Source organism: Pseudomonas sp. GL-B-12, assembly GCF_019955895.1.
Taxonomy (GTDB): Bacteria; Pseudomonadota; Gammaproteobacteria; order Pseudomonadales; family Pseudomonadaceae; genus Aquipseudomonas.
In genome coordinates this window covers 57672-173014 of the sequence record NZ_JAHBCX010000011.1, presented here as the reverse complement: position 1 = coordinate 173014, position 115343 = coordinate 57672, and the positions used below count along the sequence as shown (strand labels likewise).

General features: G+C 58.9%; 100 protein-coding genes and 8 pseudogenes (1 of these 108 only partly in view). 63 read left to right on the top strand and 45 right to left on the bottom strand.

What is annotated here, in order from left to right; genetic code table 11:
- Nucleotides 1-23 precede the first annotated feature (23 nt).
- Genes KGA85_RS06855 through KGA85_RS06840 form a run of 4 tightly spaced genes read right to left on the bottom strand, consistent with a single transcriptional unit; the run spans nucleotide 24 to nucleotide 3968 of the window.
- Nucleotides 24-851 carry an ABC transporter permease gene (locus KGA85_RS06855; RefSeq protein ID WP_223510832.1) on the bottom strand — a complete coding sequence of 276 codons (828 nt, stop codon included), beginning with the start codon at nucleotides 849-851 and terminating at the stop codon, nucleotides 24-26.
- Nucleotides 851-1771 carry an ABC transporter permease gene (locus KGA85_RS06850; protein WP_223510831.1) on the bottom strand — a complete coding sequence of 307 codons (921 nt, stop codon included), beginning with the start codon at nucleotides 1769-1771 and terminating at the stop codon, nucleotides 851-853. Before KGA85_RS06850 ends, KGA85_RS06855 begins: the two co-directional genes overlap by 1 nt.
- Before the next feature lie 44 nt (nucleotides 1772-1815).
- Nucleotides 1816-2886 carry an ABC transporter ATP-binding protein gene (locus KGA85_RS06845; RefSeq protein ID WP_223510830.1) on the bottom strand — a complete coding sequence of 357 codons (1071 nt, stop codon included), beginning with the start codon at nucleotides 2884-2886 and terminating at the stop codon, nucleotides 1816-1818.
- A gap of 26 nt (nucleotides 2887-2912) precedes the next feature.
- On the bottom strand, nucleotides 2913-3968 hold the full coding sequence (locus KGA85_RS06840) for an ABC transporter substrate-binding protein (protein ID WP_223543010.1): 1056 nt from the start codon (nucleotides 3966-3968) through the stop codon (nucleotides 2913-2915).
- A gap of 249 nt (nucleotides 3969-4217) precedes the next feature.
- Between KGA85_RS06840 and KGA85_RS06835 the strand changes: the two genes are divergently transcribed.
- From KGA85_RS06835 to KGA85_RS06800, 8 genes are all read left to right on the top strand, one after another.
- Nucleotides 4218-5597 (top strand): aspartate aminotransferase family protein, encoded by a 1380-nt coding sequence (locus tag KGA85_RS06835; RefSeq protein WP_263289118.1) that lies wholly within the window; start codon nucleotides 4218-4220, stop codon nucleotides 5595-5597.
- 65 nt (nucleotides 5598-5662) lie between these two features.
- Complete coding sequence (locus KGA85_RS06830; protein WP_223510828.1) at nucleotides 5663-6193, top strand: MarR family winged helix-turn-helix transcriptional regulator; 531 nt, start codon at nucleotides 5663-5665, stop codon at nucleotides 6191-6193.
- A 3-nt stretch (nucleotides 6194-6196) separates the two neighbouring features.
- The gene (locus KGA85_RS06825; protein ID WP_223510827.1) at nucleotides 6197-7162 is read left to right on the top strand and encodes an NAD(P)H-dependent flavin oxidoreductase; all 966 of its coding nucleotides are present in this window, start codon (nucleotides 6197-6199) and stop codon (nucleotides 7160-7162) included.
- A 14-nt stretch (nucleotides 7163-7176) separates the two neighbouring features.
- Nucleotides 7177-7923 carry an enoyl-CoA hydratase/isomerase family protein gene (locus KGA85_RS06820; protein WP_223510826.1) on the top strand — a complete coding sequence of 249 codons (747 nt, stop codon included), beginning with the start codon at nucleotides 7177-7179 and terminating at the stop codon, nucleotides 7921-7923.
- Nucleotides 7920-9161: a CaiB/BaiF CoA transferase family protein gene (locus KGA85_RS06815; protein WP_223510825.1), complete on the top strand. Its 1242-nt coding sequence runs from the start codon at nucleotides 7920-7922 to the stop codon at nucleotides 9159-9161. The genes KGA85_RS06820 and KGA85_RS06815 overlap by 4 nt, the downstream gene beginning before the upstream one ends.
- 2 nt (nucleotides 9162-9163) lie before the next feature.
- Entirely contained in the window at nucleotides 9164-9916 is a 753-nt protein-coding gene (locus tag KGA85_RS06810; protein WP_223510824.1) for an enoyl-CoA hydratase/isomerase family protein, read from the top strand.
- 10 nt (nucleotides 9917-9926) lie between these two features.
- A complete protein-coding gene (locus KGA85_RS06805) occupies nucleotides 9927-11555 on the top strand; it encodes an AMP-binding protein (protein ID WP_223543009.1) in 1629 nt (542 codons plus the stop codon).
- Between the two features lie 408 nt (nucleotides 11556-11963).
- On the top strand, nucleotides 11964-12800 hold the full coding sequence (locus KGA85_RS06800) for a helix-turn-helix transcriptional regulator (protein ID WP_223510822.1): 837 nt from the start codon (nucleotides 11964-11966) through the stop codon (nucleotides 12798-12800).
- Nucleotides 12801-12864: 64 nt separating this feature from the next.
- Here KGA85_RS06800 and KGA85_RS06795 read toward each other — a convergent pair whose 3' ends face one another.
- From KGA85_RS06795 to KGA85_RS06740, 12 genes are all read right to left on the bottom strand, one after another.
- Entirely contained in the window at nucleotides 12865-13494 is a 630-nt protein-coding gene (locus KGA85_RS06795; protein ID WP_263289117.1) for a malonic semialdehyde reductase, read from the bottom strand.
- Nucleotides 13495-13559: 65 nt separating this feature from the next.
- Nucleotides 13560-14924 (bottom strand): aminotransferase class III-fold pyridoxal phosphate-dependent enzyme, encoded by a 1365-nt coding sequence (locus KGA85_RS06790; RefSeq protein WP_223510821.1) that lies wholly within the window; start codon nucleotides 14922-14924, stop codon nucleotides 13560-13562.
- Nucleotides 14925-15056: 132 nt separating this feature from the next.
- The gene (locus KGA85_RS06785) at nucleotides 15057-16148 is read right to left on the bottom strand and encodes an ABC transporter ATP-binding protein (protein WP_223510820.1); all 1092 of its coding nucleotides are present in this window, start codon (nucleotides 16146-16148) and stop codon (nucleotides 15057-15059) included.
- Between the two features lie 57 nt (nucleotides 16149-16205).
- Nucleotides 16206-17024: an ABC transporter permease gene (locus tag KGA85_RS06780; RefSeq protein WP_223543008.1), complete on the bottom strand. Its 819-nt coding sequence runs from the start codon at nucleotides 17022-17024 to the stop codon at nucleotides 16206-16208.
- 8 nt (nucleotides 17025-17032) lie between these two features.
- Nucleotides 17033-18196 (bottom strand): ABC transporter permease, encoded by a 1164-nt coding sequence (locus tag KGA85_RS06775; RefSeq protein WP_223510819.1) that lies wholly within the window; start codon nucleotides 18194-18196, stop codon nucleotides 17033-17035.
- A gap of 107 nt (nucleotides 18197-18303) precedes the next feature.
- A complete protein-coding gene (locus tag KGA85_RS06770) occupies nucleotides 18304-19341 on the bottom strand; it encodes an ABC transporter substrate-binding protein (protein WP_223510818.1) in 1038 nt (345 codons plus the stop codon).
- Nucleotides 19342-19595: 254 nt separating this feature from the next.
- Nucleotides 19596-19877 carry a DUF2218 domain-containing protein gene (locus KGA85_RS06765; protein ID WP_223510817.1) on the bottom strand — a complete coding sequence of 94 codons (282 nt, stop codon included), beginning with the start codon at nucleotides 19875-19877 and terminating at the stop codon, nucleotides 19596-19598.
- Between the two features lie 83 nt (nucleotides 19878-19960).
- Nucleotides 19961-20509 carry a VOC family protein gene (locus tag KGA85_RS06760; RefSeq protein WP_223510816.1) on the bottom strand — a complete coding sequence of 183 codons (549 nt, stop codon included), beginning with the start codon at nucleotides 20507-20509 and terminating at the stop codon, nucleotides 19961-19963.
- A 33-nt stretch (nucleotides 20510-20542) separates the two neighbouring features.
- A complete protein-coding gene (locus KGA85_RS06755; RefSeq protein ID WP_223510815.1) occupies nucleotides 20543-21529 on the bottom strand; it encodes a fumarylacetoacetate hydrolase family protein in 987 nt (328 codons plus the stop codon).
- Nucleotides 21530-21608: 79 nt separating this feature from the next.
- A complete protein-coding gene (locus tag KGA85_RS06750) occupies nucleotides 21609-21995 on the bottom strand; it encodes a 5-carboxymethyl-2-hydroxymuconate Delta-isomerase (RefSeq protein WP_223510814.1) in 387 nt (128 codons plus the stop codon).
- Nucleotides 21996-22024: 29 nt separating this feature from the next.
- Entirely contained in the window at nucleotides 22025-23524 is a 1500-nt protein-coding gene (locus KGA85_RS06745) for an aldehyde dehydrogenase family protein (RefSeq protein ID WP_223510813.1), read from the bottom strand.
- Between the two features lie 171 nt (nucleotides 23525-23695).
- Nucleotides 23696-24472 (bottom strand): IclR family transcriptional regulator, encoded by a 777-nt coding sequence (locus KGA85_RS06740; protein WP_223510812.1) that lies wholly within the window; start codon nucleotides 24470-24472, stop codon nucleotides 23696-23698.
- A 373-nt stretch (nucleotides 24473-24845) separates the two neighbouring features.
- On the opposite strand from KGA85_RS06740, the gene KGA85_RS06735 reads away from it, so the two are divergent.
- The 8 genes and pseudogenes from KGA85_RS06735 to KGA85_RS06700 all read left to right on the top strand — a co-directional run bounded on the left by KGA85_RS06735 (nucleotide 24846) and on the right by KGA85_RS06700 (nucleotide 34224).
- A complete protein-coding gene (locus tag KGA85_RS06735; RefSeq protein ID WP_223510811.1) occupies nucleotides 24846-26216 on the top strand; it encodes an aminotransferase in 1371 nt (456 codons plus the stop codon).
- Complete coding sequence (locus KGA85_RS06730) at nucleotides 26213-27367, top strand: ABC transporter ATP-binding protein (RefSeq protein WP_223543007.1); 1155 nt, start codon at nucleotides 26213-26215, stop codon at nucleotides 27365-27367. Before KGA85_RS06735 ends, KGA85_RS06730 begins: the two co-directional genes overlap by 4 nt.
- A gap of 82 nt (nucleotides 27368-27449) precedes the next feature.
- Complete coding sequence (locus KGA85_RS06725; RefSeq protein ID WP_223543006.1) at nucleotides 27450-28499, top strand: ABC transporter substrate-binding protein; 1050 nt, start codon at nucleotides 27450-27452, stop codon at nucleotides 28497-28499.
- Nucleotides 28500-28519: 20 nt separating this feature from the next.
- Nucleotides 28520-29731 (top strand): ABC transporter permease, encoded by a 1212-nt coding sequence (locus tag KGA85_RS06720; protein WP_223510808.1) that lies wholly within the window; start codon nucleotides 28520-28522, stop codon nucleotides 29729-29731.
- 2 nt (nucleotides 29732-29733) lie between these two features.
- Nucleotides 29734-30534 carry an ABC transporter permease gene (locus KGA85_RS06715; RefSeq protein ID WP_411736616.1) on the top strand — a complete coding sequence of 267 codons (801 nt, stop codon included), beginning with the start codon at nucleotides 29734-29736 and terminating at the stop codon, nucleotides 30532-30534.
- Between the two features lie 386 nt (nucleotides 30535-30920).
- Nucleotides 30921-31066: pseudogene (locus KGA85_RS06710) on the top strand (class II histone deacetylase); the annotation flags it as partial.
- Nucleotides 31067-31279: 213 nt separating this feature from the next.
- Nucleotides 31280-32911: an amidase gene (locus KGA85_RS06705; RefSeq protein ID WP_223510806.1), complete on the top strand. Its 1632-nt coding sequence runs from the start codon at nucleotides 31280-31282 to the stop codon at nucleotides 32909-32911.
- 89 nt (nucleotides 32912-33000) lie between these two features.
- Entirely contained in the window at nucleotides 33001-34224 is a 1224-nt protein-coding gene (locus tag KGA85_RS06700) for an OprD family porin (RefSeq protein WP_223510805.1), read from the top strand.
- 65 nt (nucleotides 34225-34289) lie between these two features.
- Here the strand turns inward: KGA85_RS06700 and KGA85_RS06695 are convergent, their stop codons facing one another.
- From KGA85_RS06695 to KGA85_RS06680, 4 genes are all read right to left on the bottom strand, one after another.
- A complete protein-coding gene (locus tag KGA85_RS06695) occupies nucleotides 34290-35090 on the bottom strand; it encodes an IclR family transcriptional regulator (RefSeq protein ID WP_223510804.1) in 801 nt (266 codons plus the stop codon).
- 74 nt (nucleotides 35091-35164) lie between these two features.
- Nucleotides 35165-36505 (bottom strand): MFS transporter, encoded by a 1341-nt coding sequence (locus KGA85_RS06690; protein WP_223543005.1) that lies wholly within the window; start codon nucleotides 36503-36505, stop codon nucleotides 35165-35167.
- A gap of 53 nt (nucleotides 36506-36558) precedes the next feature.
- A complete protein-coding gene (locus KGA85_RS06685) occupies nucleotides 36559-38148 on the bottom strand; it encodes a GMC family oxidoreductase (protein ID WP_223510802.1) in 1590 nt (529 codons plus the stop codon).
- Nucleotides 38149-38179: 31 nt separating this feature from the next.
- Entirely contained in the window at nucleotides 38180-39610 is a 1431-nt protein-coding gene (locus KGA85_RS06680; protein WP_223543004.1) for an NAD-dependent succinate-semialdehyde dehydrogenase, read from the bottom strand.
- A gap of 196 nt (nucleotides 39611-39806) precedes the next feature.
- On the opposite strand from KGA85_RS06680, the gene KGA85_RS06675 reads away from it, so the two are divergent.
- The 4 genes from KGA85_RS06675 to KGA85_RS06660 are packed head-to-tail and all read left to right on the top strand — an operon-like array spanning nucleotide 39807 to nucleotide 43001.
- Nucleotides 39807-40202, top strand: coding sequence for a cupin domain-containing protein (locus KGA85_RS06675; RefSeq protein WP_223543003.1), 396 nt, complete (start codon nucleotides 39807-39809; stop codon nucleotides 40200-40202).
- Nucleotides 40199-40966, top strand: coding sequence for an HpcH/HpaI aldolase family protein (locus KGA85_RS06670; RefSeq protein WP_223531692.1), 768 nt, complete (start codon nucleotides 40199-40201; stop codon nucleotides 40964-40966). Before KGA85_RS06675 ends, KGA85_RS06670 begins: the two co-directional genes overlap by 4 nt.
- Nucleotides 40967-40996: 30 nt before the next feature.
- Nucleotides 40997-41929, top strand: coding sequence for a DUF6282 family protein (locus KGA85_RS06665; protein WP_223510798.1), 933 nt, complete (start codon nucleotides 40997-40999; stop codon nucleotides 41927-41929).
- Nucleotides 41930-41939: 10 nt separating this feature from the next.
- On the top strand, nucleotides 41940-43001 hold the full coding sequence (locus tag KGA85_RS06660; protein ID WP_223510797.1) for a dihydroorotate dehydrogenase: 1062 nt from the start codon (nucleotides 41940-41942) through the stop codon (nucleotides 42999-43001).
- A 237-nt stretch (nucleotides 43002-43238) separates the two neighbouring features.
- Here KGA85_RS06660 and KGA85_RS06655 read toward each other — a convergent pair.
- From KGA85_RS06655 to KGA85_RS06635, 5 genes and pseudogenes are all read right to left on the bottom strand, one after another.
- A pseudogene (locus KGA85_RS06655) lies at nucleotides 43239-43331 on the bottom strand (hypothetical protein); the annotation flags it as partial.
- Nucleotides 43332-43451: 120 nt separating this feature from the next.
- Complete coding sequence (locus tag KGA85_RS06650; RefSeq protein WP_223510796.1) at nucleotides 43452-45230, bottom strand: acyl-CoA dehydrogenase C-terminal domain-containing protein; 1779 nt, start codon at nucleotides 45228-45230, stop codon at nucleotides 43452-43454.
- Between the two features lie 56 nt (nucleotides 45231-45286).
- Nucleotides 45287-45643: a hypothetical protein gene (locus KGA85_RS06645; protein WP_223510795.1), complete on the bottom strand. Its 357-nt coding sequence runs from the start codon at nucleotides 45641-45643 to the stop codon at nucleotides 45287-45289.
- A gap of 54 nt (nucleotides 45644-45697) precedes the next feature.
- Nucleotides 45698-46549: a 3-hydroxybutyryl-CoA dehydrogenase gene (locus tag KGA85_RS06640; RefSeq protein ID WP_223510794.1), complete on the bottom strand. Its 852-nt coding sequence runs from the start codon at nucleotides 46547-46549 to the stop codon at nucleotides 45698-45700.
- Between the two features lie 17 nt (nucleotides 46550-46566).
- The gene (locus tag KGA85_RS06635) at nucleotides 46567-47751 is read right to left on the bottom strand and encodes an acetyl-CoA C-acyltransferase family protein (RefSeq protein WP_223510793.1); all 1185 of its coding nucleotides are present in this window, start codon (nucleotides 47749-47751) and stop codon (nucleotides 46567-46569) included.
- A gap of 179 nt (nucleotides 47752-47930) precedes the next feature.
- On the opposite strand from KGA85_RS06635, the gene KGA85_RS06630 reads away from it, so the two are divergent.
- Nucleotides 47931-48944, top strand: a complete 1014-nt coding sequence (locus tag KGA85_RS06630) for an AraC family transcriptional regulator (RefSeq protein WP_223510792.1) — start codon at nucleotides 47931-47933, stop codon at nucleotides 48942-48944.
- Between the two features lie 226 nt (nucleotides 48945-49170).
- On the opposite strand, the pseudogene KGA85_RS06625 reads toward KGA85_RS06630, so the two are convergent.
- Together KGA85_RS06625 and KGA85_RS06620 are read right to left on the bottom strand one after the other, a co-directional pair.
- Nucleotides 49171-49401: pseudogene (locus KGA85_RS06625) on the bottom strand (AzlD family protein); the annotation flags it as partial.
- 383 nt (nucleotides 49402-49784) lie between these two features.
- Nucleotides 49785-50837: an AraC family transcriptional regulator gene (locus KGA85_RS06620; RefSeq protein WP_223510791.1), complete on the bottom strand. Its 1053-nt coding sequence runs from the start codon at nucleotides 50835-50837 to the stop codon at nucleotides 49785-49787.
- A gap of 115 nt (nucleotides 50838-50952) precedes the next feature.
- Between KGA85_RS06620 and KGA85_RS06615 the strand changes: the two genes are divergently transcribed.
- The 5 genes and pseudogenes from KGA85_RS06615 to KGA85_RS31365 all read left to right on the top strand — a co-directional run.
- Nucleotides 50953-52497, top strand: coding sequence for a flavin-containing monooxygenase (locus KGA85_RS06615; RefSeq protein WP_223510790.1), 1545 nt, complete (start codon nucleotides 50953-50955; stop codon nucleotides 52495-52497).
- Between the two features lie 351 nt (nucleotides 52498-52848).
- Nucleotides 52849-53274 carry a hypothetical protein gene (locus KGA85_RS06610; RefSeq protein WP_223510789.1) on the top strand — a complete coding sequence of 142 codons (426 nt, stop codon included), beginning with the start codon at nucleotides 52849-52851 and terminating at the stop codon, nucleotides 53272-53274.
- Nucleotides 53275-53372: 98 nt separating this feature from the next.
- On the top strand, nucleotides 53373-54626 hold the full coding sequence (locus KGA85_RS06605) for an AMP-binding protein (RefSeq protein WP_223510788.1): 1254 nt from the start codon (nucleotides 53373-53375) through the stop codon (nucleotides 54624-54626).
- A gap of 214 nt (nucleotides 54627-54840) precedes the next feature.
- Nucleotides 54841-55281, top strand: a complete 441-nt coding sequence (locus tag KGA85_RS06600) for a GNAT family N-acetyltransferase (RefSeq protein WP_223510787.1) — start codon at nucleotides 54841-54843, stop codon at nucleotides 55279-55281.
- Between the two features lie 785 nt (nucleotides 55282-56066).
- Nucleotides 56067-56367 (top strand): annotated as a pseudogene (locus tag KGA85_RS31365) (integrase); the annotation flags it as partial.
- A gap of 563 nt (nucleotides 56368-56930) precedes the next feature.
- On the opposite strand, the gene KGA85_RS06585 reads toward KGA85_RS31365, so the two are convergent.
- From KGA85_RS06585 to KGA85_RS06570, 4 genes are all read right to left on the bottom strand, one after another.
- Nucleotides 56931-59360 (bottom strand): efflux RND transporter permease subunit, encoded by a 2430-nt coding sequence (locus tag KGA85_RS06585; protein ID WP_223510920.1) that lies wholly within the window; start codon nucleotides 59358-59360, stop codon nucleotides 56931-56933.
- Between the two features lie 27 nt (nucleotides 59361-59387).
- On the bottom strand, nucleotides 59388-60464 hold the full coding sequence (locus KGA85_RS06580; RefSeq protein ID WP_223531713.1) for a WD40/YVTN/BNR-like repeat-containing protein: 1077 nt from the start codon (nucleotides 60462-60464) through the stop codon (nucleotides 59388-59390).
- A 74-nt stretch (nucleotides 60465-60538) separates the two neighbouring features.
- Complete coding sequence (locus KGA85_RS06575; RefSeq protein WP_223543002.1) at nucleotides 60539-61903, bottom strand: DUF1329 domain-containing protein; 1365 nt, start codon at nucleotides 61901-61903, stop codon at nucleotides 60539-60541.
- A 32-nt stretch (nucleotides 61904-61935) separates the two neighbouring features.
- On the bottom strand, nucleotides 61936-63765 hold the full coding sequence (locus KGA85_RS06570) for a DUF1302 domain-containing protein (RefSeq protein ID WP_223531717.1): 1830 nt from the start codon (nucleotides 63763-63765) through the stop codon (nucleotides 61936-61938).
- 611 nt (nucleotides 63766-64376) lie between these two features.
- On the opposite strand from KGA85_RS06570, the gene KGA85_RS06565 reads away from it, so the two are divergent.
- From KGA85_RS06565 to KGA85_RS06550, 4 genes and pseudogenes are all read left to right on the top strand, one after another.
- Nucleotides 64377-65990 (top strand): GMC family oxidoreductase, encoded by a 1614-nt coding sequence (locus KGA85_RS06565; protein ID WP_223510782.1) that lies wholly within the window; start codon nucleotides 64377-64379, stop codon nucleotides 65988-65990.
- Between the two features lie 90 nt (nucleotides 65991-66080).
- Nucleotides 66081-66257: pseudogene (locus KGA85_RS06560) on the top strand (integrating conjugative element protein); the annotation flags it as partial.
- A gap of 3 nt (nucleotides 66258-66260) precedes the next feature.
- Nucleotides 66261-66497 (top strand): annotated as a pseudogene (locus KGA85_RS06555) (hypothetical protein); the annotation flags it as partial.
- Between the two features lie 97 nt (nucleotides 66498-66594).
- Complete coding sequence (locus KGA85_RS06550) at nucleotides 66595-66738, top strand: hypothetical protein (protein ID WP_223510781.1); 144 nt, start codon at nucleotides 66595-66597, stop codon at nucleotides 66736-66738.
- Between the two features lie 265 nt (nucleotides 66739-67003).
- Here the strand turns inward: KGA85_RS06550 and KGA85_RS06545 are convergent, their stop codons facing one another.
- The 3 genes from KGA85_RS06545 to KGA85_RS06535 form a co-directional block, all read right to left on the bottom strand.
- On the bottom strand, nucleotides 67004-67837 hold the full coding sequence (locus KGA85_RS06545) for an SDR family NAD(P)-dependent oxidoreductase (RefSeq protein WP_223510780.1): 834 nt from the start codon (nucleotides 67835-67837) through the stop codon (nucleotides 67004-67006).
- A 407-nt stretch (nucleotides 67838-68244) separates the two neighbouring features.
- Nucleotides 68245-69408: a thiolase C-terminal domain-containing protein gene (locus KGA85_RS06540; protein ID WP_223543001.1), complete on the bottom strand. Its 1164-nt coding sequence runs from the start codon at nucleotides 69406-69408 to the stop codon at nucleotides 68245-68247.
- Between the two features lie 162 nt (nucleotides 69409-69570).
- On the bottom strand, nucleotides 69571-72237 hold the full coding sequence (locus tag KGA85_RS06535) for a helix-turn-helix transcriptional regulator (RefSeq protein WP_223510919.1): 2667 nt from the start codon (nucleotides 72235-72237) through the stop codon (nucleotides 69571-69573).
- Nucleotides 72238-72730: 493 nt separating this feature from the next.
- Here KGA85_RS06535 and KGA85_RS06530 point away from each other — a divergent pair, with 493 nt between their 5' ends.
- The 8 genes from KGA85_RS06530 (at nucleotide 72731) to KGA85_RS06495 (ending at nucleotide 82364) form a co-directional block, all read left to right on the top strand.
- A complete protein-coding gene (locus KGA85_RS06530; RefSeq protein WP_223510778.1) occupies nucleotides 72731-74365 on the top strand; it encodes an acyl-CoA synthetase in 1635 nt (544 codons plus the stop codon).
- A gap of 58 nt (nucleotides 74366-74423) precedes the next feature.
- On the top strand, nucleotides 74424-74588 hold the full coding sequence (locus KGA85_RS06525) for a hypothetical protein (RefSeq protein ID WP_223510777.1): 165 nt from the start codon (nucleotides 74424-74426) through the stop codon (nucleotides 74586-74588).
- 17 nt (nucleotides 74589-74605) lie between these two features.
- Nucleotides 74606-75409 carry an alpha/beta fold hydrolase gene (locus KGA85_RS06520; RefSeq protein ID WP_223510776.1) on the top strand — a complete coding sequence of 268 codons (804 nt, stop codon included), beginning with the start codon at nucleotides 74606-74608 and terminating at the stop codon, nucleotides 75407-75409.
- Between the two features lie 356 nt (nucleotides 75410-75765).
- On the top strand, nucleotides 75766-77190 hold the full coding sequence (locus KGA85_RS06515) for a coniferyl aldehyde dehydrogenase (RefSeq protein ID WP_223510775.1): 1425 nt from the start codon (nucleotides 75766-75768) through the stop codon (nucleotides 77188-77190).
- Between the two features lie 130 nt (nucleotides 77191-77320).
- On the top strand, nucleotides 77321-78484 hold the full coding sequence (locus KGA85_RS06510; RefSeq protein WP_223543000.1) for a zinc-binding dehydrogenase: 1164 nt from the start codon (nucleotides 77321-77323) through the stop codon (nucleotides 78482-78484).
- A complete protein-coding gene (locus tag KGA85_RS06505; RefSeq protein WP_223510773.1) occupies nucleotides 78481-79911 on the top strand; it encodes an SRPBCC family protein in 1431 nt (476 codons plus the stop codon). Before KGA85_RS06510 ends, KGA85_RS06505 begins: the two co-directional genes overlap by 4 nt.
- 157 nt (nucleotides 79912-80068) lie before the next feature.
- Entirely contained in the window at nucleotides 80069-81889 is a 1821-nt protein-coding gene (locus KGA85_RS06500; RefSeq protein WP_223510772.1) for a carboxypeptidase regulatory-like domain-containing protein, read from the top strand.
- 241 nt (nucleotides 81890-82130) lie between these two features.
- Nucleotides 82131-82364 (top strand): hypothetical protein, encoded by a 234-nt coding sequence (locus KGA85_RS06495; protein ID WP_223534575.1) that lies wholly within the window; start codon nucleotides 82131-82133, stop codon nucleotides 82362-82364.
- A gap of 141 nt (nucleotides 82365-82505) precedes the next feature.
- Here KGA85_RS06495 and KGA85_RS06490 read toward each other — a convergent pair.
- Together KGA85_RS06490 and KGA85_RS06485 are read right to left on the bottom strand one after the other, a co-directional pair.
- A pseudogene (locus KGA85_RS06490) lies at nucleotides 82506-82709 on the bottom strand (tripartite tricarboxylate transporter substrate binding protein); the annotation flags it as partial.
- 349 nt (nucleotides 82710-83058) lie between these two features.
- Nucleotides 83059-83958, bottom strand: a complete 900-nt coding sequence (locus KGA85_RS06485) for a fatty acid desaturase family protein (protein ID WP_223510770.1) — start codon at nucleotides 83956-83958, stop codon at nucleotides 83059-83061.
- Nucleotides 83959-84100: 142 nt separating this feature from the next.
- On the opposite strand from KGA85_RS06485, the gene KGA85_RS06480 reads away from it, so the two are divergent.
- On the top strand, nucleotides 84101-85123 hold the full coding sequence (locus KGA85_RS06480) for an AraC family transcriptional regulator (protein WP_223510769.1): 1023 nt from the start codon (nucleotides 84101-84103) through the stop codon (nucleotides 85121-85123).
- A 341-nt stretch (nucleotides 85124-85464) separates the two neighbouring features.
- Here the strand turns inward: KGA85_RS06480 and KGA85_RS06475 are convergent.
- The 5 genes and pseudogenes from KGA85_RS06475 to KGA85_RS06455 form a co-directional block, all read right to left on the bottom strand.
- Nucleotides 85465-85683, bottom strand: a pseudogene (locus KGA85_RS06475) (ABC transporter permease); the annotation flags it as partial.
- Between the two features lie 240 nt (nucleotides 85684-85923).
- The gene (gene fabF / locus KGA85_RS06470) at nucleotides 85924-87207 is read right to left on the bottom strand and encodes a beta-ketoacyl-ACP synthase II (RefSeq protein ID WP_223542999.1); all 1284 of its coding nucleotides are present in this window, start codon (nucleotides 87205-87207) and stop codon (nucleotides 85924-85926) included.
- A 56-nt stretch (nucleotides 87208-87263) separates the two neighbouring features.
- Nucleotides 87264-90344 carry an efflux RND transporter permease subunit gene (locus KGA85_RS06465; RefSeq protein ID WP_223510767.1) on the bottom strand — a complete coding sequence of 1027 codons (3081 nt, stop codon included), beginning with the start codon at nucleotides 90342-90344 and terminating at the stop codon, nucleotides 87264-87266.
- On the bottom strand, nucleotides 90341-91450 hold the full coding sequence (locus KGA85_RS06460) for an efflux RND transporter periplasmic adaptor subunit (protein ID WP_223510766.1): 1110 nt from the start codon (nucleotides 91448-91450) through the stop codon (nucleotides 90341-90343). The genes KGA85_RS06465 and KGA85_RS06460 overlap by 4 nt, the downstream gene beginning before the upstream one ends.
- Nucleotides 91451-91528: 78 nt before the next feature.
- The gene (locus tag KGA85_RS06455) at nucleotides 91529-92143 is read right to left on the bottom strand and encodes a TetR/AcrR family transcriptional regulator (RefSeq protein ID WP_223510765.1); all 615 of its coding nucleotides are present in this window, start codon (nucleotides 92141-92143) and stop codon (nucleotides 91529-91531) included.
- Nucleotides 92144-92231: 88 nt separating this feature from the next.
- Between KGA85_RS06455 and KGA85_RS06450 the strand changes: the two genes are divergently transcribed.
- Complete coding sequence (locus KGA85_RS06450) at nucleotides 92232-93692, top strand: efflux transporter outer membrane subunit (RefSeq protein WP_223510764.1); 1461 nt, start codon at nucleotides 92232-92234, stop codon at nucleotides 93690-93692.
- 178 nt (nucleotides 93693-93870) lie between these two features.
- A complete protein-coding gene (locus tag KGA85_RS06445; protein WP_223510763.1) occupies nucleotides 93871-94656 on the top strand; it encodes an SDR family NAD(P)-dependent oxidoreductase in 786 nt (261 codons plus the stop codon).
- 111 nt (nucleotides 94657-94767) lie between these two features.
- Here KGA85_RS06445 and KGA85_RS06440 read toward each other — a convergent pair whose 3' ends face one another.
- The 3 genes from KGA85_RS06440 to KGA85_RS06430 all read right to left on the bottom strand — a co-directional run bounded on the left by KGA85_RS06440 (nucleotide 94768) and on the right by KGA85_RS06430 (nucleotide 97833).
- Nucleotides 94768-96039 (bottom strand): OmpP1/FadL family transporter, encoded by a 1272-nt coding sequence (locus tag KGA85_RS06440; RefSeq protein ID WP_223510762.1) that lies wholly within the window; start codon nucleotides 96037-96039, stop codon nucleotides 94768-94770.
- Nucleotides 96040-96122: 83 nt separating this feature from the next.
- On the bottom strand, nucleotides 96123-96902 hold the full coding sequence (locus KGA85_RS06435; protein WP_223510761.1) for a thioesterase family protein: 780 nt from the start codon (nucleotides 96900-96902) through the stop codon (nucleotides 96123-96125).
- A 310-nt stretch (nucleotides 96903-97212) separates the two neighbouring features.
- Complete coding sequence (locus tag KGA85_RS06430) at nucleotides 97213-97833, bottom strand: TetR/AcrR family transcriptional regulator (RefSeq protein ID WP_223510760.1); 621 nt, start codon at nucleotides 97831-97833, stop codon at nucleotides 97213-97215.
- Nucleotides 97834-98375: 542 nt separating this feature from the next.
- Between KGA85_RS06430 and KGA85_RS06425 the strand changes: the two genes are divergently transcribed.
- From KGA85_RS06425 to KGA85_RS06375, 11 genes are all read left to right on the top strand, one after another.
- Nucleotides 98376-99050 (top strand): hypothetical protein, encoded by a 675-nt coding sequence (locus KGA85_RS06425; RefSeq protein ID WP_223510759.1) that lies wholly within the window; start codon nucleotides 98376-98378, stop codon nucleotides 99048-99050.
- Between the two features lie 109 nt (nucleotides 99051-99159).
- The gene (locus KGA85_RS06420) at nucleotides 99160-99390 is read left to right on the top strand and encodes an AlpA family phage regulatory protein (protein WP_223510758.1); all 231 of its coding nucleotides are present in this window, start codon (nucleotides 99160-99162) and stop codon (nucleotides 99388-99390) included.
- 4 nt (nucleotides 99391-99394) lie between these two features.
- Nucleotides 99395-100237, top strand: a complete 843-nt coding sequence (locus KGA85_RS06415) for a ParA family protein (RefSeq protein WP_223510757.1) — start codon at nucleotides 99395-99397, stop codon at nucleotides 100235-100237.
- Nucleotides 100238-100319: 82 nt separating this feature from the next.
- Nucleotides 100320-100529 carry a hypothetical protein gene (locus KGA85_RS06410; protein WP_223510756.1) on the top strand — a complete coding sequence of 70 codons (210 nt, stop codon included), beginning with the start codon at nucleotides 100320-100322 and terminating at the stop codon, nucleotides 100527-100529.
- A gap of 14 nt (nucleotides 100530-100543) precedes the next feature.
- Entirely contained in the window at nucleotides 100544-102130 is a 1587-nt protein-coding gene (locus tag KGA85_RS06405) for a ParB family protein (RefSeq protein ID WP_223542998.1), read from the top strand.
- A complete protein-coding gene (locus KGA85_RS06400; protein ID WP_223510754.1) occupies nucleotides 102127-102675 on the top strand; it encodes a DUF2857 domain-containing protein in 549 nt (182 codons plus the stop codon). Before KGA85_RS06405 ends, KGA85_RS06400 begins: the two co-directional genes overlap by 4 nt.
- Entirely contained in the window at nucleotides 102672-103862 is a 1191-nt protein-coding gene (locus KGA85_RS06395; RefSeq protein ID WP_223510753.1) for an STY4528 family pathogenicity island replication protein, read from the top strand. Before KGA85_RS06400 ends, KGA85_RS06395 begins: the two co-directional genes overlap by 4 nt.
- Nucleotides 103863-104102: 240 nt before the next feature.
- Entirely contained in the window at nucleotides 104103-104858 is a 756-nt protein-coding gene (locus tag KGA85_RS06390; protein WP_223510752.1) for a PFL_4669 family integrating conjugative element protein, read from the top strand.
- A complete protein-coding gene (locus tag KGA85_RS06385; protein WP_223510751.1) occupies nucleotides 104855-105373 on the top strand; it encodes a DUF3158 family protein in 519 nt (172 codons plus the stop codon). The genes KGA85_RS06390 and KGA85_RS06385 overlap by 4 nt, the downstream gene beginning before the upstream one ends.
- Entirely contained in the window at nucleotides 105370-105825 is a 456-nt protein-coding gene (locus tag KGA85_RS06380; RefSeq protein ID WP_223510750.1) for a single-stranded DNA-binding protein, read from the top strand. The genes KGA85_RS06385 and KGA85_RS06380 overlap by 4 nt, the downstream gene beginning before the upstream one ends.
- Nucleotides 105826-106064: 239 nt before the next feature.
- On the top strand, nucleotides 106065-108032 hold the full coding sequence (locus KGA85_RS06375) for a DNA topoisomerase III (protein WP_223510749.1): 1968 nt from the start codon (nucleotides 106065-106067) through the stop codon (nucleotides 108030-108032).
- Nucleotides 108033-108076: 44 nt separating this feature from the next.
- Here the strand turns inward: KGA85_RS06375 and KGA85_RS06370 are convergent, their stop codons facing one another.
- The gene (locus KGA85_RS06370; protein ID WP_223510748.1) at nucleotides 108077-108334 is read right to left on the bottom strand and encodes a hypothetical protein; all 258 of its coding nucleotides are present in this window, start codon (nucleotides 108332-108334) and stop codon (nucleotides 108077-108079) included.
- A 209-nt stretch (nucleotides 108335-108543) separates the two neighbouring features.
- On the opposite strand from KGA85_RS06370, the gene KGA85_RS06365 reads away from it, so the two are divergent.
- The 11 genes from KGA85_RS06365 to traD form a co-directional block, all read left to right on the top strand.
- On the top strand, nucleotides 108544-108885 hold the full coding sequence (locus tag KGA85_RS06365; RefSeq protein ID WP_223510747.1) for a helix-turn-helix domain-containing protein: 342 nt from the start codon (nucleotides 108544-108546) through the stop codon (nucleotides 108883-108885).
- Nucleotides 108886-109788: 903 nt separating this feature from the next.
- Nucleotides 109789-110370 carry an STY4534 family ICE replication protein gene (locus KGA85_RS06360; protein ID WP_223531746.1) on the top strand — a complete coding sequence of 194 codons (582 nt, stop codon included), beginning with the start codon at nucleotides 109789-109791 and terminating at the stop codon, nucleotides 110368-110370.
- A gap of 71 nt (nucleotides 110371-110441) precedes the next feature.
- Nucleotides 110442-110699, top strand: a complete 258-nt coding sequence (locus KGA85_RS06355; protein ID WP_223510745.1) for a hypothetical protein — start codon at nucleotides 110442-110444, stop codon at nucleotides 110697-110699.
- A 100-nt stretch (nucleotides 110700-110799) separates the two neighbouring features.
- Nucleotides 110800-111294 (top strand): RadC family protein, encoded by a 495-nt coding sequence (gene radC / locus KGA85_RS06350; RefSeq protein WP_223510744.1) that lies wholly within the window; start codon nucleotides 110800-110802, stop codon nucleotides 111292-111294.
- 51 nt (nucleotides 111295-111345) lie between these two features.
- Complete coding sequence (locus KGA85_RS06345; protein ID WP_223510743.1) at nucleotides 111346-112092, top strand: ABC transporter substrate-binding protein; 747 nt, start codon at nucleotides 111346-111348, stop codon at nucleotides 112090-112092.
- A gap of 106 nt (nucleotides 112093-112198) precedes the next feature.
- Nucleotides 112199-112726, top strand: coding sequence for a PilL N-terminal domain-containing protein (locus KGA85_RS06340; RefSeq protein ID WP_223510742.1), 528 nt, complete (start codon nucleotides 112199-112201; stop codon nucleotides 112724-112726).
- On the top strand, nucleotides 112723-113394 hold the full coding sequence (locus tag KGA85_RS06335; RefSeq protein ID WP_223542997.1) for a chemotaxis protein: 672 nt from the start codon (nucleotides 112723-112725) through the stop codon (nucleotides 113392-113394). Before KGA85_RS06340 ends, KGA85_RS06335 begins: the two co-directional genes overlap by 4 nt.
- A 9-nt stretch (nucleotides 113395-113403) precedes the next feature.
- On the top strand, nucleotides 113404-114123 hold the full coding sequence (locus KGA85_RS06330) for a TIGR03759 family integrating conjugative element protein (RefSeq protein ID WP_223510740.1): 720 nt from the start codon (nucleotides 113404-113406) through the stop codon (nucleotides 114121-114123).
- Entirely contained in the window at nucleotides 114105-114653 is a 549-nt protein-coding gene (locus tag KGA85_RS06325) for a lytic transglycosylase (RefSeq protein ID WP_223510739.1), read from the top strand. Before KGA85_RS06330 ends, KGA85_RS06325 begins: the two co-directional genes overlap by 19 nt.
- Nucleotides 114650-115165, top strand: a complete 516-nt coding sequence (locus KGA85_RS06320; RefSeq protein WP_223510738.1) for an integrating conjugative element protein — start codon at nucleotides 114650-114652, stop codon at nucleotides 115163-115165. The genes KGA85_RS06325 and KGA85_RS06320 overlap by 4 nt, the downstream gene beginning before the upstream one ends.
- 9 nt (nucleotides 115166-115174) lie before the next feature.
- A protein-coding gene (traD, locus tag KGA85_RS06315; RefSeq protein ID WP_223534579.1) for a type IV conjugative transfer system coupling protein TraD crosses the window boundary here: on the top strand, nucleotides 115175-115343 show its start. It continues 1937 nt past the right edge of the window; the window shows 169 of its 2106 coding nt (coding positions 1-169); the start codon lies at nucleotides 115175-115177; the stop codon falls past the right edge of the window.

Here is a 115343-nt window from a genome sequence, read left to right as displayed (position 1 = left end):
CATCAAGCACTAAAGAAATCAAATTAATGTTGCTGACGACGCTCCAGGCGCTTGATGTACTGCATCGCCACCAGGAGCAGGATCGACAGGACAATCATCAAAGTGGAAACCGCTGCCACAGTCGGATCGATCTGATCGCGGATGTTGGCGAACATACGTCGGGGCAGCGTCGAGCTCTCGCCCCCTACAATGAACAGCGCAATCACCACCTCATCGAATGAGGCGATGAAGGCAAACAACGCTCCAGAACAGATCGATAGCCGCAACTGCGGCAACGTCACCGTCAGAAAGGCCCAGGGACGTGACGCACCCAGGCTGCGTGCCGCCATTTCCTGATTCATGTCGAATCCCTGGAGACCATTGCCCACGGCGATCAGCACGAAGGGGATCGCCAGCACGCTATGCGCCAGCACAAGGCCCGTGATGGAGTTGTTCAGTCCGGTACGCGAGTAGACGAAAAACACACCCACCGCGACCAGAATGATCGGAACCAGCATGGGCAGCATCATCAGGCTGTTGACCAGCTTTACCATACCACCGCGTACTTGCGACAGCCCGTAGGCGGCCAGCGTGCCCAACACCGTGGCGATACAGGTCGACATAACCGCCACTTTTACCGTGACCCAGGTCGCCGTCATCCATTCCGGCGATCCCAGATAAGCCTCGTACCAACGCAGGCTCCATTCCCGCGGCGGAAATTCCAGGTACTGCGAGGCGGAGAACGACATAGGGATGACAATCAGGCACGGAATGATCAGGAAGAGCAGGATCAACCCGACGAGCGCGTATAACCAGAGCCGATGCGCATGAGTGATCTGCGTCGGCGTCACCGCTTGATTGAGTTTGAGCATCAGCTGTTTCTCCCTTGATCGTTGAGCCCGAACAACTTGCGCATCCCCCAAAGGATCAACACCGTGGCGACCAGCAAGGCAACGCCCAGTGCACTCGCCGCCCCCCAATTACCGTACAGGGCAATCGTGTCGCTGATTTTCATTGACCACATTGAAACCTTGCCACCGCCCAACAATGCCGGGGTGAGGTAGAAGCCCAGGCAGATCACGAAGACCAGCGTGATGCCCGAAGCCAGGCCAGGCAGCGACAACCGCAGGAAGACCTGACGGAACGCCTGGGACGGCGTTGCGCCACAATTGGCGGCCGCCGACATCAACAGCGGGTCGATGTTTTTCATCTTGTCGTAAAGCGGCAGCACCATGAACGGCAGCATGACATGCACCATGCCGACGACGGTTCCGAAGAAGTTGTTCACCAGTGCCAGTGGTTCATGGATCAGGCCCAGATCGAGCAACCAATTGTTGATGACGCCTTGACGCTGCAACAACACGAGCCAGGCGTAAGTCCGCACCAGTATCGAGGTCCAGAACGGCAACAATACGAAGGCCATGCAAATCTGGCTGGCACGGTCGGGCAACTGCGAAAGCAGGTACGCCAGCGGATACCCCAGCAGCACGCAAACAAGCGTGACGCAGAACGCCATCTGGAAGGTAATGAGGAAGCTGCTCAGGTACACCGGTCGTAGTAAGCGCAAATAATTGTCCAGTGTCAGCGCTCCGCTGGTATCGAAGGCCGACAACCAGAACAACCAACCCAAGGGCACCGCCAACACCACGAATACCAGGATGAAACCGGGTAGTGTCAAGGAGAGAAGCGCCCAGCGCTCCTTGAGTTCGGCCATCGCCAAGCGGCTGACCATGGGATCTTCGGCGACTCTGGCACCGTTGCCGGTGCGGCCGGTGAGACTGACTTCTTTCATGGTCGTAACCCTCCGAGGCTTTGGACGAGGGGGAAGATCGGCATTCATGCGCCCTCCGTCACCAGCAAGGTGTCTTCAGCATGCAGCCATAGCTGGACCGTTGCACCGGGTGTCGGGACCGCTACATCGCGAAAACCCTTTTGATGACGAGCGGTGAGCTCGCTCCCGTCGGCCAACACCAGACCGACGTGATAGCTGTCACCCTGATAGACCACATCGCGCGCCACCGCGTCGATCCGGTTCATCGCGCCGACATCGGCCGGCGCCTGCCATTGCAGGCGCTCAGGTCGCACCATCAGCACGCGTCGCTGTGAATGCTTGAGCGCCGTTCCCAATGGCAGCTTCAGTGCCCGCCCCTGGAACAACACGGCGTCGCCAACCTCCTCCACGGGGAAAAAACAGCTTTCGCCAATGAAACCCGCGACAAAACGGTCCTTCGGTCGCTCATAAAGCGCATCCGGTGTATCCAGCTGCGCCAATTTGCCCTTGTTCAATACCGCAATGCGGTGGGAGAGCGTCAGTGCTTCCTTCTGATCGTGAGTGACATAAATAGTGGTCATGCCCAATCGGGCATGCAGGCGTTTGAGTTCAAGTTGCATGTGCTCGCGCAGATTTTTATCGAGCGCTGAAAGCGGTTCATCCATCAGCATGATCTTTGGCTCGAACACCATTGCCCTGGCGAGCGCGACGCGCTGACGCTGACCACCTGAAAGCTGGTGGATACCGCGCTCACCGAGGTGGTCCATCTGCACCATTTCCAGACTGGCCTTGACTCTGCGGGTTCGCTCCGCGCCGCTGACCTTGCGCAAGCGCAAGGGATAAGCGACGTTTTCTGCAACCGTCATATGCGGGAACAACGCATAGTTCTGAAATACCATGCCGATATCGCGCTTGTGTGGCGGACACGTGAGGAACTCCACGCCATCGACCTTGATGCTTCCCGAGTCCGGGCGAATGAAGCCCGCCAACACATTAAGCAAGGTCGTTTTCCCCGACCCCGAAGGGCCGAGCAGTGTCAGAAACTCACCAGGATGGACGTCCAGGGAAACATGATCAATTGCGGTAAATGATCCGTAACCTTTGTAGACATCCCGAATCGCAATATTGCCTTGCATAACACCGACCTCCACAAAAACGACAATTACCGTGCAATGAGTTCTTTGTAGTCTTCCTGAACGTCGGTGACGTGTTCGCCCCACCAGCGCGCGTCCATCAAGGTTTGTTTGGCCCTGTTGGCCGGTGACATGTTTGAGCTGCTCAGCGCATCGGCCGCAACACCGGGCTGTTCGAACGCCAGGTTATTGGTCGGGCCGTAGTAGCCCATCATGGTCGGAATCCGCGCTTGAATGGGCGCCGATACGGAATTGGCGATCAACTTCTGAGCGCCTGGCACATTACCCGCGCCTTTGAGGATCGCCATGCAGCCATAACCGAGCAGACCGTCTTCATAGGTATAGGCCACCGGCGCTTTGTCTTTCACCACGGAGTCGACACGGCTGCTCCAGATTGCGATCAGATCGACTTCGCCATCCTTGATGAGTTGCGCGGATTGAGCACCGGAGGTCCACCAGACAGCGACGTAAGGTTTGATCTTTTCCAGCGAGGCGAGGCCACGTTTGATATCCAGCGGGTAGAGCTGATCCCGTGGCACGCCATCGGCCAGCAAGGCGACCTCGAGCATTTCATCTGGCGCGACTGAAAGCGCACGGCGTCCCGGAAACTTCTTCACGTCCCAGAACTCTTTCCAACTCTTCGGGCCATCCTTGAATTTGTCGGTTCGCCAGCCCATGACCACCGAATAGCTGTTAGTCCCGATCCAGTTTTTGTCCCGCGCCAGGCTCGGTACACCTTTGGCATCGATTACGGAATAGTCCAAGGGTTCGAGCATTCCCTGCTTGGCCAGTGCTGCGCAGTCATTGGCGCCGATATGAATGGCATCCCAGGCGGGCTTGCCGGATTGCACTTGCAGGCGCACAGCGGGTTGTCCGTCATGAGACTCGGTAAGAAGCTTCAATCCAGCCTTCTCTACCGCCGGCTTCCACAATGTGGCGATCAACGCATCTTGCAGGCCGCCACCGTAGCCCGCGACGGTCACCGTAGACGGATCGGTCGCCCACACCTGCGGCGCGATCAACGCTGCGCCCGCGACCGCCAACACATGACGCTTTACTGCTGAAAACTTCAGGGTGTCGAACATTTTCCATCTCCTGTTTCTAGCGCCCGATGAGCGCGGACTTGTTATTAGGCAGAGATAAAGATCAAACCTTAGCGCAGCTTTCCATCAGCTCGACCGTGTCTCCGGTCGTTTTTCTTCATCAGCATGAATCGCCAGAAGATGGTTGACAACATGAACTACATGATTCACATTGTCAACCATATTGAAATCACCCCATCGACAACAATTGCACCCACGACGCAAGTCGCACTACCCGAACGGAGTACCGCCATGTCACGCTCATTACACGCCAGCGACATCGCTTTTCACATCCACAGCCAGACCAACCTGGCCAACCATGAAAAAGTCGGTCCGACCGTGATGGTCCGTGGAGAGGGCATCTACACCTGGGATGACAAAGGCAAAAAGTATCTGGACGCCATGTCTGGCATGTGGAGTGCCGCGCTGGGCTATAGCGAGACACGTTTGGAAGAAGTCGCGCTGCGACAAATGAAGCAATTGCCCTATCACCAGAACTTTGCGCACCGCTCGACCGAACCGGCGATCCAATTGGCAGAACGCTTGATTTCGCTGGCGCCGGTGCCAATGTCCAAAGTGTTGTTCGCTTGCTCGGGCTCCGAAGCCAACGACACCGCTATCAAGCTGGTCTGGTACTACTGGAGCGCCATTGGCCAGCCACAACGCCGCAAGATCATCAGCCGCAATCGCGCTTATCACGGTACGACCATCGCCAGTGCCAGCCTCACCGGTCTGGCGCACTTGCACCAGGATTTCGGCCTGCCGCTGCCTGGCTTCCTGCATGTCACTTGCCCGCACTACTACCGCGAAGGATTGCCGGGCGAGAGCGAAGAAGCCTTCTCCACCCGCCTGGCTGCCGAGCTGGAGACGTTGATCGAGCGCGAAGGTGCCGACACTATTGGTGCGTTTTTTGCCGAGCCGCTGATGGGCACAGGCGGCGTAATCACGCCACCGACAGGCTATTTCGAAAAAATCCAACAGGTGCTCAAGCGCTACGACATCTTGCTGGTGGCAGACGAAGTCATTTGTGGCTTCGGTCGTACCGGCAACTGGTGGGGCTCGCAAACCTTCGGCCTGCAACCCGACATGATCACGTGCGCCAAGGCACTCTCGGCGTCCTACCTGCCTATTTCCGCGCTGATGATTTCAGAGCCGGTGTATCAGGCGATGAAAAGCCAAAGCGAAAAAATCGGCATCTTCGGTCACGGCTTTACCTACGGCGGCCATCCGGTCCCGGCGGCTGTCGCACTGGAATGCCTGAACATCTATGAAGAGCGCCAGCTTCCGTCTCACGCCCAGAAGGTCGGCGCACGTCTGGGTGCCGGCTTGCGCAAGCTGGCCGACCATCCTCTGGTGGGCGAGGTGCGCGGCGCCGGCCTGATGTGGGGCGTCGAGGTGGTGGCCGACAAAGCCAGCAAGGCTGCGTTCCCGAAAGAGTGGAAAGTCGGCTTGAGCGTGTCCCAGCAAACCGAAGCCAATGGGGTGACTGCCCGCTCGCTGAACGACAGCGTGGTGTTCGCGCCACCGTTGATCATCACCGACGCCGAAGTCGATCTGGTGCTTGAAGCCTTCTCCAAAGGGCTGGACGCCAGTCTGACGCTATTGCGCGAGCAATCACGTTTCAACGGTTGAGCTCAGCTCTGCACTCCCAAACAATGAGAGGCTAATTCCTTTCCCTAGATAGCCTTTGGTGCCTCATGAAAAAAACCACAGCCGCCGCTCGAGAGCCTGAAATCACCACGGACATGCGCGATCTGTTCTCTGTCCAGCTGCAACGTCTGGCTGGCCTGTCGAGTCGTATCGCCGCCATGACCATCCCTCAGCATTTCGCCATTACGGTGCTTGAGTGGCGAACCCTGGCGATTCTCGATTACCTCGGACAGGCGCCGCTGGTTCAGGTCGCCAAGCATGCCAGCGTCTTGAAAAGCCAGATGAGCAGGATCGTCACCAACCTGACCAAACGCGAGCTGATCGAGCGTCAACCCAACCCGGAGGACGGGCGCAGCGCACTGCTTTGCCTGAGTGCGGAAGGCAAGGAGATGGTCCACCGGATCCTCGATGACTCCCACGAGCGGAACGAACGCATGCTGAGCGGCTTATCGGCCAACGAACTCAAGCAACTGCGTGAACTGATGCAGCGCGTATACAACAACAGCCTCGAGTACTACGGCGAGCTCAAGAAAAACAATCCGTACAACCTGAGTCCGGAGAACGATGATGAGGAATGAAGCATGTCGATCGACACCCGCCTGACCCATTTACTCGGCATACGCTACCCGATCATTCAGGCAGGCATGAGTTGGGCATCAAGTTGCGCAGCCCTGCCCGCCGCCGTGTCCAATGCCGGTGGTCTTGGAGTGATCGCCGCAGGTCCCATGCGCCTGGTCGATCTGGCCAACACACTGCGACAGGTGCGTGAGCTGACCGATAAACCGTTCGCGGTGAACATCCCGCTATACCGAAAAGGCGCAGATGAAATCCTGGACCTGCTGGTGGCCGAACGGGTACCGGTGATCATTGCCAGCCAAGGCTCGCCGAAGGCCCACTTGCAACGGTTCAAGGATTATGGAGCGACCTGGCTGCACGTTGTCGCGTTCGTCGAGCACGCACGCAAGGCAGCCGCGGCAGGGGTCGATGGACTGGTGGTAGTCGGCAGTGAAGCAGGCGGCCACCCGCCGGCCAATGAAGTGAGCACACTGGTGAACGTGCGGCGCGTTTTGCAGGAGGTCGACTGCCCGCTCGTAGCCGGCGGTGGGGTCGCCGACGGTTACGGCATTGCCGCCCTGCTGGCACTCGGTGCCGAGGCTGTGCAATTGGGTACGCGCTTCATGTTGTCCGAGGAAGCGAACCTTCACCCGGCCTACAAGCAGAAGGTCCTCGACGCCGATATTGCCGATACCGTCCTGGTCGGGCGTGGATCGTTACCGGTGCGCAGTGTGCGTAACGCTTTTACCGACCGCGTTGCCCTGGCCGAACGCGACGGCATGCCCCGGGTGGCTCCCGACGACTACGCGGCACTGCTGGCTTCGGCCAGCCTGAAACAGGCTTCATTCGATGGCGACGTCAACAACGGCAAAGTGGAAGCCGGGCAAAGTGCCGGGTTGATCCATCAAATTCTGCCCGCCGCGGCCATCATGCAATCACTCATTGAAGAACTCGAACAGGCCTTTGCACGCCTGCGCGCCATGCAACCCTGACAGGAGCACTCTCTATGGCCGATCACATGGTCGTTCTGCGCGAAACCCGGGATGGCGTACAGACGCTGACGCTCAACCGCCCGGACAAACTCAATGCCTTGAACTTCGCACTCACCGAGGGGCTGGTTCAGGCCTTGAAGGAGGCCGATGCCGATCCGTCCGTGCGGGTCGTTATCGTCACCGGTGCCGGTCGTGGGTTCTGCGCAGGTGCCGACACACGCGAGTTCACGGTACTGACACCGGACAATCAACCGCTGGTCGAGCGTCGCGCCGCCCTGACCACCGAGTTGCAGGGGCTGGTCAAGCAGATGAGCAAGCCTGTGATCGCGGCCGTGAATGGCTATGCAATGGGCGGCGGTAGCGGCCTGGCGCTGTCCTGCGATCTGGCGTTGGCGGGCGAAAGCGCGCGCTTTGGCTACCCGGAGGTCAAGCACGGCATCGTCGCGGCGATTGTCATGGCCGGGCTGGTCGAACATGTCGGGCGCAAAGCCGCCTTCGATCTGGTCGCCACCGGCCGCACCCTAGGCGCCCATGAGGCTCAGCAGTTGGGCATGGTCAACAGGGTCGTGGCCGACGCCGATTTGCTTGACGAGGTCCAAACGCTGGCGCAGCAGATCGCCGCCCATCCGGTGCAGGCGATGCAAGCAACCAAAGGCATTTTCCACCGGGTTACCGAACTGCCCTTCAGCGAAGGTCTGAAGATCGGTCAGCAATTGAATGCCCAGATGCGTGCCTTTCGCCAAACGGAGTCGCCAGCATGAAACCCCTGGAAGGTGTAACGGTTGTGGAGCTGGCCCGTGTCTTAGCGTGCCCCTTCGCAGGAATGATTCTCGCTGAACTGGGCGCACGCGTGATCAAGGTCGAACAGCCGGGCGATGGTGATGAGACCCGTGGCTATGAGCCTTTTGTGCGCCAGGCTGACGAGAACATCGACCACCTCGACGAGGATGCCCAGGCCGAAGCACTGGGCCGTGAGCGCAGCGCCTATTTCTATGCCTTCAATCGCAGCAAGGAATCGATCACCGTCAATCTGCGCACGAGTGAAGGCCAGGAAATCATCCGCAAACTGGCCTGCGAAGCCGACGTGATATTGGAGAATTTTCCGGTGGGCACGCTCAAGCGCTACGGTCTGGACTGGCCGGTGCTCAAGGAGCTCAATCCGCGCCTGCTGTATGTCTCCTGCACCGGGTTTGGGCAGACGGGCCCCTATGCCAGCCGCAAGGGTTACGACACCGTGTTTCAGGCCATGAGCGGCATCATGAGCCTGACCGGCGAGAAAGATGGCGGCCCGGTCAAGCCAGGGATACCGGTCTCGGACCTTAGCTCCGGGTTGTGGATCGCGCTGGGTATCGTCTCCATGCTTCAGGGTCGGCAAAAGGAAGGCGTGGGTGCGTACCTGGACTTCTCCATGCTTGACGGACAAATCAGTCTGCTGGCCTTGGCTGCTGCCCGCTATTTTGCGCTGGACGAGGTGCCCGAGCGTCTAGGAACCGAGCATCCCGGCCGCGTCCCGTCGGCCAGTTTCCGCTGTGCCGATGGCGGTTACGTGCACATTACTGGCGCCGATCAGCACTGGCATCCACTCTGCGCCCTGCTCGGTCTGGAGACGCTCGGAGCAGACCCTCGCCTGCAACACAACAGTGGTCGCGTCGTACACCGCGATGAGGTGATGACGCATTTGACCGACGCCATTGCCTTACTGACCCGGGATCAGCTCTGCGCGGCCTGCGATGCTGCGGGTGTACCGGCAGGACCTCTGAAAACCCTGGATGAGGTGGTGGTCGATCCGCACTTGCGCGCCCGCGGCGTCTTTGCCGATTTCGAGCATCCGCAAAGCGGTCGCTTCCCGGCCATCCAGTTGCCCTTTCAGTTCAGCGGTTACGACAACCCTACGGCCAACCGCCCGCCGCTGTTGGGTGAACACACCGACCTAGTGTTGCACGACCTTGGCTACAACGCGCAAGCCATCCATGCCTTGCACCGCGCAGGAGCGGTATAACCATGACTCAGTCCGATTTGCCCAGTATGGTCAGCCTTAGCGTGGCGGGAACTGTCGCCACGCTCACCCTGAATCGCCCGCAAGCACGCAATGCCTTGAATACCCAACTGTGCCTGGAACTCTACCTGGCCGTCCGAGAAGTCAGCAAACGTAGCGATGTCCATGTACTGCTGGTACGTGCCAACGGCCCGGTGTTCTGTGCCGGTGCTGACCTTAAAGAACGCAAGGGAATGGACGAAGACCAGATCCGCGCTCGACGCATCAAGGCCTTCGCCTTGTATGCCGCACTGGAAGAGTTGGCGATACCAGTGATCGCGGTTATCCAGGGACCAGCGGTGGGCTCTGGCTGCGAAATAGCCAGCGCCTGCGACTTCATCGTCGCCAGCGACCAGGCCACCTTTCGATACCCGGAGGCACGCTGGGGCACGGTCGGCGCCACGCAACGGCTGCCACGTATTGTTGGCAGGCGAATCGCCAAAGAGCTGATGTTCACCGGCCGTGAAGTTAGTGCTCAAGAAGCAAAAGCCATCGGTCTGGTCAATCAAGTGCTGCCGCACAGTGAGTTCGACCTCTACGTCGAGACATTGGCCCAAGAGATCGCCGCAGCGCCGCCCCATGCCATCCGCAGCGCCAAACGGACTATCGACAAAGGTGCCGATGACAGTCGTTTTGGAGCGCTGGCCCATGAGATCCTCGCCATCGAGGACAACCTGACTGAAGGCACCTGGCGTGCCGGCATGACATCTTTCGTCTGAGGAGTACTCCATGACTGTATCGACTTCCCCACTACCCGGTCCGCTGTGGACGGTACTCAATGACATTGCCCGGCACTCCCCCGACAACGACGCTTTGATTGCCGAAGACGGTCGCCTGAGTTATCGCCAGTTGCTCGAACAGGTGGATAGCACCGCTCGCGCCATGCTAGGGCTGGGCCTGCAACGGGGTGAGCATATCGGCCTGCTGATGGGTAACTCCGTGCAATGGGCGGTGCTTTGGTATGCTGCGGCCTCGCTCGGTCTGGTCTGCGTGCCGTTCAACACCCGCTTTCGCAGCGAAGAGCTCAGCTATGGCCTGGCCCACGAGGATGTGCGGGCACTGTTCTGTGTCGATACCTTTCTCGGCAAGATCGATTTTGTCGGCATGCTCGGGAACGTCGAACCGGCGATACACACCACTCTGCCGGGAATCAATCTGCCGCTCTTGCAGCACCTGGTTGTTTTTGGTCAACGAGTACCGGGGGCCGGCTTGAGCGAGGCCGACTTCCTTCAACTTGGCGCGGATATCCAGCCTACCGAATTGGCGGCAGCACGCAGGCGAGTCGAACCTGACGATACGTTGTTGATCCAGTTCACATCGGGGACTACCGCTTTTCCAAAAGGGGTAATGCTCAGCCATGCCTCGATGCTCGGGATTGCCAAGTGTGTGGCCGTTCGCATGGGCGTGCGCTCAGAGGATCGCTACTTCAGTCCACGACCGTTCTACCATGTGGCCGGCAGTACCATGTCATTGCTGGTCGCGCTGGTTCATGGCGCCACCCTGGTCACCGCCACAACTTTCGATCCGGCTCAGGCGCTGGCGATCATGGAGCGTGAGCGGTGCACCTTGACCTCGGGCAACGACACTATGTTTCTGATGATGCTCGCTGAACCTGGCTTCGATTCTCATCGATTGTGCCTGCGCGGAGGCTGGGCGGCAGCCAGTCCGCAGATCCTCCATGACGTCGTCGAGAAGATGGGTGCGAAGGACATTTGCAACGCCTACGGTCTCTCGGAAGCATCACCGAACCTGGTCTTTTCCGATTACCGTGAAGCTCTGGACTTGCGTCTCAATGGCTCCATGACAACACACACTGGACTGGACATTCAGGTTCGCGACCCCGTCAGCGGTCAGCCACTGCCGCCGGACCAACCGGGTGAAATCTGCGCTCGCGGCTGGAGCCTGATGAAGGGCTACTACAAACTGCCCGATCAGACAGCCGCCACCTTGCGCGATGGTTGGCTGCATACCGGAGACCTTGGGACACTGTCCGCGGACGGACGCCTGCAGTTCATCGGTCGACTCAAGGATATGTTCCGTGTCGGTGGCGAGAATGTCTCGCCGCTGGAAGTCGAACAGGTGTTGCTCAAACACCCTGCGATCGAATTGGCACAAGTGATCGGCGTGCCAGACCCACGTCTGGGGGAAGTTCCTGCGGCCTATGTCACCCTTAAGCAGGGAGCCAACACCAGTAGCGAAGACTTGATCGCGTTTTGCAAGGCACGTTGCGCCAATTTCAAGGTGCCGCGTTATCTGTGCATTGTCGAAGACTTCGAAAGCATCGGAATGACCGGCTCGAGCAAGATCCAGAAAAACCGGTTGCGCGACTTTGCCATACGCCAACTCGGACTCGCCTGAGGGATAAAGTCTGGGCATTTACTACAAAAGTGTTACCTATCGAACAGCTGCGATGTTACTGGTCTGGTCCATCGGTAAAGAAAATCACGGGCAGTAGCAGGCAACCCTGGATCGCTCGCGATGAAATGCCCTGATTGGGTGCAATTAAACCCAGGGCTTGCTGTTCCCATGACAGCTTTCGCCCGCCATTGGCGGGCGCCAAAGCCTGATCAGAGGTTTTCCCTGAAGCTGTCGCCACAAGCAGCAAGTATTACCTGAAGTTCCACGAGAAACCCCACGCCGGTATCCATGGCCTGGTTTATGCGTACATTTCAAGAATGCGTGCATTGCGATTACACACTTGAATCAGCGATAAGAACCAAGCCGCAACCAAACAGAACAAAAAAATTTGCGTGAGGAGAACCCAGCATGATCCCTGGCATGAATGAAATGGCAAATTTGGTCGGCGGAATTGGCGACAACCACTTTTCGCAGAATTTCTTCAGTTTTTGCCAAGATCAATTGAATGTGGACCAGTGCACCGTGTTCAGCTTCGATCACCATGGTAATCCTCAATGCCTGGTTGCCGAGGCTCAGCACAGCCAGGCCCGCAATGTGACACGCACCCTCGCTCAGGAATATACCGATGGAGCCTTCCGTCGTGATCCGAACATCATTTTTGGGCAAGCCGCCCTGACCCCGAATCACCCGATGCTGGTACGTTGCGTTTCTCCCGCGCATATCCGCGATCAGGGATACCGTCGGCGCTTTTATCATGACGCGCTGGTACGTCAGGAACTAGCCTTGGTAACGTCCATCGACGACCGTACCCTCTACTGCAGTTTTTACCGCAGCGACGAGCAAAGAGACTTTGTCCATGAGGACACGCTCAGGCTTCAGTATCTGGGAGGGTTCCTCGCACAGACGTTGAGCAAGCATACGCAAATGCTTGAGCTCAGGCATCGCGAGGACACGCCAGAGATAAAACCGGCGACACTGAGTCTGGAACGCAGGGAAAAGATGTATGAAGACTTACGCAACACATTGCTCAAGGCAACCGGGGGGTTAACCCAACGCGAAGCGCAGATTTGCGCGTCCATCGCTCTGGGATATACCACCTTGGGAATCAGTCTGAATCTTGGGATCTCGATCAATACCGTGGCGACCCATCGTAAACGGGCCTATGCCAAGCTTGGCATTTCCTGCCAGAACGAACTGTTCGCTCGCTATTACGACAATATGGGTGGCGCGCGGAACCTGAACTGATTACAAAACCAGTGCCCGCCTTCGACGGCGGGCACTGCCATCACGTGGTCAGTTCCATCCACCATCAGGCAAACGTACAGACCTCATCGAAAGACAAGCGTGGCAAGCGTTGATGCAACTTGCTCACATCGCCATATCCCAGATTGCAGAGAAAATTGCTGCGCACTGTAGTGCCGGCAAAAAATGCCTCATCCAGTGCCTGACTATCAAATCCCGACATCGGCCCGCAATCCAGTCCTAGTGCCCGGGCTGCCAGCATCAACCAGGCAGCTTGCAGGGAGCTGTTGCGCAAGGCGCACTCCTCGCTCGCCGTGGGGTCGTTGCGGAACATGTCACTCACATCGGCATGGGGGAACAACCTGGGCAACTGCCGCCAGAAGTTCATGTCAAAGCCGATAATCACCGTGACTGGTGCGCTTAACACTTTTTCGACGTTGCCTGGACTCAGACATGGCTTCAACCGCTGCTTGCCCTTATCACTGGTGACAAACACCAATCTTGCTGGCATGCAGTTAACCGAAGTCGGTGCAAACTGAGCCAAAGCCCATAACTCCTCGAGGAGCGACCTGCTGACAGGGCGCGCTTGCCAACCATTGTGGCTGCGCCCCTCGCGAAACAGCAGATCGAGACTTGCATCATCGAGGCTCGACAAGCGTCGGCGAAGATCATTCGCCATTTCCAATGTTGAACTCATGGGGGCACTCATACTCAAGGTAGACGTACAATGACCAGCATCCGTGAATGCTGGTCGATAGCGGCTTACCAGGGGTTGGCGACGAACGCGCGATCAAGCACTTCGACGACTTCGTCGACGTGTTCTTTGTTGAAGGTCAGCGGTGGCGAAATGATCAGTTTGTTGACGATGGTGCGGATCATCACTCCATTGTTCACACAGGCTTCTGAGATCGCCAACGGATAAGCATCCGCAGGACCGAACGGCTCCTTGGTCGCACGGTCCTTGACCAACTCGACTGCCAGCATCAGTCCTTTGCCGCGTACATCGCCGATCGCCCGGTGTTTCTCTTTGAGCGACAGCAGCCTCTCGAGGAAATAGTCGCCGACCACCCGCGCGTTTTCTGCAAGGTTCTCATCCAGCACAATGTCGATTGCAGCAAGCGCTGCCGCGCAGGAGACAGGATGCCCGGAGTAGGTGTAACCGTGCATGTATACCGAGGTGAAACCGGCGTCACGCTCCCAGGCCCGGGCAACGCGCGAATTGACCAGTGTTGCGCTCAAAGGCACATAACCGCTACTGATGCCCTTGGCCAGGCACATGATATCCGGCTTGACGCCCCAACCTCGGGACCCGAACAACGAACCGCTTCGACCCAGCCCGGTAATGACCTCATCGGCGATCAGCAGAATGTCGTACTTGTCGCAGATCTGGCGCAAACGGGGCCAATAGGACGCAGGCGGGACGATGACTCCGCCGGCGCCCTGGACCGGCTCAGCGATCAACGCAGCAATGGTGCCTGGCGCCTGCATTTCGATTTGCCGCTCGAGGATCTGAGCGCAGATTTCAGCAAGCTCCTCTGGATCATTGGTGAAAGGGTTGCGATACAGGTGCGGTGATTCAACCTGAAAAAATCCTGGCATCAACGGTTCATAGCTGTTTTTCCAGGCATTGCCGCCACACGCGGACATGCCACCAAAATTAAGGCCGTGATAACCGTTGTACAGCGAGACGAATTTGACCTTGTCAGGTTGACCTTCGAGTTTCCAGTACTGACGTGCAATCTTCAGCGCACTTTCCACCGCATCGGAGCCACCCAGACCAAACGATGCCTTGACCATACCCTCTTCGGCCGCCACTTCCGTCAACTTATGCGACAGTGCAATGGCCGGTGCGTTGGTGCTGCCCGGGAACAACGAATAGTAGGCAAGCTCCTCCATCTGCTTGGTCACTGCATCGATGATTTCGCGTCGGCCATAACCCGCATTGACACACCACAACCCGCCCTGACAGTCGATAAAACGACGCCCGTCAACGTCGGTAATGTGCACGCCATCGCCGGACTTGATGATCAACGGCCTTTGTTCATGCAGCGCTTTGGGATCTTGCATCGGGTGCATCAAGTGCACCGTATTGTGTTCTTTGAGCCAGGCATTGTTGTTACTGTTCATACTGCCACTCCAGGTCATTCATTAGGGAAAGGACACACAGCCATGTGTGATCCCTGGTCCTGAATCTAGGGTCTGACACCCCTTGCGTCTCTACCCTCAAGGGGTGAGTCGCCACCCTCACAACGGCATATTTCAGACGCCCAACGCGTGACAATCCTGCAAATGCCAGCCAATCCGCACACGGTTACCCGGCAAGGAGGGAACCAGCCCTTGAACATTGGGTATTTTGATGATGAAGTCGTCATGTCCACATAGCTTGACGCGGGTACGCAGGTGGTCACCGTGGTAGATCACTTCACAAACGTCTGCCTCGAAGTTGTTGCTCAGTTCAATTCCCGGCTCCAGAAAACTGACCCGCTCGGGACGCAACGCCAGACAGCAACGCTGCCCTGTCTTAAGGCCTGGTGAGCTCATTGCGTTGATTTGCTGACCTGTATCCATGCCAATGACACAGCGCTCACCCTGCACGCTCTGAACGATACCTTTGAGTTGATTGTTCTCGCCGATGAACTGCGCAACGAAGGCATTCGCGGGACGCTCGTAAAGCTCGCCCGGACTGGCCAATTGCTGGATCACACCATCGTTGAACACCGCCACTCGATCAGACATGGTCAAGGCCTCGCCCTGATCATGGGTGACGTAGACCATGGTGATGCCCAGTTGGCTGTGTAAGCGTTTGATCTCATATTGCATCTGCTCGCGCAGTTGTTTGTCCAGCGCCCCCAGTGGCTCGTCCATCAGCACCAGCTTGGGCTCGAAGATCAATGCGCGCGCCACGGCCACCCTTTGTTGTTGACCACCAGACAGTTGCGCGGGCTTTCGTGTTGCCAGGTGCTGCAGGTGCACCATTTCCAACGCGCGCCCTACCCGACTGCGAATTTCCGCCTTGTCCAGACGCTGGACTTGCAACGGAAACGCCAGGTTGTCGGCGATAGTCATATGCGGGAACAAGGCATAGTTCTGGAACACCATGCCGATGTTACGTTTATGAGTGGCTATACGGCTGATCGGTTGGCCATCCAGATAGATCTCCCCTTCGCTGGCGGTTTCAAACCCGGCGAGCATCATCAGGCAGGTGGTTTTACCCGACCCCGAGGGACCGAGTAGCGTCATGAACTCGCCCTCACGGATACTCAGATTGAGATTCTTGACCACGAAATTCTGGCCGTCATAACTTTTTTTCACGCCAGCGAACTTGACGTAGGAATCATTACTCTTCGACATGAAGTCACACGCTCTCGAGTGAATTGCAGGGTGGCCGCGAACCTGTCGCAACCGAAATCACGTTCCGGATGTGGCACTTTTCCCAGCCATGCGCGAGGCATAGCGTTGCAACCAGCCAAGGGTCAGCAGGAAGAGTGTCGACAACAGCGTCAGCAGGAACGCCACGGCGGTAATGGATGGACTCAGGTTTTCGCGAACACCGGAGAACATCTCTCGGGGCAAGGTGCGCTGATCTGGTCCCGCCAGTAGTAGCGACACCACCACCTCATCGAATGAAGTTGCAAAGGCGAACACCGCACCGCTTGCTACGCCCGGAAGAATCAGCGGCAAGGTGATTCTGTAAAACGTACGAATCGGACCGGCACCAAGGCTCGCCGCCGCGCGCAGCAAGCCGCGATCAAGCCCTTGCAGCGTGGCGTTCACCGCGATCAACACAAAAGGTGTTGCCAGTGCCGTATGCGCCAGCACCATGCCGATGTAAGTGCTGGCCAACCCGAGCGTGGAGAACAGAAAGTAGATACCGACGGCTGTGATCACTGTCGGAACGATCATCGGCGACAACAATACCGCCATCAGTAGAGGCTTCATGCGGAAATCCGCAAGGTTGAGACCCAGCGCTGCCAGTGTGCCGAGCACCGTTGCCAAGCCCATGCTGGCGACACCGATCGTCAAACTGTTCTTGAGTGCAAACAGCCATTGAGGCGAGTTGAACACCTGCTGATACCAGCGCAACGACCAACCATCCAACGGGTAGCTGAGAAAACTTCCACCGTTGAATGACAATGGGATGATCACCAGGATAGGGGCCATCAGGAACACCAACACCATCCACGCCGCGCAACGATTGAAATAGCGCCAAAACAGAGTGCTTTGCATACGTTCTCCTAGCGACCGATGCGCTGTACGCCAACCAAGCCGACATAAACCCGATAAAGCACCAGCGTTGCGATAAGCAGGACCATGCCCAACCCCGCGGCCAAGCCCCAATTGATTGTGCCGCTGGTGTAAAAGGCAATGTAGTAACTGATCAGTTGGTCATTTGAGCCACCAATCAGCACCGGAGTGATGTAGTAGCCAAGAGCAAGAATGAAGACCAGCAGTGAGCCCGCGGCTATACCCGGCAGCAGCTGTGGTAAGTACACCCTGCGATAAGCCATGACCGGTCCCGCGCCGAGCGACACCGCTGCACGCATTTGTGCAGCCGGAACCGCGCGCATCGCGCCATACAGCGGCAGGATCATGTAGGGCAACAGCACATGACTGAGCGCCACCAGCACACCCGTGCGGTTATAAAGCATGTGCAGCGGGTCCTCGATTACACCCAACGTTTGCAGAAGGTTGTTGACCAGACCATTTCCTTGCAGCACAACCACCCACGCCATGGTCCTTACCAGTACCGAGGTCCAGAACGGCAGGAGCACCAGCAACATGATGATCCCGCCCAGCCGAGGTGACGCAGAGGCCATGTATTGCGCCACCGGAAACGCCAGCAACAAAGTGATCAGGGTCACAGACAACGAAATACCGAATGTACGCCCGAGAATATCCAGGTAGTTCGATTGCCCCTCGTCAACCTGAACAATCTGTCCTTGAGCATCGCGCTTAAGGTCCAACGCCGTCAGCAAGTAGAGATCGGTAACCGGCCCACGGGCACGCTCGATGGCGATCCATGGCTCCAGTTTTGCCCATTGCGGATCAATCGCGGTCAGTCGCTGCTGCCAGGTCCCATTCCCAGCTTCAGAAGTTGCCAACTTGCGCGCACTGTTACTGATCAGGCTGCGCAACCCCGGAGTGTCGTAGTTAATACGCCGCGCTATTGTTCCGAGAGTTTTATCCTGCTGGGCCTGGCGCAAATCAGCCACCAACGCTTCATACGCTGCGTCAGAGGGTAAAGTCCGCTTGTCCCAGCCCTTCAATGCCGACATTGTGCGAGATAACAGCGTGGCGGTTTCTCGGTCATCAACTGCAAGTTTGAGCATGCCACTTAACGGCATGATGAATGTGCCAAGCAGGAACAAGAATAACGGGGCGATCAGCAGCAGTGCCATACACTGACGTCGGCGCAACTGGGGGCAGCTTCGTGGGAATGCCTTGACGCCTGAATCCGTGGCGGTAGCCATCACCCCGGCGGCGGCATTTCGTGAATTCACGACCCTCATTTTGCCGACCATGCGGAGAATCGCTCAGTCAGTGAGTCAATGTTCTCCAGCCAATACTCTGCATTGAAAGGTACTGATTTGGCCAGGGTCTCGGGCGAGCTCGGCAACTGAGCCTGAATCTCGGCCGGGATCAGCTGATTGGCGTCTTTGTTCGCCACCCCATACCGAATTTTCTGCGGGAAACGCGCCTGGTTGCGAGCATCGCCGAAATACTTGAGGAAACGGTAAGCCTCGTCCTGATTCTTACTGCCCTTGAGCAGCACCCAGGAGTCGACCATAAAAACTCCGCCATTCCATACCACTTTGAAATTGCGCTTGTCCGACTCATTGGCGGCAAATACACGGCCGTTGTAAGTGGTGGTCATAACAACTTCGCCAGAGCCAAGCAGTTGCATCGGCTGGTTGCCGGCCGACCACCAGATTATGTTCGGCTTGAGTTGCTCCAACTTAGCAAACGCGCGATCGACACCTTGCGGAGTACTCAATACGGCGTAGACCTGATCAGGCGCAACACCATCGGCCATCAAGGCGAACTCCAGGTTCATTTTCGGCCCCTGACGCAGTGCTCGCTTGCCGGGAAATTTCTTTACGTCCCAAAAATCAGCCCAGGATTGAGGTCCGGCCTTCAGCACATTGCCATCATAGGCAATCACTATGCTGTATACGTTCGCACCCAACCCGCATTCGCTCGCGGCCCCCGGGATAAATTGCGAGGGTTTGCCAATGCGCGAGAAGTCCAGCGGTTGATACAATCCCTCCTCACAACCCAGCACCATCTCCTCGGGTTCGACCTGTACCAAATCCCATCCGGAGTCACCGGCCATGATCTTTGAACGCAAGATACCGATGCCGCCGTCCCAACTGTCTTCATGAATGTTCAGCCCTTCGGCCCGCAGGGGATCGAAGAACACCTCTCGCTGCGCATCTTGAAAGATGCCCCCCCAAGACACCAAGGTGACCTGAGCCGAAGCATTGCTGGCCAGAACAACCCCAGCCAATAAACCGCAGATACTCGAAGAAAACTTATGGTTCATGGACGTACCCTCAGTGCAGGCAGTCGGATATATCGGAATGTTTTTTTCACCGACTCGCTACAACCGTAAGCTACGCTCGCTCGGATCAACTAACGTCACCCTGAAGGGTGACGCTCAATTGTTCAGATGTTCAGACTTGCTGGGGGGCCAGGCCGGCCGATTGAGTGAAACCGCACTGGGTAGTTCAAAATCGCTAGTCACACGCAAAAAAAGGGCGCCTTTAGCGGCGCCCGTCGAGTTTGTAAGCAATTGATTCAGCGTTGCCAGCGAATGATCAGAAGGTCTTCGCCGGCCATGCGCTGCAAGTGATCAGCCACCACCGGCTTCAGCTCATCCAATTGAGCCAGATCAGGCGCCTGAAGGCTGATGAGCAAGCCGCCCTCATTGATTTCAAGCAGGCAACGGGACGGATCGAAAAAAATTTCTCCCTGTGTCTCATTGAAACTGACGGTGAACTTATGACTCCAATGGCGGCAAAGACGGGTCAGGCAGCGGGCTGCCAACGGCGTGCTGACATGGGCGCGAGATATCAACATAGACAACTCCTCAATGAGCAAAGCCCCTTGCGCACAAGGCTCAAGGGGCATGCCAATTTTGCATAAGCGCCATGGGGTTGTAGCTAGTGTTTATAGCCATGAGCCGCGCCGAAAATCAGCTCCCGCTCAGACCAGTTATGCCGCCCATCCCAATGCATTAGTACGGCCTGCGCATCACGTTCGTACTTCTCATCCATCTCGGGAGTAGCCGTGTGCACACCCAACTCAAGGCGATGCCCCGAAGGGTCGAAAAAGTAGATTGAAAGCAGAAAGTCATCATGATTGACCGGCCCCAATACGTTGACGCCTTTGGACTCCAAGTCGGCCTTGGCTTGCAACAGTGTTTCGACATCCTTGACCCGAAAAGCAAAGTGCTGAACCCAGCCTGGAGTCTCGGGATCCCGCCCTGAAACAGCGCCTGGATCGTTGGGCAGTTCAAAGAAGGCAATGCAGCTTCCGTCTTCCATCTGAAAAAAAATATGAATGTGCGGGCTGTAGGCGCCCGTTGACGGGACATGGTCTTCGCCCATCGCGTGAATGAATTTCAGGCCGAGAATATTCGTATAGAACTCGACCGTTTCCCGGGCATCTTTGCAACGAAAGGCAGCATGGTGGAGACTTTTACAGAGCATGGTGAGCTCCCTGTTCTGGGTTTGATGTCTGGTTCAGTTAATGTTGCGCTGCGCAACAACCTGATCGATGGGACCGAATACCGAACGCCCTTGTCGGTCGAAGTGCTCGATCCTGACCCGCTCGCCGAACTTCAACAGTGAGGTCGAGGCCTGGCCAGTCTTGATGGTTTCCAGTGCACGCCACTCGCCGATACAACCGCAACCGACACTGTCATCCTCATTAGAAACCGTGCCCAGCCCCACTAAACTACCGGGCTCGAAGTCTCGGGTTTGAGCCACATGAGCAATCATGTGGCCATAGTGGAAGGGTGTATCGATACCGGTTTCTATATCGCCAAAGAGTTCTCCGCGAACCCAGCACTTCATTTTCCCAGACACCAATTTGCCGTCCCACAAATCGCCCAATTCATCGGGAGTAACGGCGATTGGCCCCAGAGTGGAAGCCGATTTGCTGGTAACAAAACCAAAGGTGCGTTTGAGTTCGGCGGGAATCAGCGCGCGCAACGAAACATCATTGAGCAGCACGAACAACCGGATGTAGCTTGTCGCATTCTCTGGCGAGACCCCCATGGGTACATCACCGGTGACGGCGGCGATCTCCGCTTCAAAGTCGATACCCATGCCATCGTCAGGCAAGCTGATGGGGTCATTCCAAGCCATGAAGCCATGGGAGATGCCCTGATACACGAGCGGCTTTTCCAGTAGATCCGTCGGCAAGGTCTCGCCCCGCGCAGCACGATTGCGCTGAATATGGCTGAGGTAGCAGGCCCCATCCAGGTACTGATAGCTGCGTGGCAGCGGCGACCCCAGCACCGTCATATCAAGGGCAAAAGCCCCTTCGATCTGACCCTGATTCAACGCGTCATACAACTCGCGCAGTGGGGCTTCAAGCGAGTCCCAGTTGTCCAGTGCGAACTGCAAGGTGGGCGCACGCTCACCCACTTTGACTGCCAGCCTCAGATCGCGACTGACCACTAACAGTTGGCCATCACGCCCAGATTTCAGTGACGCAAGCTTCATGATTCTAACTCCAGACATTAAATGGGCAGCCCTGCCCGATGAGTTCGAGGCAGGGAGAGCTCAACGGCGCGCTCTCGCCTCAGGAATGCTCGAACAGCGCGTGCAAATTGTTTGAGTTGAAGAACGCACCCGGATGGAACAGCCCCACCTCCATCGACAACGCCAGAAAACGACGTGCCTGTAGATCAGCAAAATGCGCCTGAAGAGTGGCGAAAATGTTTTGCCCTATTTCCTCACGCAGCGTCTGCGGACGAGTGGCACTGAGCTTGAGCTCGACATGAACGCCCGCGTAGTCGCCCAAGCCATCCGCAAAACAATAGTGCTCAATGCGCCGTGCCCGACTGCGGATGCCACCAGTGGGGAACAACTGCTTGGCGATCAGTTGCCGATGAACTTTGGCGAACAAAGTGTCCAGCTCCAGTTCGTTTTCAAGATTGGCGGTGTACTCGACAATGAAATGCGGCATTTGAAGACCTCAGGCAGAGCTCAGACCGATCAGGAAACCCGAACCAATACGGTTTTGCTTTCCAGATAGCCGTCCAAACCTTCACGACCAAGATCACGGCCGAATCCGGATTGCTTCGTACCACCTTCTGGCAACGCCGGATAAGGGAAGCCCTCGGTATTAACCGAAACTTTGCCGCACTTGAGCAAAGGAATAAGCTGATGCACGCGGCTCAAGTCACGACTCCAGACACTGGCCGCCAAACCGTACACTGTGTCATTGGCAAGCATCGCTGCCTCTTCGAGATCATCGAATGGCATGACGGCGAGGACCGGGCCGAAAATTTCTTGCTGCACCAGCTCGTCCTCCTGCTTGATGCCGGCCAGGACTGCCGGCGCTGCAAAGAAGCCCTCGCCTTGAGGTGAGCGCCCTTGGGTAACCAGGCTTGCGCCCCCCTGCACTGCTCGTTGCACATAACCCTGCACTCTTTCGAGCTGACGAGCGTTGATCAATGGCCCCATCTGGCTACCCGCATTGAGCCCGGCCCCGAGCTGCAGACTGTCAGCCTGCCGGGCGACCCCTTCCAGGACCTGCTCATACACCCGGCGCTGCACATACAAACGCGCACCGGCGACGCAGATCTGCCCTGAGTTGGTGAAAATCGCATTGGCCGCACCGCTGATGGCCTGCTGCAGATCGGCGTCATCAAACACGATGGTTGGAGATTTTCCGCCCAACTCGAGGGTGACTTTCTTCAAGTGGTCAGTGGCCAGACGGTTGATGTACTTGCCAGTCTCAGTGGAACCGGTAAAGGAAATCTTCGCCACCTGGGGATGGCGCACCAAGGCTTCACCTGCTTCTGCACCGTAGCCCGTCACGATGTTGACCACACCATTCGGAAAACCGGCCTGCTGAATCAGATCAGCCAGGATCAGGGCCGTCAGCGAGGCATCTTCAGCCGGTTTCAGCACGACCGTACAACCGGCTGCCAACGCCGGCGCAAGCTTCCAGATCGCCATCATCAGCGGTACGTTCCACGGCACGATTGCCCCGACCACGCCCACCGCTTCACGGGTGGTGTAGGCAAAAAACTGACTACCGGGAAACGGCATCTTCACATCAACCGTCTCGCCGACGATCTTCGACGGCCAGCCGGCCATATAGCGCAGAACGCCAGCGGCGCCGCCCACGTTGATTTCGGCAAAGCCCAACGGCATGCCGTTATCGACGCTTTCGACTTGAGCCAGAAGTGCCATATTGGCTTCGATCAAATCGGCCAGGCGCAGGATCAGGCGTTCACGATCAAGCGGCGACAATCCGCGCCAGGATGGCTGATTGAAAGCACGATAAGCAGCCTGCACAGCGGCGTCGATATCCGCGGCATTGCCTGCCCCGATAGCACTGATCTGATGACCACTGGAGGGGTCGAGCACAGCAATGCTGGCGGTGGGCGCCTGCCACTGCCCATCAATAAAGTGACCGTGTGTGTGCTCGAGAAATACACGAGCTGCAGGGCTCAGGCGTGAATAATCATTACTGTCGATCGCCATGACTCAGGCTTCCTGTTACCCCAATGGGGCATTGAACATGACCCCATAGTAGGAAGCAGTAGAAGATCGGCCTATACCCGTCCAAGGTGACCCCTGCACCGGCTCGTCCGTGAAGTCGTGTATGTGGAGCATGTCGATTTGGATGCGGCTAGCCAGTAATGACTACACCCGTCAAAAGTCTCCTTTGAACCCAAGGTTCCAAGACGCGCGCAACGCTGCTTTTTTCAATGCCCTGACCTGCTCAGGATTCAGTTCACGGGAAATATTCTGCACGGTCGCCACCAGCGCTACAGTGCCGATAAATTCCTCGTTGATGCCTAATATCGGAGCAGCGATAGCAGAAATTCCCAGTGTTTCTTCCTCGATGGCTGACGCCCAACCTTGAGACCTGGCTTCGCTGACCTGGCCCACCAAATCGGCACGGTCGGTCACGGTATTCACCGTGACGGCGGGCAACTCGCCTGGGAGTTGATCCATGCTCAACTGCTTGGCAAAGGCCAACGCGACCTTGCCCTGGGCGTTGCAATGCAGCTGCAGTTCAGTGCCGATACGCACACCAATTTCAAGCGTGGATTTGCCCAGCAGCGTTTCGACCACTATCAACCGGCGCGCTTGAAGCACCGACAGAACCACCGTCAATCCCAGTTCGTCTCGCAGATCTCGAATGGCGTCAGCGGAAGCGCTTAGCAGGTCGATGCCGCTGGCGGCTACCTGCCCGAGCACATAGGCCTGGATGCCCAGTCGATACTTTGAGGTCTGCGGGTTTTGACTCAAGTAACCGCGCTCGACCAGAGTCTTCAGGTGCCTGAACACTGAGCCTTTAGTAGTCCCCAGTTGTACGGCCAACTCACTGACCCCAATCTCATCCCCCGCGCTTGCCACTCGTTCGAGCACATCGAGGGCCAGTTGCACCGATCTGACTCCACCTTTCCCTGCATCGTCGCTCATGTTTGATCCCGTTCATGCGATTCATCGAAGTCCGCGTCGAGCTGGCAAGCTTTGTGCTGTAGATCTTAAAAGCACCGTGTTCGCGTAGGCGAAACGATACAACTGTATATCACCGATAAACAAGTCTGTGACTCTGCATTTTCGCCTTACTGAACTCCTCATCTCGACATCTCACCAACTGCAGCATAAGCGGATGATTTCTCGACAAAAGTCTTTCCCCTTACAAAAATCCATCGAATAATTTTTCTTCCAACGAAACACTATTGCTTACAGCGATACACAAAACATTTGACGATCACCGCCAATAGTCGTAAAAATGAAACTACGTACCGCATACGCATACGACTGATTAATGATTTAAGAGGATGACGTCATGACCGCTCGTGATTCGGCCCTGGCCAAGCGAGACATCGCCCACCATCTCCACTCGCAGACCAATCTGCGACTGCACGAACAACTGGGTCCATTGCTGATCGAGCGTGGCGAGGGCATTTATGTATTTGATGACCAAGGCCGGCGCTACATAGAGGGCATGTCAGGCCTGTGGTGTGCAACGCTGGGCTTCAGCCAACCGCGTCTGGCTGAAGCGGCGTATGCACAAATGTTGAAGCTGCCCTATCAGCAGACCTTCGCGCACCGCAGTCATGGACCGGCCGCAGACCTGGCTGCCGAATTGATTGCCCACGCGCCGGCGGGCCTGGAAAAAGTGGTGTTCCAGAGTTCAGGATCGGAAGCGATCGATACCGCGATCAAATTCGTTCGCTACTACCACATTGCGCTGGGAAAACCGGGCAAGACACGCCTGATTGCACGTCACCGCAGTTACCATGGCACCACACTGGCCGCCGCCAGCCTCACCGGTTTGCCCAACATGCATAAAGGTTGGGGCGAGCCCCTGGCCGACGTCATCCATGTGCGTTGCCCACACCTCTATCGCCAAGGCCTTCCCGGGGAAACCGAAGAAGCGTTCTCCACCCGCCTCGCCGAAGAGTTGGAGCAGACCATTCTCGACGCTGGCCCTGAAACCATTGGCGCCTTCTTCGCTGAGCCTGTGATGGGCACCGGTGGCGTGATCCTGCCGCCAGCCGGGTATTTCGCCAAGGTTCAGGCGGTACTGCGCAAGTACGACATTCTGATGGTGGCCGACGAAGTGATCTGTGGCTTCGGGCGCACCGGCTATTACTGGGGCTGTCAGGCAATGGGCATTCAGCCCGACATGCTGACTTGTGCCAAAGGTTTGTCCGCAGCGTTTCAGCCGATCTCGGCTTTGCTGCTCAGCGATCAGGTCTATCAGGTCATCGCCGATCAGAGCAATACCCTGGGTGGCCTGGGGCACGGCTACACCTACGGAGGGCATCCGGTGGCCGCAGCCGTTGCACTGGAAACCCTGCGCATGTACGACGAGTTGGCTATCGTCGAACACGTTGCCGAGGTTGCCCCGGCCTTCCAGGCTGGCATCAAAGCCTTTGCCGATCATCCACTGGTGGGCGATGCACGCGGCATCGGTCTGATGGCGGCACTGGAGTTCGTCGCTGACAAGCAGACCCGTGAACCCTTCCCCGCCGAATTCAAAGTAGCCAGCAAGGTCAGCGATGTCCTGCAACGCAACGGCATCCTGCTGCGCGCACTGGGCGACACCCTGGTGATGGCGCCGCCGCTGATCGTCGATGCCGATCAGATCCAGACTATTCTCAAGGCTGTGGCTCAGGCACTCGATGAAGTCCTCGCGGGTATCCGGCCATGACCGCACAATCCAGTCGCGCGCTGACCAGGGTCCCTATGCCACTACCCGACAACATCGAAGCACCCGTAGCGGAAAGTCCGGTACTGGTCCGGTTCGAAGGTGTACACAAAACATATGACGAGCGCAGCTGGGTCGTAGACAACCTGGACTTGAACATCCGTCAGGGCGAATTTCTGTCCCTGCTGGGCCCCAGCGGATCGGGAAAGACGACCACATTGATGATGCTTGCCGGTTTCGACGCGCCAGACCGTGGCCGTATCCTCATGGACGGCACTGACATCAGTAAACTGCCGGCTTATAAACGCGACATGGGCGTGGTCTTTCAGAGTTACGCCTTGTTCCCGCACATGAGCGTGGCCGAGAACGTCGCCTTCCCCCTCAACTTGCGCAAAATACCGGCCGCCGAAGCAAAGGTTCGCGTCAAGGAAGCGTTGACCCTGGCTCGTCTGGAAGGGTTTGAAGATCGCAACCCCGCACAGTTGTCCGGAGGCCAGCAGCAACGTGTCGCGCTAGCCCGAGCGCTGGTGTATCGCCCACGCATCCTGCTGATGGACGAACCGCTGGGTGCCCTCGACAAGGGTTTGCGCGAACACATGCAACTGGAACTCAAAGCCATCCATAAACAGCTGGGCATCACGTTTGTCTACGTTACTCACGATCAAGACGAAGCCATGACCATGTCGGATCGCGTGGCGGTGTTCAACGAAGGCAAGATCGCCCAGATCGACCGACCGGAAACCATTTACAACCGCCCTGCCACACGCTTCGTGGCGAACTTTCTGGGTGAAACCAATGTGCTGGAAGGTGTCCTGGTCAGTGTCAGCGGCAATCTCGCACGAATCCGCCTGACCGAAGGCGACACGGTTCACGAGGCGTTTTGCTCTGATCCCGAGCTGGTCGCAGGTCTCCCGGTGGCGCTGGCTATTCGCCCCGAAAACCTGAGGCTGGCAACGCCGGGAGAGGCCGCGATTCAGGCCCGCGTCGTCGACAGCATCTTTCATGGCGCCCACTGCAAGTTGCGCCTGGTGATGACCGATGGCTGCGAGCTGTCGATGACTTACAACCCGGGCAGCCTGGGCCAGGCACCACCCCTGCCCGGCGAAAGCGTGAGGCTGGCGCTGCCTGCCGCACAGGCAATGATTTTGCGCTGAAAGCCCAAAACAACAAGAACGCGTCGATCTGTTACGTCACTTCTGCCGACCACAACTAAATCAACAGTCTGGGAGTCACATCATGTTCAATCCATGTTCCGTTCGCAGTCTCACATTCGTTTTGTGCGGGCTTGCCTTGCTTCAGGGAACCGCTCAGGCCAGAGACCTCACCGTGGCCTCATGGGGCGGTGCGTATCAGGATGTGCAACGCAAAATCTTCTTCGAACCCTACAGCCAGGCCAGCGGCAATAAAGTCATCGATGACAGCTGGGATGGTGGTATCGGCCTGCTGAGAACTCACGCTGAAGGTGCAGACAGTGGCTGGGATGTGGTTCAGGTCGAGGCCGAAGACCTGCAATTGGGTTGCGGTGAAGGGCTTTTCGTCGCGATGGACTTCAAGCGTATCGGCGGCAAAGACAACTACATTCCCAGCGCGGTCAGCGAATGCGGTGTGGGTAGTGCGGTCTACAACTTCGTACTGAGCTACGACACCAGCAAAGCCAGTCGTACTCCAAAAGACTGGAGCGACTTTTTCGACACCAAAACCTTCCCCGGCAAACGCGCACTGCGCCAAGGTCCCAAGGGCAACCTGGAAATCGCCCTCATGGCCGACGGTGTCGCACCGGCCGACGTCTACAAAGTCCTCAACTCGGCGGGTGGCGTAGAACGCGCCTTCAAGAAACTCGACACTATCAAGAGCCAGCTGCTGTTCTGGAAAGCGGGTGGTCAACCGATGCAACTACTCGCGTCGGGTGAAGTGAACATGACCACGTCCTATAACGGCCGGGTGACCAACGCTATCCGCCAGGACCACAAGCCTTTCGGACTGGTCTGGAATCAGTCCCTGCAAACCATGGACAGCTGGGTGATCCTCGCCAACTCGCCGAACGTCGACAAAGCCTATGGTCTGCTGGATGTCATGGGGAAAGCCGAAAACCAGAAGAAATGGCCAAGTCTGCAGCCGACCGGTATCACTTCCGTCAAAGGCATCGCCGGAACCGACCCGGCAGCGCTCGCTGACTCCCCGAGCGCACCTCAGAACAGCGCCAACGTGCTGGTGCTCAACGACAAGTTCTGGGTCGACCGTATCGACGAGCTGAACGCCAAATGGACCGCCTGGTCGGCCCAGTGATCCAAATCGAGTAAAAAGACATGAGTGCAATCGTAATCAATGCCTCATCACCGGTGGTCGCCCGCAAGGATCGCGGCGCCCTCTGGCGCGCCTACGGCCTGCTGGCACCTCTGGTGGTGTTTCTCGCCCTGACCTTCGTCGGTCCGATCGGCACATTGCTGTGGCGCGCAGTCGCTGACAGCGAACTGCCCCAAGCGATGCCCGCAACGGCCCGTGCCGTCTCGGACTGGGACGGCACTTCCGCCCCGGATGAGCGCTTGTTCAAACCGTTGGTACAAGACCTCAAGGCGGTATCGTCCCGCGACCTCGCGGCGGCTGCCCGCCGTTTGGCTTACGAGGCGCCGGAACTGCGTGGTTTACTGATGGCAGCCAAACGCGAGGCCGGCGATCTCGACGGCAGCAGCGCGAGCATGCAAACGCTCGATCCACGCTGGCTGGACAATGCCACCTGGCAAACTTTCAAACGGGCCTCTGGCCCTGTCGGGACTTACCACCTACTGTCCGCCGCGGACATGAAACACGACTACCAACAGGGCCTGGTCGCCAAGGATGAAGCCGGTCTGTATCGCTCGATCCTTGGGCGCACCTTTGGCATCGCCGCCATCACAACGCTGGTTTGTGTACTGTTGGCATTCCCGTTGTGCGTGTTTCTGGACCGCCGAACGCCCAAGGCCCGCAACGCGCTGTTGCTCCTGATCCTGCTGCCGTTCTGGACATCGATTCTGGTTCGCACGACCGCCTGGATGGTGCTGTTACAGGACCAGGGCATCGTCAACGCGATGCTGTTGAAGCTCGGATGGGTCAACAGTCCGTTGCACCTGCTATATAACCGCTTCGGCGTGATTCTGGCATTGGTTCACGTGATGCTGCCGTTCATGGTGTTCCCGCTTCTTGCCGCCATGTCCAGTTGCAATCGCTTGCTGGTACAGGCGGCCTACTCGATGGGGGCTCGCCCGCCGCGGGTGTTTTTCCAGGTCTACCTTCCACAGGTACTTCCTGGACTGGCGGCCGGTGCCTTGATGGTCTTCATTGTCACTCTCGGTTTCTACATCACGCCCGCATTGCTCGGTGGACCGGCTGATCAAATGATCAGTTTCTATATCGCCCAATTCACTACCGGCACCCTGAACTGGGGCCTGGCTTCGGCATTGGGGTTGGTGTTGCTGGTAGCGACCACCCTGCTCTACCTCATTCAGGCGCATCTGGCCCGCCGCAGCACAGGAGCTAAGTGATGATCCGTAATCCCAATAGTGGGCCGATGGCCTGGTTCGGCAATTTCGGCGTGTCATTGAGTGGCTACCTGGTACTGGCCTTCCTGTTGTTGCCCATTCTCATCGTGCTGCCACTCTCATTCAGTGACAGTCGCTACATGTCACTGCCACTGGGACACTTTACTTTGCGCTGGTACGAGGACTTCTTCTCCTCCTCGCAATGGCTAAGTGCGCTGTTCAACAGTTTTGCGGTGGCCCTGGCGAGCACCGCGCTTGCCGTGATCCTGGGTGGGCTGGCGGCGTTAGGACTTCGGCACCCGGCCATGCCTGGCAAACGATTCATCGAAGTCCTGTTGATCGCACCCATGATCGTGCCAGCGGTCATCGTCGGCGTGGGCATGTATTTTGTGTTTTCCAATGCGGGGCTGACGCGAACCTACCTGGGGTTGATTCTGGCGCATACCACCTTGGCGGTGCCGTTCGTGGTGGTCAATGTCGGCTCGGCACTGGGTGGTCTCAATCAACGCCTGTTATGGGCAGCTGCGAGCATGGGCGCGACGCCCTGGACAACCTTGCGCAAAGTGACATTGCCGCTCATCTCGCCGGGCCTGTTGTCCGGAGGACTCTTCGCCTTTGCCACCTCCCTGGATGAAGTGGTCGTAACCCTGTTTCTCGCCGGCCCCGATCAGCGGACGCTGCCTCGCGAAATGTTCACGACGGCCCGAGAAGCATTAAGTCCAGTCCTGCTTTCCGCGGCCACCATCATGGTGCTGTTTGCCACCCTGCTGTTGCTGTTGTCACGCTCTTTGAGCCGACGCTCGTAACCCTGGGGCCTACCACACAGGCCGTGCCCTCACGTCACTCACGGGCCACGCCCGTGGACTGGCGCACGTCCTTGAAAAGCCTGGTTTTAAAGCCTGAATTCGGTGCTTGACACTCCGGATAGGGCCTTACTAACATCGAAACACCAAAAGAAATGATGTTTCCATTAGAGAAATACAAAGCCGTATGTTTTCGCTCCCTGCCAACAACATTCTGCTGCGGCCTTGGTCGCCTGCCGCATAAGTACAGAGAGCTACCATGCACCTCATCTCACGTCGCACCTTCGACAATGGCCAGGACTGCGCGCTGTACAGCCGCATTGCCTGGCGCCTTCTTCCCTTGCTGTTTGTGTTGTACGTGGTCGCCTTCCTGGACCGGGTCAACGTGGTATGCGGAGGCCTACGTGCCGTTCTGTGGCCTGGCCACCCTGGAAGACCTGAGTGGCTGGCACACCGCGGTGGTCGCCCGATGCTGGAGCTGCTCCAGGCGCAACAACCCGACAGCGATGCCTTGGCCTTTCAGAAAAAGCGGTGATCGAGCGAACCGCAAGCCTGTTTCGTGAAACCAACGAATGGTTCGTTGCCTGCTTGTAGGCACGCCTGGACAACCCACCCGAGGACGCTCCCCAACCAATGAGATGACAGCTTTTTCTTGCGTTACACGTTTAGGCCTTTTGCCGGCGAAACCCGGCAAACCACAACAAGAAAAATTCCATAAGCCCTCAAACTGCCGCTGACAGGAATACAGATGTCCATTACCGAAAACGATGTAAACACGCTTCTCGACTCCGCCTGTACCGATGCAGGCCGCCGCCAGGTTTTAAAAGGGATTGTCGGCGGGGTGATCGCCGGCTCCCTGCCCGGGGTTGCCTGGTCGGCTGCCGCTCAACCCGCGTTGGCCGGCGCCCAAAAACCGGCGAAAGCGACGGGAGAGATTGTCGACTGGAGTGCAGCTCAACTGAGCCTGGCCATCCACGGGCGGCAGGTGTCGTGCCGCGACGTGATGGTGGCCTACCTGGCGCGTATCGAGCAGCTCAATCCCACCTATAACGCCATCGTCGCCCTGCGCGACCCCGACAGCCTGCTTAAAGAGGCGTCGGCCTTTGACGCCAAACTCAAGGCCGGTGAGTCCCTGGGTTGGCTGCATGGTATCCCGCAAGCGCCCAAGGACCTGGCGTTGACCAAGGATATCGTCACCACCTTTGGCTCGCCGTTGCTGCAAAAAAATCAACCCAAGGTAGATTCGATTCACGTCGCCCGGGCACGGGCGGCGGGTGCGTTGATGATCGGCAAAACCAACACGCCGGAATTCGGCCTCGGTTCCCAGACGTACAACCCGGTGTACGGCCCCACTCGCAACCCCTACAACCGGCAGAAAACCAGCGGCGGCAGCAGCGGTGGCGCGGCCACGGCGCTGGCGCTGCGCATGCTGCCGGTGGCCGATGGCAGTGACTTCGGCGGGTCGCTGCGCAACCCGGCCGCATTCTGCAACGTGTACGGCATGCGCCCGAGCCAGGGCCGGGTGCCCCGCAGCCCGGCGGATGAAGTGTTTATCTCGCAGCTTGGCTACAGTGGCCCGATGGCGCGCACGGTGCCGGACCTGGCGTTGCTGCTGGCCACCCAGTCGGGCCTGGACCTGTCCGACGCGCTGTCCCTGGAAATCTCGGCCGAATTGGCTGCGCTGACCCCGCATAACGTCGAGCACGCGCTTGAGTCCCGACAAACCGGCAAGAAAATCGGCTGGCTGGGGGACTGGGGCGGTTACCTGGCCATGGAGCCCGGCATCCTTGAGCTCTGCGAAAAAGCCCTGGGCAACCTCGCAGGCCAAGGCATGGTCGTCGAGCCGCTCAAGTCACCGTTTTCGCCCGAAAGCCTGTGGGACACCTGGTTGGTGCATCGTCATTTCGGCATCGGCAACGGCCTGCTCAAGTACTACGAGGACCCGACCAAGCGCGCGCAGCTCAAACCCGAGGCCATCTGGGAAATCGAGGGTTCGCTGAAGCTGTCCGCTGCAGACTTTTTCAACGCCAGCAAAGCCCGGAGCGCCTGGTACAAGACCCTCGTCACGCTGTTTGAAACCTACGACTATCTAGCAGTGCCCACCGCCCAGGTGTTCCCGTTTGACATCACAGAACACTGGCCCAAGCAGATCAATGGCCGCTCGATGGACACCTACCATCGGTGGATGGAAACCTGCTTCCCGTGGACCTTGTCCGGCAGTCCGATCATCAGCGTTCCCGTGGGTTTCGGCCCCCAGGGACTGCCCATGGGCATGCAACTGATCGGACGCCCGCGGGATGACCTGGGGCTGCTCAAGCTGGCGTATGCCTATGAGCAACATAATGATTGGGTCAACACCAAACGCCCGGTGCTCCAATAAAACCTGCCACGCCAACACATAACTAAAAAGCGCAGCGTTCGGCCGAGCCCATTGGCCGGCGCGTGCGCCCCTGCACCCGGGATGTGAAAATGAAGAACAAACATGTGTTTCATGTTGCGCTGACCTGCACCCTCCCCCTGAGCGCGTTGGCCGACAACAGTGGCTTTATCGAGGACTCGCACTTTTCCATAAAAGCCCGCAACTTTTATATGAACCGCAACTTCCTCGACAACCGCACGTCGCAAAACTATTCGGAAGAGTGGGCCCAAGGCTTTATCGGGGTTTTCGAGTCCGGGTTCACCACGGGCACCGTCGGGTTCGGTATGGACGCCATCGGTTTGCTCGGCATCAAGCTGGATACCGGCAACGGCCGCAAGGGCGGTGGGACGCTGTTACTCGAGGAGGACAGTGACGGCGCCAAATCCCAATATGCCAAGGGCGGTGTGGCGGTCAAGGCGCAACTGTCAAACACCCTGTTCAAGTACGGCGAGCAACTGGTGAACCTGCCGGTGCTGGCCACCAGCGACAATCGCCTGCTGCCGGAAACCACCCAGGGCTGGCTCGTCACCAGCAAGGAAATCACCGACCTGACCCTGCACGCCGGCCACTTCACCGCCATGCGCAACCGAGACCAAAGCGAGCATGACAGCGGCCGCCTCACCTCCCTCGACCTGATCGGCGGCAGTTACCAGATCAACCGCAACCTCAATGCCCGGGTCTACCATTCGGATGTCGAGGACTACTGGCGCAAATACTACGTGGGCGCTACTGCCAGCCTGCCCCTGGGCGACGGCTACACCACCAAGTTCGACTTCAACGGCTATGACACCAAGAGCCAGGGCCAACAGCGCGGCGGTGTGCTGGACAACCGCATCTGGAGCCTGTCGGCTTCGCTGGCAGCCGGACCGCACACATTCATGATTGCCCACCAGCGCGTCACCGGCCATGGCAAATACAGTTACGGCGTGGACGGTAATAGCACAGTGTTCGTGGCCAACTCAGTGCAATACTCGGACTTCAACTACGAAAACGAGCGCTCCTGGCAGGCCCGCTACGACTTAAACTTTGCCGCCCTCGGCGTGCCGGGGCTTAGTTTTATGACGCGCTATCTGAAGGGTACGGACTTCCACACCGCGCAGACCGATGACGGTCACGCATGGGAGCGGGATATCGAAGTCAAGTATGTGCTGCAATCCGGACGCGCCAAGGACTTGTCATTCAGGGTACGCCAAGCAAGCTTCAGGAGTCCTGATCGAGGCGTAAACCTCAACGAGGTGCGTTTGATCACCGAGTATCCGATCAACCTCTTCTGATCCGCCGAACCTGGCTGGAAGCGCCCAAGCTACCATTTCGATACAAGAGGTGGCTTGGGCATCGACTACAACCGCCGGTACGTTCCCGCGTGTAATCGCTCACTGATTTCCGCTGCTGCCGACTGCAACTCACGCAGCATGGCCGCAGGCGGCGGCGTGGCAATTGCCGCGCTAGGGCCGACAATGCCGATAGTCCCGACAATCACGTCATTCTCGCGAAAGATCGGACAGCACAAAGCATTGATACCCATGGTCACTTCACCGTCGGCATCGTCATACAGGCGTTGGCGTATCAACTCCAGTCGTTGCATCAGCGCGTCTGGGTCATGCAGCGTACGCTCGGTCAGGCGCGGCATCTTACGGCGCATCACCCGTTGCTGACTGGCGGCATCGGAGAACGCAAGCACCGTGCGCCCCTGTGCTGAACAGTAAGGCAGTACACGATTACCCGGCTTGACCGAAATACAGACGTTGGCCTTGGATTCGACACATGACACCACCAGCGCGGTGTCGTGAGTCGCGACCGCCAGTAGTGCGGTTTGCCCTGTGGCATCACGGATACGCGTGAGGTAGGGGTCAGCGATAGCGCGCAGATCAAACTGCTCACCCGCGGCTTCACCATAGGCAACCAGGCGGGGGCCGAGCAGGTATTTTTCGCTGACGGGATCCTGTTCAAGAATGCCGAGCTGGCGCATCGAGGCCAGATGCCGGTAGGTCCTCGGCTTGGCGGTTTGCAGCAGATGCGCCAGTTCAGTCACTCCCAAAGGGCGGCGTGCGGCCGTCAGCTCATCGAGCAGACGGAACACCATTTCCACTGACTCCAGCAATACGGGGCCGGTGGTGGGCTTTTCGTCATCCTGTTCCAAGAGGTCACCTCTAGTCGATAACTGGAAAAGCCCGATTGTATCTCCTGCCGAAACACTTTTGTTGGTCTGCGATATCAGATGCTCGATAGTTCGGGCAATCCCTTAGCGTCCTTGGCGCCTGGAGGCTTGACTGAAAACATGACAAACGCCCCTATCAACGTCATTCCGGCCAGCGCATACAGGCCATATTCCAGATGGCCACTACTCTGCTTGACCCACCCCATCATGAATGGACTGGCATAGCCGCCCAGATTACCGACGGTGGCGATCAGCGCGATCCCTGCCGCCGCCGCAGTACCGGTCAGTAGCACGCCGGGCAGCGCCCACAAGACACAGAAACCCGCCAGACCACCCGACATGGCCAAACTCAGCCCTGCCAACGACAACACAGGTTGATCATGGAAGTACGCTGCGATGGCAAGCCCCAGGGCAGAAGCCAGATTGCAGAGCGTACCGTGCCAACGTCGCTCACGTTTTTTGTCCGAGTGGCGGCTGACCAATACCATGAGGACCGAGGCGACTGCGAAGGGAATGGCAGCAATCAACCCGGTCTGAAACAGGCTTTTTACCCCAAGCCCCTGAACGATCTGCGGCAGCCAGAACGACACACCGTAGGTGCCGCACAGTAATGCAAAGTTGACGTAGATCAGGCACCACAAATCTTTATTGACGAATGCCGCACGGAAGTTGTGGCCCGCCCCGGCCGCCTCATGGTGCTGACGCTGAGCCGCCAGTTGCTGCACCACGCGAGCGTTCTGTTCCGGGCTCAACCAGTGCACTTTGCCAGGTCGATCGTCCAGGTAAAAGAACACCGCGATACCCAGCAGTACGGCCGGTATCCCCTCCAGCAAGAACAACCATTGCCAGCCCGCCATGCCCGCTACGCCGGCAAACGTCTGCATGATCCAGCCGGAGAGCGGACTGCCCAGAACGCCGGCCATCGCAATGCCCAGATTGAACCAGGCCATGCCTTGGGACCGCGCGTAGGAAGGAAACCAGTAGGTCATGTACAGCACGACCCCAGGATAAAAACCGGCCTCTGCCATGCCCAACAGAAAGCGCAGGATATAGAAGGCAGTTGGCGTTTTGACGAACATCATTGAGATCGACAGCAATCCCCAGGTGATCATGATCCGGGTGATCCAGAACCTCGCCCCTACGCGCTGCAGGATCATATTGCTGGGGATCTCGCACAGGCAGTAGCCGATGAAGAAAACCCCGGCGCCGAAACCGAACGCAAGATCGCTCAAACCGATATCGGCCGACATCTGAAGCTTGGCAAAGCCAACGTTCACGCGATCCAGAAAAGCGACCACATATAAAACGAAAAGAAACGGCAATAGGCGCCAGGCGATACGGTTGTAGAGCAGGCTGTCCTGTTCATTGTCGAAGGTGCTGCGGGATATGAGGTTCATCGCTGTACTCTTGTAATTGTTGTGCATGCGAAGAGGTGTGGGGCTTGAACGGACTAGGCTGCGCTCCCCAAAATGAAATCGGCACACCGTTCACCGATCATGATGCAGGGAGCATTGGTATTGCCGCTGACGATGGTCGGCATGATCGACGCGTCGGCGACGCGCAGCCCCTGCACGCCATGCACCCGCAAATCGGGCCCGACCACTGCGTTGGCATCCGTCCCCATGCGACAGGTTCCCGCAGGATGGAAAACGGTTTTTGCAACACTGCGCACGTAGTCCTCCAGCACATGATCTGGAATGTCGTCGTGATCAGGAAGCAACAGCATGTTTTCCACCACGCAGGCCAGCGATGGTGCACGCAGGATGCGTCGAGCAAACTTCACTCCAGCGACCATGGTACGAAGGTCGTGCTCATCACTCAGATAATTAGCCTTGAGTGACACTTCCTGCATCGGGTCAGCACTTTTGAGGCGCAGTTGGCCGCGCGAGCGTGGCCGCAAGGCACAAGGGTTGATCGAAATACCGTGGCCACTGGGGGGCAACCGGTCGATGTCACCGACCAGCGCGGGCACCACGTGAAATTGCACATCGGGCCGGCCGCAACCGGTGGCATCAACAAAGGCCCCGCTCTCGACCACGTTGGAGCTGAGCAGGCCCGAACGGTTGGCCAGGTACTTGATTCCATGCCCCAACGCCCGCAAGCCTCGGTCATGTCCGAGCAAGCTGACAGGTTCACGCGTTTGCGCATAAACCGAAGCACTGAGGTGATCCTGGAAATTCTCGCCCACACCCGGCGAGTGAACTCGCATTGCAATGCCCATTTCTTCCAGGTGAGCCTGTGGCCCGATCCCCGACAGCATCAAAAGCTTGGGTGAAGCGATCGCTCCGGCACTGACAATGACCTCTGCACGGGCGGCAAAGCTGATCGCAGCGCCTTCACGATCCACGGCCTGAACACCCGTGACCCGACGGCCATCGAACAGCAGTTCGGTGACATGGGTCTCGGTGAGCACCTTGAGGTTTATGTTGTTGCGCAAAGGCCGTATGTAAGCCACCGCCGAACTGGTGCGCCGACCGTGTGAAGTGGTGGTCTGATAGAAGCCCGCGCCCTCCTGCCTCGCGCCATTGAAATCATCTGTCTCGGGCACCCCCGCTTCGACAGCCGCCCGCACAAAGGCGCGGCTCAAGGCATGCCGGTGCCCCGGGTCACTGACAGTCAGCGGGCCCGACTGGCCGTGCAAGACACCGCTTAATCGGACATTCGACTCACAGCGCCGAAACACCGGCAGAACGTCCTGCCATCCCCATCCGGGACAACCGTTGGCCTGCCAATCGTCATAGTCTTCTGCCTGGCCGCGAATATAAATCATCGCATTGACCGAACTGCCACCCCCCAGTGTGCGGCCTTGTGGAATGTAGACCTGGCGTTGGTTGACGAAAGGCTCGGGTTCGGTGCGATACATCCAGGTACGCCGAGAGCCGTGAACCCGGATGAAGGTGCCGGGAATGTGAATGTAAGGATGATTGTCAGCCGGCCCTGCTTCGAGCAGTAGGACCTGTTTGCCAGCGTTCGCCAGCCGTGCGCTCAAGGCACAGCCAGCGGAACCGGCCCCGACCACAATGAAATCGAAGGTTTGCATTGGCATTGTTCTCGGTGTTGGGCGTCCTTGTTCAGCCGATCTGGCTGACGAATTTGGTGGTGAAGTACGCGTCCAGCCCTTCACTTCCGCCCTCGCTGCCATAACCGCTGTCCTTGACACCACCGAACGGCGTTTCCGGTGCAGCCAGGCCGAAGTGATTGATGGAGACCATGCCGGACTCCAATTCATCTGCCAGCAACGTAGCGCGCTGGATCGATCGTGTGAACGCGAACGCTGCCAGCCCGAAGGACAAGCCATTGGCCTTCTCGATGACTTCTTCGACGGTATCGAAGCGGACAATGGACGCGATCGGGCCGAACGGTTCTTCGTTCATCACCCGTGCGTTTTCCGGCACATCGGTCAGCACCGTGGCGGGATAGAAGAAGCCTGCGCCGTCGACGGTTTTACCACCCAACGCCAGTTGAGCGCCGACGGCCAGAGCATCATCTACATACTCCTGCGCAGCGGCCACGCGACGTGAATTGGCCAACGGGCCCAACTGCGTCGAAGCATCATGGCCGTCACCGATCTTGATGGCTGCACCGGCCGCGCAGAACGCATCAACAAACTGCTCATACACCGCCGATTGCACATAGAAACGCGTAGGCGAGGCACAGATCTGGCCGCCATTGCGGAATTTCAGGCCCGCCCCCAACGCCGCCACGGCCTTGACGTCAACGTCATCGCAAACAATGAACGGTGCATGCCCGCCCAGTTCCAGCGTGCAGCGCTTGAGGTACTGACCCGCCAGCGCACCCAACGCGCGACCGACCGGTACCGAGCCGGTGAACGACACTTTACGAATGATCTCGGAACGGATCAGGTAATCGGACACTTCGGCCGGTACGCCAAACACCAGGTTCAGTACGCCATCAGGCACGCCGGCATCCTGAAACGCCCGGCACAACTCGATGCAGGATGAAGGGGTTTCCTCCGGGCCTTTGGCAATGATCGAACAGCCGGCCGCCAGTGCGCCGGCAATCTTGCGCACCAATTGGCTGACCGGGAAGTTCCAGGGGCTGAAAGCCGCTACCGGCCCTACGGGCTCGCGCAAGACGGTTTGTCGAACGCCTCGGGCACGCGCAGGAATCACTCGGCCGTACGCGCGACGTCCTTCCTCGGCGTACCAATCAATGTGATCGCCAGCGCCGAAGGCTTCTAGCTTGGCTTCCGCCAGCGGCTTGCCTTGTTCCAGGGTGATCAGCGCTGCTATTTCATCCGAACGTTGACGCACCAGGTCGGCCGCACGACGCAGGATTTTCGAGCGCTCGTAGGCCGAGGTCTTGCGCCACACCTGAAAGCCACGCTGTGCCGCCGCCAGCGCGCGGTCCAGATCGGCGGTCGCGGCCAGGCTGAGCTTAGCGATCAACTCGCCGGTGGCAGGGTTAAATACATCGGCCTGACGCTCGTGGGCGCCAGCAGACCATTGACCGTCAATCAGCAGGGATTCGATAACTCGCATGTAATTGGACCTTTGGAGAATTGAACGCAACAAGTTTCATTGAAAGAAACAATGTTTCTCTGTGTAGCGCAATCCTAGGAGTCGAAAAGCTTGGATGTCAAGGCCAAAAAAGTCGCTTGACCACTTATTGTCGAGCGCGCTAGCTTTATCTCACAGAGAAACATAATTCCTACAAGAGAAACAAAGGTACGAACCAATGAGTATTGCCAATGCACTGCTTCATAACTGGGATGACCTGCCTCGCGAAACCGTCCGTAAAGGCGTTGAGCGCGTGGCTTTCCGTGGCGATAACACGCTGTGCGTCATGAACTGGCTGACCCCGGGCATGGATGTTTTTCCCCACAGCCACACCTTCGAACAGTTGGTGATCATCGTGCAAGGACGCGTGCGCTTTCATTTGGGTGACGACGTGGTCGAAGGGGGACCGGGCAGCATGATCCGCATACCACCCCATGTGGTGCATTACGCCGAACCGATCGGTAACGACGTGGTGATGAACCTGGACGTGTTCTCGCCGATTCGCGATGACTATCGGCACCTGATCGAATACCAGGCTGGCGAATTCGCCGACGCCGGGAAAGCACAGTCATGAACGGCATGAGTTTCTCTTCCAGACTGCGCGCTGGACAGTCACTGATCAGCACGTTCATCAAAACACCAAGCCATGCGGTGGTGGAAATTGCCGGTGACTGCATGCTGGATGCAGTGGTGCTGGACGCCGAGCACGCGCCCTTCGATCAAAGCAGCCTTGATCGTGGTCTGCTTGCCTGTCGCGCGGCGCAGGTGGCCGGTTTGGTACGCGTCGCTGACGAACGCCCCACCACGCTGTTGCAGGCGCTGGACCTGGGTGCCGACGGCCTGGTTTTGCCCCATATCGTCGATGCTGCACAGGCACGTCAGATATTGCAGGCAACCCGGTATCGCCATGGCAGCCGTGGTTTCTCCAACTCGCCCAGGGCCGGCCGATATGGCAACGCCAACCTCGTCGAACACATGGCCGCTGAGGATGGTCGTCACGCAATCATTGCCCAGATCGAGGACCGCGCGGCACTGGACAACCTCGCGGCGATCGCAAGCGTCGAGCAGATCGACTGCCTGTTGGTCGGACGAGCCGATTTGGCCGTCTCGCTCGGCGTCAATACGCTGGATGATCCGCGCGTCGAGTCGGCTGTCAGCCGTGTGATCGACGCCGCACTTCAAGCCGGCAAAGCTGCCGGAATTTTTGTCTCCAACAGCGAAGACCTGGAGCGCTTCAGCAACAAGGGGATGCGCTTTTTCATTCTGGGCTCGGACCAGGCGGTGCTACGCGCTGGCTGGACTCAACAGGTGCGTCATTTCCACAGTTTGACTCGCTGAACCGCCTGCAAAACAACAATAGGTAACCCCATGAACGCCATCATCAATACATCCACCAACGAAGAACGTGAAGCGCGAATCGACAGCCTCATGCGCGGCGCCATCGACCTGCACTGCCACAGCGGTCCCTCGGTCATGCCGCGCTACTGCGACCATGTTGAAGCCATGCGCGAAGCCAGCGAGGCTGGTTTGAAGGCGGTGTTGCTCAAGGATCACTATTACAGCTGCACACCGGTGACGACCCTGCTGAACAAACACTTCAACGAGCTTGGCGTTCACATGCTGTCGGGCGTCCCCCTGAACAATTCGGTCGGCGGGCTCAACGTCCATGCCGTCGAGCACGGCTTGAAATTGGGGGCGAAACTGGTCTGGATGCCGACGTTTTCCTCGGCCAACCACATTGCCCATCACCATCAGGACGAGAAATTCACCGAGAAATTCCCACAAACCACCCAACGCATGCTGCAGCCGATCCCGTTGACCGTGCTCGATGACAACGGTCGTCTGAAGGAAGAAGTGAAAGCGATCCTGGACCTGATTGCCGCAGAAGACGTGGTGCTGTCTGCCGGTCACCTCAACATCAAGGAAATCTGGCCGCTGTTCGAAGAAGCTCGCAAACGTGGGGTTAAAAGACTGCTGGTCAACCATCCGACCTACGTGGTCGACGCCACGCTCGATGACATGCGCGAACTGGCACGTGCTGGCGTCTACATGGAGCACTCCATGTGTATGTGGGTGCCTGGATCGAAGTTCAAATTCTACGATGATCAATTCCTGCAACAAGTGATCGAAGCGGGAACCGTGGACCTGACCATTCTCGGTTCCGACTTGGGGCAGCAAGGCAATCCAAGCATCGCCGAGGGCTTTCGTAACGTGATTGGCCAACTGCTGGATCTCAACTACAGCGACGAGGATATTCGCAAGATGACCTCCGGCAACGCTTCCCGCTTGATGAACCTGTGAGTGCACAGTCATGACGCGACTTATCACACAAATTGGGCCACTGTCCTTTAAGAACCCGGTCATCTGTGGAGCTGGCGAGCAGACCATGACTCGCGATGCCATCCGCGCAGCCCTGGCCACCGGTGCTGGTGCGGTGGTAGCCAAATCCACCAATGAATCACAAGCCGCCAAGCACCAGCTCGACAAGACGGACTATGTGCTGCTGGACTCGAACTGGAACCGTTTGCCGTGGGACTTTTCCCCGCCGCCAGATGCCAGCCTGTTCGGTCGTTCAGGCTTGGTTCAGCGCGGTTTTGCCGAATGGCTCGACGACCTGGTGAAGCTGGATCTGGAAGCTCGGCAGCAAGATGCTTACGTTATTCCCAGCCTGATCCTCAGTGACCTTGAACAATGTGCGGAGTACGCCCGGCAGATCGAACAGGCTGGCCTGCGAGTGTTGGAGCTGAACATTGGCGCCCCTCACGGTGAAGAAGCTGCCAAGGGCGCCATCGTCCTTGAGCGGGGCGCGGCACGCATTGAAGCCATTGTGTCGCGTATCCGGCAGGCGACGACATTACCGCTGTGGATCAAGCTCACCGGGCAAAGCGAGGACGTCGTCGGCCTGGCTCAGGCCGCGCGCAGGGGCGGAGCCGACAGCGTCGTGATGATGGGCCGTTTCATGGGTTTTCTGCCGGATCTGGAAACCGGGCTGCCCGTGCTGGGAACCAGTGCCGCAATAGGTGGCGGTTGGGCGCTACCACTGACCGCGCGCTGGTTGATGATGACGCGCAGAGCCATGGGCGACGATTACCCGCTGATCGCCACCAACGGCGCTCGCAGCGGGCTGGACGTCGCGCGCTTTTTACTTTCCGGGGCCTGCGCCACAGAGATGACCTCTGCGGTGTTCACGGGCGGCTACGACGTGTTGTCCCGTGCTGTACGCGAGCTGGATGAATATGTAGTCAAACGAGGTCTCAGCGTCGAGCAACTGCTGGGCAGTGCGGCTGATCAGGTGCAGACCTATCAGCAGCAACCTGACCGACCTGAGTGGTGGAAAGGCTTTGCCCCGGAGTGCCCAGGGTCTCCAGACTGAAAAGGCTCGGTCGGGAGATCACTGACAGTTGGCGATTGATGTTGCCGTGAAGAAGGGCCCAAAGGGCCCGCTCTTAAGAATGCACGGGTGCGGCGAGCGCACAAACTGTTGGGAACTGCCATCAGCCTGGCTGAGGTAGACATCGCCTCGTGGGTCGCCGACCAGCCCCCTAACTCGGGTCTACAAGTTAATCATAGGCGCTACGCCGGGACAGTTCTGGCGCAGTCCCTGCCCTGCTTCGTAGCGCTGGCCAGACAGCAGCAGGCTCTTGATCAGCAAGGGGTAACTGTAGGCACCTTGCGCGGAGGTAATTATTTTTGTCTTCAGCATGCTGAGGCCTACCTGGTTCTTGTTGAGGGCTTGAATGTTGGATCGGCGCGCAGTACGTATAACGGTAGGCATGCCGCGATCAGGAGTTTGCCCAGGCTTGGGAGCCTGGGCATGGGACGATCAGAACTGCGCCGCATCCAGCAGGTACAGACTCTCGCTACCGGCTTTAACCGAAGCAGTCAGCGAGTGGATACGCGGCAACAGGCGAGCGAAGAAGAAACGTGCGGTGCCCAGCTTGCTGACGTAGAACTCGTCCTGTTCCTGCTTGGCCAGGGCGGTACGTGCCATCAGTGCCCACATATAGGCGTAGGCGGTGTAGCCAAACACCTGTAGGTACTCGACCGAGGCAGCACCGACTTCGTTCGGGTTGGCCTTGGCCCGCTCCAGTAGGTCAGCGGTCATCAGTTCAAGGTTGGCGATGGCGCCTTTCAGTGGCTCGATAAATTCGGCCAGGCTGCTGTCAGCCGAATCGGTGAAGGCTTTGATCTCTTCGGCGAAGTGTTTGTAGAACGCACCGCCGCTGCCGACCACTTTACGGCCGACCAGATCGAGCGCCTGGATACCGTTGGTGCCTTCGTAGATCTGGGTGATGCGGCAGTCGCGAATCAGCTGCTCCTGGCCCCACTCACGTATATAACCGTGGCCGCCGAATATCTGCTGGCCATGGGTGGTGGTTTCCAGCGCCATATCGGTAAGGAAGGCCTTGGCGACCGGGGTCAGCAGGGCAACCAACTCTTCCGCGCGCTTGCGGGTGGCGGCGTCTTCGCTGAACTTGGCGGTATCGAGCTGCATCGCGACGTAGCTGGAGAAGGCACGACCGCCTTCGTTCAACGCTTTCATGGTCAGCAGCATGCGGCGCACATCCGGGTGCACGATGATCGGGTCAGCGGCTTTGTCTTTAGCCACCGCACCAGTCGGCGCGCGGCTCTGGATACGGTCGCGAGCGTATTCCACAGCGTTCTGGTAGCTGCGCTCACCCAGGGACAAGCCCTGGATGCCCACGCCCAGACGCTCGTAGTTCATCATAGTGAACATGGCAGCGAGGCCCTTGTTCGGCGCATCGACGATCCAGCCGGTGGCACCATCGAAGTTCATCACGCAGGTGGCCGAAGCCTTGATGCCCATCTTGTGTTCGATGGATCCGCAGGACAGGCTGTTCTGCTCGCCCAGGGAACCGTCGGCGTTGACCATAAACTTCGGCACCAGGAACAGCGAGATGCCTTTCGGACCTGCTGGGGCGTCCGGCAGCTTGGCCAGTACCAGGTGGATGATGTTCTCGGTCAGGTCGTGCTCACCGCCGGTGATAAAGATCTTGGTGCCGGACACCTTGAAGCTGCCATCAGCCTGCGGCTCGGCCTTGGTGCGGATGATGCCCAGGTCGGTGCCGGCATGCGGCTCGGTCAGGCACATGGAGCCTGCCCAGACGCCGGAGTACATGTTCGGCAGGTATTTTTCTTTCAGCTCTTCGCTGGCGTGGGCATTGATCGACAGGCAGGCGCCGGCGGTCAGCATCGGGTAGAGGCCGAACGACAGGTTGGCCGAGCTGACCATTTCCTCGACCTGAGCCGAGATCGCCTTGGGCATGCCCATGCCGCCGTATACCGGGTCGCCACCGACGCCGACCCAGCCGCCTTCTGCGTAGGTCTTGTAGGCGTCCAGAAAGCCGGCCGGGGTTTTCACCGCACCGTCGCTCCAGGAGCAGCCTTCTTCATCGCCGCTGCGATTTAGCGGGGCGATCACGCCGCCGGTGACCTTGCCGGCCTCTTCGAGGATGGCCGCGGCGGTGTCTTCGTCCACCACTTCAGCCAGGCCCGGCAACTGGGCCCACAGCTTGGAGACTTCGAACACTTCATTGAGCACAAAGCGCATATCGCGCAGGGGAGCTTGGTAGTCAGACATGATTGAATTACTCAGACAGTGTGCGGGCATTGCGCATGCCCCGATTAATAGAAAGGTCAGCCGCGCGGGCTTGCACCAGGGACGCGCAACGTAACTACGGTTGCGCTATCTGCAGCCGCTGGCGGCTGCTTGAGAGCGCCGGACAGCGAGCCGAGGACGATCCCGCCGATCACCTCCTGCCGCTGCGTCGGGGACAAACCAGCCTGATCCAGCCAGGCCGGCAGGTTGTTGAGCCTGGCGCCGTTAGTTTGTACGGTCGCCTTGAGCACCGGCAGCGGGCCTGTAGCGCCGGCCTCCAGCAAGCGCGCCAGGAGCTTCTCCTCATAGCGCCTGCGCATCTGCTCGAGGCGCGAGAGCGGTGCCTCGCCTGACTCGCCCGGGCATGCTGAGATGAATGATCGCTTGGTATTCATGACGACACGACTCCCGGGAAAAGCCATCGGTAGCCCATCCTTGGCAACCGCTAATCAGCTATAGCGATAAAAACCATGACCGCTCTTGCGCCCGAGGCGACCGGCTGCCACCAGCTCCCTGAGCAGGGAGGGCGGGCGGTATTTGGGATCACCGAAACCCTGCTGGAAGGACTCCAGAATCGCCAGCAGGGTATCCAGACCAACCAGATCAGCCAGCGCCAGCGGCCCCATGGGCAGACCGCAACCCAACTGCATGCCGGTGTCGATATCCTCGGCAGTGGCCAGGCCTTCCTGCAGGGTGAAGATGGCTTCGTTGAGCATCGGCACCAGAATCCGGTTGACCACGAAGCCCGGGCGGTTACCCGTGCTGATCGCGGTCTTGCCAATGCGCTCGGCGAACGCCAGGGTGCGGGTATGGAAAACCTCGGTGGTTGCCAGCCCGCGAATCACTTCCACCAGCGTCATGACCGCTACCGGGTTGAAGAAATGCAGGCCGATAAAGCGCTCGGGGCGCTGCACCTGGGAGGCCAACTGACTAATCGACAGCGACGAGGTATTGCTGGCGATGATGGCCTCAGCGCTGACCTGCTCACTAACCTGCTTGAGGATGCGTAGCTTCAGGTCCAGGTTCTCGCTGGCCGCCTCGATCACCAGGCCGGCGTCGCTCAGGCTGGCATAGTCGGTACTGGTGCTGATGCGTCCTAGCGCAGCGGCGCGCTGCTGTTCCGTCAGCGTGCCCTTTTCCACCTGCCGGCCAAGGCTGCGATCAATGGACACCCGCGCCTTGGCCAAGGCGGCTTCGGATATATCCACCAGCACGACGGACAGGCCCGCAAGGGCACACACCTGGGCAATACCGCTGCCCATGATGCCGCCACCAATGACACCGATAATTTCGTCGCTCATGGTCGTCTCCCCCCTGTTCAAACGCGCTCGAAGATCGCGGCAATACCCTGGCCGCCACCGATGCACATAGTCACCAGGGCATAACGGCCCTGGGTACGATGCAGTTCATGGACGGCCTTGGTGACAATGATCGCTCCGGTGGCACCGACCGGGTGGCCGAGGGAAATGCCAGAGCCATTCGGGTTGACCTTGGCCGGGTCGAAGTCGAGTTCTCGAGCCACGGCGCAGGCCTGGGCGGCAAAGGCTTCGTTGGCCTCGATCACATCCAGGTCGGCGACCTTCAGGCCGGCACGTTGCAGGGCCAGGCGGGTTGCCGGGATCGGCCCCAAGCCCATCAACACCGGATCGACACCGGCATGCGCGTAGCTGACCAGACGGGCCAGCGGGCGCAGGTTATCGGCCTGCACCGCCGCCCCCGTGGCCAGGACTACCGCCGCCGCGCCGTCGTTGAGTCCCGAGGCGTTGCCGGCGGTGACCGTGCCGCCCTGCTTGAATGCGGTCTTCATGCCCGCCAGTTGCTCGATCGAGGTGTCGCCACGCACATGCTCATCGACCTCGAACAGTTGCGAGCCTTTACGCGTTTTGATTTCAACCGGCACAATCTGGCCGGCGAAACGTCCTTCGGTAATCGCACGCGCCGCACGCTGCTGACTGACCAGCGCCAGGGTGTCCTGCTCTGCGCGGCTGATGCCATGCAGTTCGGCAATATTCTCGGCGGTAATGCCCATGTGAATCCGCTGGAACGGGTCGTGGAGGATGCCGAGCATGTAGTCCACGGCCTGCATATCACCCATGCGGCCACCCCAGCGCGCGCCGGGCAGCAGATAAGGGCCGCGGCTCATGGATTCGGCACCGCCGCCGATAGCGATGTCGCAGTCACCCAGCAGCAGGCTCTGCGCCGCCGAGATGATCGCCTGCAGACCGGAACCGCAGAGGCGATTGACGTTGAATGCGGGTGCTTCCTGGGGGATACCGGCATTCATCGCGGCCACCCGGGAAATGTAGGCATCTCGCGTCTCAGTGGGAATGACATTGCCCATCACCACATGACCGATACGCTCGGCGTCACAACCACTACGCTGCAGGGCGGCGCTGACCGCGGTCGTGGCCAGTTCGCATGGCGGGGTATCTTTGAGCGTACCGCCGAAGGAACCGATTGCAGTTCTGACAGCGCTGACGATATAGACTTCGGGATTAGGCATAGGAGACTCCGGTGGCATTGAGATCCAACTGATGCGTAGACTGCGCACGCTATGGCGGCGCACTGCCCAGGCGTGGGGTAGTCTAGGGAGCCGATGAACATTGGCCTATGCCGAAAATTACTGATTTGGCTGATACTTTTTGCAACCCCCAGGCAACTGACCCGCAGCGAGCGAGCGTTATGCAAGAGAAGGATTCAGTGGCCGTGTATTTTGCCCGTGCAGCGCTTTACGGGCTGCACGGGCAACCCGAGCGGATTGCGGTGGTACTGGCCGCGGCGGGTATTCCCGAACAGCAACTGAGCGACAAATCGGTACGCATCGCCGCCTCGGCCTTTGCCAGACTCTGGCTGGCCGTCGCCCGGGAGCTCGACGACGAGTTCCTCGGTTTCGACTCGCACGGGATGCCAACCGGCAGCTTCGCCCTGATCTGTCGGGGCCTGATCCAGGCCGACAACCTCGGCCAGGCGCTGCTCCAGTGCCTGAACGGCCTCGGTCTGTTCTTGCGGGATATCCACGGCAGCCTGTCGGTACGCGGCGACCGTGCCGTGATCCGCCTGCACAACCGCCAGCCAGACCCGCAGGCGCGCAGCGTCGCCGAGGAAACCTACCTAACCGTGGTGCTTGGCCTGCTGTGCTGGCTGGCGGGCCGGCGCATCCCCATCGACAGCTCGCAATTCACCCACCCGCGACCGGAGCATGGTGACGACCACTTGTTCTGGGGACCCAACCTGACCTTCGAGGCCACCCATAGCGAAATCGAGTTCGCCGCCAGTTATCTGGAGCTGCCGCTAGTACAGAACCTGGCGACGCTGAAGACCTTCCTGCGCACCTCGCCGCAATGGCTGATCGTGCGTTTCAGCAATCGCCAGGGACTGAGCGCCGAAGTCTACCAACAGCTGCGCAATTGTCGCTACGAACATTGGCCGACCCTGGCCGACATGGCCGAGGAGCGCGCCCTGAGCATCGCCAGCTTCCGCCGCCAGCTGCAGCGAGAAGGTTTCTCCTTCCAGGAGCTCAAAGACGAGGTACGCCGCGCCATCGCCTTCGAGTGCCTGCGCAACACCGACCTGAGCATCACCGCGATCGCCGAGAAGGCCGGCTTCTGCGAGGCCAGTGCGCTTCACCGGGCGTTCAAGCAGTGGACCGGAGAAAGCCCCGGCTATTATCGGAAGAAGTGGCACAGCAGCGAATAGTCCCAGAGGGATTCGTCGAGCATGAAGCATGGGAATTCGCACCAAGGGTAAAGCAGGGTTATGCGCCATGTTCATTACCCTCCGTTAAAACTGTTGCAGGCTCGCGGACACTAGCAGCCGCTCGTGCAGAATCCTACAGGGCGAATAGACTCGGACGGCGTTGACTAAAGGAAGTTTTTCACCGAGTTCGCACTAGACCGCTAAAAGCAGAGCTGTCAGAACACAGTTATAAATGCCTGAACAAGGCTGCAGCCAGAATTCCGGCAGTAATCGCCAGGAGCGGCTTTTTCACAATCAGCATCGTGATTGCGGTGGTAAGTAATGCCAGTCGTGCCCCGCCACCACCGTTCAGGGCCATCGGCGCAAGTAGCGCAATCAAGACAGAACCGGACATCGCCGTCATGAACGGCTGAACACGGTAGTGGATGGGTACAAACGGCATGACGAATACCCCACCCTCGGTACACAAAAGCATGCCAATGCGGAAGTTGTGGCTCGTATTTTCTGATTATTCGGCAGACTAAATAGGATGGCTGCCTTTTCGCAAACACACACGAGCAGAGTTAGAGGGCGCACTCGACCGCATCCAGGCTGGATTCGGAAATGATTACAACCTGACTTTTTGTTGAACACTTAACTCCTTGATCAGCTTGGGTGTCGAATTTTGCAATTCGACATAAGGCGGGGGGAAAACGACATACAGTGCCGGCACTGTTACTGATTCCCTGTGGCCATGCCCATGAGCCGCGTCTAGCCGGCCGGCAGCTGCCTGCTATGGCTTGCCGGTTAAGAACTATTGCAGCCGTTCAGCGGTAGCAGCGATTAAAATCAAGCCCAAAATCACACCGGACAAGGTCGGGGCAATTCAGGCGCCCGCCCCAACTGGTGCTGGCGGCGATAGAGCGCCGGGGTGCTGCCGGACCAGCGCTGGAAGGCGTGAATAAAGGCCGCCGACTCGGCATAACCCAGCTGCCCGGCGATGGCCTCTACCGACAGCTGGCTGCTTTCGAGCAATTGCCGCGCACGGGCAAAGCGCAGCTCTTCGAGGATGCGCCGGAACGAGGTGCCTTGGCTGCGTAGCTGATGGCGCAGGGTCCGTTCGGAAAACCCCAGGGCCGCGGCCACCTCGCAGGCCGTCGGAAAACCCGCGGTGAACAGGCTCAGGTGCGCACGCACCTGATCGGCCGAGTTGCCGCTGGCCTGCTCCTGTTGCAGCCCCAGTAGCAGCTGGTCGCACTGCCGGCGGTAGAGCGCATTGGCGCTGCGATCGCCGCTGGGCAGGCGCAACTGCAGGTGTTCATTGCGCATCCAAAACCGCGCAATGCTGGCGTCAAAGTGCACCGGGCAGCCGTAAAACTGCTCATACAGCTGGGCCTCGGCCGGCTTGGGATACGGCAGGTCAACCTGAATGGCATACAAGTCCATGTTCAGGCTGGCTTGAACATCGAGGATCAGCTTGTAGGTGCCGGCCATCTGCATGTCGATCAGCATCCGTCGTGCGGGTTCGGCCAGCGGCAGTGACGCGAGGGTCAGGGCGCTGACTCTCTCCCCGGGTTGAAAGCTAACCTCGCTGAACAGATAGGTCAGTTGCTGGTAGCGGATGCCGCAATACAGAACTTCTTGGGCCGTGTCGCAGGTCAGCAACAGCAGGCTGAGGGGGCCATAGCCGGCAAAGCCGACGCCGTTGCCGATACTCAGGCCGACGCAGGGTTGGTTCAGCTCCCCGGCCAGCTCGCATATCAGCCGCAGCTCCAGGCTGCGATCGATCCGCGCATCCGGCGCCAGATGCTCAAGATCCAGGCCGTAGCGTTGCAGCAGCGGGGAAACATCCACGCCCTGCTTGCGCAGGCTGTTGAAGATGTAGGTGAGTCCAAGGATCGAATGACTGGCCATATTGATTTTATTGTCTTGCCGAAACTGTCAATTTATTGCCAACCCTAGCATATCTCTCCTATAGGGTGGCTCCTAGACTGGCGACATTGCCATTTATCCCTGTCAAGGAGCGCCCATGCACAAGTCAGCCGCAACCAGCACCAGCACCAGCAAGATTGTCGATGTGGTGATTATTGGCTCGGGCTTTGGCGGCCTGGGCATGGCGATCAAATTGCGCGAAGCCGGTAACGACAACTTTGTCGTGCTGGAAAAGGCCGGCGATGTCGGCGGCACCTGGCGCGAGAACAGCTATCCGGGCGCGGCTTGTGATGTGCAATCGCACATGTATTCGTTCTCCTTTGCGCCGAAAAACGACTGGAGCAAACGGTACGCAGAGCGGCAGGAAATTCAGCAGTACATTCTCGATACCACGGAGAAGTTCGGTATCCGTCCATTTCTGCGCTTCAATCGCGAAGTGTGCGGCATGCATTTCGATCAGGCCAAGGGCCTGTGGACAGTCGATACCGCCGCCGGCGAGCGGTTTGTCGCGCGCCATGTGGTGCTGGCTTCTGGCCCGTTGCATGTGCCCTCGATACCGACGTTTCCAGGGCAGGAAAATTTCAAGGGTAAGATTTTCCATTCGGCGCAGTGGGATCACGACTATGACCTGAGCGGCAAACAGGTGGTCTCGGTAGGCACCGGTGCCAGCACCATTCAGTACGCCCCGGAAATTGCCCGCAAAGTGGCCCGACTGAGCATTTTGCAGCGCACCCCGGCCTGGGTGATTCCGCGTGACGAGCGGGCGTATGCCGATTGGGAAAAACGCTTGTTCGTCAGCCTGCCGTTCAGCCGCACCTTGCACCGTGCACGCCTGTACTGGAGCAACGAGTCGCGTGCCTGGCCGCTGTTTGCGCCACGGGTAGCGGCAGTTATACAGAAACTGGCCAAGCTGTTTATCAACGTCAAGGTCAAGAACCAAGCGCTGGCCAAGGCCCTGACGCCGGACTATTTGATCGGTTGCAAGCGCATCCTGATTTCCAACAAGTGGCTGCCAATGTTCAATCGCGACAACGTCGAGCTGATTGGCGCTGGCATCAAGGAGTTGCGCGAGCACTCGGTGTTGTTGCGCGATGGTCGTGAGCTGCCGGCCGATTGCATCATTCTCGGAACCGGTTTCGTCACCGACCCCCGCATTTACATGAAGGATTTTCCCTGCACCGGCCTGCCGGGCCACGACCTGACGCAGGACTGGAAAGAGAGTCCGGAAGCCTATTACGGTACAACGGTGACCGGCTTTCCGAACTTCTACCAACTGCTCGGCCCCAACACGGCCCTGGGGCATAACTCGGTCATCTTCATGATCGAAGCTCAAGTGCATTACATCATGCAGTGCCTCAAGCGCCTGCAGGAGAAAGGTGCCGACTATCTGGACGTGAAGCCGCAGGTGCAGCGCGAGTTCAACCAGAAGCTGCAGGCCAAATTTGTCGGCACAGCCTGGTCGTCCGGCTGCACCAGCTGGTATCAGCAGGCCGGTGGCAAGAACGTGCTGATCTGGCCGGGTGCTACCTGGCGCTTTTGGCTGCAGACCCGGCGGGTGCGCGATGCGGACTACGAGTTCGTCACCTGCGCCAGCCAGTCGCAGCCAGCCGAACTGTTGGACGCGGAGCCCAGTGCGGCGTGAGAACCACATTGATTAGGCTCTGTACCAGTTACGTATTGAAGGCCAAATTGTAGGGTGGACTCAGGAGCGCAGCGAACAGTCCACCGTTTGGCTACCGTGAATTGATGCTGTACTGCCTGCCGTGGCCCATCGCGGCTAAAGCCCCTCCCACAAGGTGTGCGGCGCTCAACACATAACTGGGACATAGCCTAAATCTTGCTGACGCCGATGAGCGGCTTTGAAGATTTTCAGACGCCAGAGATATACATATCGAGCTAAACGCCTAACGCTCGGAGAGCCTATCTTTGCGCGACATCTTGAGTGCTAAAAGTGCGTGGCTTACCCGCCACCATTACCCAGAGAGAAACAACAATGCCAAATAATCAACACACCAACTCGCTTATTACCAAGGTTTTTTGGCTCGCTGGTGGCTACAACATTTTGGGGGTCCTGACATTCTCACAGTTCTTCACCAATACCCTGCTCTCGGCCACCGACCCAACTATCTTTTCCCGGCTTGGCCTGGTTTCCATCATGCTCTGGGGCGTGGCCTATACGTCAGTGGCCAAAGCCTATCGAGCTGTGCCTTATCTCGTGCTGCTGTTTTTCGTGGGAAAGATGCTCTACGTCCTGACCTGGCTGATGTGGCTTAGTAAAAATTCCAACACCCTGCCGGCACTCTTTGCTGAGTCGCCGCTGACCGCAATTTTCTATTCGATCTATGGGGTGGGAGACTTGGTCTTTGGCTTGTTCTTCCTGTGGGTGGCCTGCAATAGCCTGTCCAAAAAAGTCCTCTAAGTCTGCAGCGTAAAGGACGAGCTAACAGCCGCGACGACCAATTTTGCGCCCAGTGCCAATGCAAAAATACCGGGCGCGGTGTCGAGCCAAGAACCAATATGAATACAACCATCATGAAACAGTGGCTGCTGTACCCGGCGCCAGAACTCGAACACCAATTGAATGATTCAGGGTGCCGCATAATCGTTATCTTTAACGGGTCGAGCCCTACCTTGTCGGCCATCATCGACAAGACTCAACTCCAAACGGTCATTTCAGTGGGTGTCAGCGTTGACGATGACGATAGGTCTCCCCCCGCTCCCCTGCCGATTGGTGCGCGACTGAGCAATACGATGGCGTTTGATGCCGTCCTGCAACAGGGATCGACGCTGCAGCGTATTCCGGTAGATATCGGGGGCGATGATCTGCTGCTCCTGCAGTACACTGGCGGCACCACGGGATTATCAAAAGGTGCAGCGCTCTCGCATCGTAATCTCTTAGCGAATACCGAGCAGTTCCAGGCAATGATGGCTGGCACCCTGCGGCCAGGTGAGGAAATCCTGGTGACCGCGTTACCGCTCTATCATATCTTTGCCTTGATGGTGAACTTCATCACCTGTTTTTCAATTGGCACGGAGAATTGGCTTGTAGCCAACCCTAGTGATCTGGATGGGTTCATTGACATACTCATTCAAGCTAGGCCGAGCCTTTTCATGGGGGTGAATACGCTGTATGCGCATCCTCGTATTGGCGAGGTCGATTTTTCCAGGTTGCATTTGGCGGGTGGAGGTGGCGCCCCTGTTCTGGACGTCACTTCAAGAAAATGGGAAACCCTGACTGGAACGTTTATACGCAAGGGCTATGGTCTCTCAGAAACAGCGCCGATCCTTTCGTTCAATCCAGCGTCAATCCGAGAGTTCAGTGCCACAACCGGCCTGCCAGTACCTGGCACCGATATCAAATTGCTCAACGAAGAAGGCATCGAAGTCGCCGTTGGCGAAGCGGGTGAAATCTGCGCTAAAGGACCGCAGGTAATGCGCGGCTACTGGAACAAACCAGACGCTAATACCTTGGCATTCACCGCAGATGGCTCTTTCCTGATCGGCGATATCGGCAGGTTCGACGAACTGGGTTTCCTGACTATTGTCGATCCCCAAGGCATATTGTTCGGTGCAACCATTCTGGGTGATGCCGCCGACCACAATGGCTTTGGACGCAAGCTGATGACAATCTACAACCGAAAGGGCATTTTCGGTAATAGCGCGGATACCGAAGCAGGTTTTGAAACCCATCTGAAACAACATTTTCGCAATGTCACCTTCAAACGGCAAGGTTGTGTACTTATGTTCACTGCGACACTGCCAAAACTTTAACAACCTTGAATTCCGTACGATTTGAGTCTAAAAACATGAGTGCCTTTTCAGTCAACAATAAAAATTGTAGCTCCTTTAATATTGAACTTCCAAATGATATTGCCTGTAGCCATCTGACAATAGCCAATTGGACAGTCCGATCCCAAGGCCGACTAATACTGGAAAGTCAGATACCTATGATAGTCAAGCGATCAGCGGCGAAAGAGCAAACAACATGGTAAGGCAATTAACGATTGTTTTAGCTAGCAAGGAGCAGCGTCTGGCAATGATTGCTACCGTTCAGGTGGTCGCCGAGCCGGAGCTCGCTTGGTTCAATGAGCCTGACAAGGATCTAGACGATGTGTGTCTTATCATATTATTGCGCGACAAAGCTGTCGGCTTTTGCATTTTTCGTCGTACGACATCTGAAATTCGTCGTTTGTTTATTTTTCCGGAGCACAGGCGAAATAAAATCGGGTCCCAAGCTATTGCTAAATTCCTTGCGTTGTTTCGCCACGATGGGCATTCATTCATAATGCTGCAGTTTTCTGACGAGTCTGTGGCAGCTTTCTTAGCAAAAGCGTTCAAAGCTTATTCGTCATTCATTGTCGAGGAGGGGATGTTCTTAGTATCGACCAATGCAAATTACGCGCAATGTTTCGACGAGAATGGATGACCTCACCGAATCATAAATCCGAGTAAACAGCCACTACCCTTAGTTTGGTTGAAATACAGGTGTTCGGCAGAGGCCTTCCATGAGAAATGGAGGTCCATCGTTTTATGTCCGACACATACAATCCACACGCCAAAATTCTCTATCGCCCAATTGAGGCGGCATTGCGCTGGTGCAATCTCTTTCATTTCGAAGCACAAATCATGCAAGCAACTTGGTCCTATCCTGATGAACTTTCTGCCCTACTCCCTCAATGGCCATGTCTGTATATAGCTACTGAAAAATCTATGATGCCATACGAAACAAAGAGTTACCGTATGGCAGTCTTGGTATTTCAGCCCCTTTGGGAAGTCATGTCGAGCCAGCTCAGCTAACAATCCGTCACTCTGATTTACGTCATTGGATGCAGGTCTACCATCCTGATTAAAAGCCAAGCTTTCTGTTTGGGTCACGCAGAGAAGATCAAGAGAAAATCAATCTAGGAACCTTTCTTGCGCTGCAAGCAGATCGGGACACCCTGCTACGAGAGCTCAACGCTCTACAGCAGCACCATCAAGATGTTTTACTTGATCTTCAAACAGTTGGGCTTGAATTGGATGACCTAAAGGCAATGGCCAAAACACATAGCCCGTTGAGCGAGCGCAGCGAGCTCACCTATCAAAATATCATCGGTGTTTTGCTCAATCTTTTCCTAGGCCGGTAGCCAGCAGCGCCGTGAGCCCGACCGCACAAAAAATTGTGTGTAGGCATCCTCCCAAGGATACGCACAAGGCAGACATAATGCCGGCTCGCCCAACGGTAGCAGCAACCTGCTTGCACCGATTGGAAGCTACCTCGAAGTTTGCAGGGCTTGGTCCGCCCCGCCCGGGATATCCCCCACATACATCACCTCAAAAGCTTTCATGAGTTGCGGGTGGCGTATGCGTGCGAACGCTATGAGCAAATCACCCATCATCCCGCGCAGATCAACAACGGCAAGTGCTACCAGATAGACCGAGCGCTCGATCAAAAAGCCCGAAAGCAGGTTAGCTATGAGCTGGGGCATGGCCGTATCGACCTAGTAGCGCGTACATCGGGGGTCGACCATGACCATGCCATTCTATATAGATCTGTTCCTGGCGGGCATGCTGACCGGTTCGCATGCCACACGCCAACGCCACCTCCGCAAGGCGAAGGCTATCCAAACAGTAATCGCTGAGCGCTGGCAATGGGACACACCGTAGGCTGGCAAAGAAAACACCTTACTTGGTTTCTCAATCACCACCTGAACCGGCGCCGTGCAGCGACGCTACTATGACTATTCGCTGACCGTGCAGTTGCTCTCTCTTCGATTAGGGTGTTCGACCGCTAGCGAGGTGAGAAAGCGGCCAGATCCGCTCAAACACGCCAACAACTTCCGACCGTTTCGCACTCAGCTTCCACACTGCGTGCGTAGCGCCTCAAAACCGCCTCTGGGCTATCACCACTTATACGTAACCGAACCAATCAAGCTACGCTCATCGCCATTGCGACTGGGTGATGACCGTCGCTGCAATCACCTTAAAGCGTCGTTATTTGTCAGCCGCCCCTCTCGTCAGGGGGGCGGATCTACAATTGCGCCCATCGCCCCCCCTTTGATTGATAATTTTGGCGGAGCATGGCGCGTTGGTTGATCAGTGCGTTTTTTTAAGCAGGAAATGCGACAGCGCCGGGATCAGCACCAAGGCGCCGACCATGTTCCAGATGAACATGAACGTCAGCAGGATGCCCATGTCCGCCTGGAACTTGATCGGCGACCACGCCCAGGTGATGACGCCCGCCGCCAGGGTGATGCCCACCAACGCCACCACCTTGCCGGTGAACGCCACCGCATTCTTGTACGCCTCGGTCAGGGACAACCCGGCACGCTGTTGCGCCAGTTGCACGCTGAGCAGGTACAGCGCGTAGTCCACGCCAATGCCCACGCCCAACGCGATGACCGGCAAGGTCGCCACTTTCACACCCATGTTCAGCCAGACCATCAGCGCCTCACAGAGGATCGAGGTCAGCATCAGCGGCACCACCGCCACCACCACTGCACGCCAGCTACGGAAGGTGATGAAACACAACACGATCACCGCGCCGTACACGTAAAACAGCATGGTGTGGTTGGCTTCGCGCACGACGATGTTGGTCGCTGCTTCAATCCCGGCACTGCCGGCGGCGAGCATGAACTGACGGTCGCCCGTGCTGTGTTCTCGGGCGAAGCTCTCGGCCACCCGCACCACATTGTCGAGGGTCTCGGCCTTGTGATCCGACAGGTAGGCCACGATCGGCATCATCGAGCAATCGTTATTGAACAAATCCGGGCTGCTGACCGAAGCCTGCTGCGCACCGTAGTTCAGCACGTTCTGATTGCGCGCGATGGTCAGCCACTTCGGGTTGCCTTCGTAGGAACCCGCCGTGATCTGCCGCACGGCATTGACCAGCGACACCGTGGTTTGCACCCCCGGTTGCTGCTGCAACAGCCAGCCCAGGCGATCGGCCTCCACCAGGGTTTCGTACTTCAGACAGCCTTCGCTGGGGGTCTTGAGCATGATCGCGAACTGGTCGCTGGACAGCGAATAGTTGGCGGTGATGTAGGCGTTGTCACGGTTATACCGCGAGTCCGAACGCAACTCCGGGGCGCCGGGGTCAAGATCACCGATTTTCAAATGGCTGCTGACGACCAGCCCGCCGACCGCCAGCAGACCCGTCACCGCGACCGCCACGGTGGCCCAGCGGCGCTCAGTGAAGCGATCGAGAAAATTCCAGAAGGCGCCCAGGCCCTTGCCACGCAGCTCTTTGTTTTCCTGACGCAGGCTGCGCCCGGCCGCTTTGCGGCTCACGCCGGTATAGGACAGCAGCACCGGTAACAACACCAGGTTGGTGAAGATCAGCACCGCCACCCCGATGCTTGCCGTGATCGCCAGGTCCTGGATCACCGGAATATCGATCAGCATCAGCACCGCAAAGCCCACGGCATCGGCCAGCAAGGCGGTCAGGCCCGCGAGGAACAGGCGGCGGAAGGTGTAGCGTGCGGCGACCAATTGGTGCGTACCGCGGCCGACGTCCTGCATGATCCCGTTCATTTTCTGCGCGCCGTGGGACACGCCGATGGCGAACACCAGGAACGGCACCAGAATCGAGAACGGGTCCAGGGCAAAACCGAACAGCGCCACCAGCCCGAGTTGCCAGACCACGGCGATGACCGAGCAGAGGATCACCAGTGCCGTGCTACGCACGCAACGGGTGAAGTAAAAAATGATCGCCGTGGCGATCAATGCTGCGGCGCCGAAGTACAGCATGACCTGCATCAGGCCATCGAGCAGATCGCCCACCAGTTTGGCGAAGCCGATCACACGGATCTTGATCGGGCCACGGCCCTCCTCCCCGCTGACCCGTGCGCTGCCTTCGAACTCATACTTGTTACGCAGTTTCTCTTCCAGGGTTTTCGAAAACTGGTGGTAGTCGATACCCTGCTCGGTGATCGGATCTTTATCCAGCAGCGGTACGAAGATCATGCTCGACTTGAAGTTGTTGCCGATCAGGCTGCCGACGATCCCCGAACGGGCGATGTTCTGCCGCAGTTGCTGCACGCTTAGGGCCGAGCCGTCATAGGAGTCGGGCATCACCGGGCCACCCTGAAAACCTTCCTCGGTGACTTCGGTCCAGCGCACGGCCGGGGTCCACAGCGACTTCATCCACGCACGGTCGACGCCAGGGGTCACGAACAGTTCGTCGTTGATCTCCTTCAAGGCGTCCAGGTAATGCGGGTCGAAAATGTCGCCGTTGCTGCTCTCCACCACCACCCGCACCGCATTGCCCAGACCGCGCAAGGCCTGTCGGTTTTCCAGGTAGTTTTTGATGAAGGGCTGACTTTGCGGGATCATCTTTTCGAAGCTGGCATTCAGCGTCAGCCGGGTGCTGGCGAAGTAGCTCAACGCCAGGGTGACCAGCAGGCAAGTCAGCACCACCCGTAACCGGTTGTTGAAGATCAGGCGTTCCAGCCGGTTTCCGGAGCGGGCATCGAAGCCCTTGAGCTCGCGGATCACCGGCATCGTATCGGTTTCGTAGTGACCCATCATGGTGTTCTCTTTGTAATGCCGGACTTATTCAAGAGGCAACTGCCGCAGGCCACGGGTGCCTGCCAGTACCAGGGAACCGACAGCGGATATCTGTGCGGCGGCCACCGGCGCCTGTACGGTATTCGGCTGGAGCTTGAAACTGGCGCCATCGTCGGCACTGACCAGTACATGACCGGCCTGGCTGACCAGCACGATCCGCCCATCGGCGGTGATCGTGCTGGCGGTAATGCTCAGCGGCAGGCCAAGGTCGATCTTGTTCCAGCTCGCCCCGCCATCGACGCTGCGATAGACATTGCCGCGCAGACCGAACACCAGGGCGAAGCCTGGCTTGCCGGTGATGCCGAAAAAACTGCCGTTGTAAGGTGTGGGAGTGGCGTTGAAGCGTTCGGTGCTCCGGTCCAGTTTCAGCACCAGCCCCTGTTCACCGACGATAAACAGATCATTGCCTACCGGACGCAACGCGTAGAGGTTCAGCGCCGTCGGGTTGTCGGTACGGTCCAGCCACGGCGTCCAACTGTGGCCACCATCATCGGTTCGGAAAATCAGGTTGAAGGCACCGACGATGTAACCGACCTGATCATTTTCGAACCAGACATCGAGAAAGGGCTTGTCGGCGCCCTCTTCCTTCATCCGTTGAGCATCGGCAACCCGCGCCTGCAGTTCCGGATTGTCCGGCTGCTTGGCGAGTTGCTTCTGGTAATAATCGAACAGGAGCGGGCCCACCTGGCGCCCGTCCAGCTGACGGTTCCAGGTCTGTCCAGCGTCGCTGCTGTGCAGGACCACCCCGTCATGTCCGACGGCCCAGCCCTGTTGAGCGGAAGGAAAATACACCGAGACTAGGTCCGAACTGACTGGCACTTGAGCCTGCAGCCAATGCTGACCCGCGTCGTCGGAATAGAGAATATGGCCGCGCTGGCCGACAGCGATCAGACGCTCACCTGCGCGGGTAAGCCCTGTCAGCAGACCTTTGCCAGCAAGCTCACTGTGCACCGCCGGGGTGTCCAGCACATCGGCAAAATCCGCCGCCACCACAGGACGGGTAAACGGCAGCGCCAGCGCTGTCGCCAAGGTGCAGAGCAGGATCCACTTTGAGGTTGTCATTATTATTATCTCGGTTGAAAACCACCGGGGAATGAGTGGAAACCCCCGGTGGTGTACAGCTGTTTCAGATGCGGTTAGCGGACACCGGTGCCGGCCAGCGACTCGGCCGTCCACTGGGCCTTGGACAGGGGTTCGTTGTACTTGAGGCCACCGTAGGGGCCGTAGAAACCGTTGATGTTGTAGGAGCCTGCGACGAAATCGTAGAGCATGTGGTTATTGCTGTCCGGCGCCTGCACGTCGTAGCTGTAGGTCATGTGGGCAAAGCCACCACGGAACAGTTGGCCGCGAGCGTCATACTCGTCAGAGGCCAGAACGGTCCAGCTGTCCTCGTCAATGTAGAAGGTGCGCTTGCTGTAGATGTGGCGCTTGCCCGGTTTCAGAGTGGCCTCGACCACCCACACGCGATGCTGTTCCCAGCGCACCAGATCTGGATTCAAATGCTTGGCGGTGACCAGATCGTCGGCGGTCTTGTGGTAGTTCAGCTTGTAGGTGTTGTACGGAACAAGCATTTCCTTCTTGCCGGCCAGTTTGAAGTCGTAACGGTCCATGGCGCCGTTGAACAGGAAGGTATCGTCGTAGGTCATGATGCCCGAGGTACCCGGGTTCGGCGTGTCGTAGGCCAGATCCGGCGCCAGCTTGACTCGACGTTGCCCCGGCAAGTATTGCCAGGCACGGCGTGGCTGTTTCAGCGGATTGACCGAATCGACAACCAAGATTGCTTCACCCACGCGACGCGCCGGCCCGCTGTAGGACACCTTGAGTTTGTAATAGGCCTCATCCCCGGCGATCGGACCCGCTGGACGCTTCGGATCGGACAATGGGTTTTCAATGGAGACGACACCGGTCGAACTCAGCGTCGCCGTGCCGGAAGCATCGTTGATCCAGGAGTCGTACTTGGTATTCATGGCCACGCCCTGGTAACGCAACAAGTGGTTCCACATCGCCTCGTAACCGTCGGCGGGGATCGGGAACGGCACCCCTGGCAACGCATTCTCCAGCGCCAGCCCACCCTCGGTGGTCTTGGCCGTCACGGCGTTTGCCGCGGTGTTCTCCAGCATCTTCTGCGGCAAGGCCACAGTGCGGTGAGTCGGGTAGACGTCCACCCGATAGGTCGGATACCGCTTAAAAAGTTCCTGGGTCGACACCGTCAACTTGTCCGCGTACTCGGCGGCATTTTTGCCGGTGATCACCAGGCGCGGCTTTTCGCTCTCGAACGGATCCGGACGGAACCCGTCGCCCGCCTTGAAGCCCGCCGGGATCGCCATCGGGCTACCGGTGTACGCCGGGATGGTGCCGTCGGCGTTGCCAGCCCACTCGGCGCCGACAGGCGTCAGCGTGGTACCGAGCTTCGCAGCCTGGTCCGGGGATACGGCCGCCTGAGCAGCACCGGCGACGGCCAGCGCCAACGTAGTAGCCAGTAATGGTTTAACGAATTTCATGGGGGGTCTCCTGTTATCACGCAACGCTTCGATCAGAAGGTGGTTTTGAAGGTAGCGGTGACCATGCCGCGATCACTGATCTGGGCAAATGTGCCTGCGAACGCGGTGGGCTGACCAAGGGTGCAGTTGTACTGTCCGTTGGCACCAGGCGATGTACCATCGCCGGGTTTACCCGCGCTGCCTGGTGCATTACACATATCGAAATCACCAAAGTTGGCCACGTACTTCAGGTCGAAACGGTATTGATTACGCACATCCATGCCGACGCCGACCGAGTAGTTGCCCGCGCCCTTGTTGCCGCCCATTTGAACCGAGGACTCGCCTTTGAGGCCGACGTTATAGGTGACCGGCATATACATATCGATACCGGGAAACACCTGGTACCAGGTCGGGTTGAAGTTGACGCCCAGGACGTAGTTATCCTTGGTGACCTTGTCGATGCCGTGGTACCAGTCTTCACCTTTGAACAGTTGCTCGTTATCGGTGACAGACAGCCAGCGGCTGTAGGCGAGTTCGACCAGCAACGATGAGCTATCCCACACCGGCGTTTGACCAAAAGTGGTCAGCCCGTTGAGCACCGCGTGCACCGTATTACCGCGTGCAACGCCGTTTTCACCATTAAAACTTGAGATGACGCCGGGTGTGCCAGCGGCTGCCGGCGAAGGATTGACGGTGGCCGGGACGCTGGACAATGGCATGTTGTTGCGATAGTTCACATCCAGCCCGACGCTCACGCCGGCGATGTTCTTCGACAGGCTGATGCCGTAGATATCGATGTCATCGACATAGAACTGGTTGTAGCTGCCGATATTGCCCGAGATCAGTTGCGCTGGACCCACTGCGGTCGGCTGCAGGACCACGTTAGGCAGAATGTCGGAGGTTTTGCGGTAGTAGAAACCCAGCGTGCCGTCCAGCCACTCCGGACTCCATTTGGCCATCAGGCCGAAATCGCCCGTCTTGCTCGGGGTAAAGGTATGGCCATTGTCCAGTCGCAGGAACTCGTTCGCACCGAGCGGGCCCGGCGTACCAAAAAGAGGATTCTGTGCGCCGATCAGCGACAGGTTGTGCCCGCCATTCTGTATGCCGTCATTGAAGCCCAGATAAGTACCTGATTCCGGCAGACGCGCGGCGTTCCAGTCCAGGAAGTACTGCGCGCCGATGGTCCACTGCGGGTTGATCGTCAGGTTGGTGGATATTTGGCTACGCGGTATAAACAATTCCTTCGCTTCGGTACCCGGCACCGTCAGTGCTTTGGTAATGTCCAGGCCAGACTGGCCATAGCTGTTGCCATGGGTGAAGGACAAAATGCTTTCGCCCCAGTACTGGGTGGTTTTACCCAACCGGCCGCTGAGCAACGACTGCTCACCGATTTCCGTACTGCCAAAAACGAAGGCATCGAGAATCTCGGAGGAAGGACCGTTGTAGTAACGGTCGGCATAACCACTCAGGTGGTTCGAGTCGGGCTTGCCATTGTTGAGCTGGTTGGTCGACGGGTTGTAGGTGCCGACATCCTTATAGGCGTGGTCGTACCAGCTGTTGGCGCTGACCCGAAAACCCATTGTCTTCTTGAAGGCCACATCCAGCTCGGAGAGCACATCGACGCGCTCGGAGACGGGCTCGCCCACCGAGAAATTGCGGTCGCCGTCGTTGTTGTTCCACGAGTTAGTCAGTTTGGAGTCGGCACCTTGCACGCGCTGGGCGTAGTTAAGCTTGACAGTGTTGTCGAAACGGACCGACAGATCCTCGTTACCCGTATTGATTTCGAAAGCCTGTACGGGAGCAATCCCCAGCCCTGTCAGTATCGCTGAAGCAAGAAGGCCTCGACGGATGTTGGCATGGCAGATCTTATTATTTTTATTCATCTAATTTGCTCACCTTCTCTGTGGTTCACGAAAAGTTATTCATTGAATCCGTTACACGTAGGAACCTCTCCTTAGGTGCACTACAGGGTGGTTAGCCTGAATGGCCAGCGAAGCCTTACTATCGCGAACACTCAACGGGGCAAATGGGATTTCCCCCCTTCAACGCTCGCCTCGATAGTCGATACAGACGGTGATAATCGTCGATCTGTTTTGTGACGCGCCGCCAGATACCGCCGGGCAACCCAATCAGAGGAGAAACTCACCGTGGATCTGAGACTATTGCGTCGCGCACAGTCAGTCGCCCCCATTGGTGGGGGGGGTGACGTCAGGAGGGGGGAATAAATAGAACGCTTGCACCTGAGCTGAATAGCAGTAGGAACAATCGACAGAGCCCGGATCAGTACCCGTCCGGCAAATATGCCTGGATGCCCAGTCGATACTTTGAGGGCTGAAGGTTTTGACTCAAGTAACCACGCTCGACAAGGATTTTCAGGTGCCTGAACACTGAGCCTTTAGTGATTTAAACAATCACCAGCCAAAACTAGAGTATTTACACTAATTGTCAACATAGGTATAACGAAGACCTCTCACAATAAAAATAAGGAGGCGCTATGCCCTGCTGCGAAGACACGAGATCGTACGATTATCTGGTCGTGGGAGGCGGCCCAGCTGGCAGCGCATGCGCAGCTCGGCTGGCTACTGCATTTCCGGAGAGGCAGATTGCGCTCATAGAGACAGGTCCCGCGAAAGCAAGCTGGCTTTCTCGCATGCCCATTGCGGTCGCGGCGCTCGTACCTTGGCGAAACCGTCATAATTACGCTTTTCGAACGGTCCCCCAGCCAGGATTGAACGGTAAACGTGGTCTGCAGCCCCGCGGGAGAGGATTGGGAGGATCAAGTCTTATCAACGCCATGATCTATCTCCGCGGCCAGTCAGAGGACTACGACAGTTGGGAAAAAAACGGAGCAGACGGCTGGGGATGGGATCAGGTGCTGCCCATCTTCAAAGAGATGGAGTGCAATGCGCGTGGTGCAAACACGTGGCACGGTGACGGTGGCCCTTGGAAAGTCGCTGATCTCGGAACGCCTAGTTCGTGCGCTAAAGCATTCGTGGCCGCAGGTGTCGAGTCCGGGATCGAACTCAACACAGATTTCAATGGCGCCCATCAAGCTGGCGTCGGCCTTTATCAAGTCACTCAGCATAACGGCCAGCGATTCAACGCTGCCCAAGCCTTTCTCAATCCACAGCCTCAAAATCTCACGATATTGACGGGTGTACAGGTGACTCGAGTTTTAATCGTAGAAGGGCGAGCGACAGGTGTCGAATTGGCTGATGGGGGTTGTTTTAGTGCCCGTCGCGAAGTCGTGCTTAGCGCAGGTACATTCGGTACGCCTCAACTATTGATGCTTTCTGGCATTGGGCCCGCCGATCACCTTCGCAGTTTAGGCATCAAGGTTCATAAAGACTGTCCCGAAGTCGGCAATAATTTGCAAGATCACTTGGATGTCACCATTTCCCGGGCTGTTGATGATAAAAGCCTTCTGGGCCTGGTGCCTTCGTTAGTACCACAATTATTAACGGGTCTATTATCTTATTTGAAGGGGCTGGGTGGACTGCTTTCAACCAACGTAGCAGAGGCAGGAGCTTTTGTATCAACTCGGCCGGAGACTTCTCGACCAGATGTTCAGTTCCATTTCTGCGTGGGGATAGTTGATAGGCATGGCCGACGTATGCACCCCAGACGTGGTTTTTCACTGCATGTCTGTGGCCTCAGACCAAAAAGCCGGGGCGTAGTAAGGCTCCGATCGGCCGATCCCCGTCATCCACCACTGATCGATCCCCAATTTCTTTCGGAGCCTGAGGATCTGCAAACGTTAGTCGACGGAATCCGTATTGCCCGAAAACTACTCTCGGCACCGTCAATGAGCAGGTACTCCGGCAGGTCGCTTCACGGGTTCGAGAAACTCGAAGGAGAAGAGCTGCGTGCGGCTATTAAACTTCATGGTGACACTATTTATCATCCGGTTGGAACCTGCCGAATGGGCAGTGATCCTTCTGCCCCGCTAGATCCACAGCTACGGTTGCGAGGAGTTGCAGGACTGAGGGTTGCGGATGCTTCAGTGATGCCCACACTCATATCGGGAAACACCCAAGTACCTTGCGCAATGATCGGTGTCCGTGCGGCGATGTTTATCCAGGAGGAGGAATATCAACATGGCGACTAAAATAACTACAGAGTCTGAGCCAGATTTTTTATATTACTTTATGTAACCGTTATCCAGATCAACGACCGTCTTTTCTCTTTAACCCAATATCTGGAGCGCAAAATACGTCTGCTACAAACCGAGCTGCAGGTCCGACAGATGCTCGCCACCAATACCGCCAGCCTGGTGCTCGATCGACATGCGGGTGGTGCCGATGCTTCGCGTACCGTCGAGCAAGGCGACCCAGAGCCGGGCCGACTCAATGATGCTGACACTAGACGAAAGTGAGCCATGAAACGCTCACCGCTATTCACTCTGCTTTCAGGTCTGGGGATTGCCGCGGTGATGATCCTGACCGCCGCACTGGTCGCCTGGATCGGCCGCACTGCGCTGGGTAGTTTCGAGGGCTGGCAGCAGGCATTCGAATCCGCACGACCTTATCTGCGATGGTGGCGCGCCCTGCTCTACGCCGCCCTCTTTGCGCTCTGGTGGGATCTGCTTCGGCGCTACCGACATCGACCACAGGATTACGGGTAACACCCCCGATTGATCTCCTCCGCCACTGCTTTGCTGCTCTGCTGCGGTGGCGATCTGCTGATCCATCTGCTGAATCTGGGCAACCTCGATGTCGTTCAGCGATGCGCTGGTGGGCTCCGCGGCTCTGCAGCTGATAAACGAATTACAGAAGGGCCGCCTGGCCGAGGAGTTGTCTGCCGACACTCTGGCGGCGCGTGCCGAAGTGAGCCGTGCCCACTTCCGGCGTTTTTGAAGATGCCGCGGGCATGCCGTCGCATCGATATGTTCTAAGTGTGCGCCTGGAGCAGGCGCGCAAGCTGTTGACCATGTCCAGCATGCCGATTGCGCGCATTTGCCCAGGAAAGCGGGTTTAGCAGCCAAAGCCACCGGACGGCCTGTTTTCGGGCTGCGCATGCGGTGACGCCGGCCAAGTATCGGATGGCCGTTGCTGCTGGCGCCAAGCGGTAAAGCACTCCTTGTCGAGTGCGGGGCGTTGCCAACTCGGCGTCTGCTGCACCTCAGAGATAGCCGGCCTTGCGGGCGTTGCCAAGCGTCACCTTCTGCAACAGGCGCCGCGAGATGCGCTTGAGGTGAAAGGCCAGGCTCGCATAAGGACCGCTGAGCACCAGGGTCTTACCGGTTTTCACGGCTTGCAGCACGTCGTTGGCCACGACATCCGGGGAGCATCCCTCGCGGGCGTAGTAGCTCTGCAGGCGCTGCAACTGCGCCGAGGTCATGCCCGGGGAAGTAGCGCTGCCGCTGGTGGTGATGGCGGTGTTGATCACCCCCGGACAGACGTCGGTGACCACTATCTCGCTACCGGCCAGTTCCATGCGCAGCACATCGCTGAGGCCGGCGACGGCCGCCTTGGAGGCCGCATAGGCTGCCATGGACGGCGCCGGGGCGAAGCTCGCCGTGGAGGAGACATTGACCACCTGGCGTGCGCCGCCGGCGGCCAGCATGTGCGGAATGAACAGGTGGCAGCCGTAGACCACGCCCATCAGGTTGACGTTGATCACCCGCTGCCAGTGGGCCAGGTCGCTGTCGAGGAACTTGCCGAGGTGGGCGATGCCGGCATTGTTGTAAAGTACGTCAGGTGCCCCCAGTTCGGCGATCACCTGCTCGCAGAAGCCCCGCATGGCCGCTTCGCTGCTGACGTCGACCGTGTAGATGTGGCATTGCACATCCAGCGCGTGGATTTCTTCCTGCAGGCTCCGCAGCGCGTCGAGCTGCAAGTCGCTGGCGATGATGTGGGCACCCTCGCGGGCGAAGGCAATGGCGGACGCGCGGCCGATGCCGGAGGCCGCGCCAGTGATCAGGATCTGTTTGCCTTGCAGTTGTGCAATTGCCATGGGTAGCTCGCTGGTTGGAATGTCTGTCGGTGAGGCCTGTGGATCAGGCATTGATTGGCTTGTTGGAAGGCGATGGGGTTCAGAGGTTGTGAAAATATCGAGCGCCGTAGCGAGACTCTCTCCCGTAGGAGAGAATTTTTTACCGCCTCTCAGCTCTGCTCCTCGAGTCGAGCACCGTCATCGCCAGTTCGTCGAGATCGAGCACCGCGCGGCTGAGATAGAACTCGGCGCGGCCTTTATCCTGCTGCGGTTCGGCGCGCACGGGCTGGCATGGCGGCCGCCAGAATGGCCGAGGCCAGCAGGCTTTGCCGCAGGTTGAGGTGGCTGTTATTGCTTTTCATGGGCTGATGCACCTTTTTATTGTCGTTGTTGGTTGTGCAGCAAACATTTCGGACCTCTTACGGCCGTTACTGGGAAATCCGTTGCAGGATGCTGAGAGAGACCGCGCGGCCTAACGCCGTGCTGTGCTGCAGGGCGGTTCTGGCCCTGCTCAGCTGACGAGGACCCGCCACGCCACGCAGTTGCCAGACCAGCTCGACCAACTGGGCGATACCAGTGGCGCCGGGTGCGTGGCCGCGGCCGAGCAGGCCGCCGGACGGGCAAACCGCCACGCCGCCGTCACCGTTATGCCGGCCCTGGGCGAAGGCGGCGAGCTGATCCTCACGGCAGAAGCCCAGGGCGGCACAGTTGATCAGGTAGTCGCCGACGCTTTGGTCATGGAGCTCGACCAGGTCGATATCTTCCGGGCCGAGACCGGCCAACTCGTAGGCACGGGTCGACAGGCGCCGGGTAGCGGCGCGGCCCAGCACGTCGAGTGCACTGAACGACTCCTGATCGGCATCGTTTTCGCCGCCGCGCAGGCTGACCAGGCAGGCGATATCGGCACGCAGCCCGTAGCGCTGGGCGAACGACGGCGTGCACAGGATCAGGACGGCGGCACCGCATGCCGGGGCACTCAAGTAAGGGGCAAGCCAGCTATCGACCTCATCCAGCTGGTTGAACAGGGCATAGGGATTGAGGCGTGCCTGGGTTCTGGCCCCCAGCACAACCTGTTCGTAGATGGCCTCCGAGACCCCCAGACCGGTAAGCAGATGGCTGTTCTGGGCGGCGAACAGTTCTGCCGGATGTTGCCGTCGTTCCAGCTGTTCGAGGGCTTGATGATTTTCCGCCGTGAGGTCCTGCGGTTTGCCCTCGCGTTCGCCCAGATCGAAGAACGCCCGGCTGGAAATGCCTGCCGGCATGGCTTCGCAACCAACCACCAGCACGCACTCGGCCTCGCCCGCAAGCAGGCTCTGGCGCGCCAGGTGAAAGGCCGCATGTCCAGAGACGCAGCCATCGCGGACATTGACCAGGCTGGTCCCGATCAGTCCGAGAGGCGCCATCAAGCGCTCGCCGATGCCCGAGCCGGAGTGCACGCAGGCGAAAAAGGTCTGGTCGATCAGATCGAGATCGAGGTCCGTGTCGGCCAAGGCCAGATTCACCGCCGACTTGGTCAGTTCAGTGGCATTGCCACTGCCCAATGCGGTGAACGGGGTCATGCCAACACCTGCGATCAGTACCTTGTGCGTCATCGTCTCTGTCCCGAGGTCGATAGCGCGACGCTGCAATCGGCGTCGCACCGAGCCGTCAGCAGACCTGCCGGCGGTTCTTCATGGGATCGAGATTATTCCCGGCGCGCTACTTTGCCCCCCCCGGCGATGGGGGGGGCTGTGCGAGAGGTCGGGGAGAGGCTGCTAGGGCTGCAGAATGCCCAGCAGATAGGCGCGATCGAGCACATGCTTGCGGTTGCCGGCCTGGAACTTGCCGAACAGGTTCTTCATGTGCCATTTCACGGTTTCTTCGCCGACCTCCAGGGCCAGGGCGATCTGCTTGTTCGACATGTTGCGCGCGAGCAATTGCAAGACCTCGCGCTCCTTGGGGGTGAGCATCCGGCTCGGCGAGACACTCACCGTCGAGTGCTTGCGCGGCGGGCCGGGCGCTGCGGCGGGTGGCTGCACGGCGGCCGTCGGGGCATTGCCCTGTAGCTGGGCCGCCCAGGCCGGCAGGTCCGGGTGGGTGTCGGCGAGGATCCGCAGCAGGCCGTATTCTTCGGCCAGACTGACGGCCTCGCGCAGGGCCGGCACACCGTCCTCGCCGAGACGCTGGCGGGCCAGTGCCTGGAGCAGCAATATCTGTACGCTTTCACGGCCACGGCGCAGGCGCTCGGCCAGTGGCGCGGCTTGCTCCAGCAGCGCCAGTACGCCGCTCCAGTCATGGCTGGAGACGCAGGCATAGACATGCCCGAGTTGTGCGTACAGGGCCAGTTCGGGGCCCAGCAGACCTCTAGGTTCGCGGACGAAGTCGGGCAGCAGTTGGTCGAGGCGCTGCCACAGGGCCTGGCAGGTTTCGCTGTGGCCGCGCAGGGCGTGCTGGCGCAGCTGTTCGGCCAGCGCGCTGATGCACAGGCGTGGCATCTGCCGGGTCTCGCCGATGGCGAACAGTTCGTCGAGCAGGTCGTGGGCGCGGTGGGTCTGCCCCTGCAGGGCCGCCAGGCGGGCCGCGCTGACATAGCCCTGGACGATCGCCTCGGGGGCGGCCAGGCGCGCCAGCAAGTCCAGGCGATTGGCGAGTACGGTGCTGGCCTCGATCTGGGCGTCGCGTTCGAGCAACACGTTGGCCAAGGTCGTGGCCATCAGCAAGGCGATGCCGCTGCGCCGGCCGATATCCTGGTCGGCCTGGCTCAGGCTGGCGCGCAACGCCCGCTCGGCGCTGAGCATCTGGCCCTCCCAGAAATACGACAAGCCGAACTGCCAGTCGCGATGGCCGCGTACGGCATCCATGCCGGAGGTCCATTCGAAGCGCGGCGCATTCTGGCAGTAATGGCGGGCACGCTCGGTATGCCCCGCCGCCAGGGCTAGGCGAATCCTGTGGTTGGCCAGGATGGCCTGCAACTTGATGGAAAAGGCGGGTGCCTTGTCCAGCCAGGGTTCGATGATCTGCTGCGAGGAATCGGGGTGGTCGGCGGAAAAGGCGGCGGTCGAGAGGATCGCCGCCGCTTCGCACTGCTCTTCTGCGCTGGCGTTCGGGTCGCTGCCGACCTGCTCGATCATCTGCACGGCCTGCGTCTGGTGCCCGCTCAAGGCCAGTGACCAGGCCACGACCAGGCGCAGGCGCGGACACCGCTCGACTTCGTGGCTGGGCAGTTGCTCGATCCAGTCCAGCGTCCGGGTAAAGTGACCGCGCAACATCAATTCGTACAGGCAGCTCTCGGCCAGTGCATAGGCTTGCCTGGTTTGCCCGGCCAGCAGTGCCTGGCGCGCGGCGGCCTCTGGCAGGCCATGGCCAGCGAGCCATTCGGCGGCGCGCTGGTGTAGCAGTTGACGCTCTGCTTCGGGCAATGCGGCGAAGCGGCTGCGCAGCAACTCCTGGGCCAGCGGATGGATGCGCAACCAATCGCTGTCCACGCCCTCGATCAGGATCGGTGTGCTGCTCAGCAGCTCTTGCAACCATGCCGCGGCGCGTTCATCGGCGAGCAAGACGACGCACAGTTGCGGATGGACCATCTCGAACAGCGAGATGCGCGTGAGGAAGTCGGTCTGCTGCTGCGAGAGGCGGGACAGCAGCGAGTCGATGAAGAAATTCTGCCGATTGCCATTGCTCATGGCCAGGTCGCGAATGGCGCTGTGCAGGTCGCTGCTGCGCTCGATCGCCGAGATCGTCAGTTGCAGGCCGAGCGGCCAGCCCTCGGTGATCTCGTGCAGGTGTGCGCAGTCGTCCAGTTCCAAGCGCTGGCCGAAGCGCGTCGCGAGCAGGGCGAGGGTCTCGTCGAGGGTGAAGCGCAGGTCCTCGACGCCGACCACGCCGAAGTAACCCTGCGCCAGCAGGTCGGCCATCGGCAGGGTCATGCGTCCGCGCGAGGCCATGGCCACGCGCAGGTTGGCGGGTGTGTTGCGCAGCAGGTAGGTCAGCGAGTGGCGTGCCGTCGCCTCCGGCAGGCTGTGCGCGTCATCCAGAATCAGCAGGGTTTCGGCACCCAGGTCGGCGATTTCGGCCAGCCAGCTGGTCAGCTCGTCGAGGTCGTCGAGGTCGTCGGCGCCCTTGCCAAAGAGGCTGGTACTACTCTGGGGCATTACTGGTCGACCGCTGCCGACCGCCTTGGCAACGGCCAGGCCGTGAGCCAGGCGCAGCGGATCATCATGCTCGTCGAGGGCCAGCCAGATCACCACGCCGCCCTGCGCCAGCCAGTCGCGGCGCCACTGGGCGAGTAGTTGGGTCTTGCCAAAGCCCGCCGGTGCCTGCAGCGCGATCACTGCCTTGTCGGCCAGCTCGGCGGAGTCCAGGCTCAGCCGGGGGCGCGCCGTGGCGGACTTCTGCAAGCGTGGCGGGGTGGCCTTCAGGACCAACCCGGGTTCGGTACTCACTAGGCTCAAGTGCTGTTCTCACGGTTGACGGAGTGCGGTCTCCAGCTGGCTACGGTGCGCCGCTGGCGGTTCTTATTGTCGGACCATTCTGTATCCGTTTCCGCCGGCTGGCGATGCTGCCGGCACGCGATGCGATCTTTTCATTTGGCCATTGCCGACGAACAGAAGTCCAGACGTTCTTTGCGCCGAGTCTGATCGGATTCCGACGCCCCCCCATCGAGGGGGGCGGAGCCGCGGTCCGGGCGGCCTATGGTGGCAGCGTGGAAGGGTATGGCGGACTGCTGCTCCCCCTCCGCGCCAATTGCACAGGTATCTGGAGACCCCATGAACGCTCGAATCCTGGCAGCACCCCTTGCTGGCATCCCGCCTGACCTGCAGCGGCCTGCGCTGAACGTGCCGCTTGGTGAAGTAAACCCAGTGCTTCGATCATTCGCCAGGATGGCGAGATTGATGCCATTTCAGTGAACAACGCAGTACTTGAGGAGTGTGTCGTATGAGTCCGTATCGCGTAGGGCTGGACAAGCAACCGGCCAACCACATGGCGTTGAGCCCGCTGACGTTCATCGAGCGTTCGGCTTACATCTATCCGCAGCGTCCGGCGGTGATTCACGGTCGACGTCGATATACCTGGGCCGAGACCTATGCGCGCTGTCGTCGACTGGCGTCGTCGCTGGCGGACGCCGGTGTGGGGCAAGAGGACACGGTGGCCGTGATGCTGGCCAACACCCCGGAAATGTATGAGTGCCACTTCGGCGTGCCGATGTGCGGGGCTGTGCTCAACACCCTCAACACCCGCCTGGATGCCGAAGCCATCGCCTTCATGCTCGAGCATGGCGAGGCCAAGGTGTTGATCACCGACCGCGAGTTCGCCCCGATCATCCGGGCGGCATTGCCCAGGGTCAGCCATGACATCCTGGTCATCGATGTCTGCGACAGCGAATACGACGGTCCCGGCGAACCGCTCGGCAGCTACGAGTACGAGGCGTTCATCGCCAGTGGCGACCCGCAGTTCGCCTGGTCGTTGCCGGGCGATGAGTGGGACGCGATTAGCCTGAACTACACCTCGGGCACCACCGGCAATCCCAAGGGCGTGGTCTACCACCACCGCGGCGCCTACCTCAGTGCGCTGTCCAACATCGTCACCTGGGGCATGCCGCCGCATGCGACTTACCTGTGGACGGTGCCAATGTTCCACTGCAATGGCTGGTGCTTCACCTGGGCCCTGGCGGCCAATGCCGGCACCAACGTGTGCCTGCGCAAGGTCGACGCCCAACTGATCTTCCAGGCCATCCGCGAGCACCGGGTCAGCCACTATGGCGGCGCACCTATCGTGCAGTCGCTACTGATCAATGCGCCGGCTGAATGGCGCGAGGGTATCAGTCATCGGGTGTCGGCGATAACCGGAGGTTCCCCGCCGCCGATGGCGATGGTCGAGGGTATGAAGCAGTTGGGCTTCGACCTGACCCATGGCTACGGCCTCACCGAAACCTATGGTATGTCTACGGTATGTGCCAAACACCCGGAGTGGGATGCGTTGCCACTTGAGGAGCAGGCTCGTCTCGGCGCGCGTCAGGGCGTGCGCAGCATCTGCCAGGAAGGCATCAGCGTGCGCGATTCCGAGACCATGGAGGAAGTCCCCCATGACGGCGAGACCGTGGGCGAGATCATGCACCGCGGCAACCTGATAATGAAGGGCTACCTGAAAAACCCGCGCGCCACCGAGGAGTCCTTCGTTGGTGGCTGGTACCACAGCGGCGACCTGGCGGTGGTAGAGCCGGATGGTTACGTGAAGATCAAGGATCGCAGCAAGGACATCATCATCTCCGGGGGCGAGAACATCAGCTCGATCGAGGTCGAGGACGTGCTCTACCGCCACCCGTCCGTGCTGGCCGCCGCTGTGGTCGCCACTCCCGACGAGCGCTGGGGCGAGGTGCCCTGTGCCTTCCTCGAACTGCGCGATGGCCATGCGCCCAGTGCGCACGAGCTGAGCGCGTTCTGCCGCGAACGCCTGGCCCGCTTCAAGGTGCCCAAGCAGTTCGTCTTCGGCCCTTTGCCCAAGACCTCGACCGGCAAGATTCAGAAATTCGTCCTGCGCGAGCAGGCGCGTTCGGTGTTGGCCATCGACTGAGACCCGCCATGGCCTCACGCCCCACCCCAGACCATTTCTAAGAAAGAGGAATAGCCCCATGCACACAGATACAGCCTCCACCGTGGTGATCACCGGCGCCTCCTCGGGCGAGATGGCCGACAAGCGCGTGAAGTCGGGCGTGGTATCGGCCTTCCCGTGGGCGCTGGTGCGTCCCTTCCTCGGCCACCTGCCTGAGCGTCTGGCCAACGCCCCGGGAAATTGAACGAGATGGACTATCCGATGCGCAGACTGCAGATCAACGGCCTGGAAATGAACGTGCTGATTGCCGGCGAAGGTCCACCGGTGCTGCTGGTGCATGGTTTTCCCGACACCCATGCAGTCTGGCGCAAGCAGATCCCCATGCTGGTCGCGGCCGGCTACCAGGTGATCGCCCCGGATACCCGCGGCTGCGGCGAGTCGCAGATGCCGAGCCGGGTCGCCGACTACCACCGCGACCTGCTGGTGGCGGACCTCCGTGCGCTGCTCGATGCCCTCGGCATTGAGCGGGTGCGCCTGGTCGGCCACGATTGGGGTGCGATGCAGGGATGGTTTTTTACCCTGACCCATCCTGAGCGGGTGGAGCGCTACATTACCCTGTCGGTTGGCCATCCGGCGGCCTATGGCAGCGGCGGCTTGGCACAGAAACTCAAGGGCTGGTACGTGTTGATGTTCCAGCTGCGCGGCTTTCCCGAGTGGCTGCTGAAGGCCGGCTTCTGGTGGTTATTCCGCAGGGTCACCGACTTTCCCGAGGAGTTTGGCCACTGGCGGCAGGCCCTGACGCGGCCGGGGCGCCTCACGGCCGGCATCAACTATTACCGTGCCAACCCCGGCGTGATCCTGCCGCACGCCTGGCCCAAGGCTCGGGTGCCGGTGTGCGGCATCTACAGCAGCGGCGACCGCTTCCTGACCGAAGGGCAGATGCGCGACACCGCGCGCCATGTGGACGGCCCTTTTCGCTACGAGTGCATCGACGGCGCCAACCACTGGCTGCAGCTGCACGCGCCGGAAAAACTCAATCCACTGCTACTCGACTGCCTGCGTTGAGCAAGGAATTCACATGCACACCTATCGTTTCGAACTGACCCTGACGGCGCCGCTGCTCGCCTCCTCGTCTTATCCCAGTGGCACACGCCGGGCAGCAAGCTCGGCGCCGACGAGATCGACGGTTACATGAGTCGCCTAGAGCAGAACCTGCCCTGGCCAGCGCAGGAGCAGGGCAATCTGATCCCGCCCATGCTCAGTTGGGCGCTGGCCTGCTGATCCTGTTCCTGGCTGTGGCCTGGGTCCGCGCGCTGCGTCGCAGTCGCAGCTGAACCATGGCTGGCGGCGAAGCTACGCGAGAGCTGCCGGCTGTCGCGGAGCCTCCCCATATGATTCCCCCCTTATTCGGAGTTCCTCTCATGTCGATTGAACAAGTCGGGCCGGCCGTCGAGCAGATGCGCCAGGTCTTCGCCAGCCAGCGGGCCGCCTTCGCCCGCGAGCGCTATCCGTCGTACCCGGTGCGTTGGGCCAACCTGCAGGCACTCAAGGCGGTGGTGCTGGACAATGCCGATGCGATCGCCGCAGCCATCGCCGCCGACTTCGGCCACCGCTCCAGCCACGAGAGCAAGCTGCTCGACATCTTTGGCCTGGTGAGCGAAATCAACCACGCGCTCAGATGCCTAAAACAGTGGATGAAGCCGCACAAGCGCGGGGTCGGTCTGTGGTTCCAGCCTGGGCGTGCTGCTCTGCTGGCGCAGCCGCTCGGGGTGATCGGTATTGCGGCGCCTTGGAACTATCCGCTGTACCTGACCCTGGGGCCGCTGTGTGGTGCGTTGGCTGCCGGCAATCGCGCCATGATCAAGATCGCCAGCGACTCCAGCCATTACGGGGCGTTGCTCGCGCGCTTGTTGGGCGAGCGGTTCGCGGAAGATCTGGTGGCAGTGATCCAGCCGGGACCCGGGATCAACGACCAGTTCTCCCGCCTGCCGTTCGATCACCTGATCTTCACCGGCTCGCCGGGCGTCGGACGGCAGATCATGCGCAACTGCAGTGAGAACCTCACCCCCGTGACTCTGGAACTTGGCGGCAAGTCGCCTACCCTGGTGGCGCCAGGCTATTCGCTGCAGCGCGCCGCCGAGACCATCCTATGGGGCAAGTGCCTGAATTCCGGGCAAACCTGTGTCGCGCCGGATTACCTGTTCCTGCCCGAGGGTAGCGAGCAGCAGTTCATCGAGCAGGCGCGGAGCGCCGTGGCACGTTACTACCCGGGGCCGCTTGGCAGCAACCCGGATTACAGCTGCATGATCAATGCCCGGCAGCTGGCCCGAGTCGAGGCTCTGCTCGCCGATGCCCACGACAAGGGCGCGCAAGTCGTGGCGCTGGCTGATGCCGAGGAGGCGCGCCGCGCCGGTAAGCTGGCACCGCACCTGGTGCTGAATGTGCGCGACGACATGCAGATCATGCAGGAGGAAATCTTTGGCCCGCTGCTGCCGGTGCTCGCTTATCGCGAGCTGGAGCAAGCCCTGGACTACATCAATGCGCATGAGCGACCGCTGGCCCTGTACATCTTCGACGAGGACGAGGCGCGGGTTGAGCAGGTGCTGAGGAAGACTCTCTCAGGAGGCGTCTCGGTGAACACCGTGATGCTTCACGTGCTACAGGAAAACCTGCCGTTCGGCGGTGTCGGCAACTCGGGGCTGGGGCATTACCACGCGCAGGAGGGGTTCCAGACCTTCAGCAAGATGCGGCCAATCTTCTACCAGGCCCGTTTCAATGGCAGCTTCCTGCTCAAACCCCCCTATGGGCGTCTCACCGAGGGTCTGCTGCGCCTGCTGCTGCGCTGAACCGCCCGGCTCAGCGCTAGCCTGCTGTTCCTGGCCGCGGCCTGGGTCCGCGCCCTGCGCACTAACTTACATTGGCCGCTGCGGCAGCCGCTGCCCGGCCCCACCCCATCCAACATTCCGGAGGTAGCGGATGAAAGCTGTTGTTTGCCAGAACACCGAATTGCAGGTCGTCGAGCTGCCGGAGCCGGTACCCACCAAGGGTCAGGCACTGGTCAAGGTGCTGCGCTGCGGCATTTGTGGCTCGGACCTGCACATGCGCCACCACTGCGACGAGTTCAAGGCCGTGGTGGATAAGGTCGGCTTCGCCAAGGTATTGCCGTCCAGCAGCGATCCGGTGGTGTTCGGCCATGAACTATGTGCCGAGGTGCTGGAGTACGGCGCCGGGTGCAACAAGAAACTCAAGCCCGGTACCCGGGTGGTGGCCCAGCCGATCCTGCGTATCGGGGCTGCGATCCACCTGGCCGGCCTGTCGCCGCTGGCCACCGGCGGCTACGCCGAGCGCATGCTGTTGCAGGAGTCGGCGCTGGTGCCGGTGCCCAATGGCCTGTCGGCCGAGATGGCGGCCCTGACCGAGCCGATGGCGGTGGCGTGGCATGCGGTACGCCGCAGCGAAATCCAGCGCAAGGACGTGGCCATCATCATCGGTTGCGGGCCGGTGGGCCTGGCGTTGATCTGCCTGCTCAAGGCGCAGGGCGTGGCGCGCGTGGTGGCCAGCGACTTCTCCGCCGGGCGGCGTGCCCTGGCGCAGCGGTGCGGGGCCGATGTGCTGATCGATCCGCGCGAGGGCTCGCCCTACGCCGAGCGTCCCGGCGAGGAATTCATCCGCGATCTGCCCAGCTTGCTGGAACTCTCGTTGGGCACCCGCGAGAAGCTCGGCAAGCTGCCGGTGCCCTGGCACATCGCCTGGCGCCTGGCCGAGAAGCTTGGTGTCGGGGCGCCGAAGCGTCCGGTGATCTTCGAGTGCGTCGGCCTGCCCGGGCTGCTGCAGCAGATCATCGATGGCGCGCCGCTGCTGTCGCGGGTGATGGTGGTCGGTGTGTGCATGCAGGTCGACCGTTACGAGCCGGCCCTGGCGATCCACAAGGAGATCGACCTGCGCTTCGTCTTCGGCCATTCGCCGCTGGAATACCGCGACACCCTGCACATGATCGCCGAGGGCAAGGTCGACTGTGCGCCCATGATCACCGGCACCGTCGGCCTGGACGGGGTCGCCAACGCGTTCGACGCCCTCAAGGATCCGGAGCAGCACGCGAAGATCCTGATCGACCCGCAAAGCGCGGTGGCCCTGCTATGAACAGCACGACGACCTTGAACGCACGTTCGCCCTTGCCCCTGCCGTTGAACCAGATCGCCTTCAGCGTGGTCGATCTGCGCCGCACCGAAGCCTGGTGGTGCGACGGTCTGGGCTTCCTCCCGGCTGGCGGCAGCCGCCTGATGATGCGCGGCCCGCTGAGCGCCACCATTGTCGACCTGCCCGGCGCGGCGATGACCTGCTGGTGCCTGGTCGGCCGCAACGACTGGTGTCAGCTGGAACTGTTCCAATACGAGCGGCCGATGGCGCGCCTGATGCCGGCCGATCGCCAGCCCAACGACATCGGCTATAGCCGCATGGGCGTCTGGGTGGCCGATTTCGACCTGGCGCTGGCCCGTCTGGCCGAGCTCGGTACCCAGCCGTTGACGGCGCCGCTCGGTGCAGCCGGTGCGCGCCGCGTCTGCGTGCGCAATCCCGACGGGGTCTATGTCGAGTTGCTGGAGCAGGATCCACTACCCGAGGAGAACCTTCGTGGTCGCCAGGACTGCCCGGTGGCGATCCGTTACGTGAGCATGACCACCCCGGATCTGGCCGCCTCCAGCGCGTTCGTCGGCAGCGGCCTGGGCGTGCCCGAGCACGACCTGCAGCTGCACGACGACGCCCATGAAGCGCTGTGGGGACTGGCGGACGCCGGCGCTAGGCGCCGGGTATTCGGCGGGCCGACCCTGTTGCTGGAGATCGTCGAGTATGGCCGCGACCCGGGGCGGTGCCGCGAGGCGGGCTACCGGATCAACGACCAGGGCATCCTAAACATCTGTTTTGGCGATCCGCGCAACCGCCATGGCGTCAACGCCATGCACCAGCGGGCGCTGGCCGCGGGCGCCAAGGCGAACTGCCGGCCGATCCATCTGCCGCTGGCCGGTTGCGTCTACGTCAACGATCCGCTGGGGTTTTCCTACGAGTTCATGTGGGCCCGCCCGGGCAGAGGGCATCGTGACTTCGGCTTCCTGCCGCTGCCGCGCGAGCGGCGCCCGCTCGCCGACAACCAGGCCTGCGCCGCGAGCATCGAAATCGCCTCCGCGCCGGAGCGGGTCTTCGCCCTGCTCAGCGACCACCGGGCACTGGAACGCTGGGCGGGTCTGGGGCAGTGCCGCCTGGTCAAGCCGGGGGCCGGCGAGGTCAACGGCTATGGCGCCGAACGGGTGCTGGACTCGCCATTTGGCGCCATTCACGAACAGATCACCGAGTTCAGTCCGAACCGGGGCTATCGCTATCGCGTGCTTCAGGGCTCGCCGGTGTATTGCCATCAAGGCGAGGTGCGCCTGACCCCCTGCGGCGGCGGCACGCGCGTCGACTGGCAGATCCGCTTCCGTTCGCGCATCCCCGGCCTGGGCGTGCCCCTGCGTTATCTGCTCGAACACAAGCTCAATGCTGCGCTCGCAGGCCTGCGCCGCCAGCTGACGAACTGAGCATGCCCCCTGGCCACCCCATGAATCTGGAGAAAAACAGCATGCATATCCTGAAATCCATCAGCAAATACATCGTCTTGAGCATTGTCATGCCCGTGGTGATCGTCGCCGCGCTGCACTTCTACTTCTATCACTTCGGTTGAGCGAGATGCCTCCCATGAAATCAGCCTACTCCCTCGGTCTGCTCACCCTGCTATTCGGTGCCAGCGCCAGCGCCGCCACCCTCAGCGGCCACGTCATGACCGACGACGGCAAAGCGGTCGCCGGCAGCATGGTAACCGTCTGGAACGAAGCGCGTAACCGCAAGGAAACCGTCTACAGCGACGCCGACGGTCGCTACTCGCTGGAAACCGGCTTCGCCGGCAAGCTACAGGTGCGCACGCGCACCCCCTATTTCAAGGATATCGTGCAGCCGCTGGAACTGGCCGCTGCCGATCGGCAGCGCCTGGATTTTCGCGTGGCCAAGATCGCCTCGGCCGAGGAGCTGTCCAACAGCCTGACCGCCTCGGCGCATGCCGCGACCCTGCCGTTCCCGGATGCGTCGACCAAGGAAGCCTTCATTTCCCAGTGCAGCTTCTGCCACCAGCAGGGCAACGCACTCACTCGCACGCCGCGCAGCGAGGAGCAGTGGGGGGGGACAATCAGTCGCATGGAAGGTTATCTGGCGACGTTGACCTATGGCGAGAAAAAGAGCATCGCCAAGATGTTCGCCGAGGGCTACGACGGCAAGCCGATCAAGGCGATCCAGAGCCACGAATTCAGCCCCGAACTGGCCAAGGCGCGCGTCGAGGAGTGGCATGCGGCCACGCCCCTGTCCTTCCTGCACGACACCATGGTGCTGGCAGACGACAAGCTGATGGGCATCGACGAAGGCCGCGACGAGGTGTACATCCTCGATCGCCAGAGCGGGCAGATCGACACCTACCAGATGCCGGTGACCGACGAGGTCAAGGGCGGCAACTTCCGCGGCATGCAGATGCCGATCGGCATCTTCACCGGTAAGCACGGCCCGCACAGCGGCGCGCAGATCTCCGACGGGCGCATCTTCTTCACCGGCGCGCTGTCGAGCAACCTGATCATGTTCAACCCGGCGACCAAGGCCTGGAAGCTCTACCCGATCCCGCAGGGCTTCCTCTGGCGCAAGGGCCTGTATTCGCACACCATCCGCGTCGACAATGATGACAATGTCTGGTTCACCGTGCTGATCTCCAACACGGTGATGAAGTTCGACACCAAGACCGAGCAATTCACTGAAATCGAAACCCCGCACAATGGCGTGCTGCGCTGGATCACCGACACCTTCATCGGCGTCGTGCTGAAGATCTCCGCTTGGTTCCCCGAGCAGAATTTCCACCTGGCGCTGTCGCACCACAAGTGGCTCAACGGCGGCCGCAACGTGTTCAACTGGCCCTACGGCATTGATATCAATCCGCTCGATGGCGGCGTCTGGTACAGCAAGGTACTGGCCAACAAGATCGGCCACATCGACCCCGTCACCCATGAGGTCACCGAGTACGACGTGCCGCACAAGGGCCCACGCCGCCTGCGCTTCGGGCCGGATGGCAGCCTGTGGATTCCGTCTTTCGACGAGGGCTACCTGATGCGCTTCGACACCCAGAGCAAGACCTTCGAGAGCATCGCGCTGCCTCTGCTGGCGGCGAACGAGTACGAGATCCCCTATGCGCTGAACGTCGACAAGCACGGCGACGTGTGGATCGCCACCAACAATACCGATCGGGTGATGCGCTATATCCCGGCGCAGAAGAAGTTCATCGCCTACCCGATGCCCAACCGGGTGATCTGGTTCCGTGACTTCGAGTTCACCCAGGATGGCCGCGTGTGCACCTCCAACTCCAACCTGCCGGCCTATGCCCACGAGGACGGCCTGCCTGCCTTCGTCTGCATCCAGCCGGACGTCGCCGATACCGGCACCTTGCAGCCGGTGCATCAGCATGCGGCAGTGATGGCGACCAAGTAACTACGCTGTGCCGGGCGCTGCTCTGCGCCCGGCAGGCCTAAACCGGCGAAGCCAGTGCGGCGCTGAAACGACTGCCGCACAACGGTAGGGGCGATGCCCTCGCCGCTGGGGATACACCGATTGGGGAGAGAGACCATGTGAATTGCACCGCTCAACGCCGCTGGCGTTCCTTTGCTGCAGCGCGCCTTGCGCGAGCAGCTGCTGCATTTCCTGCTGCTCGGCAGGCTGCTGTTCGGCGTCTATGCGGTCCTGCCGGGCGAGCCCGGCGGCTGATCAGCAGCGAGTCGCCGCGCTGCAGGACAACTTCCTCAAGGCCTGGCGGCGAGCGCCGACGGGCGAAGAGCTGGAGGGCCTGGTGCGCGACTATGTGCTTGAGGAAATGGTGCGCGAGGCGCGGGCGCTGGACATCGATCGGGCTGACAGCGTGATCCGCCGGTCATGGCCGATGAATAGTGGCGCAAGTTGCATGAAATGATCCGCACTGGCCAGAGTGCTCAGGCCGAGATGGAACTCATCATCAGTTTCGGTAATGGCACCCTGTCCAAGCAGCTGGTGCCCGTACCCGGCTCCGAGACCTTCCGCAATGCCTGGCAGGTGTCGGTGAGTGCAGCCGAGGCCCCAACGTTCCGCCAGCCCCACCTTTGTTCTCGAAGGTGACGGCTTTGACGACTTTGGACTCTATCAAGGCTTTACCAAGAATCCGTGCGTTCTGGTCATAACCGCTACCCACTGAACCTGGGGCCATGAACTTGACAGTATCCAGCGCCAAGACAGGTGTCGTTAGCGTGAATGTGTTGGCGCTGATGCGATTTTGACCCAATCCGCCGGAATCATTAACCCATACGAATACTCAGCAATCGATGGCACTGCGTGGGATTTAAGAGGCTGCACATGGGGCAGCTAGAATCAGTAACCTGGGTCAAAATCGCATCAGCGCCAACACCCGCTGCTACGGGTCAGCGCTGCCGCTGGGGATAAGCCAAAAGCAGGCACGGCTGCCCATCAAAGATGGCAATACGCCACCTCGGCGCGATTAGGCAGTGATAATGAAATACAAGTGCTGGGAATTGATTTGTCCGCAGCGGGTTGCGGCAACTCAATGTTTCTTTTTTACCTCCCGTTTCAACAATCGCACACTCATATTTCCGAAGGTTGTGTCGCAGGCCCTGTTACTCAGGACGCCGTGCGGCTTCGACATTGCGTCGATTGAAGGTGCCGATCATAGGTGTACCGTGAGCACGCATGATCGGCTCGATACGACGATGCAATGCATGGTAGTGATAGAACGGCACCCGCGGGAACAGATGGTGCACGGAGTGCAGGTTCTGGCCGAGCCAGAACCACTCCAACGGTTTCATCCATCCGGGCATGATCAGGCTGTTGGTGTTCCGGTAACGAGTGGATTCCTTGTACGGCACGTGAGGGCGATATGCGAACCAGTACGCGACGAAGTATCCACCGGCCAAGTAGCCGAACACCAGCAGCACCCAGGCATGTTCTCGCTCAATCAGAGTAATAAACGCGACCCGCCAGCCGATCGCGAACAACACTTCAGCAATGTAGGCTGCCTTTACCTTCCGCGGAGCGGTCGGCCAATAGTCGCGGAACAAGAAGGTGTTCTGGACCCACAGAAAACGAAATCCGCAAACCAGGAAGGCGAGAAATCCACCGCTCATGCCGTTAACGACGTAGTCCGGATCCTTTCCCGGCTGGTTGGTGTAGCGATGATGCGTGAAATGCTCGACCTTGTGAGTAGAGAACGGCACCATCATCAAAGGCGATACAAGGTACCCACAAAGATCATTGAGCCATTGCAGTCGATTATGATCACCATGAATGTTTCCATGCACGGCCTCATGCAGAGGTGTATAGGACATGTATGTGACGACGGCGTAGATCAGTGTTGCAGTTGTCAGCGACAACTGGCCTGTCGCGAACAGGTAAAAGTCCCCAATAAGCGATGTCCACACCAGTAACACCAGTGCCATCGTCGGCCAGGCGAGTTCAGTGGTGTATTCGCGCGCCGTGGCGACGGCCTGTTTATTTAGCGCGTTGAGATCCGGATCCATGGTCGTCCTCCCGGGACGTTCTTATTGTTTGTTGGTTGCGCAACCTTAGCGGGTAGTCGTGTACCCTTAGTAGGATATGGGGGGCCATTTGCCATACATTTCTGGCCAGGTCGTATCACACCGTTGTTTAGAAGATTCCGGCATGGGCATACCAACGCACGCGAGCTTTAAGCACCCCGTCGCCATCAGTCAGGTGATGGTGAACTTCGCTTCGCGCTACGGCGTCGATGCACAGACCTGCCTGCTAGGTACCGGCATCATCGAAGCGCAACTGCGGGACGCGGACGCCCTGATCGCACGCGAGCAGGAGATGCGCCTGATTGAAAACCTGATGCTCGCTTTGCCGGACGTTCCTGCACTTGGCTTCGAGCTTGGCCTGCGGTACAACGTTGCGACTTTCGGCCTCTGGGGATTTGCGCTGCGAACCAGTCGCAACGTGCGCGAGGCTATTCAGTGCGCGCTGCGCTATCTGCCGCTTAGCACGGCGTACTGCCGATTGGAGGTATTCTGCGATCAGCACGAATACGGTACTAGCGTCGACGCCTCAGCGATCCCTCACCACCTGCGGCAGTTCCTACTGGAGCGAGATATGGCGACAGGCATTCGTCTGTTCGACGAGCTCGCGTTATCGGGATTGCACGTGCTGAGGCTCGAATTCCAGGGCAGACCGCCGGCGCACGCGGACAGGATCGAAGCACTCAGCGGCATCGCGCCAAACTACGGATGTTCGCGCAATGCCATCGTGCTGCGTCGGCAGGATGCGGAGGTGCCTCTGCCGATGTACGACGTACATCTGGTCCGGCTATTGGAAGAGCAGTGCCGCGCACAACTGGAGAGACGGCAAGTCGGCGGCATCACCGGCCAGGTCCGAAAACTTCTCTTGGGGGCAACGGGGCTGGCAGCCTCCCTCGAAGATGTTGCGAATCAGCTGGCTATGGCTCCGCGCAGCCTGCATCGCAGGCTGACAGAGGAAGGCACTACTTTCCGCAAACTCGTCGAGGCGGAGCGTAAACAACTCGCTGGGCAACTGTTGGGAAATACTGAGATGAAGCAGGAAGATGTAGCGTTTCAGCTTGGCTACGGTGATTCTACAGCCTTCGCGCGTGCGTTCCGGCGCTGGTTTGGACAGTCACCGAACGAGTATCGGAAAGTCTCAAAGCGATGAGCGCAAATCGTACCACCGACTATCGAACTTGCGACGAAGCTCTGCCCGATCAATGAAAGCTGTCATGGCGGGGGCGGATTCCGTAAGGGGGTATACCACTCGCGGGAGGCGTTCAACGCGCACCTCCCTGAACTCTTTGCCCGCAACCTTAGTCATGGCGCCGTGATTGCATTCAACCGGGACTTCACAAAGCCAACTAGCTTTCGCGCCATCCGTGTATGCCCGCATGTCTCTATCAAGGCGTGCGGCGGCCTGGGATAAAACGCAGAGAACGACCTCCCAGCGGTCAGCGGCAATCCAGTTGGGAACCCGCGTCTCACGCATAGGCTTGGACGAATAGCTCCACGGCGGTGCTGACAGAACAGATTCACGCCGATGGTAAGAGTGCCGATGGCCAGCGCCGGAATCACGATGGCTGGCGCGCCCTGATTGAGACTGCCGATGTTTTCCCGTACCAGCGAACCAAGGTCTGCATCCGGTGGTTGTACGCCGAGGCCGAGGGAGCTCATGCCACTGAGCAGCAGCACGATGAAACCGAAGCGCAGCCCCAGATCCGTCATACTGCCTTTATAGCTACTCATCTGTTGCCTCCCGGCCCTATCAGGTTCGATTGATGTAGTTCTACTCGAAATGCTTCCGCCGACGCTTCACTGCGATGCATTGCCCTCCCCTTCGCGTCCGCCTATCGAGTCAATGTGCTCTTTCCAGATACGTAACTCCCGCCATCGACTTTGCATGACAGCCTGTCGTGCGAGAGTCGCCGACAGCCCGCCATAAGCATTTGGCGCCACACTCAAGATTCAGTCCCAGCGGCGGAACAGGACGCTGGCGTTAACCCCGCCGAACCCGAAACCACTTGAGAGGGCGTGGGTTATCAGCATCTTCCGGGACTTCAGGCTGACCAGATCGAGCCCGTCGGCCGCCTCATCGGGATGAACCAGGTTCAGCGTGGGGGGCACGACCTGGTCTCGAAGCGCCAGTACGGTGAAGATGGCTTCAATGCCTCCGGCCGCTCCAAGAAGATGCCCTGTGGCGGACTTGGTCGAGCTGATAGCCACGCCAGAGTCACTCCCGAACACCGAACGAATTGCCGCCAGCTCCCCTTTGTCGCCAACCGGAGTGGAGGTCGCGTGCGCATTAATGTGTTGCACGTCCGCAGGACTGACAGCGGCCTGCCGCAGTGCTTGCTCCATGGCGCGCCGTGCGCCGCTGCCATCTTCCGGACCTGCCGTCAGGTGATAGGCATCGGCGCTGGTGCCATAGCCGACCAGTTCCGCCAAGGGTTTGGCTCCACGTGAGAGGGCATGCTCCAGCGACTCGATTACAAGCAACCCGGCCCCCTCAGACATAACGAAGCCGTCACGATCGCGATCAAAGGGACGTGATGCCTCCTGCGGACGCTGGGCAAAACCAGTGGATAGCGCGCGGGCCGCAGCAAAACAACCCAGGGTCACACGGTCTATCGCTGCTTCGGTACCGCCGCATATGGCGATATCCGCCTCACCACTTCTGATGAGTCTGGCCGCATCGCCGATGGCCTGTACCCCTGCAGCACAGGCCGTTACGGGCGCGCCGAGAGGTCCTTTGAAACCGTGCCGGATGGAAACGTGTCCGGCCGCCATGTTGGCGAGGAAAGACGGCGCAGTGAACGGTGATAATCGGCGCGGACCACGCGAGTCGGTGATACGCACAGCTTCGGCAATCGCGCCAAACCCACCCACGCCCGATGAAATTATTGTGGCAGTGCGCTCCTGATCTGTGGCCTCAGTCGGTTGCCAACCTGCCTGCTCCAGCGCTTCGTCGGCAGCCACCAGTGCAAACTCGATGAAACGATCCATCTTCTTGCGATCCTTGGCTGAGATGACGCGCTCCGGGTTATAACCCGCAACGGCATCCTCTTCCAGAGACGGCACCTGGCCGCCCACGGCGACACCCGTTCCCTCAGTGATATCGCCGGGCAGGTTACGAATGCCAGAGCGTCCAGCCAACAACCTCTGCCAGACTTCTTCTACGCCGCAGCCCAGGGGGCCGACGATGCCGACACCCGTGACTACGATTCGCTTTTGACCTTCGGAAGTAATCATAAGAACCTCTTCATTTCTCAGTCGACGCCCGCTGGAAGCAACAAGCGCTCGCTTGCTTATGCCAGCCTCACTGTCTCAGTTTGAGCTGTATGGTCACTACGGATCTTGAACCAGATGGAATACATCGCCGGCAGGAACACCAGCGTCATGATGGTGCCGACGAAAGTGCCTCCGATCAGTGTGTAGGCCAGCGTTCCCCAGAAGACAGAGTGTGTCAGGGGGATGAACGCCAGGATGGCCGCCAGCGCCGTCAGCAGCACCGGACGGGCACGTTGTACTGTGGCTTCGATTACCGCGTGGAACGGATCCAGCCCTTCTTGCGTGTTGTGATGGATCTGCCCGATCAGAATCAGCGTATTGCGCATCAGGATGCCCGACAGCGCGATCAGCCCGACCAGGGCGTTGATACCAAACGGCTGCTGGAAGATCAGCAGTGTCGGCACCACGCCAATCAATCCCAGCGGCGCGGTAAAGAACACCATGATCATCGCCGAGATCGAACGTACCTGCAGAATAATGATCAGCAGCGTCAAGGCAACCATGATCGGGAGCAGCGGCACTATCGCCTTACCGGCCTTGCCCGACTCTTCGATTGCACCGGATTGCTCGATCCGATACCCGTCAGGCAACTTGTCGACTACCGGCCGCAGCTCCTTCATGATCACGCTCGAGACGTCCGGTGGCTGCAAGCCTTCGGCAATGTCGCCGCGCACGGTGATGGTCGGCGTGCGATCGCGACGTCGAAGGATTGGATCCTCCATACGCACATCAACCTCCCCTACCTGGGACAGCGGAATCCGCTGACCCGCCGCGCCCACCAACGTAAAGCCTTCTATCTTGGCGGGATCAAGGCGGATATCACCGGCAGCACGACCGATCACCTGCACCGAACGAATATCCTCACGAACCGCCGTGATCGGTACCCCCGCGAGCAGGAACTGCAGTTGCTGCGCGACTGCATTTGACGTCAGCCCTACCGCCTGCAAGCGGTCCTGATCCAGGGTGAAATGCAGCGTCGGCGTTAGCGGGCCCCAGTCAGTGTTGACGGTTCTCATCATCGGGCTCGCCTGCAACACGTCCTGTACCTGGCCCGCGATCTCTCGCAATTTTGTCGGATCGGGTCCCATCACCCGGTAGGCAACAGGGAATGGCGAATACGGACCAAACACCAGCTGAGTCACCCTGACCCGCGCTTCTGGGGCAAGCCCCTCGGCAGCCGCCTCGCGTATACGGAACTTGAGGGTCTCACGCGCCTCCTGACTGTCCGTCAGCACCACAATCTTGGCGAACGATGGATCAGGGAGTTCCGGCGCCATCGCCAGGTAGAAGCGCGGCGCGCCTTGCCCGATATAGGCGGTGACGATTTTTGCCTCATCCTGCTTTTGCAGCCAAGCCTCAATCTTCGCGGTGGTGGCGCTGGTCTGCTCGATGGAGGTTCCATAGGGCATTTGCACTTCGATCAACACCTCAGGACGGTCTGAGGTCGGGAAGAACTGCTTCTTGACCAGGCTCATGCCGAGAATCGCCACCACAAACGTCGCGATCACAGTACCGACCACCCACCATTTGCGGGCGATGACCCGTGTCAAAACCTGGCGGAAGCGGTTGTAATGGCGGGTGTTGTAGATGGCTGCGTGACCACCCTCGACCTTCTTGATGTTGGGCAACATCTTCACCCCCAGGTACGGGGTAAAAGCGACCGCAACCACCCAGGAGGCAATAAGGGCTATGCCCACGATCCAGAACATGTTGCTGGTGTACTCGCCGGCTGTCGACTGCGCGAAGCCGTTGGGCATAAAGCCGATAGCGGTCACCAGCGTACCGGAAAGCATCGGCGCGGCCGTATGACTCCAGGCATACGCGGACGCTTTGATGCGGTCGTAACCCTCTTCCATTTTCACCACCATCATTTCGATAGCAATGATGGCGTCGTCTACCAACAGTCCGAGCGCCAGAATCAACGAGCCGAGGGTAATACGGTCAAAGTTCTTTCCCGTGGCCGCCATCACCACAAACACCACGGCCAACGTCAACGGCACAGCTGCAGCAACCACAACGCCTACCCGCCAGCCCATGCTGAGAAAGCAGACAAGCATCACCACAAGCAGCGCGACGAAGAATTTGACCATGAACTCGCCGACGGCCGAATCGATATTCACCGATTGATCGGTGACCTTGGTGAGCGTCATGCCCAACGGCATGCCTTCATTTATCTTGACCGTTTCCGCGTCCAGCGCCTTGCCCAGGTCTAGACCGTTCCAACCCTCACGCATCACGACCCCCAGTAACAGGGCCTCTTCACCGTTATTGCGCACGAGAAAGGTCGCCGGATCTTCATAACCACGTTCGACAGTCGCCACGTCCGAGAGCTTCAACGTGCGCCCCTGAATCGCAAGGGGCGTATCACGAATTTTCTCCAACTTATCGAAGGCGCCGTCTACCCGGAGGAAGACCTGCGGCCCGTCGGTTTCGATCGAACCGGCGGGCGTGAGCACGTTCTGGCTGTTCAGCGAGGCGAAGATATCCTGGGGGGATACGCCCAAGGTGGCCAGCCGATCATGGGAAAAGGAAACAAAGATACGTTCGGGCTGCTCCCCAATGATGTTGACCTTCTTCACGCCCGGCACGTGCAACAGGCGCTGGCGCAACGACTCCGCATCCCGCACCAACAGTCGCTGCGGCTCGCCTTTGGCTTTCAGGGCGAACAGTGCAAATGTCACGTCCGAAAACTCGTCGTTGACCATTGGCCCGATGACACCCGCCGGCAGCTTCCTGGCCTCGTCGTCGAGCTTTTTACGCGCCTGATAGAACTCCTCCTGCACTTGCGAGGGCGGCGTGCTATCGAGCAGTGACACCATCGTGAAGGCGAGGCCAGGACGGGTGTAGGTTTCCGTGCGGTCGTACCACTTCAGTTCTTGCAGGCGTTTTTCAAGCGGCTCAGCGACCTGGTCCTGCATCTCCTGGGCCGTAGCGCCCGGCCATGCGGTGATGACCGTCAGTTGCTTGACCGTAAACGGAGGATCCTCGGCGCGCCCCAGCTGGAAGAACGCCAGAATGCCCGCGACGGCGATCAGGAAGATCAGAAACACGGTGATAGAGCGCTCGCGAACAGCGATCGCCGAAAGATTGAGGCTCATGGACGACTCCCGGCAACCTTCACATCGCCCTGTTGAGTCAGCCGTACCTCCTCCCCGTCGCGCAACAGATGTGCGCCTAGCGCTACTATCTGCTCGCCAACTTTGAGATCACCTGCGACTCGCGCTGAGTCGTCACTCAAGCCCAGGACCAGAACAGGTCGCCAGGTCACTTTCGCGGGTTCGCCGGCGATGACCCACACACCAGTGCCTTTGCCCGGGTCATAAACTGCAGCGATCGGCACTTGCAGAACCTGCCCTTGCGCGGCGCCTTCGGCGAGGCGAAGCGTGACGGTCGAGCCCAGCGGTGCATTAGCCAACGCGCCCTCAAGCACATACCTCGCCTCAAAGGTGCGCGTCACACGGTCGGCCGAATCCGAAAGAAGTCTCAGCTTCGCTGTGACAGCACCCGTGGTGTTGCCATAAAGCGTCGCCTGTGCGGTGGACCCTGCGGCAGGCCGTAGTGTCTCGGGCAGTTGCACGACAGCTTCGCGCTGCCCGGCCCTCGCCAGTCGAACCACGGATTGCCCAAGGCTGACGACTTGCCCGGGCTCGGCAAGCGTCTCCATCACCACGCCATCGGCGTCTGAGAGCAGCACGGCATAACCAGACGCATTACGGGCCACATCAGCCTGTGCTTGCGCGGCGCTGAGTTGCGCTTTTGCGGTATCGGCCGCTGCTTTGATCTGGTCGTAGGCCGATGCAGAAATAGCACCTGCGGCGACCAGTTCGCGATATCGAGCCTCGTCATCGGCTGTCTGCTTGGCTCGGGCCCGAGCGGCTGTGACCGACTCTTGCTGAGCGCGCGCCTGCAACCCCAAATCGATTGGGTCGAGACGCATCAGCGGCTGACCACGTTTAACGGTCTGGCCGGTATCCACCAGACGCTCAAGCACCTTGCCTGACACCCGAAAACCCAGGTCGCTCTGGACGCGGGCAGCCACGACGCCAGTGAAAGAACGTGAGACGTCGGACGAACCTTGAACCGCAGAGACCCTCACCAGCGGGGCAAGCGTACGCGGATCCTCAACGGTGGATGAGTCGCCACACGCCGTCAGGACGAGAGGCAGCAAACAAGCAGCGATGGTGACGGGTCGAAGCCGGCGCATAGGTTCCCTTTTTTTAAATAAATAGAACAGGAATCATATTCTCAGGCAGGTGACCATTTCTGTCAACAGTCACCATCCTCATGGCGACAGGCTACGCAATATCAGCGCACATAGATGCATCGATGCCTCCCCCGCCATCTTCAGGTTGTATTGCATCTGCACTGGATTGATGGAGGACCGCATAACCAGATAGATGGTGTGGACCACCTCATCCAGCGGCGTTTTGCGCTCGAATTCTCCAGCCTCCCGCCCCACCAGGATGATTTGCGTGACGACCTCCCGTAAACGCTCCTCATATCTCTTCACCGGGGGCCACTGACCGCGCGCGGCCACGGCGGCAATGTCGTAGAGCTTGCGATCATGAAAGAACAGATCGCTACTGGCGCCCGCCAGCCCTCGAAATAAGGCCCTTAGCTTCTCGGAAGCCGTCAGTGCGTCTGAAACCATGGCGTCGATAGTCTCCATAACAGTGGCGAGCCGATTCGCGCAAATCACCTCGCCGATTGCCTGCTTGGAGTCGAAGAACTTGTAGATATAGGCCTTCGAGAAGCCTATGGATTTGGCGAGATTGGACACCGTGGTTTTTTCATAACCGTAGCGCCCGAAGTGTGCGGTTGCCGCCTCGACGATTTGATTGCGGACGCTGTGCTCCGAAGGCCCGCGCAGGTGGGATGCGTGTGTGCTTTCAATCATTTTTAAAATTTTGCTCAGAAGCGTCAATTGACAACGAGTGACCGCAATATAATATAGTCACACATTACATTTGACTCAAGGAATCTCAATGTTCTCCCTCCGCCCCCTTGCTCTTTTGGTGAGCGCCAGCTTGATGGCAGGTTGCGCGGTCGGTCCGGACTATCATCGTCCGGACGCTCCGCTTTCGGATCGTTTCTTGGGTCAGTCTGCTGTCGAACAAAGGTCTGCGGCGACGCCGGCCAATCTTGTAGCCTGGTGGGAAGGCTTTGGTGATCCAGTGCTGACCGATTTCGTCTCCAAGGCACTTGAGCAAAACCTGGACCTGGCGCAGGCGTCGGCGCGAGTCACACAGGCGCGGGCCGGGCTGGGTGCGGCAAATGCCGCTTTACTGCCCTCAGGGAACATCAGCGGCGAGGCCGCGCGTTCCTACCAGTCAATCGAGACCCCACTCGGCCAGGTGCTGAACTCAACCCCCGGCTATGATCGGTACGGAAGTTCCTATGAAGTCAACCTCGGTGCGGGTTGGGAGGTGGATGTCTTTGGCGGCCTGCGACGCGGACGCGAGGCTGCACTGGCCGAGTACCAGGTTTCCGAGGCGGGCGTCGCTGCCACACGACTGGCCGTCGCCGCGCAGACCGCCGATATCTACATCGCTGTCCGCGGATTGCAGACCCGGTTGGACATTGCGAACCGACAAGTCAAAACGCAGCAGGCGTTGTTAGAGAAAGTCCAATTGCTCTACAGCAAGGGGCTCGCCGCCGACTATCAGGTTCGCCAGACCGAGGGGGCACTATCGCAGGTCCAAGCAACAGTGCCGGTCCTGCAAACCGGCCTTGATGCTGTCATGAATGCGCTGGATGTCATGCTCGGCACGCCGCCAGGCACTCACCGCACGCAACTGGCAAGTGCGGGGAGCATTCCTGTAGCACCGCAGTTAAAGGCGATGGGAACGCCGGCCGATTTACTGCGCCGCAGGCCGGACCTCATCGTGGCTGAGCGCCGCCTTGCGGCCTCCAATGCACGCATCGGGGAGGCAATCGCCGAGTACTACCCGAAATTCTCCCTCAGCGCATTGCTGGGCAGCGCCACAGCCGTGTCCGGCGGCAACCTTTTCACCGGTGGCGCCAACCAGTCGACGGGCGTACTGGGTCTGCGCTGGAGACTTTTCGACTTTGGTCGCATCAACGCGCAAATCGATCAAGCCAAAGGACAGGACGCCGAAGCCTTGGCCGCTTACCGCCAGTCCGTACTGCGCGCCACCGAGGATGTCGAGAACGCTTTCTCGGCGCTGGTGAATCGGGAAGTCCAGGCAACCACTCTTACCGGGGGTGAGGCATCTCTGACACAGGCTCGCCAATCGTCGTTCATTGCCTATCAGAAAGGCACGGCCAGCCTGATCGATGTCCTGCACGCCGACGAGACGATGCTGCAAGCTTCCGATGCCCGGGCGCAAGCGCGAACGGAATCGGCACGGGCGGCGGTCGCGGCATTCAAGGCTCTCGGTGGCGGCTGGCAACCTCCTGAAGCCCTACCTGTTGCGACGCGATGAAGCTTGCCAAGTTTCCACCATCCAAGCTTCAGCCATCACCGTCTTGGCGATCGCGCAGCCTGTAGGCAATTAACAAATTACCTACAGGTGGACTGACAAAGACCAATGGTCATACCCACTTTTTGTTCTGCAGCAAGGCCAGACAGTTTTTTTCAAAATTCAAGCAGGGGTTAACAAAATGACAGCGAGAGAAAATTCCTGGGTGCTCATCACTGGCGCTTCCAGCGGATTCGGCAAAGAGTTTGCTCGACAGTACGCAGCAAAAGGAAGATCGCTGATTCTGGTGGCGCGCAGACTGAACGAACTTGAAGCGCTCGCGGATGGATTGCGCAGCCGTTTCGCCGTTGATGTAATCGTAAAACAGGCAGATCTTTCATCCATCAATGTGATTATTGATCTGCATCGGTATCTGCATGATCGCAATATTGTCGTCGACATACTGATAAACAACGCGGGTTACGGCTTACAGGGGGCGTTCCTGGACGAACCACTGGAAAGTTCTCTGGCCATGATCGATCTGGATGTTGCCAGCCTGACCGCCATGACTCGGCTCTTTGCAGAAGATATGCGAGCCAGGCGGAAAGGCCATATTTTGATGGTTGCCAGCCTGCTGTCCTACCAAGGCGTTAAAAATTTTGCCGTTTACTCTGCCGCGAAAGCCTATGTTCTTCGCTTCTCTGATGCGCTTCATCGCGAACTGAAAAATAACGGTGTCGTTGTTACCGCACTTTGCCCCGGGATGTCGGATACCGGATTTGCAGAAAGCGCTAAGCAACGGATCACGCCAACCTTAAAAAGGGTGATGATGCAGCCTCAACCCGTCGTGCGTGCAGGAATCCGTGCGCTGCAAGCAGGACGTATGAGTGTGGTGCCGGGTTTTGGCAACAAGGCTATCACTGTCTTGACGTGGGCCACGCCACGTCGGTTTCATCAGAGCCTGATGGCGCAGGTAATGGGAGTCTGACGGGGCGACAAAGAGGCCTTTTCCCTGAGGGAAAAGGCCCGAAATGTGTTCTAAAAGGCCGGGAGGTAACGCGTGCTCCCGACCGAACATCTATCGTGTAACAGCACTCAACTAGAAACGGTAACTTACAGAAGTACCGAGCCCGCTCGCACTGTTCTTATACTTGGAACTGTATGCACCTCTGGTCGCCGAGGTGTCGTTGACCTGCACACTCTCTTCCCACAGATAGGAATAAGCGACATCGATCGTGACATCGTCCACCGGTGTCCAGCCAGCACCGAAGCTGATAACCGTCCGGTCGCCCGTAGGAATACGTGGTCCACGGTTGGTGTTGTTGGCGGGAGACTGATCAACCGACAAACCTGCGCGAAGTACCCATTGGTTGTTCAGTTGATACGCCGTACCAATAGCGTGAGCCCATGTATCGTGCCAATTCTGTTCTTCGGTAATGGTGCCCAGCGCGCCGCTTAACGCAGGGGGTAGACCCGTGTTCTCGATGGTTAACTCTTTGAAGCGGCTCCATCGAGTCCAGGTACTCCCCACGTAGACGGTCCAGTCATTATTAAGCTGATGAGTCACCGAGAAATCCACTGACTCTGGGGTATCCACATCCAGCGAAGCGTCATAACTCCGGCCGCTGACCCCCAACACGCTAAAGATGCCGTCAGTGACCTTGGTCTTGGCATCCAATTGATAACTGACCTTGGAATGGTAGGTCATGCCCAAACGGGTTCGATCTGTAGCCTGCACCAGGATACCGGCGTTGAAACCAAGGGCAGTGTCGTCACCCGCGCTTTTGAGTTTTCCGTCATTGCGACCAGGGCTAAGTGGATTGGGCACCATCCCGGATATCTCACCGCTGATACGGTTGATGGTGGGACCGAACCCGATCGAAACTTTGTCGTTGAAGGCATAGCTGATGGTGGGCTGGAACGTAAGGGTCGTGACCTCACTTTTGTTGGCGTAGTAACGACCAGCGAAACCGCTGCCATAATCGGTCATCAGACCGAACGGTACATAAAAACCAACACCGAACGCCCAATGCTCATCGATGGGTTTGACGTAGTAACCCATAGGCACCGTGGTCGTGGGCACCATGTCACCATCTTCCTGGCCGCCGAATGTACTGCGGGTGTGGCTTATGTCTGACTTGGCGAAAAGCGTCGCCGCCCCCACGCTGACCTGCTCTCTTTTCAATCGAGACATGCCCGCCGGATTACCGAAGACTGTGCTCGCATCTTCAGCGGCGGATGAGCGACCAGCAAATCCAGAGCCCATCCCACTGATGCTTTGTTCATTAAGAGCAAAACCGCTCGCAAACACATTAGAAGATGCGAGCACAACCGCGAGACCAAGAGGGGTCTTGAGCAATATTTTTTTCATTATTAGAACTCTATGGTTATCACTGAGAGGAAGTAGTCGAAGTAGTCGAAGTAGCTGTGGTAATGGATTCAGTTCGTTTTGTCTTACGTGAAAATCGCCACGGTCTGGCGCGCCCATAGCACTCGCCGACCGCTTTCGTCCCATATTTCCATATCCTGTAACGAGTAACCGTCCAGAGCCTGCTGGCTAAAAGAATGGATAAGGAACCATTCGCCAACAACGGCCGGCTGCGGCAGGTCAATCATCCAGGAAGCTGAGCTGATGGCGGCTGGTTCGGTGAAGCAGGTCATGGCTGCCGGCGGCAAACTGTCGGCGAGTGCAATCAAGGCGACTGCCGGGTCCACACCCTGCGCATCCAAGTGGCGTACCCACATCAATAATTCGGGATTTTCAGCACCAGACACCGGCAGCGAACCGCCCGCAGGGCGCATCTCAAAGTTATTGGCGCAAGCAGGTGCAACCTTGCTGTCTAGTTCCATTTTGGGGTAATGGGATGGGCCATCTACAAGCGGAGGACCCCATGAATCATGGGTAATCTTGCTCGCACGCGGCTGGGCGAATAGCAGGGTCGTGCGCAACGCAAGGTCATCCCCCGAGAGACAGTCGACCGATACCGAAGTGACTGATCGCCCTTGACGCAATACGCTTACATCGAACGTTTGCGCCTGTGTGACCGGACCTATAAATGACACCTGCGCGGACTTGAACGGGGGAAAGCCCACAGGACGTTCAAGCAAAACCGCTTGCAGCGACAGCGCTGCGGACAGGCCGCCAAAGATCGTTCGGCCCTGCTGCCAGTTAGGTGGCGAAACAAAAGGCGCGTCCGGATCAAATTGCGCCAACACCTGAGCAAAGCTCATCATGTCGACGCTCCCAGAACTGACTGATGTTGATCACCGCGCAACAGCCCACTTGAGCTGCCTCTATTAAAGCCGAAGCCATCGGATGGCATGTGCTGAATGAGTGGTGACCTGACCCGAAGAAAAACGCGGTGAATATGACGGTGCTGAATCATAGCGATGCCCCAAGAGCAGATGCGCCATGTTTATTCATGTGACCATTTGTGTCAATAGTCACAACACAGATAAATAAAGGCTTTTCCTCCGACCAAAGCGAGGGTAGTTTTTTGAAGCTGGATGACTAATGCGTCAGCGTACAAGCGTCAGTCAAAGCTCAAGGCATGAGGCTACGCAAGACGAGGTTGGTGGTGAGCGTCGGTGCCTCCTCGACGAAGTCGAGGTTGTACTGCAACAGCAAGGGATTGACGAAAGGTCGTAAAGCAAGATGTATCGCGTCTACTGTCTCGTCCAACGGCGTCTTGCGTTCAAATTCACCGATCTCTCGCCCCTCGCGCACGATTTGCAACACGAAGCGTTTGATCTGTGCGTCATAAACTTGCGAACTGGGCCAGCGCTCCGACGCTGCGAACGCTGCAATGTCATAGAGTTTGCGGTCATTAAAGAACAGACTCACCCCTGTGGTGATCAGGGTTTTGACTAGGCGTCGAAAGCGCTCCGTCGGTGTAATGGCCTCTTCTTTGATGGCCTGCTCCACTGCCGCAACGATTTGCGCCAGGCAATTGGCGCAGATGGCTTCACCGATCGCCTGCTTGGAATCGAAGAACTTATAGATGTAAGCCTTGGAAAACCCGATGGCCTTGGCCAGGTCGGAAACCGTGGTTTTACCGTAACCGTACTGACTGAAATGCTCATTGGCCGCCGCGACAATCTGGTCACGAATGTCGTGCTCGGCTGGGCCACGGGAGCTGGGCGAGGATATTGATGGCTGGTTCATGCGAACAGCTTACTCATCTCAAAGGCGGTTGACAACACGTGACCGAATTGTAATATCGTCACATATCTGACCATCCGGCCTTAACCTGTCGTTTTTTTTGGCTGGGCTCGAATGAAGGCATGACATGACTCCAAGGGTCAATAACACATCAGCTTGACGCGGAATTTGCGGATGTGGAGGTCACATCGAAGCAGCTTGGTCAGTGCGGTGAACAACAAAGAACTGTCAGGATTTAAACCCTACGGGAGCCTAGACATACAAAGACATTGCTTCTTCCCAACATCCGCATAGTCCACGTTTGCGCGATGCTCCAATAACTCCGAACGTTCAACAACGAGGACATACAAAGCTTGCAAGTAATCAGGTAAATATAGGACAGCAACCGCACGGAAGCCGAGGTCACCCTATTAGATCTTTAGACAGTACCTAGCGGGTCTGCCCTTTGACAGGAGGCTACCTCTATGTACGGACCTAATAGCGTTAACCCTTATGAAAAGCTCTTTTACAGACCCATCGAAGCAGTCATACGCTGGTGCGACTTGATGGATTACGAAACCAAGATTCTCGAGTTAGCTTGGGATAGTCCTGAGCGTCTCATCTCAGCTTTTCCGCAATGGCCATGTCTGTACAAGAATCTAGAAAAAATCCTGGATGCCATACGAAATCAGGAGCTGCGTTACGGTGCTCTAGGCACCACCGTTACGCCAGGAACACCTGTCGACCTCAAACTACTGACCATCCGACATTCGGACTTAAAGTCGTGGATGTGTAACCGTTATCCAGATCAACGACCGTTTTTTCTCTTTAACCCAATATCAGTTGGCCACGAAGCTATCCACTACGGCACATACCTGATCCTGCAAGCAGACAGAGATGCCCTGCAGGTACGGTTAAAAGCAACCGAAGCGAGACTTCAGGATCTGATGGACGAATTGGTAGCTGCTGGATTGGAGCGAGAAAGTCTTCGCGAGCTTGCCGAAAATAAAAAGGACATGAGCGAGCAAAGCAAGGCCAGTTTCCTCAACGTCATCGGAGCGCTAGTCAATATCATGCTCGGTTCTTCTGAAGCAGGAAGACGTCATTCTATATTCGACAGTCAAGCATCCATTGTCGATTCTATAACCGCGCACTACGGCGAGGTTCCAGGGTTGAGTAAGCGTTCGCTGGATGAAAAATTTGCGGCCGGTCGACGTAGCCTTACCCAAGCTAGGCGGTAAGGATTGCGGTGCAATATTGTCAATTGCATAGCAATGACTAATCTCATTTCCTGGTGTTGAATTCAGGTCACTTCCCATAAAACGCCAGTCGGTGCCAGGAGTGACCAGCATGTCAAGCCAATCCTCATCTATCGTTGAAGCACCTCAGCCACAGGTCGAACGTCACATCATGCGTCGTGACGAAGTGGAACGAAAAACTGGCTTCAAGCGGGCACACATCTACAACTTGATGAAGGAAGGCAAATTCCCACAAGCCAAACGCATTGGACTGCGCGCGGTGGGCTGGGACTCGCTGGAGATCGAGCGTTGGGTCGTTGAACGCTTGGATCAGCAGGCCTGATGTCATGCGTGTAGTCTCGGTGGTTTCCACCAAAGGTGGCGTAGGAAAAACCACAGTAGCCGCCAACCTCGGTGGTCTGCTGGCAGATGCTGGCCTGCGCGTCCTGCTGCTCGATCTGGATAACCAACCCACCCTCTCCAGCTATTACGCCTTGAGCCAGAGGGCTGGTGCAGGTGCGTACGAGTTCATCGCACTCAACCTAACAACTCCTACCCAGATTATTTCCAAGACAGTGATTGCACGGCTCGACCTGATCCTCTCCAACGACGATCAAGGTCGACTCAGCACCTTACTGCTGCATGCCCCCGACGGGCGATTACGGCTGCACAATTTGCTCACCAATTTCCGCCTCAATTATGACCTGCTTTTGATCGACACCCAGGGCGCACGTAGCGTGCTGCTGGAGATGGCGATCCTCGCCTCCGATCTCGCGCTCTCACCCATCACGCCGGAAATGCTCGCCGCCCGCGAACTGCGCCGCGGCACCTTGAAGCTGCTCAGTGAACTTGAACCGTTCCGCCACCTGGGCATTACACCGCCACCCTTGCGATTGCTGCTGAACCAGGTGAATGCCATTCGGGTGGACACCCGGATGATCATCCACGGCCTGCGCGAGACCTTCGCTGGGGCTACCAACATTTCGGTCCTAGACACCGTAGTTCCAGACCGAGTGGCGTATCTCAATGCCGCCTCCCTCGGTCTGCCGGTCCACCGAATAGAAACGCGCCGGTCACGTGAACGACGCTCGCCTTCAGCGCTGGAAACCATGCAAGCGCTGGCCATCGAACTGTTTCCGGAATGGCGCAAAGCGATTTCTACGGTGAGCAAATACGCGGAGGCTCAATGAGACGAATCACCAAGCCGGCACTTCTCGCCAAGTCATTTTTTATCGACCTTGATGCCAACAGTGTTTGGCAAGGAGTCTTTTGATGCTGGATCAACTTCCCATCATCATTCCGCCATCTATTCGGCCACACCACCCACCTTGCGAGGAGTACTGCACCGTGGTCTTTCGCCTGCAAGGTGGACGCTCGGCCATGGGGTGGTTCCTCACAGAACTGTCCCGACACTTCGACGGCTCGGGTACTGCCGAGATCGTCAAGTTCGAGATCGGTGACCATTTGCGTAACCGGCGTTAACTGAGGCGATTCCGATGAAGAAGCTCAGTCAGGAGGACATCACCGACCAGTTGCTGCAGGACCACTTCCCTCGGGCTCCAGAACTGGAGCGGCTGTCCGATCCACTCATCGACACGCCTATGCTGGTCACCCTGGAGCAGTTGCGGCCCTACGAACACAACCCGCGCTTCATCCGCAATCCGCTTTATGACGACATCAAGGCCTCGATCCGTGAACGCGGGCTGGATCAACCGCCGCCGATTACTCGCCGCCCGGGAGAAACCTATTTCATCATCCGCAATGGCGGTAATACGCGCTTGGCGATTCTCGGCGAGCTGTGGCAGGAAACTCGCGACGAGCGCTTCTTCCGCATTCATTGCCTGTTCCGACCCTGGACCAATGAACTCAATGCCCTACTCGGCCATCTAGCCGAAAGCGATCTGCACGGCCAACTCACCTTCATCGAACGTGCATTGGCGGTGGCCAAACTCAAAGCCATGCTCGAATCAGATGAAACGACACTCTCGCAGCGCGAACTGGCCAGACGCCTCGCCGCTGGAGGCTATCCGATTTCGCAATCGCACATCAGCCGCATGCTCGACACCCTCGAACACTTACTGCCTGCCATTCCACAAACCTTGTATGCCGGATTGGGTAAGCCCCAGATCGAACGCCTGATCGCTCTGCGTAGCCAGGCTGAACGAACCTGGAACCGCTATCCAACCGCCACCGTTGCGTTCTCTGAGTTTTGGCTCGATACCCTGGGTTACTTCGATACCGACCCTGAGTCCTTCGATCTTGAGCAAATCCAGGATGAACTGCTCGAACGCATGAGCCGCTTACTCGGACAGTCCTACCATATGTTGGCCCTGGAACTGAGCGATACCCAACGGGTCATCTCGACGTCAGGCGTTGTCGTCACCACGCCCTCGGAGAACGACCATCTGCCGAGCGTTGATGAAGCCGCGGCCGGACCTCCCTCCTCCAAGCCCCGTCCCAAATCAACTGAGGTCAGGACCCAGACCGAAACAGCGCGAGAGGAGCTGCTCACACCGCCCGAAACGAATGTCGTATCAACGGTCAGCCCTCCGTCACGTGTCCAACAGATTCGCGAACAGATCGATCGTGAGACCTCCACTGAAGCAGCACCGACCTTCGAGGCCTGCGCGATGGACGACATCTGGTCCATTGCACCAGCACTGGATAGCCCCGAACAACTGCGTTTAGCCATTGCCGGACTGGCTCGGGAAATGGCGACCTATGCCGGACATTCCGAAAGCATCATCGATCAGAAGCATGGCTTGGGCTTCGCCCTGAACATCGAGCAACTTGATCTTGCAGCACCTCGCGCGACCGGTGTTCACCTACTGCTCCTGGCCCTGTTGCGCGCTCAAGACGAGGTGAACTGGGAGGATCGCAAGCAACTACCCTCAGCCCTGTTCGGCCAGCTGTTGTTGGGTGTCTATCAACTCCCGCTGACAGATCGTCCCGCCGTGGATGTGGGACTGGAACGACTGCCCGACAGCCTGTTAATCAAACTGTATCGCCTGATCCGCCTGGCCCGGCGTCTGATTGACTTAACGTTTACCCCTGAAGACGACTCATCGAAGGAGTTGCCATGAACCTGTCCTTCAATGTGCTCAACCAGGCCATGCTGACCCAGGTGCTGCATGAGCTGCGCCTGGGTAATCTGCAACGCTGTAAGGCACTCGGACTGGGTGAGGACGACATCTACCTGTTGCAATCCTTACCGCCCACCACGTTGTCGCGTCTGGCCCATGCTACCGTCCCCTGGGTTGAGGTCAAGATTGACTCGCCGGTGCTGCATCGCTTGATCGAGCAAGCCGAACGCGACGAGCAGAACGAGCGCTTGATCAACCGCGCGCTCAAGCTCGGCGCTAGCAGCACCATCATGTATCAGTGCTTCGGTTTGGCGCATTCGGAAACCGCCCTGCGCCGACGTCTACTCAAGATAGAAACCCGTAAAGGCCGCCCTCAGCATTTGAGCGAAGCGCAGGAACATGCGCTCTGGCAGCGTTGGTGCCAACTACGCGCTCAGGACAGGACCGAGGATCAGCTCGACGCCATGATGATGCTGGCGGAGGAGCAACAGATCAGCTTGACCATCGTTTGGCAGCAGATCGACCATTACAGCAACGGAACATGAACACTGCCCCTTCCGGTCGCTGGCAACGTGTCCTGCAGCAATGCACCCAGCAGTTGAGTGAACGCTGGCCCGCACGCCCGACCACTGAACAACCCTCCAACCAGGCTCTGCAGGCTGGCTTTCTGTTCAGTGGCCAATCACACGAAGTCGTGCCGCGTCGACTGCTGCTGGATAATCGGCTGACGCCATTGGAACGCAATGCCTGGCAGGTGTTTCGACTCATGCTGCAAGGCCAGGGCGTGGTCACGCCGCGCTATGAGGATTTGCAACCTTACCTGTCGAGCGTGCCCTATAGCGCGTCAGCCTCCCGTGAAACCATTGCTCGCGCGTTGACGATGCTCAGGCTCACTCGCTGGCTCAGCTTGGTGAGTCGCGGGCGCGATCAGCTCAGCGGGCGTCTTCAAGGTTCGCTATATGTCCTGCACGATGAACCGTTAACCCCTGCCGAAGCCATGGAGCTGGATCAGGATTACCTGGAGCTGGTCGGACATTGCCTAAGCCATAACACCAAGGCGGTGCGCATCGTCGCCCAGCACATTCTGAAAGAAATTCGCCAGGACAGCCATATCGATCTGGGTCAGCTCCCCACCCGGCTCGACAGCTGGGGCGAACACTGGACGCAGCAAGGATTGGATCAGGCAACCGATGACGCGATGCACGACTCCGAACTGGGCGGCGATCACCTCATTCGGAATCGTGCAGGCCCTCGTTCGGACTCCGAACCGGGCCTGAACGCCAGTGTTTCCGGCACCGTTCGGAATCCGAACGCCGCCTGTACTGTATTAAAAGAAAGTACTTGTACTGTACCGCGCGCGACCCCTGCGGTGGATAACCTGCACTGGCCCGATCCGCTGCACCTGAGTCCAAGCGAGCGTCAGGCCATTGCCGTGGCGCTGAACAAGCTCAAACCACCGGATCGTCAGGCGGTGCTCAACGAAGCGGGTGCACGCTGTATCGCTGGAGGTATCCGCAAGCCAGCGGCCTACCTGATGGGCCTGATCCAGCGTGCGTTGAAAGGCGACTTTCATCCTTGGGCAAGTCAGACAGAACCTCCACCCGTTGCAGAGCTGCCTCCAACTGCACCCTCACGTCCGTCAAAAAAGCAGGGCGAATCCGCCTCCGCCCTCGCCCAAGCGTGCCTGAATGAGCTGCGCCAACTGCGCGGCAAACGCCCTGGACATCAATAGATTTGATGCCAGTGGCATCAAATCTATTGAGTTCTACTGTGAGATCAAAGGGCCAAATCTGCGCAGTCCGACCGGTACGGCCATCGCCCCCCATGGAATTGATGCCACCAAAGTCATGCGCGAACGTCTCTAGAACTTACTCTCTCACACCAAACCGAACAGACCGCATTCAGCTTTTTGCCTGCCATTGACCCTCATCTGTCGCAACGTTCCCGTCCAAGCTTATGCGAGGACAACACCGTGGCCGATCACTATCAACTCAACCTGGGTTCATTGCGCAGCAGCATCACCCTGACCCTGCACACTCACCACGCCGCCCGTATCTGGCAAGGTCGAACCGCACGCGAAGGCGTTCATTCGATCATGGGCATGGCCGGCTACATCAGTGTCACCAACCTGATCAAACAAACCGCGGCCCAAGACGATCCCTATGCAGACTGGGCCATCGTGCAACTCGAAGAAAAACTGATGCAGGCCAAAGCCGGGATGCTGGAACTGACCCAACAGCTGGATCGAATCAGACAGGACCTCCCGACACAGATCGACATGAGCGACAACCTCAACATCCACCCCGTCACCTTGCCGTTGTACATCGGCAGCCAGCTGGGTTTTCTGGCGGTCTACCTGCTGACCGATTACGACACCCTGGTGCGTCGTACGCTATTGGCCCATCACACCGCCTTGATCGGTCGCAGAGACATGGAAGCCTGGATCGACGACGGTGCCCATCTGCTGCGCAGCCTGTTCGGCCAAGCGCAACGCTATCGGCATGCTGGCGTCACCCGCGACGACATGGCGGCGAACAATGCACGCGCCCTGGCGGCCATTGAGAAATTTGGGTTGCCCCCCATGGACATCCTTGAGGGTCATCGCCGCTCCCAGTTCGCGCCGCCAATCATTCGTCGTGGCGCTGTGGCAGTGGATGACGCTGACGCGTTGTCAGCGGAAGCGGGAGAGCCATCTGCGACAGTGGATGAGTCGGAGGACGACGCATGAATCCCCTGACCTCGGCTCAACCAATGTCCCTCGAAGCATTGACACCGGATGCCTATCGACAGCTCGAACACGCCGCCTCCCTAAAAGGCCTTTTAAAACCTTTTAAGGGTAAGGGGGAGTTGGAGCACCTGGCGCAGGTGGCGAGGGACATCGAGGCGCAGTTATGTCACCTGATGGAGGCGGTGGTGCAGCAGGCCGGACAACCTCCTTACTCACTGCTGGATATTCGATTGATGCTGCAGAACACCAGCGCGGGCAGCACCTTTTTGCGTTGGCGCACCCGTGATTTTGCCCGTATGGGGGTTGCGGTCTGGGAACGTCAGGTCCGCAACCAAACCCTACCGCAGGCCGTACGCCAGGGATTGCACCGTTTCGAATGCGATCGCATTGCACTGAACTTGCAGATGAGCGTGGTGCATTCGCTCTACCGCCAGGCATCGACCTGTGCGATCAAAATGGCCAGTGCCGAACAGTTACTGCGCCAACTCACAACCGCAGTGGAGGTATCAGGATGAGTACTTTTTTTGTCGGCGAAGGCAATATCGGCAGTGCGCCAGAGTTCCAGGAGTTTCCATCAGGCAATGACGAGCCACGGCGTTTGCTACGGCTGAATGTGTATTTCGACAACCCCGTACCACGCGAGGGCAGCTATGAAGATCGAGGCGGTTATTGGGCACCGGTTGAGCTCTGGCACCGCGAGGCTGAACACTGGAGCACGCTGTACCAGAAGGGCATGCGTGTGCTGGTCGAAGGCCGCACCGTGCGCGATGAGTGGGAGGACAGCGAAGACAATGCGCGAGTCACCTTCAAGATCGAGGCCCGTCGAGTCGGCATCCTGCCTCACCGCATGCACAGTGTGGTCATGCGCGAACGCTCCAGTGAACCGGCGTCATCTGCGACACCCGCCGGGCGAAATACAGAGCAGGCCAGCTCATCTGCGTCGAAGCCCAAAAAGCGCAGAGGATAGCCACTGCGACCTGACAGGCTTCAGGCATAAAAATTGCGCCTTTGCGCGAAGTTGCTGCCGTGTTCCTACGCGCTGCTCGTGAGGATCCACACTGTCGCCCACGCTAAAACGGGATAGCGGCCTCGGATCTTCAAGGCTGCCTTCACCGACTAACATGAGGGACCTGCAAGTCAGGTTTCTCATATCTCGCAATTGCTGTTTCCAACAACGCTGCTCCGAACTCAATCTGGAGCAGTTTTATGCGCCTCTTCCTCTGCGAAAAACCTTCCCAGGGTCGGGACATTGCCAAGGTACTCGGGGCCACGCAGCGTGGCGATGGTTGCCTGATCGGCACAGAGACAACCGTCACCTGGTGTATCGGCCACCTGCTGGAGACAGCACCGCCTGAAGCCTATGGCAAGCAATTCAAGAGTTGGTCGCTGGATCATCTACCGATCCTTCCCACGCAGTGGGTGGTTGAAGTCAAACCCAAGACTGCGGCTCAGTTCAAAGTCATCAAGCGCCTGCTCATTGAAGCCTCCAACGTCGTGATCGCGACCGACGCCGACCGCGAAGGTGAAATGATTGCCCGCGAGTTACTCGAACTCTGCCGGTATCGAGGCCCCGTTCAGCGCCTCTGGTTGTCCGCTCTCAACGAGGCGTCGATTCGCAAGGCACTGTCGTCGCTGAAGCCTGGGCAGGAGACCTTCCCGCTCTACCACTCGGCCCTCGCCCGTAGCCGCGCCGATTGGCTGATTGGCATGAACCTCAGTCGTTTGTTTACCCTCCTCGGCCGGCGGGCGGGCTACGACGGTGTATTGTCGGTTGGACGCGTCCAGACACCCACTTTACGCCTGGTGGTCGATCGGGATCGTGCGATTGCCAGCTTCGTCTCGGTGCCCTACTGGGAAGTAGATGTGCACCTGTCCTCAATGGGGCAACCATTCATCGCGTTGTGGCAACCACCCAGCTCAGGACGCGATGAAGCCGGTCGTTGCCTACAGCAGGCGCTTGCCCGTCACGCGGTCCAAGCGATCTCTTGCAGTAAAACCGCCTCAGTCCTCTCGCTGCAGACTGAGCATTCCCGCGAAGCGCCACCCCTGCCCTTCGACCTGAGCACACTGCAAGAAGTCTGCTCGCGCAAGTTGGGTCTCGGCGTCCAGGAAGTCCTGAACATTGCCCAGGCTCTGTACGAAACCCACAAGGCCACCACCTACCCGCGCAGCGATTGCCGCTATTTGCCTGAGAGTATGTTCAACGAGGTATCCGCGGTATTCGATGCCCTACTCAAAACGGATCCCGCGCTGCTGCCCGCATTGGGAAGACTCGATCGGTCACTGCACTCCCGCGTGTGGAACGATGCCAAGGTCACCGCCCACCACGCCATCATCCCCACCACCGAGCCGGCGAATCTCGCGCGGATGTCCGAACAAGAACGCCAAGTCTACGAACTGATCCGTAGCCACTACCTCGCACAATTTCTTCCGCATCATGAGTTTGATCGGACCCAGGTTGAACTGGAGTGTGGCGAAGAGCGATTGACCGCTGTTGGCAAACAGATCCTGGTCCAGGGCTGGAAAGGCTTGCTCTGCGAAAATACCGAAGAGGATGAGCCCAGTCACAAGTCCCAAGTATTGCCCGTCTTGCAACAGGGTACTCAGTGCGCAGTGGACGAGGTCGAACTCAAGTCCATGCGCACTGCCGCTCCCAAACCACTCACTGAGGGCGATCTGATCAAGGCCATGAAAAATGTGGCCAAGCTGGTCAACGACCCACGCCTGAAACAGAAGCTTCGGGACACCACCGGTATCGGCACCGAAGCCACGCGAGCCGGTATCATCAAGGGGTTGATTGATCGCGGTTATTTGCTGAAGAAAAAACGCGCCTTGATGGCCTCCGCAGCGGCCCATACCCTGATCGAGGCGGTACCCGCTGCAATCGCAGACCCTGGCATGACCGCGATCTGGGAACAGGCTCTGGAAGAAATCGAAACGGGACGCCTGTCCCTGGATGCATTCATCGACAAGCAGGCGAACTGGATTGCGCAGTTGGTCGCACACTGCGGAGCGCTCACCTTGTCGATACCGGTAGAAGCCGGCCCGGCCTGCCCCATTTGCAATGCCTCAATGTTCAGGCGAGAGGGGAAATCAGGGCCGTTCTGGTCATGTTCCCACTACCCCGACTGCAAGGGCACTGTGTCGGTCAGTAAAAATACACGTCGCCCATGACGTGCCATTGAAGATCAACATGAGTGTTGGGGGCGATGTACTGGTCAGTGCATCATCAGCGGCGGCTGATCCCTCTCCAAGTCGCTTAGCGGTTGTCCGATTTCACGGGCCAAGGCGATGCCTGTCGAAATCCATATCTGCCCCAGTTCGTTGAACGCTTTCAGGTGATCAGGATTTTCGTTGAGCCAATGAACGAGGCTGTCGAAGTGTTCGGGGTTATCCGGGCAATCATGGATCTTGATGAACAGCTCCAGTGTTCGATCCCAGATCTGATCCATGACGTTCTCGCTCTTCTCTTCCATGCTCAACCGTTCCTCAGCTTGGCCCTATCAGACCGCTCATTCTCACTGACCACCTCGGACTCTGATTCCTGGAGGAACAGAAGCCACGTCGCATTACACAGCGATTTCAGCCAACATAACAACCTTATAAGTCGATACTCAACCGTTAAGGATGTTCATGTCAACGGGTCTTTGCTCAACCATTCGGGTTGAACTGGAGAACTCATCACTTGGCACATAAACATCCAACCCAAGCCCAAATCGGGCGCATGATCGCGAAGCACCGGACCGAGCGTAATCTGACCCAGGAAGAGGTGGCTGAGCGCATGGGGATCGGCAGTGAAGCCATATCGCGCCTGGAGCGGGGTGTGGTGGAGCTTTCCGTGGTCAAGCTGATGCAGTTAGCGGATATTTTCGACTGCCGGATGGATGAACTGCTGACGGAGTCGAGTAATCGTCCCAATGACCAGGGCCAGATGATCGCGGGTCTGCTGAACGGTCTGAAAGAAAGCGACCGTGCCTTTATCCTGGCTACCGTCGAACAATTGGCTGCTCATCTCGGCAGTAAGTAACCTCTTTCATCGCGCTCAATGTAGTGTCCTATGAGGGATCGCCCTCTGGCTTGACGTCATCCCGCCCTCTCTGCTGTAGTGCCTCAGGATCATCGCCAACGGCGACCCAAGACCGATTCGCTCCGGGCAGTTCGGTCGAACTCATTGAGTTCGGAGCCTTCTCTTCTGTGGGATTTCGCTCCCGTTTTGTGCTCGACCAGATCGTGGTGGCGGATGACCACTGTTGCCTCTACCAGGCAATAGCGGTCATCCGCTTCAGCGATCGTATTCAGTCCCGGAGCCCGCCGGGGAAACACTGGGCACCCTTTGTGCGCGGATGCGTGCCAGCATGTTCCGACCCAGGCCACGACAAGGGTCGGTTGGCGAATCATGGCGCAGTTAAACCAAGTTTTGCGAGGAGCTTGTCGACTGCGTAAGACCGCCAAAGGTGGCTTCTCTCTTCCTCGCCTGGCACCCCGCCAGGCCCACTCTTCACTTTCTTCAGTCCAGTGACTGCCACTGTATTCCAGCCATAAAAAATTGGGTTGCAGCGTCTTGACGCTCCCCTGTGACAGGTTTATACAAAGGGCGTGGTTCGCTGTCGTTGACAGCCCAGCCCAGGTAGCTTGAACCTTCAAGGCTACGCCACGTTCGTGGTGGTTTACCCAAGTGCGATCAGCGTTCGGAAGCTCGCGCGGTTGCCGCTTCAGCGGTGATGAATGCCCACTACTCCATGCCTGCGGATCACCACCGCAGACGCTCCTCTGCTGCACTGCTATTCCCCAGACGCATCGTTCTGATCGTCATCGGCTTGCCGGTGCCGAGTCGTTCATTGCTCGCCTTCACCTTACCCACCTTGACGGGGGCTCACTTCCCCGTCAGGGACTGTGCGTCGCCGTTTTCCCTTGAAACAGGAGAACCACCATGGCCCACACCAACCATTCCCAAGAAGCGACCACATACTTCAACCTGCACACCGTCGGTATCGGCTATCTCAACCGTGTTCGTGAAGTACAAGTTCGCCGCGGCCAGCCGTTCATGGCCTGCGATATCGCCGCCCTGCACGGTGCCAGCGATGCAGTGGAGTACACCCGCTTCGATTGCAAAGTCGCTGGGGGCGAAGCTGAACGCTTGATTCGTCTCTATATGGACGCCGTCAACGCCGAGAAAAAGGTCTTGCTGTCGTTCCGTATCGGCGACCTGTGGATCGATCCGTTTCTCTACGAGAAAGGCGATAAACAAGGCCAACCGGGCGCCAGCCTGAAAGGTCGTTTGCTGTTCATCGACTGGATCAAGGTCAACGGCACGTTCGAGTACAAAGCGCCCGCCAGGCAGGAAGCAACAGCACCTGTTGAGCCAGCGCCAAACAGTGAGCCATCCCCAACGTCGGCTGATGTCGAAGCTGAGGAGACCGAAAACCCAAGAGAGGCTCGGGTCGAACCTGAATCTCCACCTGCTCCCCGCACGGCCCGCCGTGATGCCACCCGTACCGTTCAGTCCGCCTGAACAGTCCACGATGCTCCACATCAAGGCGCTCCCTCGAGCGCCTTTTCTTCAATCAGCACAGGAGAACCAACATGGAATCCTTCTGGCTTTGCGACGAGTGCCTGTTCGCTGCGGCTTACGAGGACTACAGCACGTTGTCGCTCTACTACACGACGAATGAAATCGAGAAACGCATCGCCGACATCCATCGTGGACTGGTTCGGTTAATGCCCATCAGTGCCGACTTCAATCCCGAAACCGGCTGGGGAATAAAAGCCTTTTCCCCCTTGCCCTGCGACGGTTGTGGTTCGCCCCTACACGGTCAACGCCACCGATTCACTCGGCTGTAAACAGCGCGTCACCTGCTAACGCCCACAACTCTATATCCACCTCGGGGACACCACTCCCCTCGGGTGTGTACCCCTGATTGTTCCCTTCGGAGGTACCACCATGAGCACCCAACTCACGTTGATTGAAACCTCGGATTTCGAGGCTGATCGCATTGTCCAAGAAAACCAGGTGATCGACGAAGCGCTGCACATTCTGGATCGTCGGCTGTTCAACCGCGGCCCCAACCTGACGTCACCTGATGTCGTGGCCTCATACCTAAAACTGCATCTTGCGCAACAAGAGCATGAAGTCTTCGGTGTGATTTTTCTTGATGCCCAGCACCGCGTGCTGGCGTTCGAAGTCCTCTTTCACGGCAGCATTGATGGCGCCAGCGTTTACCCCCGCCAAGTCGTTAAGCGTTCCCTAGCGCATAACGCTGCGGCCGCCATTTTTGTTCACAACCACCCCTCAGGTTGTACGGAACCCAGCCAGGCGGATCGCGTCTTGACCACACGGTTGAAAGAGGCCTTGGCCTTGATCGAAGTGCGCGTACTGGATCACTTCATCGTCGGTGAAGGTCATCCTCTCTCCCTTGCCGAACATGGCTGGCTTTAACCCTCACAGGCGCCTTCGGGCGCCTTGTTCATTTTCATCTGGAGAACGCTCATGAACCCCACACCCCGAGCCCCAGCTCTGCTGGCGGCCTCCAACCCATTTGCTCGCGGCTACGACAACCTGCATATCGAACGACTGCTACTGATCACCTACGAAGACGACTGCCCTCCCTGCTTTCGACCCGTACACGACTCACAGGCCCATCTATCCGACGATAAGCTGCAGCTGTTCCCCTGCCTGTTCAATGACGATTTCGCCTTGATCAGCGACGGCCATTTCATTCCGGAGGAGTTGGATGAACGTTGCCAATCCACCGGCCTGGTGCGCCAAGTGATCTACGCCGTGATGGGAGAAGTGCTCAGCAAGCGGCATCACGTCGGCGACCTGTACTCCCTGGAAGAAGCCCAAGCCATGATCCATTGCTTGAACTTCGAAACGGGACACTACAGTCGAGCCTGGGAAATCAGTAGCGCGCACCTTCCCGAAGAATCGTTGCTGTGTCTTGAGGCGTGGGTCAGTCACTCGGCTCCGAGGCAAACCGGCCTCTTGTTCGAGCTTTTTACGCTGCCAGATTGCTGCGGTATCGGTTGCAAACTGATCGGCACGCCATGGACGGACGAGAATTTGCTGAGCATTGAGGGCAATCGTTATTCGAGCTTGAGACAAGAACAACTCGACGCCGGCACACCGGAGGCCTTGGTCAACGTCCTGTATTTGGCGGCATTGGCGGATGTGCGATTGTTGATCTTCGACCCCGACGCTGCCGTCTTGGATGGGCTCGCCATTTTTGATGAATAGCAACGCGTTCAGCGTTAACACGACCCACCTTGAATCAACTTTCTCACTGAATGGCTCCTTCACCTCATGTCAGGTTCTGCACTGAATCTGACATGAGGTTTCTTCCATGGAGCGTTTTTTCACGCCTGTCTGCCTGCTAGGTTTGTTGAGCGCCTGCACCGCGCAAAGCCCCAACCCTTTGCCGACCAATCCAGAGATCGACAGTGGCTCCAATCGGGCCCAGTTCTCGACGGATCATCCGGCAGAACTCCGCTATGGCCGCTACACGCTGGTCAGCACCGAGCCCACCACGGAACAACGCGATCTTCTGGCGCAAATCATTGACGTGAGCATCCCGCCCAGCCTGAACCCTTCGGTGCAGGATGCATTGCAGTACGTCTTGCAGCGCTCGGGCTATTCGCTCTGCCCCGTTACAGCGTCGGTGAAGATGCTGTTTACTCGGCCCCTGCCCGCGGCCCATTACCGGCTCGGCCCGATCTCTTTGCGCCGCGCGCTGCAAGTGCTCGCCGGCCCCGCCTGGCAACTCACGACCGACGAAGTCAGCCGTTCGGTCTGCTTCGAACAGCAGAAAACGGAGGCCGACGTCGCGCTGATCACACCCGTCTCGCCCCATCTGTTGGAGGCGCGCCCATGAGAGCCTCGACGTTTCAAACCCTCATCATTGGGCTGCTTTGCTTGGCAGTCGCCGGCCTGAGCGGTGGTTTGTATAACCAGTATCAACGCGTGGCCGAACTGCAGAGCACGAACACGCAATACCGACAAACCCTGGACACCCTGCAACATGATTCAAGCGCCCTCAAGGACGCCCAGGAGAAGCTGCAGTACGCGCTGAAAGACCTGACGCAGATGGTCGATTCCGGTGAGCAACAGGCCAATACCCTCGATCCGATGTTGGATCAATGGGCGCATGAAATACAGGAACTGCGCGACGGTCTAGCAGCCCGTGCCACCGAGGCAGAGATGACAGCGTTACGCGCACGCCTTGAGCAGATCGAGCAACAGCTCGTGGACCTCAAGACTCAGCCATCACTCCCACCACCAACCTCTTCCGCGACCAAGCCGAAACAGACCGCTCGCCCCAAGCCCATCCCCCTCTCACCACCGTTCTCAGTGTTGGGAGTCGAGTCCCGCGGTGGTGAGCGCTTTCTGGCGGTCGCACCTCATGATAGTCACTCGCTCATGGATGTTCGGCTGCTGCATAGCGGCGAGCAGCTCGGAACTTGGCACCTGAAAGTGCTGGAACCGAACTCAGCCATCTTCGCAGTGGCGGCTCAGCCAGACCAGACCGTGCACCTCCCTTGAGACGCAATCATGAACAGAGCGCAACTGCCCGCCGTCGTCTGTCTCGTTTCGCTACTGAGCACAGGAGCAGCGATGGGCAATCCCATGACGACACAGTCACGGATCCAGGACACGCAGTCCGCTCCCCTGGGGCGCTCTGACTCTGAACAGGCGGCGAGCTGGGGTCTGACGGAGCAGGAGTGGACGCGCTTCGAACAGATCCAAGCCGGCCCGCGCGGTTTCTGGAGCCCGAACCTCGATCCGTTGACCGCACTCGGAGTCGAGGCCGAGACCGACCAAGAGCGCCAGCGCTATGCCGAATTACAAGTTGCGCTGGAAGCCAAACGCGCCGAGCGCGAACTGGCCTACCAAAACTCTTACACCGCGACCTGGGCCAAGCTGTTTCCCGGGCTGCTGCCGATCCAGGGCATGGCATCCCCGTCCCCTACCAGCTCAGCGGTCGCGCCGCGCCAAGCCCTGTTTGTGGAGGACCACTGCCCGGCGTGCACCGCCGAAGCGCAGCGTCTGCAAAGCAGTGACACGGCATTCGATATCTACCTGGTGGGCAGCCAAGGCGAGGATGAAAGCGTCCGTAGCTGGGCTCGGCAAGCGGACATCGATCCGGCCAAAGTGCAACGCCGGCAGATCACCCTGAACCATGACCGTGGTCGCTGGTTCAGCCTGGGTGCCCCGGAGCCATTGCCTGCCACATTTCAACAGGTGAATGGACAATGGCAACGCCTCGACTGAGTGGCATTGCGCTCATGCTGACGGTGCTCGCCGTCCAGGCTGACGAACTTCCGCCTCCTGCCTACCAACTGGCGGCGCATGACGCCGACATCCCTTCTACGGTGCTGTTCGCGATTGCCCTGCAGGAGAGCGGTATCCGCGTCCGTGGTCGACTGCTGCCCTGGCCTTGGACCCTGAACATCGCCGGAACACCCTACCGCTTCGCCACTCGCCAGGCCGCCTGTCACGCCTTGCTTCAGGCGCTCGCCCTGCATGACGCCAAGCGGGTCGATGTCGGTCTTGGACAAACCAACCTGGGTTACCACGGGCAACGTTTTTCCAGTCCCTGCGAAGCCCTCGACCCCTACCGAAATCTCGCCGTGACCGCAGCACTGTTGCAGGAGCATCACGCCGCCACCGGTGATTGGTTGTCAGCTGCCGGACGCTATCACCGCCCGGCGGGAGGCGCGCCGGCCGCGCGTTACCGCGCAGACTTTTCCCGGCAACTCGAACGACTACTGGTCTCCTTCGAACAGGGCACACCACCATGAAGCGAACATCCCTTACCTGTTATTTCTTCCTGCTCGTGACACCTTTCGCCCAGCCGGGACTGACCGTAGCTGGGGATCAGCCTAGCGACTTCACCCGGCCCCATTTTCAAGTTTCCAGGCCGCCAATAAACAACAAGACCCAGCCTGATCGGGCCATGCATGCGGACCTGTCCACCTTTGCCGATGAAGCCTGGATACTGCCCGTTCGCAGCTCTCACTTGAGCCCCGGCCAGATCACGTCCCGCGCCCTGAACATGCCGGGCTTGCGGCCATTTTTCCTGGTCGGTGACGATCCCCAGTCGCTGACTTGGCTGCGTCAACGCGCGGCTGAACTGCAGGAAATGGGTGCGGCCGGTCTGGCCGTCGAAGTGGCCGATACTGAAGCTTTGACCCGGATTCGAGCAGCCGCTCCAGACATCACCATCCTGCCGGTCAATGGCAACGACATCACCACCCGCCTCCAGATCGAGCACTACCCCGTCCTGATCACCGCCACCTCACTGGAACAGTGAGTCCAGGCCATGGCCGAGCATTCGATGGAATCCAAGCTCCGGCCAGCGGTGGAGCTGTACACCGTAGCGATCTGCATCGCGGCCGCAGTGCTGTGCGTGTACTCACCCTGGGCCGTGGCCCTGTCACCCGAGATCGGGCAGGTTGCGGCGCTGGCCTATGCTCTGTTCGGCCTGATCC

Bases quoted from the DNA above. Each gene is read 5' to 3' on its own strand.
- KGA85_RS06815 (WP_223510825.1), top strand. From the start codon at position 7,920: ATGAAACCCCTGGAAGGTGTAACGGTTGTGGAGCTGGCCCGTGTCTTA.
- KGA85_RS06480 (WP_223510769.1), top strand. From the start codon at position 84,101: ATGGGCATACCAACGCACGCGAGCTTTAAGCACCCCGTCGCCATCAGT.
- KGA85_RS06500 (WP_223510772.1), top strand. From the start codon at position 80,069: ATGAAATCAGCCTACTCCCTCGGTCTGCTCACCCTGCTATTCGGTGCC.
- KGA85_RS06665 (WP_223510798.1), top strand. From the start codon at position 40,997: ATGAACGCCATCATCAATACATCCACCAACGAAGAACGTGAAGCGCGA.
- KGA85_RS06400 (WP_223510754.1), top strand. From the start codon at position 102,127: ATGAACCTGTCCTTCAATGTGCTCAACCAGGCCATGCTGACCCAGGTG.
- KGA85_RS06545 (WP_223510780.1), bottom strand. From the start codon at position 67,837: ATGGCAATTGCACAACTGCAAGGCAAACAGATCCTGATCACTGGCGCG.
- KGA85_RS06660 (WP_223510797.1), top strand. From the start codon at position 41,940: ATGACGCGACTTATCACACAAATTGGGCCACTGTCCTTTAAGAACCCG.
- KGA85_RS06770 (WP_223510818.1), bottom strand. From the start codon at position 19,341: ATGAACCATAAGTTTTCTTCGAGTATCTGCGGTTTATTGGCTGGGGTT.
- KGA85_RS06600 (WP_223510787.1), top strand. From the start codon at position 54,841: ATGGTAAGGCAATTAACGATTGTTTTAGCTAGCAAGGAGCAGCGTCTG.
- KGA85_RS06330 (WP_223510740.1), top strand. From the start codon at position 113,404: ATGAACAGAGCGCAACTGCCCGCCGTCGTCTGTCTCGTTTCGCTACTG.
- KGA85_RS06510 (WP_223543000.1), top strand. From the start codon at position 77,321: ATGAAAGCTGTTGTTTGCCAGAACACCGAATTGCAGGTCGTCGAGCTG.
- KGA85_RS06345 (WP_223510743.1), top strand. From the start codon at position 111,346: ATGAACCCCACACCCCGAGCCCCAGCTCTGCTGGCGGCCTCCAACCCA.
- KGA85_RS06830 (WP_223510828.1), top strand. From the start codon at position 5,663: ATGAAAAAAACCACAGCCGCCGCTCGAGAGCCTGAAATCACCACGGAC.
- KGA85_RS06380 (WP_223510750.1), top strand. From the start codon at position 105,370: ATGAGTACTTTTTTTGTCGGCGAAGGCAATATCGGCAGTGCGCCAGAG.
- KGA85_RS06855 (WP_223510832.1), bottom strand. From the start codon at position 851: ATGCTCAAACTCAATCAAGCGGTGACGCCGACGCAGATCACTCATGCG.
- KGA85_RS06370 (WP_223510748.1), bottom strand. From the start codon at position 108,334: ATGGAAGAGAAGAGCGAGAACGTCATGGATCAGATCTGGGATCGAACA.
- KGA85_RS06735 (WP_223510811.1), top strand. From the start codon at position 24,846: ATGACCGCTCGTGATTCGGCCCTGGCCAAGCGAGACATCGCCCACCAT.
- KGA85_RS06690 (WP_223543005.1), bottom strand. From the start codon at position 36,505: ATGAACCTCATATCCCGCAGCACCTTCGACAATGAACAGGACAGCCTG.
- KGA85_RS06615 (WP_223510790.1), top strand. From the start codon at position 50,953: ATGCACAAGTCAGCCGCAACCAGCACCAGCACCAGCAAGATTGTCGAT.
- KGA85_RS06445 (WP_223510763.1), top strand. From the start codon at position 93,871: ATGACAGCGAGAGAAAATTCCTGGGTGCTCATCACTGGCGCTTCCAGC.
- KGA85_RS06680 (WP_223543004.1), bottom strand. From the start codon at position 39,610: ATGCGAGTTATCGAATCCCTGCTGATTGACGGTCAATGGTCTGCTGGC.
- KGA85_RS06845 (WP_223510830.1), bottom strand. From the start codon at position 2,886: ATGCAAGGCAATATTGCGATTCGGGATGTCTACAAAGGTTACGGATCA.
- KGA85_RS06540 (WP_223543001.1), bottom strand. From the start codon at position 69,408: ATGACGCACAAGGTACTGATCGCAGGTGTTGGCATGACCCCGTTCACC.
- KGA85_RS06385 (WP_223510751.1), top strand. From the start codon at position 104,855: ATGAATCCCCTGACCTCGGCTCAACCAATGTCCCTCGAAGCATTGACA.
- KGA85_RS06835 (WP_263289118.1), top strand. From the start codon at position 4,218: ATGTCACGCTCATTACACGCCAGCGACATCGCTTTTCACATCCACAGC.
- KGA85_RS06675 (WP_223543003.1), top strand. From the start codon at position 39,807: ATGAGTATTGCCAATGCACTGCTTCATAACTGGGATGACCTGCCTCGC.
- KGA85_RS06585 (WP_223510920.1), bottom strand. From the start codon at position 59,360: ATGGGTCACTACGAAACCGATACGATGCCGGTGATCCGCGAGCTCAAG.
- KGA85_RS06340 (WP_223510742.1), top strand. From the start codon at position 112,199: ATGGAGCGTTTTTTCACGCCTGTCTGCCTGCTAGGTTTGTTGAGCGCC.
- KGA85_RS06495 (WP_223534575.1), top strand. From the start codon at position 82,131: ATGCGGTCCTGCCGGGCGAGCCCGGCGGCTGATCAGCAGCGAGTCGCC.
- KGA85_RS06635 (WP_223510793.1), bottom strand. From the start codon at position 47,751: ATGCCTAATCCCGAAGTCTATATCGTCAGCGCTGTCAGAACTGCAATC.
- KGA85_RS06725 (WP_223543006.1), top strand. From the start codon at position 27,450: ATGTTCAATCCATGTTCCGTTCGCAGTCTCACATTCGTTTTGTGCGGG.
- KGA85_RS06450 (WP_223510764.1), top strand. From the start codon at position 92,232: ATGTTCTCCCTCCGCCCCCTTGCTCTTTTGGTGAGCGCCAGCTTGATG.
- KGA85_RS06620 (WP_223510791.1), bottom strand. From the start codon at position 50,837: ATGGCCAGTCATTCGATCCTTGGACTCACCTACATCTTCAACAGCCTG.
- KGA85_RS06750 (WP_223510814.1), bottom strand. From the start codon at position 21,995: ATGCCGCATTTCATTGTCGAGTACACCGCCAATCTTGAAAACGAACTG.
- KGA85_RS06335 (WP_223542997.1), top strand. From the start codon at position 112,723: ATGAGAGCCTCGACGTTTCAAACCCTCATCATTGGGCTGCTTTGCTTG.
- KGA85_RS06530 (WP_223510778.1), top strand. From the start codon at position 72,731: ATGAGTCCGTATCGCGTAGGGCTGGACAAGCAACCGGCCAACCACATG.
- KGA85_RS06670 (WP_223531692.1), top strand. From the start codon at position 40,199: ATGAACGGCATGAGTTTCTCTTCCAGACTGCGCGCTGGACAGTCACTG.
- KGA85_RS06405 (WP_223542998.1), top strand. From the start codon at position 100,544: ATGAAGAAGCTCAGTCAGGAGGACATCACCGACCAGTTGCTGCAGGAC.
- KGA85_RS06420 (WP_223510758.1), top strand. From the start codon at position 99,160: ATGTCAAGCCAATCCTCATCTATCGTTGAAGCACCTCAGCCACAGGTC.
- KGA85_RS06740 (WP_223510812.1), bottom strand. From the start codon at position 24,472: ATGAGCGACGATGCAGGGAAAGGTGGAGTCAGATCGGTGCAACTGGCC.
- KGA85_RS06515 (WP_223510775.1), top strand. From the start codon at position 75,766: ATGTCGATTGAACAAGTCGGGCCGGCCGTCGAGCAGATGCGCCAGGTC.
- KGA85_RS06610 (WP_223510789.1), top strand. From the start codon at position 52,849: ATGCCAAATAATCAACACACCAACTCGCTTATTACCAAGGTTTTTTGG.
- KGA85_RS06505 (WP_223510773.1), top strand. From the start codon at position 78,481: ATGAACAGCACGACGACCTTGAACGCACGTTCGCCCTTGCCCCTGCCG.
- KGA85_RS06755 (WP_223510815.1), bottom strand. From the start codon at position 21,529: ATGAAGCTTGCGTCACTGAAATCTGGGCGTGATGGCCAACTGTTAGTG.
- KGA85_RS06320 (WP_223510738.1), top strand. From the start codon at position 114,650: ATGAAGCGAACATCCCTTACCTGTTATTTCTTCCTGCTCGTGACACCT.
- KGA85_RS06760 (WP_223510816.1), bottom strand. From the start codon at position 20,509: ATGCTCTGTAAAAGTCTCCACCATGCTGCCTTTCGTTGCAAAGATGCC.
- KGA85_RS06570 (WP_223531717.1), bottom strand. From the start codon at position 63,765: ATGAATAAAAATAATAAGATCTGCCATGCCAACATCCGTCGAGGCCTT.
- KGA85_RS06765 (WP_223510817.1), bottom strand. From the start codon at position 19,877: ATGTTGATATCTCGCGCCCATGTCAGCACGCCGTTGGCAGCCCGCTGC.
- KGA85_RS06460 (WP_223510766.1), bottom strand. From the start codon at position 91,450: ATGCGCCGGCTTCGACCCGTCACCATCGCTGCTTGTTTGCTGCCTCTC.
- KGA85_RS06630 (WP_223510792.1), top strand. From the start codon at position 47,931: ATGCAAGAGAAGGATTCAGTGGCCGTGTATTTTGCCCGTGCAGCGCTT.
- KGA85_RS06360 (WP_223531746.1), top strand. From the start codon at position 109,789: ATGGCCCACACCAACCATTCCCAAGAAGCGACCACATACTTCAACCTG.
- KGA85_RS06780 (WP_223543008.1), bottom strand. From the start codon at position 17,024: ATGCAAAGCACTCTGTTTTGGCGCTATTTCAATCGTTGCGCGGCGTGG.
- KGA85_RS06640 (WP_223510794.1), bottom strand. From the start codon at position 46,549: ATGAGCGACGAAATTATCGGTGTCATTGGTGGCGGCATCATGGGCAGC.
- KGA85_RS06650 (WP_223510796.1), bottom strand. From the start codon at position 45,230: ATGTCTGACTACCAAGCTCCCCTGCGCGATATGCGCTTTGTGCTCAAT.
- KGA85_RS06520 (WP_223510776.1), top strand. From the start codon at position 74,606: ATGCGCAGACTGCAGATCAACGGCCTGGAAATGAACGTGCTGATTGCC.
- KGA85_RS06805 (WP_223543009.1), top strand. From the start codon at position 9,927: ATGACTGTATCGACTTCCCCACTACCCGGTCCGCTGTGGACGGTACTC.
- KGA85_RS06415 (WP_223510757.1), top strand. From the start codon at position 99,395: ATGCGTGTAGTCTCGGTGGTTTCCACCAAAGGTGGCGTAGGAAAAACC.
- KGA85_RS06395 (WP_223510753.1), top strand. From the start codon at position 102,672: ATGAACACTGCCCCTTCCGGTCGCTGGCAACGTGTCCTGCAGCAATGC.
- KGA85_RS06810 (WP_223510824.1), top strand. From the start codon at position 9,164: ATGACTCAGTCCGATTTGCCCAGTATGGTCAGCCTTAGCGTGGCGGGA.
- radC (WP_223510744.1), top strand. From the start codon at position 110,800: ATGAGCACCCAACTCACGTTGATTGAAACCTCGGATTTCGAGGCTGAT.
- KGA85_RS06605 (WP_223510788.1), top strand. From the start codon at position 53,373: ATGAATACAACCATCATGAAACAGTGGCTGCTGTACCCGGCGCCAGAA.
- KGA85_RS06700 (WP_223510805.1), top strand. From the start codon at position 33,001: ATGAAGAACAAACATGTGTTTCATGTTGCGCTGACCTGCACCCTCCCC.
- KGA85_RS06325 (WP_223510739.1), top strand. From the start codon at position 114,105: ATGGCAACGCCTCGACTGAGTGGCATTGCGCTCATGCTGACGGTGCTC.
- KGA85_RS06550 (WP_223510781.1), top strand. From the start codon at position 66,595: ATGTCGTTCAGCGATGCGCTGGTGGGCTCCGCGGCTCTGCAGCTGATA.
- KGA85_RS06565 (WP_223510782.1), top strand. From the start codon at position 64,377: ATGCCCTGCTGCGAAGACACGAGATCGTACGATTATCTGGTCGTGGGA.
- KGA85_RS06745 (WP_223510813.1), bottom strand. From the start codon at position 23,524: ATGGCGATCGACAGTAATGATTATTCACGCCTGAGCCCTGCAGCTCGT.
- KGA85_RS06645 (WP_223510795.1), bottom strand. From the start codon at position 45,643: ATGAATACCAAGCGATCATTCATCTCAGCATGCCCGGGCGAGTCAGGC.
- KGA85_RS06800 (WP_223510822.1), top strand. From the start codon at position 11,964: ATGATCCCTGGCATGAATGAAATGGCAAATTTGGTCGGCGGAATTGGC.
- KGA85_RS06785 (WP_223510820.1), bottom strand. From the start codon at position 16,148: ATGTCGAAGAGTAATGATTCCTACGTCAAGTTCGCTGGCGTGAAAAAA.
- KGA85_RS06485 (WP_223510770.1), bottom strand. From the start codon at position 83,958: ATGGATCCGGATCTCAACGCGCTAAATAAACAGGCCGTCGCCACGGCG.
- KGA85_RS06820 (WP_223510826.1), top strand. From the start codon at position 7,177: ATGGCCGATCACATGGTCGTTCTGCGCGAAACCCGGGATGGCGTACAG.
- KGA85_RS06465 (WP_223510767.1), bottom strand. From the start codon at position 90,344: ATGAGCCTCAATCTTTCGGCGATCGCTGTTCGCGAGCGCTCTATCACC.
- fabF (WP_223542999.1), bottom strand. From the start codon at position 87,207: ATGATTACTTCCGAAGGTCAAAAGCGAATCGTAGTCACGGGTGTCGGC.
- KGA85_RS06685 (WP_223510802.1), bottom strand. From the start codon at position 38,148: ATGCAAACCTTCGATTTCATTGTGGTCGGGGCCGGTTCCGCTGGCTGT.
- KGA85_RS06425 (WP_223510759.1), top strand. From the start codon at position 98,376: ATGGATTACGAAACCAAGATTCTCGAGTTAGCTTGGGATAGTCCTGAG.
- KGA85_RS06525 (WP_223510777.1), top strand. From the start codon at position 74,424: ATGCACACAGATACAGCCTCCACCGTGGTGATCACCGGCGCCTCCTCG.
- KGA85_RS06435 (WP_223510761.1), bottom strand. From the start codon at position 96,902: ATGATGAGCTTTGCTCAGGTGTTGGCGCAATTTGATCCGGACGCGCCT.
- KGA85_RS06355 (WP_223510745.1), top strand. From the start codon at position 110,442: ATGGAATCCTTCTGGCTTTGCGACGAGTGCCTGTTCGCTGCGGCTTAC.
- KGA85_RS06825 (WP_223510827.1), top strand. From the start codon at position 6,197: ATGTCGATCGACACCCGCCTGACCCATTTACTCGGCATACGCTACCCG.
- KGA85_RS06775 (WP_223510819.1), bottom strand. From the start codon at position 18,196: ATGGCACTGCTGCTGATCGCCCCGTTATTCTTGTTCCTGCTTGGCACA.
- KGA85_RS06580 (WP_223531713.1), bottom strand. From the start codon at position 60,464: ATGACAACCTCAAAGTGGATCCTGCTCTGCACCTTGGCGACAGCGCTG.
- KGA85_RS06375 (WP_223510749.1), top strand. From the start codon at position 106,065: ATGCGCCTCTTCCTCTGCGAAAAACCTTCCCAGGGTCGGGACATTGCC.
- KGA85_RS06720 (WP_223510808.1), top strand. From the start codon at position 28,520: ATGAGTGCAATCGTAATCAATGCCTCATCACCGGTGGTCGCCCGCAAG.
- KGA85_RS06840 (WP_223543010.1), bottom strand. From the start codon at position 3,968: ATGTTCGACACCCTGAAGTTTTCAGCAGTAAAGCGTCATGTGTTGGCG.
- KGA85_RS06790 (WP_223510821.1), bottom strand. From the start codon at position 14,924: ATGAACAGTAACAACAATGCCTGGCTCAAAGAACACAATACGGTGCAC.
- KGA85_RS06730 (WP_223543007.1), top strand. From the start codon at position 26,213: ATGACCGCACAATCCAGTCGCGCGCTGACCAGGGTCCCTATGCCACTA.
- KGA85_RS06705 (WP_223510806.1), top strand. From the start codon at position 31,280: ATGTCCATTACCGAAAACGATGTAAACACGCTTCTCGACTCCGCCTGT.
- KGA85_RS06575 (WP_223543002.1), bottom strand. From the start codon at position 61,903: ATGAAATTCGTTAAACCATTACTGGCTACTACGTTGGCGCTGGCCGTC.
- KGA85_RS06440 (WP_223510762.1), bottom strand. From the start codon at position 96,039: ATGAAAAAAATATTGCTCAAGACCCCTCTTGGTCTCGCGGTTGTGCTC.
- KGA85_RS06455 (WP_223510765.1), bottom strand. From the start codon at position 92,143: ATGATTGAAAGCACACACGCATCCCACCTGCGCGGGCCTTCGGAGCAC.
- KGA85_RS06430 (WP_223510760.1), bottom strand. From the start codon at position 97,833: ATGAACCAGCCATCAATATCCTCGCCCAGCTCCCGTGGCCCAGCCGAG.
- KGA85_RS06410 (WP_223510756.1), top strand. From the start codon at position 100,320: ATGCTGGATCAACTTCCCATCATCATTCCGCCATCTATTCGGCCACAC.
- KGA85_RS06795 (WP_263289117.1), bottom strand. From the start codon at position 13,494: ATGAGTTCAACATTGGAAATGGCGAATGATCTTCGCCGACGCTTGTCG.
- KGA85_RS06850 (WP_223510831.1), bottom strand. From the start codon at position 1,771: ATGAAAGAAGTCAGTCTCACCGGCCGCACCGGCAACGGTGCCAGAGTC.